The sequence below is a fragment of the Bowmanella denitrificans genome, from assembly GCF_002887595.1.
Lineage (GTDB): Bacteria > Pseudomonadota > Gammaproteobacteria > Enterobacterales > Alteromonadaceae > Bowmanella > Bowmanella denitrificans.
Genome location: NZ_PEBU01000008.1, coordinates 115,343 through 230,685 on the forward strand (window position 1 = coordinate 115,343; position 115,343 = coordinate 230,685).

The window sequence follows — 115,343 nt, forward strand, 5'->3', positions numbered from 1 at the left end:
TTCTTCTGTTTACTCAGGGCTGCGCTCACCAGGCTCTTATCCACCGCCCCCTGTTTAATCAGCATATTGCCCAATGCCTCGGCTTGCCGGTTTTCCTGCAAGGCCCGACGCTGCTCAGCCAGTGCCATTTCAAGCTCACGTTTGGTCAGTGCCCCACTGTTGACCAGCGTTTCACCTAAGCGAGCATCATCCTCGGCACAGGCCTGCACCTTGTTCACCAAGGCCTTGGGGGCGCTGATCGTGACTTTGCTGCTATCCTGAATAAATTCAAACACTTCCTCTATTTGCTGCTTATCGGCACTACTAATCAGTGCCATTTGTAGGCGCAAATAACAGCACTCGGGATCAAACTCGCCATCTGAAAAATCCGCCGTGACCCTGACGTCATCTACCTGCCCGAGCGTTTGCAGAAATTTTAATTGCGAGCAGGGATCCATGCCGTCGCGAAAAACCTCCCGTCCGTAGTCTATGTGTATAGACCAATGCCCGCTGTCATCAGGAATTGGGGCCTGGCTAGTGTCTGTCAGTGGTTCATCTGACTTGGGTGGGTGCAAGTACACATCCAAAGCAGCCAGTAGTTTAGTGCCCTGGTTTTTGTCTGAGGCCAACTCAGGGTCAGCAATGGACTGGATCATCTGCACCATATGACGATGACAATCCAGCAGCAGCTCGGCCAGGGCTGGGGTAAACTCCAGCTTGTCTGCGCGAACTTGCTCTAAAACACTTTCAACGCTGTGCGTAAAGGCCACGATGGCATCAAAGCCAAACAGTCCTGCTGATCCTTTAATGGTGTGAGCGGCACGAAATATGGCATCGATATGTGCGTCTATTGTGGCATCACCGGCCTCAACCTCGAGCAGACAGGATTCCATCACGTCCAGCAGTTCTTCTGCTTCATTGATGAACAGCAGTTGAGCTTCATGCATGTCCATTGACTGGCTCCTGAGGGTTGTCCGCCAGCGGCTGAAAGTCAGCATCCAGTTGATAAAGGGCAAAAACCTTTTGCACCACATCATTGTCGGCCATGCTCAGAACAAACTCAGTATGCTCTGGCATACGGCTTTTCAGCCACCAACACAACTGCATTCCGGCCGAGTCAAATTCCAGCAGGCTGGAGAGATCCAGAATCAGCTTTTCGGGAGGCTGTTCGGCCAGCTCGCTTAGTTGCAAAAAGGCCTCACGCACATTGAAAATACTCAGCTCACCGTCGCACTCAACAACAGTGAAGTCCGCCTTGTTAAACAGATTAATCGCCATAACAACGCTCAGGGCAGAATAAGTTTATTCACTGCATCCAGCATTTGCTCAGCCTTAAAAGGTTTCACTACCCAGGCCTTGGCACCGGCGGCTTTACCCGCGGCTTTTTTGTCATCGGCACCTTCGGTTGTCAGCATAATGACAGGGGTAAAGCGGTAAGCTGGCAGTTTCTTTAGCTCGCTGACAAAGGTAATACCGTCCATGTTTGGCATATTCACATCTGAAATGACTAAGTTAATTTTCTGCCCGCTCAGCTTAGCCAGTGCATCCTGTCCATCCACTGCTTCAATGACGTCAAAGCCAGCACTTTTTAACGCAATACCCACTACCTGGCGAATGCTGACAGAGTCATCGACTATCAATATCGTTTTGCCCACAACGGCTCCTTAAAAAAAAGTGACGTCTGAATTTTCCTGCGGTTTGCCTTTGCTCTTCCCCCCGCGATGAACAGCCGCCTGTTCCATCGTGGTATAAGTGCTGCTCAGTGCATTCAACCAAGCCTGAATATCTATGGGTGGGGCCAGCTCACCGGTTTGTAGCAACTGCTGATGCTGATCAAGTGTATGCTGTAACTTGTGCATATCGTCTTTGATATGCCCGAGGATTTGGCTGATTCTGTCCTGAAACTGCAACCCCACCAGTACGTCACCGACATCTTTTTGAATCTGATGACTTTCATCTTCCAGCACTTTGGCCGACTCAATTATTCCCTGGCCTGATTCCTTAAAGCTGGACAAAACGTTACCTATACTGGCCTGTGCATCAGCCATTTGTTGTTCGTCTTGCTCTGCGAACTTAGTGGTGCGGGAAAGGGTTTTCTGCAGCGTTTCATTGGCCTGGTCAATTCGCTGTGTGATCCGGGCCCCCGTCTCACCAGAGCGGGTTGACAAGGTTCTCACCTCATCCGCCACCACAGCAAAACCTCGCCCCTGCTCCCCTGCTCTGGCAGCCTCTATAGCGGCATTCAGGGCCAGCAAATTCGTTTGTGAAGCAATACCGGCGACCTCTGCCCCCATCGCTTTAAGCTCATCGGTAATGGCAGCAAGTTCGGTAATTTCCTTTAGCAGTTCACGACGATTGGCCATGGCTTGCTGCAGTATGTGCACTATTTGGCCAAGTTCAGTGTCCGCCTCCTCTATCACCTGACTCAGGCCTTGCTGGCCCTGCATACCGGATGCGGTCTTTCTGGAGGTCTGTACCGAGACTTGCAACTGTTCATGAATATGGCTGAAGCGTTGCACCAAATCATTGATATTGCTTTCCACCTGCTGATTCACCAGGTCCTGCAGACTGGTCCACAGGGGCAACAATTCCAGCAGGGTCTGCTGGTAGTTAGCCAACAGTTGGCGCTCTGACTCTGCCGGATTTTGCATCGGCAGCTCCTCAACAGATGGATCTTTTGCAACTGTCACAGCAGATAAATACCAAAAAGCCAGCAAGCCTGCCATGCCCAGCAAAGTACCACTGAGCATCAGGGCCCAAGATGCACCGCTTAACCAAAGACAAATGACCGGGGGGAGAAAAGCCAGCACGACAGTGCCGACCAGCAACAGCCTGTTGTTGCCTGAATGAATATCAAGCATGGTATCTCCCGTTATTTGATTGTCTGGTGAGAACATGCGCATCAGGCATACAGACTCCTTCCAACTGGTACCAATAAGATCAGCCACGCCAGCACCGCAAACTGCCTTAAAACTGCTCCACTTAGGTGTTGAATCCTAAGGAGTTTTAAGCGTAGACCTGGATATGGAAACTGCAAAGTTCAATTTATGCGGTTGCTTATCAAAGCGTCCAGACTATATGTTGGTAAGGTTAAGAATATCTTTGTAACGCGTAAGTCGCGGATCCTGAGCCTTGTTTTGGCTTTCTTCCTTAGCCGCGCGCTCCGCCGCTTCGCGGATTAATTCTTCCAGTTTGTCTTTCAGCGCCTTTAGCTCTTCCTCCATCATGTTCAGGGATTCCTGCTGTTTGGGGCTGAGACTGCCTTTACTTTTCATCGACTCGATTGCACTTTCCAATTGCTCAATCTTTTCCTTCAGTTCTTCAATTTTTTCTCTGTCCAAACCAAGTCGATTGGCCAGCATAGCGTCCATCAGGTCATCCATAAAACGCTGTTGTTTGGATTTATCACTGAGGGAAACCTGATCTTGCTGCGGATCCAGTGCGGCGGTGTCTGTTTGCCGCCCGCTGGCAGTTGTCTGCCCCTGGGCCCCAGCAGAAGAGGATATAGGAAGGGGTTGATTACTGGTATTAATGTGCATCTTGCGTCCTGCCTGGCTGATTAGCTGAGAATCAGACTATGCACAGCAAGATGAATGCCAGGCGAAACTGGCAATATTTAATCCACCAACAGGGCGTACTGGCGTTTAAGTTGTTGAATTAGCCCTTCGGCTTTGAGCAATTCCACCCGCTTGTTCAGTCTTTCCACCAGCTCATCACTGGCGTCGGGATTCAAAGCAAGATGATTACCGGTCGATCGCCTTGGTAAGGCCATAGCAGGCTCCAGTTGCTCAGCATCATAGCCCGCATCCCTGGCCATGTAGGGCATGGTTAAATCCGACCCCGGTATCAATTCAACCCGCCCCATAAACACCATACTGTAAGTGTCACTGATGCGGGCAACAGGGTAGAGTAACTCTCCTTCCTGCATACCTAACGCCAGCAAACGCTGATGCCATTCACCATTTCGCACCACCGCAATTCTTAGCTTGATGGCATCATTGAGGGTTCGAACATCAATGTCCTGTCGTTGTCTGAGACGGTAAAAATAGGGCTGGGATGAAACCAAAGGCCCCACCCATTTAAACTGATTCTCTCGGTGAATATTGCGCGGCAGAGTTAACAGCGCCGTATTCGGCGTTTTATTCACCAGTACAACCGCTCTGGCCCAATTGATTTTTTCCATCCGGTACTGGATGCCTTCATCATCAAGAGCCTGGCTGATTAACTGATAATTAATCCCTCCAGGGCGGCCATCCTGAATAAAATGATAAGGTTCAAGATCCTGTGTGTAGATAACAAGCGTGGGGGTGGCCCAAAGCTGGCCGCTGAGAAGGAAGAGAAAAGTCCATGCACACTTCATACGTCCACTGTAAAGGATGGCGGAGGCTCACAAAACAGTAGCACAGATTCTCTTCACTGTACTACCGTCGTGACTTTAATGCTGTTCCGCTAACTTTGCGCGATCCTGTTGATCGCTCAACCGCCAGCCCTGCAAATTTTGTCTGATGACATTGGTCAGGGCCTGAATATGTTCTGCACTGGCATTCAATGCAGGGATGTATTCGTAACGCTCACCGCCCGCCTCAAGAAAATAGTCGCGGTTTTCAACCCCAATTTCTTCTATGGTTTCCAGGCAATCGGCAGAAAAGCCAGGACATACAACTTGCACTGACTTGACCCCTTCGCCCGCTAAGGCTTTGAGTGTTTCATCGGTATAGGGTTTAAGCCACTCTTCCCGGCCAAACCGGGACTGAAAAGCACTCAGGTAATGGATCTTGTCCAATCCTAGTTTTTCAGCAACCAATCTTGACGTTTTCAGACACTGACAATGGTAAGGGTCACCGTTATCCAGATAGCGTTGAGGAATGCCGTGATAGGAAAACAACAATCGTTCTGCCCGCCCATGCGCTTGCCAATGTGTTTGAATGGAATCAGCTAACGCCTGAATATAAGTCTCTTGATCATGATACTGACCGATAAAACGCACTTCAGGCATCCATCGGCGTTTTTGCAGACAAGCACTGACAGCATCAAATGTCGACGCCGTCGTGGAGGCACAGTATTGCGGATATAAGGGAAGAACCAGTAGCTTTCTAACCCCCTGGTCCAGCATCCGGTTAATGGTGGAATCGATGGATGGATTGCCATAACGCATGGCAAATTCCACAACCAACGACTCCCCCCATTCAGCCGCTAAAGACTGTCGTAATGCATTAACCTGGTCTTGGGTGTGAAACATCAGCGGCGAACCCCGTTCTGTCCACACCGTTTGGTAGGCATGAGCACTGCGCGCCGGACGAATGTTGAGGATCACCAGATTCAGAATCAGCCACCATAGCCAGCGCGGGGCTTCCACCACTCTGGGATCTGACAAAAACTCCTTCAGATAACGTTTCAGCGCTTGCTTGGTTGGCGCGTCAGGGGTACCGAGATTGGTCACCAATACCCCTATTTTGTCAGGCTGGCTATGATTAAAGCTTTCGCTGTTGCGATACTGCATGCTGATTCCTCAAATGCTACATTCAGGGTGCGTAATAGGTTGGCGCCCCCGGTCCTACCGGCATACCCAGCAAAAACACCCATAGGTAAAATAATACTGTCCAGCCGACAAAAAAGATCATGGAATAAGGCAACATGGTAGCAACTAAGGTACCTATTCCCAGATTTCTCTGGTAACGACTGGCCACCGCCAGAATAAGCCCAAAATAACTCATCATAGGGGTGATCAGATTAGTTACTGAATCACCAATGCGATAAGCGGCTTGAATCACCTCCGGGGCAAATCCTACCAACATCAGCATGGGCACAAAGATCGGGGCGGTCACCGCCCATTGCGCGGACGAGCTGCCAAGCGACAAGTTCACTATCGCACACATCAAAATAAAGAACACAAAGACCTCTGGCCCATCCAACCCCATAGCAGTCAACAGCGCTGCGCCTTTCACCGCCAGCACGGTGCCAAGATTGGTCCAGTTGAAAAAGGCTACGAACTGAGAGGCAAAAAACACCAGGACAATATACATCCCTAAGGTACTCATACCTTTGGACATGGCATTTATCACGTCTTTGTCATTTTTCATGCTATCCACCGTTCTTCCATAGACAAACCCTGGAATAGCAAAACCAACAAATATAAACACCACTATGCCATGCAAAAATGGCGACTTTAGAATACCACCGGTTTCAGGGTTGAGCAGAATGCCACCTAACTGGGGGACCAGCGTCATGCCAATCACCAAGGATACCGCCAATACCGCCAATCCGGCATTGCGCAATCCACGTTTTTCCTGTGCGGTCAGGGCTTGCAGCTTAGGGGTCTCAAGGTTCGCTTCTGCATTAGCCTGATTAAATTTGCCCAACCGAGGCTCGACAATTTTTTCGGTAATGACGGCGCCCAGAATGGCAATCATAAACACGCTGACAAACATAAAGAAGTAATTGGCCTCCGGACCGACGACATAGTCTGGGTCGATCATGCTCGCCGCTTCGGTTGTCAGACCTGCCAGCAAGGGATCGATGGTGCCCAGAAACAAATTGGCACTGTAGCCGCCGGATACACCAGCAAACGCCGCTGCCAATCCCGCCAGAGGGTGACGACCTAAAGAATGGAAAATCATCGCCGCCATGGGGATCAATACCACATAGCCCAGTTCAGATGCGGTATTGGATAAGATACCGGCAAACACCACGGTAAAAGTTACCAGTCGGGCGGGCGCTTTTAACACCAGTCCACGCATTGCCGCCGATAACAAGCCCGAATGCTCGGCCACAGCCACACCCAGCAAAGCCACTAATACCGTGCCCAGCGGCGCAAAACCGGTAAAGTTGGTCACAAGCCCGGTCACAATGCGCTGTAGACCATCAGCGCTTAACAACGAAATGACTTCAATCATACCGTCCGGCTCGCGGCCTGCAGCCCCCAGCGGTCTAGGATCAGCAACACTGACATCCAGATAACCAAGTAGACCACTTAACAAAATGATAAACAGTGAAAAACAGGCAAATAACGTGATGGGATGGGGCAACAGGTTACCAAACCACTCAACGGTGGAAAGAAAGCGGTTAAACCAGCCGCTTTGCATCTGCTCTTTATTGGTGGAGCTTTGAGTATTTTCTGCTAGCAAAGGATGACCTCGCGGTTTCTGTCTAGAAGGTGAATAAGACCTAGTCTAACAAAAAACCGGCTAAAAATAGAATTCAGTGTAAAAGCCTTATTTTTCCACCACTAGCAGTTAAAAATCAGTTATGTTACCCAAGCTTAAAACATTCACCCAGAACAACTATCTATTTAAAACAAGCCCCACAGAGGTGATACGGCAGAAATAACCAGACTTGCAGTCAGAAAATCACCAAACCTTTATTTCTATACATTTCATTTATTCTGGCAGTAGCTGAATGCCTCAACGCATGCCATCATCAGATGATACATTGAAGTGGCGGGGGCAGACTGAGCCAATGGCTGATTGTGTTCGTCGAGACGCTCGATATACAGTCCCGGCACAGGGCAGTTGAGGTGATGCTCAAACAACGCATTGATGGCCTTTGCCGCTGCCAGCTCAGCCCCTGGCCGGCCAATTCTGGCCTCAGCCAAATGCGCCTTAATCAGCTCAGTTACCGTCCACAGGCGTTTTGAGGCCTTCGTTACCTGTCCAAGATGATTCACTTCGTCAAATAACAGACCATTGCGATCCTGACCAAACTGTATTCCCCGCTGGTATAAAGTGTCGCAGTATGCGCTCACCGGTGCATCACTAAACATCTGATAACGGCGCAGTAACCATACCCATTCCATATGGTGCCCTGGTTCAACAGCCTGCCCTTGCGCAAAGCTGAGAGGGCTTAAATCCTGGTGAAAATATTCATAAAGCACACCGTGTTGGTGCGAAAAGAACTTAAGCTCAAATAAGCTGAAAATCTCTGCTGCTCTGGCCAGCCATTTTGCCTCACCGCTGGCTTCGTACCAGGCCAACAGCGCTTCAAACAGATGCATATGCGGGTTCTGCCGACGCGTCCCCCCCAGGCTGCCTTCCAACCATCCGCCGGTTGTGGTCTTGAATGTGCTGTCCAGCATTGCCAGCAAACGCTCGGCACGCAGTTTGGCACAAGTATCGCCAAAGGCTCGAAACTGATAGGACCAGGCCAGTAGAAAAAACGCACAGTCATAGGTGTCCAGACTGTTGTCCACCACCTGATGGGCCGCATCCAGTTTAAATACATAGGCACCGGGGTATTGCGGATGGGTGGCATGGTTATCCAGATAATGCTGTATTGCCGTCACTATCCCCTGCCCCTGGGCACACCAGCCCAGTTCATAAGCCGCCGCATAGGTAAACATTTGTCTTGCCTGCACCCGGGTGCGCCGATCCTGTGCAAACTCGGCCTTGCCTAGTGCATTCATGCATTCGGTACTGGCCCCAGAGCTTGATTCAATGCCTTGTTGTTGCCACAACGGCAATGCATACGTTTGCATCCAGTGGGCAAACTTTTCCGTTGCTTGTATAAGTGGTGCTGATACTGTCATGGCTTAATACATCCGGCATTGGCAATGGGCAGATAATATTGCACAACTGCCAGGTTGCAACCGCTTTTGGAAGCGAACATTGAACACCAGAGCACAACAACAGGGGTTATGGGGCTTAAGCAAGCCGCTCTTACTGGAGCAGGCATTGCAGTTTTGCGTGCCCCTTATGGACACTTTATTCCTGGCTATTATCAGCGATGCCGCCGCGTCTGCAGCAGGGGCGCTGGCGCCGGTGCTGTTCTTATGTGGCAATATTATCTGGGTGACGGTATTTGCCGGCGCCAGTATTGCCAATCAGCGCCTGGGCGCAGGCAAGCTGGATAAAGCTAAAGCGACAATCTGGATTTATGCCTTCTGGTCAGTGCAGTTGGGTATTTTGATTGCCCTGTTACTGTATTTCACTGCCCCTTGGATTACCTCGATAATGGGGCTAAGTGGCGATATCGGCCTGAATGCCAGAGAATATTTACAGGTGGCCTTTGCCCTGATTGTCGTCTGGGCAGTTAAAGGTGTCTGTCATTCCATTCTCAATATGCATGGCCTGCCAGGCTGGAATCTGCTCGCCAATCTGGTGTACTTTGTGGCCAACCTGGCCGGTAACGCCATTGTGGTCTTCCAGCTATTTGGTATAGCCGATTACGGAATAAGTGGCGTGGCCTGGGCCAGTGTCATTGCATCCAGCCTGGGCGTGTTAGTCAGTGTAGCGGCCATTACTGTTAATGTGCCTCTAAGGGTCAGCATCCTGCAGCTCAAACAGAATGTCGCCAATGTCAGTCAGAACCTGGTGCGTATTGCCGCTCCCAGTGCCATTGAGCCCTTATCTTTTGATATCAATATGGTGGTACTTAACAGTATGGCAGCCAAACTGGGGGCGCTGGCACTGGCTGCCAAGGTTTATACGTTCAATACCTTTATGCTTGGCCTGATAATCTCGGTGGCCCTGACCACCGCCACACAAATTCTGGTTACGCAGAAAGTCGGTGCAGGTGAACTGGACCAAGCCGATCAACAATTACGCCGCAGCCTGCGGATTGCCTTATGGGGAACCGGGTTAACCGCCGCTTTACTGGTGACTTTGCACCATCCCATTATGCGTCTTTACACCCAGGATGAGCTGCTGCTGGCCGGAGCATTCTGGTGGTTTCTGCTGGCAGCGTTATCTGAGCCCGGGCGTACGGTCAATATTATGACCGGACTAAACTTGCGGGCGACCGGCGACGGTTGGTATATCTCGGCGGTGGGATTGTTGTTTACCTGGTTGGTGGCACTGCCGCTGGCCTATCTGCTGGCTTTTGTGATGGATTTGGGCCTGATTGGCCTGTTGATCTCTGCCGTGGTGGACGAATCGGGTCGCGCAGTTCTGTTTTACCGCCGCTGGCGCCAGCAACACTGGCATCATTCCCATGTACACGCCAGAGAAACCCGAATACAAGGTAAGCAGGATTAAAAGCCAACGCAATTGAGCCCATGCTTGGTGTTCAACTTAGGACTAATCAGCAAACGACAAACCCAGTTGATACAACTCGTTTTTCTTAAGCTGATAGTGACTGGCGGTCAAAGCTGCGGCTTTTTTTAATGGCAGCTCGGCCATCAGTAATTTCAGCAATGCGATGGCCTCTGCCGGTATTTCACTGTTGTTGTCAGGGGCAGGAGCGATCATCAGCACAAATTCACCTTTCTGATGTACGGGATCTTCACGGAGCCAGCTCAGCACATCTTCACTGCACCCGCCATAAAAGGTTTCGAAGGTTTTGGTCAATTCCTTGGCCAGTACTACCTGACGCTCCGCACCGAGTTCATCCACCAACATGGCCAGGGTTTCTTCTATTCTGCGTGGCGCTTCATAAAAAACCGTGGTCGCCCTGGCATCTACCAGATTGGCCAGACTCGCCCTGCGCGCAACCTGCTTAACCGGCAAAAAACCCTCAAAGCTAAAGCGGTCGGTGGGCAAACCTGCTGCACACAAGGCCGCAATGGCTGCGCAAGGTCCTGGCAGAGGCACCACTTTAAAGCCGGCACTGCGGCACAAACTAACCAATGCATAACCAGGATCGCTGATCAGCGGTGTGCCTGCATCACTGATTAATGCTAGGCTCTGTCCCTGTTGCAGACGTTCTAAAAGTTGCTCAGCACGCTGTTTTTCATTGTGATCATGCAGCGACAACAATCGGGTTTGAATCTGATAGTGGCTCAGCAAAGTACGACTATGGCGGGTATCTTCTGCAGCAATCAGGTCCACTTCGGCCAGTACCCTTAAAGCGCGCTGACTAATATCCTCCAAATTACCAATGGGGGTCGCGACAATATAAAGACAGCCGCTGTGCATGGATGATTGTTGCATAGTTCGCTCATTAAAGTTTGAATCGCGCTATTCTACCTTGCATACATGTGAATTGCCGCAAAGCTGAGGTAGAATTGCCGGGAAACGCCAACCCCAAGCGCAGGAATGCTGATGTCCAGGATGAGAACCCTTACATATGCTATTGCTGTCATCGCCTTGAGCGCCTGCAGTTCAGCGCCCAAAGTGAGCCGCACTGACTCCACCAGCATCCGTCCGCAGCCGCAACAGGCGCCAATAATCTTAAATGCGCAGCAATATCTGCAACAAGCAAGACTCTCTGTCGGCGATAAACAGAAAAGCCTGCTGCTGAATGCCGCCCTGGCGTTCAGACAGGAACAAGACTGCACCAGCGCGCTTAAAGTGCTCAAGCCTTTGCTGCCTGCCCTGCAGGAGCAGGGCCTGCTGGATCAAGGCCACTTTTTACAAGCCCGTTGCTTAACCGACTTAGGGCATTGGTCACTGGCCAGGTCCAGTCTTCAGCAGGTTAGCCAAAATCTGCATATACTCCCCAAACGACTTGAGCTGGCGGCAGAGCTGGCTGAGCATTTTGGTGAGCATTATGCAGCCGCCGGGCACCTGGCTGATTTGGCTAGTCTGCAACCGGATCGACAACAGGCATTGAACAAAACTATCTGGAAATTCATTCAGCAAACACCGGATGATGTGCTTCGAACCAGCACTTCCAGGCAAACTGCCTTGCATCCCTGGGTGCAACTGGCAGATATCAGCAGAATGCAAAGCGGGGAAAGCCTGGCCACACAATTAATGGACTGGCAAAACCGTTATGGCCTGGAACTGCCGGAAGAGTTGCAACCATTGTTAGCACTCTCAACGGGTTTGCCAAAGCGCATCGGTATCATTCTGCCCTTGTCTGGCCGCCTGGCCAATCAAGGCGAGGCACTAAAGGATGGCATATTGGCAGCCTATTTTACCGGGGCACAAAGTGCCCGGCCGGAATTGCACTTTATTGATTCGCTGACATTGGACAATCAGAGCCTTGCCACACTGGATTTGCAGTATGATTTTATAGTTGGCCCTCTGCTCAAAGAAAATCTGGATGCGTTCCTGCCGCAATTGCCAGCACAACTGCCGATATTGGCTTTAAATCGTCTGGATCAACCGTCAAGCCAGCAAAATCGCTATTTTTATTCCCTGGCGCCAGAAGACGAAGCAGAGCAACTAGCCAGTATCCTTGCCCAGAAAGGCTATAAAACCCCGTTAGTGGTAAACGCAGACCGCCCTGTATTCGAGCGCATGACCAGCAGCTTTACGACCAAGTGGCAGGCCCTGAATCAACCCGAACCCAGACAAGTCAGTTTTACCGACAATAAATCCATGCGCGCTGCAATGGAGAGCTTGCTGGATGTCAATCACAGTAAACAACGTATCGGCACAGTAGAAAAATTAGTCAAACAGGAAGTGCACGCCTTCGCCCGCAACCGTAGGGACGTCGACGTCATTGTGGTGTTTGCCAGCGCAGCACAGACTGAATTACTGAATCCTATTATTGAATCCAGTATCAGCCCTTTTGCGCAGATGGTACCGGTATATGCTTCCTCGCGCAGCTTTAGCCAGGAGCTGGGTAGTAACAGCTTGCGTGACCTGCGGCATCTGACATTTGTCGATATGCCCTGGATGTTAAGCGATGAAAACAATCAACTGAGAGAACTCAGCCGACAACTTTGGCCTCAGCGTAATGATGGCCAGAGCCGACTGTTCGCAATGGGATATGACGCTTATAACTTGTTACCGAATCTGGCGCAGATGGCCAGCGTGCCACATATGACCAGGGCAGGGCTGACGGGAAGCCTTAGCATGGACGAATTTAACCAACTTCGTCGCAGCCTGCCGTTGGGACGAGTGGAGCAGGAGAAGGTTATCCGCCTTGCAATGGATTAAGCAAAGACTTTCCGGGCTGCGTGGTCAGGCCGCCGAACAAAAGGCCTGCCGCTATCTGACGGCGCAAGGTCTGGCGTTAGTGCAAACCAACTATCGCTGCAAATCGGGTGAGATTGATCTGATCATGCGTGACCAGCAGGAATGGGTGTTTATTGAAGTGAAATTTCGTTCAAAATCGTCGCACGGCAATGCCAGTGAATATTTTGACCAACGCAAAAGACGCAAATTCGAATCCGCCCTGCAACATTATATGCAAGCTAACAGACTCAACCCCGCCATCGTGCCGCACCGCATCGATCTGGTCGCCATTGACGGGCAGCAAATCCAATGGATTAAGTACCTATGATTGAAAGTATTAAAGCCAACTTCACTGAAAGCATTCAAACTAAAATTGCCGCCATCGAAATGCTTCCTGACGTGATTGAACGGGCCACCTACATGATGGTACAGGCATTAATTGCCGGCAATAAGATCCTATGCTGCGGCAATGGTGGCTCGGCCGGTGACGCCCAGCATTTTGCTTCACAACTGCTAAATCGTTACGACAGAGACAGACCCAGCCTGCCGGCGCTTGCCCTGACCTGTGACAGCGCCACCATCACTTCGGTGGCCAACGACTATAGCTACGATGAAATCTTTTCCAAACAAGTGCGGGCACTGGGGCAAAGTGGTGATATTTTACTGGCTATCTCCACCAGTGGTAATTCGCGCAATGTCATTATGGCAATGGAAGCGGCACTGAATCGTGATATGACCATTATCGCTCTCACTGGTAAAGACGGTGGCGAGATGGCTGGCTTGCTGGGCCCCAATGATGTAGAAATCCGGGTACCATCGAATAAAACACCGCGCATTCAGGAAGTGCATTTATTGGTGATTCATTCCCTGTGTTGCGCCATTGACGACTGTTTGTTTCCAGATCATAGCGGAGAATAAACCATGACTAAGCGCTTCTCGTCCTCCATGTTGTTACTGGGTTTTGTGTTAGGTGCCAGTCAGTTATCGGGCTGTGCGGCCGTTATTGTCGGCGCAGGCGTAGGCGCTGCTTCGGTGGCCCATGACAGGCGCACTGTCGGCACTCAGTTGGACGATGCCACCCTGGAGTCACGTATCAGCAGCAAGCTCAGCGGCCACCAACAGATAAAAGAGCTGGCGCATATCAATGTGCAAGTCTTTAATGGTGTGACCCTGCTGGTCGGTCAGGTGCCAGACGAGCAATTAAAGCGTGAAGCACAGCAATTGGCTGAAAGCCTGCCACATGTAAACCGCCTGCACAACCAACTCCGCTTAGGTCAACCCACCCCGGCCTCCGTGCGCACTCACGACGTTTGGCTGGCGACCAAAGTGAAATCCAATCTACTGGCTGACAAACGGGTCGACGGCTTACACATTAATGTGGTGGTAGAGGATTCAGAAGTCTTCCTGATGGGGCTGGTAAGCAATCAAGAAGCTAACATCGCCGTGGATATCGTCAGAAACATTGATGGAGTCGTGAAAGTTATAAAAGCGTTTGAATACTTATAAAGAAGTTTACCTGCCAACGTAAATAAATATTTCCGCCTCGTGGCACTTACCCACAAGTGCCACACTTTTCAAAAGCATTTTTTGCAACATTTCATATACATACCACCACTTTGTGACAACTTTGGGCATTCATCGCAACATCTGACACAAATTGTTGCAATTACTATCTTCCCGTAATAAAACTTTAACTATGCGTCCTGCTTGTCTCACTAATAAGTCATGGCGCTGACAACACTCTAAATATAAAAGTCTGAACCGGATTTTACGGATTCTGAGATTCAGATAAAAAAGGGAAACAACATGCTTAAAAAAAATAGAATCGCCAGGGCGATTCAATATTCACTCCTATTAGGTTCGGTTAGCATTGCTCAGGCTGCACTTGCTCAGGAAGCACAGCAACAAGACGATTCGCTGCTTGAAGAGGAAGTCATTGAGAAAGTAGCAGTGACCGGTTCACGTATACGCAAAGCTGAATTCTCCAGCGCCTCACCGGTACAGGTCATCAGTGGCGAAGTCTCCAGAGAGATGGGGCTGTTTAATGCCGAAGACATGTTGCAAAGCACCAACCAGGCTTCGGGTCTGCAAATTGATAATAGCTTTGGCGGTTATGTATTAGACAATGGTCCAGGTGCGTCCACTATCGGCTTTCGCGGCTTAGGTGCTGAGCGAACCTTAGTTGTTATGAATGGCCGCCGTATCGCGCCAGCCGGCGTCGGTGGTGCACCTGTTGCACCGGATTTGAACTTAATTCCTGGTGTCATGATTGAGCGGGTTGAAAACCTGTTTGATGGCGCGTCCACCGTTTATGGTTCTGACGCTATTGCCGGTGTCGCCAACATCATTTTGCGTAAAGATGTTGAAGGTTTTGAGATTGAAGGCTCTTATTCAAACCCTCAGGCTGGGGGTGGTGAAGAAGAAATTCTATCGGCCATGTGGGGAAAAACGACCGACAATGGCTTTATTACCGTAGGTTTAGAATATAACAATCAGCGTAAGCAGTCTCTTGGACAAAACGCCTTTACCGGTAATTGTACCGAGATGTATTATGAGGACGAAAACGGCAATAAACTTACCGAATATCGCAGCGTCGCCCCGTCAAGCAACCCGGTTGATTCATGCTATCTGTTCCCTCTGACCAATAGGATCCAGGCTGAAAACTTCTGGGGTAGCCTGTACCACACACCGGGCACTAGTAACGTTGGCATTCCGAATTTCTCTGAGTCTGGCGTCCCCTTCGTTTATGCCGGATTGTTTCCGGATTGGGTAGCGGTAGATGGAAATGGTGACGGAATTCCTGACAGTGCCATCGTCGATGGTGATGGAGACGGTCTCCAGGATTTCTCCTTCCAGGACCCCTACTATGCTTATGAAAGAACAGATCGTGCGAATTCCGCAGATTTTATCAACCCGCTGAAACGCTATTCTGCCATGGTAAACGGCGAGTACAATTTTGGTGATGATAACGATACAACGGTATTTTTCGAAGGTTTATATGCCCGTCGTAAAGGGGAGTTTTTCACCCCTGGTGCGCAACTGTTCCCTTGGGTACCCAAGACGAACCCCTTTAACCCTTGCGGCACATTTGCACCTAACTGCGAAGCATCATTGGAAATTGATCGCGGTGGTGTAAGGACTCGTCCGATCCTGAATGGCATCCGGGGAGACAGAGATTTGTACAAAATCGATGTTGAACAGTACAGATTGGTTACAGGCCTAACCGGTAACATCGGTGCGTTTGACAATTTGGGCGAAGGTAACTGGGTATATGAGATTTATGCCGGTTACAGCGCATCTAAGGGTACTGATAGCCGTAACGGTATTCACATTACGCGACTGGAACATTCACTGAACACTACCGTTTTGAACGACGACGGCACCTATTCGTGTGGTAATGGCAGCGATGGCTGTGTGCCAGTGAACCTGTTTGCGGACAACATGTTTGCTGAAGGTGGCGGTCATTTTACCGAAGCGGAAGAAAACTATCTGTTCGCTGAACGTTATATGGAAACTAAGGTTAAACAGAGCATCATCAGCGGATACGTGGCCGGTGACCTGTTTACACTCCCATGGAACAACGAAATTGTTCCTATGGTATTAGGTGCTGAATTCCGCAAAGACGAAATTGAATCTAATCCTAATGACGTCGCAACCGAAGGCCTGTTACTGCATTACTTCACAGACAAAGGGGCGGACGGCTCACGCAATATGCGCGAGGTCTTCACTGAGTTCGAATTTCCACTGCTGCGTGGTAAAGAATGGGCTGAAGAGCTGACCCTGACCGCTTCTGGCCGCTGGACTGACGAAAGCTATTATGACCCGGCATCAACCTACAGCCTGAAGATGGTGTATCGTCCGGTTGAGTGGTTTACCCTTCGTGGTACTAAGGGCTCGTCTTACCGTGCACCTAACCTGCGTGAGCGTTTCCTGAATGGTACCACTGGTTTCAACAGCGTATTTGACCCTTGTGTGGTGCCCGAAGCGGCGCGGGTGGAATCACTGGATCCTAACCTGCCCTCTACCTATGATGCAGCGGAAGAAACCCGCTTGGCACGTGTAATGACAGCTTGCCAAAACAATGGAGTGGATCCAACTGCCCTTGGCCTTGGCCTTACAGGCACCAGCTTCACTGGTAACATCAATTCCGAGATTGTCACCGGTGGCTCTGAAGCACTGAAGGAAGAGAACTCTGTTGCCAAAACATACGGTTTTGTATTCGAGCAACCCTTCCTGGAAGATGTTGAATTAACATTCTCAATGTCTTGGTACGACATCGAGATTACCGATGCCATTGTTGAACCTGGTCGTCAGTACATTATTGACCAATGTTTTGACAATGAACAGGTACCTGATGGTTCAAGTGGATTCTGTAGCCGCATCTCGCGCAGCTCAGATGGCAGAATCAACATGATTGATGCGAGCTTTATCAATGCCGGCCTGTATACCTCCAAAGGTCTCGACTACAACATTTACTATAATCAGGAATTTGTCCTGGATGGTAAAACTCTGGACGTAGTGCTTGATTTGCAAGCCACCCAGATGAAAGAGCAGGTCGAGGACATTTTAGGTACTGTAGACGATAACGTTGGCGAGCCAGCAATGCCTGAATGGCGTGCCAGTGCCAGGCTGTCGTTGGGCTATGATGATTTCCGTCTGAGCTGGATTACCCGCTTTATCGGTGCAGGTGAGCTGGATGAGCCAGATGACTTCGCCAATGACAGCACCACCCCACCTTGTGATGGCCTGGACATTCAGTGTCGCCCGGTATGGTATACAGAAGACTATTATCGTCATGATGTATCCCTGAACTGGACGCATGACAATTACAGTGTCACCTTCGGGATCCGCAACCTGTTTGACGAAGCGCCACCTAAAGCCGACGATGCTGGAGTTTTCTCTAGTCGCAACGTGCCTTTGGGTATAGGTTATGATCTGTTTGGCAGAACAGCCTACCTGAACTTTGGCGTCGACTTCTAAAACGTCTTTAAATCCTTAAAAACCAGGCACCTTAGTAGCAATACTCAGGTGCCTTTTATTTCAGATTGTGATGGAAGAGGATTGTTAATGAAACATCTGCTACCCGCTCTGTTGATGGCCTTGTCAACAATGGTCAATGTGCAGGCCCAAACCACGTATGAAGTGGACGCCTTCGCGGCATTGCCAGCCATTCAACAGGCCAGCGTCTCACCCGACGGCAAGCGCCTGGCTGTGCTCAGAGCCACCAGTAAAAATGGTGACTATATTATTGAAGTCAGAAATGTCAGTAGCCTCAATACTGACCCGGTCCGACTCGGGGCCGATAAAATGGAAATGACCAGCTTCAACTGGTTAAACGACAAAAAACTGGGCGTCAGGTTCAGACAGAATATTCAGGACGGCAACCGCAACTACTGGGTGGTAAAATATGCCGTGGTTAACGCCGACGGAAAAGGCGACTGGTTAGTCCCTTTTCGCGAAGACAACCGCTCCGAGTTTAACCTGCTGAGTATCCTGCCAGATAACGATGATGAAATTCTGCTCGAATACGACATCAATGATAACCGCATTCCCGATGTCGTCAGGCTCAACATTAATACCGGCCGCTCCGTCACCGTTATGCGCGGGAACGAGAAGCAAAGTGGCAACTTTATCCCCGATACTCAGGGCGAAATTCGTGCCGCGTCAGGCTATAACTCGGCCAACAACACCATTGAACTCTATGCCCGTGCCAGCACCGATGCCGACTGGAAACTAGTCAAAAGCATCTCGCCCCTGAAAAGGGAAACCTTTGATTTCCTGAGTTTCTCCAAACAAAACCCACAGGAAATCTATGTCAGAGCCACCAACGGCGAAGATAAAGCGGGTATTTACCTGTACAACATTAAAAGCGGCCAGTATTCAGAGCGTCTGTTTGGCCTGGAGTCAGTGGATGTCGATGGCCTGATCCGCAGCAACAAACCCGGTCAACGCGGTGAACTCCTTGGCTTCAGCTATACCGCCAAACAACCTGAACGTTATTTTGTCGCGGATAGCGAGCAAGCCCTGTTTGACGGTATCCAGGCATTGTTTGCCGACAAATTTGTTAACCTGGCCAGCCGCTCTGACGATGATGCCGCCATTGTGGTCTTCACCCAGAGTGACAAAGACCCTGGCAGCTACTATTTATTGAAGGACAAGAAAGACTTAACCCTGATTGGTCAAACCTCAACCTTAAAGCCTGAGCAACTGTCTGATGTGAAATACATCAGCTATAAAGCCCGAGATGGGCGTAAAATCCCTGCGTATGTCACCCTGCCAAAAGGCGACAAACCCTTCCCCACCGTGGTGATGCCCCATGGCGGCCCCTGGGCGCGTGATGTGGTGATTTACGATGAATGGTCACAGCTACTGGCCCATCACGGATATCTGGTTATCCAGCCACAATTCAGAGGCTCCGAGGGTTTTGGTCTGGATCATTGGGTGGCCGGTGACCAACAATGGGGCCTGAAAATGCAGGATGATATGGATGACGGCGCACAATTCCTGGTCGCCAAAGGTCTGGCCGACCCCAACAAACTAGCCATGTTCGGCTGGAGTTTCGGCGGCTATTCTGCCTTCGTCGGCTCCATGCGTGACAACAACCTGTACAAATGCAGTATCGCCGGCGCGGGCGTCAGTGATCTGGGGCGCATCAATGCCACCCTGAACGAGAACCGCTTCTCCCGTGAGTTACAGCGCCCTACAATCAAGGGTGTCAATCCCCTTGACCTAGTAGAGAAGGTTAATGTGCCACTGCTGGTTATCCATGGTGACATCGACCAACGGGTACCGGTTGAACACAGCAGGCTTTTTGTGGAAAAGCTTAAGAAACTCGGTAAAGACCACAAATACGTGGAGCTGGAAGGGGCTGACCACTTCTCCAATACCCTTTACTACCATCATAAAACCTTGTTCTACAGCGAGCTGCTTAACTGGCTTGAGCATAAATGTGGGTAAGGAAATCGTTGCCCGTTAAAAAGCAAAAAAGGCCATGAGTTTCATGGCCTTTTTTATTACTTAACCACCTTCAGCTGTGGTCGCCCTTTTGGTGGTTCAGGAGGCGGGGTAGGCTCAGGAGGAGAGGTTTCAGGTTCTTCCTCGAAAATCGTACCAGCACCGTTCTCTCTGGCATAAATTGCCAGCACAGCTTGTATAGGCACTTCCAGACGCCTGGCAACACCGCCAAAGCGTGCATCAAAAGTCACATCCAGATTACCCATCTGCAACTTGCCACAGGCGCTGGGAGCGATATTCAGTACAATCTGCCCATCCCTGACATGCTCCAGCGGTACTTGTGTGCCCGGCACTCTGGCATCCACCACCAAATGGGGAGTCAGATCGTTATCTACTATCCACTCATAAAAAGCCCTAAGCAAATAGGGCTTGTTGGAAGTCATCTTGATAATACTGTCCATCATCAGAGCGGGTTGTGGATTTCACGTTCCTGATCGGTCAGTGATGCTTTAAAGGAGCTGCGATCAAAGATCCGGTTCATATAGGCTTTGACTTCCTTAGCCCCTGCACCTGAAATTTCAATTCCCAGGGCGGGTAAGCGCCACAACAGTGGAGCCAGGTAGCAATCAACCAGACTGAACTCTTCGCTCATAAAGAATGGATTGTCGGCAAACAGTGGCGCCAGAGCCAGAATGTTCTCACGCAGTTCCTGACGGGCTGCGGCAACGTCACCAGCACCTTTCAGAATCTTTTCTGCCAGGCTATACCAATCCTGTTCGATGCGATGCATCATCAGACGGCTCTGCCCACGGGAAACCGGATATACAGGCATCAAGGGTGGGTGCGGGAAGCGCTCATCCAGATATTCCATGATGATATGCGAACGATACAATACCAACTCGCGATCAACCAGGGTGGGCAGTGTGCCATATGGATTCAAATCAATCAGATCCTCTGGCTGGTTAGCCGGATCCACGTAGCAGATTTCAACACCCACACCTTTCTCAGCCAGCACAATACGTACTTGATGGCTGTATATGTCCAGCGTGTCCGAGAATAATGTCATGATCGAACGTTTGTTCGCGGCTAAGGCCATTCACACTCCTCCAAAAACCAAATATCCAACGCCAATTTTATTAGTCAAATCACAACCGTATGATTTAGCTAATAAAATTGGCATCATCTAAAACGTTAAAAAAGGGCAGTGTGAATCACCACACTGCCCTTTCGCGATTATACAGGAATTTGTGCCTAATTAGTGCACATCACGCCAATATTCTTTCTTCAGCAGGTAAACAAATACAAACAGAACCAGAACAAAGACTATGACCCAACGACCAATGCTTTCGGCTTCCAATCTGGATGGCTCTCCCAGATAAACCAGGTAGTTCACCAAATCCAAAACTGCAGCATCATATTCGTCAGGGCTTAGCATGCCGGAACCATCAGATTTAATGCCCACATACACAGACTGCATTTCACCATCGATCATACGCTCTTCATGCTGATCATAAGGCACCCCTTGCAGCTCCTGCAGAACATGTGGCATACCCACTTCAGGGAAAACCTTATTGTTCACACCAAACGGACGGCTTTCGTCGACATAAAAACTTCTGAAGTAAGTGTACAGCCAGTCTGCGCCGCGCACCCTTGCAACTAGCGTCAGATCCGGAGGCGGGGCTCCGAACCATTTGGCAGCAGACTCTTTTGGAATCGCGCTCTTCATATAGTCACCGACTTTCTCACCTGTTACCTGCAGATTTTCCTGCCCCAGGTCCAGCGGAACGCCCAGATCTTCAAAGGTGCGCTGATAGCGCTGATATTGTGTCTGGTGGCAGCCCATGCAGTAGTTCATAAAGATCTGTGCACCACGCTGCAGTGACGGTTGGTCAGTACGGTCAATATGAGCTTTATCCAGATGCACACTATGACCACCGGCTGCCATGGCCAGAGACGGCAATAACAGGCCAATTAGAACAACGAGCTTCTTCATTAACCTATCCTCTCTGGCAGTGGCTTGGTTTTCTCATTCTTACTGTACAACCACAGCAAACCAAAGAAGGCGAAGTACATGATTGTCGCAATCTGAGACGCCGTGACTTTCCATGGCTCTTGTGGCGTACCGCCAAGATAGCCCAGGAACACAAATACAATGGCAAACACGATCAGGTTGTACTTGTGAATACCGCTGCGATAGCGCCAGGATTTCACTTTGCCACGGTCAATCCAGGGCAACAAGGCCAGCATAATAATCGCAGCAAACATCGCAATAACACCGAACAACTTATCCGGCACCGCCTTTAAAATGGCGTAGAAAGGCGTGAAATACCAAACTGGGAAGATGTGCGCAGGGGTTTTTAGCGGGTTGGCAATTTCAAAGTTAGGTGCTTCAAGGAAATAGCCACCCATTTCAGGCTTAAAGAACATGATGTAACAGAAGGCCAGCAGGAAAACACTGAATGCCACCAAATCTTTCAGCACAATATGTGGGAAGAAAGGCACCACGTCATCAATAATGTCGTACTTGTTGGTGTAGTACTCGTGCATTTTGAATTTGGTTTTCTCTTCTTCCTTTAATGAACCTTTTTTACGCTTAACTTCTACACCGTCTGGGTTGTTAGAACCCACCTCGTGCAGCGCAACAATATGCAGGAACACCAGTATCACGATAACCAGGGGCAGTGCAATGACATGCAAGGCAAAGAAGCGGTTCAGTGTGGCACCAGAGATAACATAATCGCCCTGAATCCAAACGGTTAAGTCTTCGCCGATGACTGGTATAGCGCCGAACAGCGACACGATAACCTGAGCCCCCCAGTAAGACATCTGTCCCCAAGGCAATACATAGCCCATAAAGGCTTCAGCCATCAGCGCCAGATAAATAAACATGCCGAACAGCCACAGCAACTCACGCGGCTTTTGATAAGAACCGTAGATCATGCCGCGGAACATATGCAGATACACAACGATAAAGAACGCAGAGGCGCCGGTGCTGTGCATGTAGCGGATAATATAACCGTAATCCACTTCACGCATAATATATTCGACTGAGGCAAAAGCGCGCTCAGCGGACGGCTCAAAGCTCATGGTCAGCCAGATGCCGGTGACAATTTGGTTAACCAGTACGATAGTGGCCAAAAAGCCAAATACGTACCAGAAATTCATATTTTTAGGTGCGGGGTACTCCATGGCGTGCATCTTGGCCACACGCATCATGGGAATACGATATTCAATCCAGTCGAGCAGATTCTGCCACATGTTATGCCGCCCCCTCTTGTGAACCGATAAGTATGGTGTTGTCGTCGATATACATGTAAGGCGGTACAACCAGGTTCAGTGGCGCAGGTACCCCCTGGAATACACGACCAGCCATATCGAACTTGGAGCCATGGCACGGACAGAAGAAACCGTCTGGCACACCTTCAACCTGCTCCTCAAAGGCACCGCCTTTCAGATGCTGTGGAGAGCAACCAAGGTGAGTACAAATGCCCACCAACACCAGATATTCTTCTTTCAAAGAACGGTATCTGTTGTGAGCAAACTCGGGCTGCTGTGGCTCGTCAGAGTTGGGGTCTTTGAGCTTATCTTCATGGTTCGCCAGTTCTGCCAGCAACTCTGGAGTACGACGTACAATCCAAACCGGTTTGCTTCGCCATTCAATGCGTAACAACTGACCTGGTTCGACTTTGCTGATATCTACTTCCACATCAGCACCGGCAGCTTTGGCTTTGGCACTGGGGTTCCAGGAAGCAATAAATGGCACAGCCACGCCCGCCACTCCGACGCCGCCCACCACAGAGGTGGCTATCGTCAGGAATCGGCGCCTGCTGTTATCTACTGGCGCATTGCTCATCCACTTTTCTCCAAAGGTTGGATTTAGTGTATTTCCTGACCATTCGTCTTCTGGGATTTGCAAATGTTACAGGAAATCTTGGGGGTTATATTTTAGCGGGAAATGATAAAAGAAAACCCCTGCAAAACACAAGGAAATGATGGGTAAAACAAGGTATTAGTTGACTTAATACTGGCAGGCAAGGGCAACAAAAAGAAAAACCCGGCCATGGCCGGGTTTTTGCAACATGCTGCGTAATCTTAACGCTTGGAGAACTGAGGACGTCTGCGGGCTTTGTGCAAACCGACCTTTTTACGTTCAACTTCACGAGCATCACGAGTCACGAAACCTGCTTTACGCAGAGCCGGACGCAGTGCTTCGTCATATTCCATCAGAGCACGAGTGATACCGTGACGGATAGCGCCAGCCTGACCGCTGATACCACCACCAGTTACAGTGATGTACAGGTCAAACTTGTCAGTCATTTCCAACAGTTCCAAAGGCTGACGTACTACCATGCGAGCGGTTTCACGACCGAAGAACTCTTCGATAGTGCGCTTGTTGATAGTGATTTTACCACTGCCTGGGCGAATGAATACGCGAGCAGTGGAGCTTTTACGACGGCCAGTACCGTAATATTGATTATCTGCCATAACTCAATGCTCCTTAAATATCCAGAACCTGTGGCTGCTGAGCGGCATGGGCATGCTCAGAACCAGCGTAGACCTTCATTTTGCGGAACATCGCACGGCCCAGAGGACCTTTAGGCAACATACCTTTAACCGCTCTTTCGATGATCAGCTCAGGCTTGTGGGCTTGCAGCTTCTCGAAAGTGGTTTCCTTCAGACCACCAACGTAGCCAGTATAGGAATAGTACATCTTGTCCTTGGTCTTATTACCAGTTACACGTACTTTTTCAGCGTTGATAACCACAATGTAGTCACCTGTGTCCACGTGAGGCGTGTACTCAGGCTTGTGTTTACCGCGCAGACGACGGGCGATTTCGGTCGCCAGGCGTCCAAGAGTCTTGTCTGTGGCGTCAACCACGAACCAGTCACGTTTTACCGTCTCTGGCTTAGCAACAAAAGTTTTCATTTTGACTTACCCAAAAGATTCAAATAGTTACTTGCGCCAACTTGCAGCCATGCTGCCAGTCAGCTGCTAAACCGGTGTATTTGCCCCTTCGAGCAAGCCGGTTGTCCCGCCTTCCCAAGGCGGCAGTTGTAACTGGGCAGGGCGCGCATTATACAGAATTTAGAATAAAAGGCGAGGGTAAATTTTAGGCAAAAGGTGATTCTTTGCATTTATTAAAAACCCGGCATAAGCCGGGTTTAACCTTTGGATTTGCTATAGCTTACCCAAAATTTCGTCGCTTAATTTCAGATCATCGTTCTTATTCACAGCGACACCCGCCCCGATGACATCACGGGCGATATCCTGGGCTTCCAGCAAGGAGTGCATGGCATAGGTACCACATTGGTATTCGTTTAGCTCAGGAATCTCAGACTGATTGGCCACCTTGATAACATCCTGCATAGCCGCCAGCCAGGCATCTGCCACTCGCTGCTCGGAAGGTTCACCAATCAGGCTCATGTAAAAACCAGTACGGCATCCCATAGGGGAAATATCGATAATCTCCACACCATTACCGTTTAAATGATCACGCATAAAACCAGCAAATAAATGCTCCAGTGTGTGAATTCCCTTTTCGCTCAGAATGTTCTGATTAGGAACACAAAAACGCAGGTCAAACACAGTTATGGTATCCCCTTTTGGGGTACTCATGGTTTTAGCCACGCGCACTGCTGGCGCATGCATACGGGTATGGTCAACGGTAAAGCTATCTAGCAATGGCATCGGCTTCTCCAGATTGGGTTATGATAAAAAGGGCGCATAGAATAACACTATTGCCAACCGGCCTAAACTGCCCAATAGTTTTTAGCGCACTACAAGCTGGGCAAAGATTTAATCAGGGGTAACAGGGGCTTAAAGGCGGGATGCAGGGCACTGGCCAGCCACTCAAACAACAACATCTCCACATTACAAAGTCTACAGCCTTCCTGAGTGAGTCTTTGCAGCGCCAGTTGCTTATGTGCTTCCTGCTTTGACGCCACAGCATCGGCAATAATATACACAGCGTGTTTTTGCGCTAGCAAGCCTAAAGCCGTCTGCAACACACATATATGGGCTTCAATCCCACAAAGTATTAAATATGGTCGATTAAGTGCGGCCACCTGGCGGGCAAAATCTGGCTCTGAACAAGCGTCAAAATGCTGTTTGGCAATAGGACGCCGCGCACTAAGCAGAGCGCTTATCTCAGGAACAGTCGGCCCTAGACCAGCAGGATTCTGTTCCAGCCAAAGGATAGGGATATCCAATTGCACTGCGCCTTGTAATAAGACGCAGATGCGGTGAATTAAACTTTCTGCGTCCGGCATCATACGCGCCAGTTTGCCCTGGACGTCCACTAATACCAGGGCACTATTCTGCGCGCTGAGGCGGGTAGGCATAAACTATTTAATTAAACGTACAGCAAAAGGTACGCGAAAGTCCTTACCACTGGACACGGCAACGGCCCCTAAAATACAAAAAATCAGGTGTACCAAACCAATAATTGGAATGAGCAACGCACCTATCAGAATCACGGTTAAGATCATGGCTGCGATGTAGGCAAATATGGCAGTGATAGACCAGTTCAAGGCTTCTTTGGATTGGTCCAATACATACGCATCATCCTTTTTCACCAGATAAAACACCAATCCGGGAATAAAGCCGAAGAAAATGGTCCCTATCCACAGAAGCAGCGCCAGGTTTTTAGAATCCTGACTGATGACGCCTGATTCGGTTGGAAGTGAGTCTGACATACAATTATCCTTATTTTCTGTTGTAGGAAACTGGTTTAAAAATCGACTCTACAAGAGAAAAGCACATCGCACTACTACGACCAGATGCTTAAACTACATCGCGGCTCGTATTGTCACCTTATCGCCAGACTTAATATGGTTAGCAGCAAACCAGCCCTGATTCATTTCCCAGGCATAGCTTGCGGGCGATTCTGAGTCCACTGGGGTCAGATCATGGGGCTGCATAGGTTTAATCACCAGTATTTCACCCTCGGCATTCAAAAATGCCACGTCCAGCGGTATCAGGGTATTTTTCATCCACATACTGATCACTCTGGGCTGTTGGTACTCAAACAGCATGCCGCAATCGCTGCAAAGTGATTCACGGTGCATCAACCCCATGGCTCGCGCCTCATAACTTTGTGCAAGTTCAAGCTGCAGTTGTTTTTCGCCCACTGACACCTCCACTTTGCCAAACAGGCTAGCTGCAGCCAAGCCTGAAACCGCCAAACCCAATAAAACCAATAGTAAGCGCATTGTTTTTCTACCTTGAGGATCCTGAGCGTTAAGGTATCGCTACAGCGAAGCCGACGCAACATGCAGCATAGTTATAAGCCACTGATAAAGGGCTCTATTTCACTCGCCTTGTCAGACAACAACAGAGGAATCTGCAACTTCCCCAGTGCTTGGGCCTGAATTAGATCACGAAACAATGGACCAACATCGCAGGCAATGCCAATACAGCCGTTTTCCTCTGCCTGTCGGTACGTTTCAATAAGCTCTGGTAAAGCCTCGCTGGTCAGCGCCGCTTCGTTGCCGGCATGCTCATACAATATCCATCCGGATAACTTAGCAGCAGCCAACAACAGCGCTTGTCGATAGCGCAGCAGCCCGGGGCGATTAAAACTCCCCCGGGGAAAACTGTGTAAAACACGCCCATGCAGTTTCAGTTCAAAAGTGCCGTGTTCCAGCATTGGGATAACCAGATGATCATTATGACAGCAAGTATAGATGAGCCTAAAACGCTGAATGGTCAAATCTCCAACACTCAGCGTTTCAGACACTGGAATTGAACGGTCAGGGACGATTACGCCCTAAACGATCATGGCTGCTTACCCAATGCCCGGCAATAACTGCACAAGCCAGGGAAATATCACCAGCCAGCACAGTGGCAGCGACTATCTCGGCAAATTTGTTCGCTTTGCCCTTTCCATAGCAGCCCAGTAAATTCAGGCATTCCTTTTGTGTAGGCAACCCAGTGCCGCCGCCATAGGTGGCAACAATCAAAGAAGGTAAAGTGACAGACAAATAGAGGTCATCATTTTCCAGCAATTCATGGGACAAATGGCCAGCGTGAGATTCCACCACGTTCGCTTCATCCTGACCTGTGGCTATAAAAAGGGAAGCAATACCATTGGCCGAATGCGGACCGTTATAGGCAGCGCCGGCGATACGTGCACCAACATTGGACAGCACGGCCGCCTTGGCCATCATACGGCTGTCCACATGCATGATTTTTCGCAGCACTTCTTTTTTCAACACAATCTCGGCAATCACCCGTCTGCCACGGGAATGAATCATATTCAGTTGCGAATGCTTTTTATCGGTATCCATATTGCCTGACAACAAATAGTCACAGGGAATGGGCGAATTCTGCTTGATCCATTCACTGGCCGCTAAAGTGGCTTTACTGACCATGTTTTGTCCGGCTGCATCGCCTGTGGTGTAGTTAAAACGCAGATAACGCATTTTAGCCACAGACCATTGTTCAATATGTTGTAGTTTGGCAATGCTGCTGGTGCTCTCTGCCACCTCAGCAATTTGCGCAAAATGCGCGCTTACCCATTGGCCAAAATCCCGCGCCTGGCGGGCATTTTCAAACAAAAAGGCTGGAGCGCGCTGCATAAACTGTTCAACCACCGTAGTGGTCACGCCGCCACATTCATTGATAACCCGCATGCCGCGGCTGTAACTTGCCACCAGCGTCCCTTCGGTGGTGGCCAAAGGCACGTAAAACTGGCCTTGGGCATACTCACCATCAATTTGCACCGGCCCGGCAATACCAACCGGCATTTGCACTATGCCAATAAAGTTTTCAATATTGCCCGGCAGTACTGCAGGGTCAATGCTGAACTGGCCAGTGTATTCCATTTGTTCACCGGTTTTATCAGCCAAAAATTCACGACGTTTATCGGCCATTTCCCGACTGTAATCATTGCGTCTGTCCCTGGGTATGCGGTCATCTAGATTCATGCGGTGTCCTTGTTGATTTGGGTACAAAAGATAAATAACGGCCTGACTAAGGCGATTTTCTTACTACTTCAGTATAGTTTTTAGCATTATCCAGGCCAGTTTCCATTTAAACGCCAGCAGATGGCAAAAACATGACAAGATCCAGTCCCTTGGACTGGCTGACCGCTATCTGATAGTCAGCACTTGCATCAGGAAGATGCATCAATTTGGTGCAGATTACGCACGACTCCATGGACATCGGCGCTCTTTGGCATCCATGCCACCACGCCATACGACCGCCAAGGATGGCGGAAGTGCAGAAAATGCAGGAGCAGTTTTTCTGCCCGTCCATCCATGGACATCGGCGCTCTTTGGCATCCATGCCACCGCGCCATACGACCGCCAGGGATGGCGGAAGTGCAGAAAACGCAGGAGCGGTTTTTCTGCCCGTCCATCCATGAACATCGCCGGTGAAAGCTCCTTGCAACACCGGCATACCGCTCATCCTGAGCATAAAAAAGCCGGGACAAGTCCCGGCTCTGCTTAAACATATTCGCTTATCAGGCTACATTCAGTGTAGGAATGATGTCCGCCTTAGCTTTTTGCTCGGCCTTTTTGAACTCATCCATGCGGTCGAAGTTCAGGTAGCGATAGATATCACCGGCCATAGAATCGATCTTACTGGCGTATTGCAGATACTCTTCGGTGGTCGGAATACGGCCCAGAATAGCACCGACAGCGGCCAGTTCTGCTGATGTCAGGTATACGTTGGCACCATCCCCCAGGCGGTTGGGGAAGTTACGGGTAGACGTAGACAACACAGTGCTGCCAGCGGCTACACGTGCCTGGTTACCCATACACAGTGAACATCCTGGCATTTCGGTGCGCACACCGGCACGGCCATAAATGTTGTAGTAACCTTCTTCCATCAGTTGCGCCTGGTCCATCTTAGTCGGTGGCGACATCCACAGACGTGTAGTCAGGGCTTCTTTGTTCTGCTCCAGTAGCTTACCGGCGGCACGGAAGTGGCCGATGTTAGTCATACAAGAACCGATAAAGACTTCATCTACCTTGTCACCGGCAACTTCAGACAGGGTCTTAGCATCATCCGGATCATTCGGGCAACATACGATAGGCTCTTTGATATCAGCCAGATCGATTTCGATGATTTCAGCATATTCCGCATCCGCATCGGCTTGCATCAGTTCAGGCTTAGCCAGCCACTCTTCCATCTTACGAGCACGACGCTCCAGAGTGCGAGGGTCACCGTAACCATGACTGATCATCCAGCGCAGCATAGTGATATTGGAGTTCAGGTACTCGGCAATAGACTCCTGAGACAGCTTGATGGTACAACCGGCCGCAGAGCGCTCGGCAGACGCATCAGACAGCTCAAAGGCCTGCTCAACGGTCAGGTCTTCCAGACCTTCGATTTCCAGAATACGGCCAGAGAACGCATTCACTTTACCTTTCTTGGCAACGGTCAGCAGACCTTGCTTGATACCGTAAAGCGGAATGGCATGTACCAGATCACGCAGGGTAATACCCGGCTGCATCTTACCTTTAAAACGCACCAGCACAGACTCAGGCATATCCAGCGGCATCACACCTGTGGCGGCCGCGAAAGCCACCAGGCCGGAACCGGCCGGGAAGGAAATGCCGATTGGGAAACGGGTATGCGAGTCACCGCCAGTCCCTACGGTATCGGGCAACAACATGCGGTTCAGCCAGCTGTGGATAATCCCGTCACCAGGGCGCAAAGACACGCCGCCACGATTCATAATAAAGTCCGGCAGGGTATGCTGAGTGTCAATATCTACCGGCTTAGGATAGGCCGCAGTGTGACAGAATGACTGCATGGTCAAATCGGCAGAGAAACCCAGACAAGCCAGGTCTTTCAGCTCATCACGGGTCATGGGACCTGTGGTATCCTGAGAGCCTACCGTGGTCATCTTAGGTTCGCAGTAAGTACCTGGGCGGATACCTTCCACACCACAGGCACGGCCAACCATCTTCTGCGCCAGGGTGAAGCCTTTACCGGTATCAGCTGGTTGCTCCGGCACACGGAAGAAATCAGCCGGCGGCAGACCCAGTGACTCACGCGCCTTCTCGGTCAAACCACGACCGATGATCATATTGATACGGCCACCAACACGCACTTCATCCAGGATAACTTTAGAGTTGTAGCTGTACTCAGCCAGTAACTCGCCAGTTTCGGCGTTTTTGATTTTGCCTTCAAATGGATAAATGTCGATCACATCGCCCATTTCCATTTTGTCTACATCGGCTTCGAATACCAGCGCACCGGCATCTTCCATGGTGTTGAAGAAGATAGGTGCCACTTTGGAACCAAAACAGATTCCACCGCTACGCTTATTTGGCACGCCAGGCATATCTTCACCGAAATACCACAATACCGAGTTGGTAGCAGACTTACGTGAAGAGCCAGTTCCTACCACGTCACCGATAAAGGCAACCGGATGGCCTTTGGCTTTAATTTCTTCGATTTGTTTCAGCGGGCCTACTTCACCATGCTGTTCTGGGGTTAAACCGTCACGAGTCATTTTGTACATGGCACGGGCATGCAGCGGAATATCCGGACGTGACCAGGCATCAGGCGCAGGCGAAAGGTCATCGGTGTTGGTTTCGCCGGTAACTTTAAATACCGTCACAGTGATCTTTTCTGCCAGCTCAGGGCGGCTGGTAAACCACTCGGCTTCAGCCCATGACTGCATAACGTCTTTAGCATAGGCATTACCGGCTTTGGCTTTCTCTTCTACATCATGGAAAGCATCAAACATCAGCAGGGTATGTTTCAGTTCTTCTGCGGCCTGTTCTGCCAGCTCGTTGTCATCCAACAGTTCGACCAGGGTGGCAATGTTGTAACCACCATGCATATTGCCCAGCAACTGCACTGCTGCATCTTTGCTAACCAAAGGAGATACCGCTTCACCTTTAACAATGGCGGTTAAAAAGCCAGCTTTAACATAAGCAGCTTCATCCACACCAGGCGGGACACGCTCAGAAATAAGTTCCACCAGGAAGGATTCTTCACCGGCGGGGGGATTCTTCAACAATTCAACCAGTTCGGCGACCTGTTCGGCGCTCAGAGGTTTTGGTGGGACACCTTCAGCGGCACGTTCTGCAACGTGTTGACGATATGCTTCTAACACAGTTTGGTCCTCTTCGATGAGTTGGCCGCCTTGTCACTGGTCGCCCAGTTGGCAGCAGGAACGATAAACCCGACAAGTATAAGGGTTTAGTATGAAGATTTGAATTTGCCCAGCCTTTAGTTCACTTATAGCCAGAATAAATTTCAGTGATGTTGATTAAAAATTAATAAATCTCGTGAATAAGATGGGAATAGTTCTCATCTGGATACTTCCTCACCACTGTGGGCACTGGCACGCAAAGTACTCAGTTTCGCTTCATAAAGTTGCCTTTGCCTGGTTTGATAACTTAACGCAATGGCTTTCTCCAGTGCTTCTGATGCTTTCACCAGCTTTCCCATCGCGTGATATGACTTGGCCAGTCCCAAATAGCTTTCTTCCAGATAAGGGGCCAGTTGTTGTGCTTTTAGGTAATTTTCCAGGGCGTAGTGTACTTTACCTTCAGCAAAAAAGCCCTCGGCAAGACTCAACCAATTATAGGGGTTAGCATCATCCACATTGCCCAGTTGCACGGCTATTTCAGCGGCCTCTGCACGCTTGCCCTGCCGGAGCAATAACTTACGATAATTGTCCAGCAATTCCAGCGAAGTGGCACCGCGCTCGCGCGCATAGGCATAGGTCTGCGCGGATTCATCAATTAAGCCTGCTCGCGAATATGCTACTGCCAGGCTATTTAGACTGCCGGGATTAAGCTGTCCATGTTGCAGGGCTCGCCGACTCAGTTGGTAAGCCAGCGTTAATTGATTATTCACCAGCGCCTCCGCGGCCTGATTCTGGTAAAACATCGCGATTACGTCTTGCTCGGTGCGTTTAGCGCCATAACGATCGCCTCGCGCTGGCAGATAGTCGATTACGACACCGGGGCGGCTAAGATAAAGGATGTCTTTTTCAGGTTTGAAACTGGGATCGTATACCTTGGTACGAACGTGACTGGATAACATCAACAGGTTGTTTTGCATACGATAAACCGGTGCAGAATCCACTTGCTGATAATCAAGTTCGAGGCCGACCAGTTTCGCCAGGGCACCTGTTACCAATGCCAGCGATAAACAATTCCCAGCGTTTTTTTCTAATGCCTGCTGAGCGGTGTAGGTATCGCCTTTATAGTCAAAACCGGCTAATCGGCCTTCAAGGTAATCATACAGCCGCCAGTTGGGTGCTCGTGACTGGTTGACTGGCGCATTAAAGTAATGCACAAAGTCCTGCTGTTGCTGTTGGCTGAGTTGGAAAAGCTGTGCTGCGGGTATCGGTTCAGATGGTTGTGTTGCATCTGGCCAGTTTGTTGGCAGCTGCAACTGGTATGCTAGGCCAGGGGTTGGTTTGGAAGTACTCTGACAAGCCGTCATACCCAACCATGTAACAACGACAACAATAATATTAACAACCCGCGCTTTTTTCACCCATCTGTCCCTGTTTTAGGAATACAATTCAGAACAATTCAGGATTCATAATAGCCAGGAGCTTATGTGCATCCATTCGGGTAAACTTAATGACATCCTGAATATCTTCGGCTTCCAGTTTAAGTTTTTTCAGTGCGGCCGGTGATACCAGACTGTCCAGTTTGTAACGGCTGTCGACCATATGCAGTGCCAATCGCACGGCTAAATGACCGATGGCCACATCTTTACCGTCTTTGGCCTTGATTTCACTGTGCACATGATTAATCACGTAGCAAAACTGCTCCGGCAAATGCCATGATTCTAAAATCAGGCCCGAGCACTGGGCATAGGTAAATCCCAAGAGCGCTTGCTGATGTTGCCAGGGTAGTTTGTCTTTCTGATATTTTTCGCATTCATGCGCCAAGGCGGCATCTTTGCTGGCCACCACCAGCTCAGCATATTGATGCAATAAGCCCATCACAAAATACTGCTCACTGGCGCGGATTTTAGCTGTTTTGGCCAGATGCTTGGCTAGCAGTCCGCAATAAACACTTTGTTGCCAGAAACGTCGCAGATCAATGACTTCAGATGAGAAATGCCTAAAGGCGGTGGTCGCGGTTTCAGCCAGTGCCAGGTTATACAGCGCTTCACCACCAATAACACCAACCGCTTTGGGAATAGAATTTATCTGCGCAGGAAACCGAAACAACGCACTGTTGGCCAGTTTCAGCAGCTTAGAGCTGAGGGATGGATCCACAGCAATCACCTCAGCGATATCCGCTGAATCCGCACTAACATCATCCAGCAGGGCACGAATCCGGCTGCAGGTATCCGGCAGTGCAAATGACTGGCTGGCATATTTGGCTAATTCAGTGGCTTGCATTATGACTGGTCCTCATCAAATCCCAATTGCTGTTGTTCCAACATGTCGCCTCCCCTGGCTGGTTGTTTTGCTGCATTAGCCCGCCTTTTTCGCATTTGGCAGGCCCGGATTATCTTGCGTTTTACCCCGTCGTCGATTTGATGCCAATAAAGACGCTCCTCCCTGGTTCGAAAGCATCCCAGACAATAGCCCTTGTCCCCGCTTTGGCATACACCGATGCAGGGACTGGGAATAGCAAAAAACTCAAGTTGTTGCACTTGTCCGGACCAAATCGCTTTGTCTGCGTTCCAGCATATAAAAAATTACCGGAATCACAAACAGAGAAACCAGAGGGGCCAGTATCATACCACCTAGCATAGGTGCGGCAATACGCTGCATTACCTCATGCCCGGTGCCCTGCGTCAGCATAATCGGCAACAGACTGGCCAATATGGTAATAACCGTCATGGCTTTGGGTCTGATACGTTGTACAGCACCTGCCACCACAGCTTGGTATAAACCACGTTGGCAGCGCTGTGCAGAATCCTGCCAAGCCTGATTCAGATACAGATACATTACCACACCAAATTCAGCCGCCACCCCTGCCAATGCGATCATTCCCACAACCACGGCGATGGACAGATTAAAACCCAGCCACCAGATAAGCCATAAACTACCGCACAAGGCAATAGGCAGGGTTAACATCACCACCAGGCTCTGTTGCCAACTGGACAGGGTAAGATAAAGTAAAACCAAGGATAGCAGCAGGGTAAGTGGCACCAACTGTACCAGCTTGCCTTCCACCCGCTTAATGGATTCGTATTGCCCCGACCACTGCACAGAGTATCTGGCTGGCAGTACCAACTGATTGTCGAGCAGCGCCTTAGCCTGAGTCAGGTATTCGCCGACCGAAAGATCCTGAATATCCACAAAGGTCCAGCCAACTTGCCGGGCGTTTTCGCTTTTTATCATGGCCGGACCATCCTGAATCTGTAAGCTGGCCAGCGCCGACAGTGGCACGAAAATCCCTTGGGCTGTGCTGATGGGCAAGCTGGCCAGCGCATCCAGATCCTGACGATACTGGGCTTCAACCCTGACATTCACCGGATATCGCTCATTACCTTTAACCATTTCAGACACTTTCGCTCCCCCCACGGCAGTACGAATCAATGCCTGCAACTCGGCCAGGCTGATGCCATGTTCACCCAGAGCTTGCAGGTTAGGTTGAATATCCAGATAGCGCCCGGCTGCCACGCGCTCTGAGTACACCGAGCGGGTGGCAGGGAGTTGCCGGAGCAATTGCTCAACCTGCACACCAATCTGCTCAATCTGGGCCAAGTCAGGTCCGGCGATTTTCAGCCCCAACGGCGTTTTAATGCCCGTTGACAACATATCAATACGGGTTTTGATCGGCTGCACCCAGGCATTGGTGAGACCTGGAAACTTGACGGTTGCCTGCAATTGGGCAATCACCTTATCCAAGGTCATACCTGGCCGCCACTGTGCCTGTGGTTTCAGTTGAATAGTGGTTTCCAGCATGGTCAGGGGGGCGGGATCGGTGGCCGTTTCGGCACGCCCAATCTTACCAAATACGCTTTTAACCTCCGGTATCTGGGCAATCAATCTGTCGGTCTGTTGCAGCAGCTGTGCCGCCTTACCCGCGCTGATACCCGGTAAGGTGGTCGGCATATACAGTAAATCTCCTTCATCGATTTGCGGCATAAACTCCTTGCCCAGCTGTTGCCAGGGATAGTAACCACTTGCCAGCAACAATACGGCCAGTAACAGGCAGGTTTTCGGCCAGGCCAGGGCTTTGTTCAGCAGCGGCCGGTACAGGGCAATCAGACCGCGCGACAGCAGATTCTTATGTTCCGGCACAATCTTGCCCCGCACCCAATACCCCATCAACACCGGCACCAGGGTAACCGCCAGCAGGGCCGCTGCCGCCATGGCAAAAGATTTGGTCAGGGCTAACGGAGTAAATAAACGACCTTCCTGCCCTTCCAGCACAAAGACCGGAAAAAAGCTCAGGGTGATAATGAGCAACGACATAAATAAGGCCGGACCAACCTGTCGACAGGCCAGACTGACTTGCTGCCAATGTTCAGCGCGATTAGGACGGCGGCCATGTTTGGCGTCAAACTGCTCCAGGTGCTTGTGCAGGTTTTCGATCATAACGATAGCGGCATCCACCAAGGCGCCAATGGCAATGGCAATGCCTCCCAGACTCATAATATTGGCGCTGATGCCCAATACCCGCATCAGAATAAAAGCAGACAGTAGCGCCAAAGGTAACACCAGCACCGCCACCATAATGGAACCCAGATGCCAGAGGAACAGCATCAACACCATCGACACCAACAGGATTTCCATCAGCAATTTGTCCGACAGGTTGTCCACCGCACGCTGAATAAAGTCAGATCTGTCATAGGTGGGGACAATATCCACCCCATCGGGCAGGCTGACTTTCAATTCATTCAATCTGGCTTTGACTCTGTCAATCACCTGCCGGGCATTCTCACCACTGCGCATCACAATAATGCCGCCAACCACCTCGCCCTGCCCATTCAGCTCGGCAATACCACGGCGTAATTGTGGCCCCAGCCTGACCTCAGCCACGTCTTTGATCTGCAGTGGGATATTGGCGGCGTTTCGTTTGCCCAACGGAATGGCCTGAATGTCCGCAACGGATTTAAGGTACCCCCGTACCCGAATCATATATTCGGCTTCAGCCATTTCCACCGACGCACCGCCGGTTTCACCATTATGACTTTGTAAAGCCTCAATAACCTGCTGCACCGACATTTGATAGTTGGCCAGCTTCAGGGGATCCAACACAATCTGATAGGTACGGGTCATGCCCCCCACGGTGGCGACTTCTGCCACTCCAGACACGGATTGCAGCTCTTGTTTCAGAAACCAGTCCTGCAGGCTCTTCAAATCAGCAAGATCCCAGTTGCCGCTGTTGTCCACCAAGGCATATTGATAAACCCAGCCAACGCCAGAGGCATCCGGCCCCAGTTGCGGCTGCACACCCTCAGGTAACTGGCTGGCGGCCTGGTTTAAGTATTCCAGTACCCGTGAGCGGGCCCAGTAAATGTCGGTACCATCTTCAAACAGAACATAAAGATAAGAATCGCCATAAAATGAAAAACCCCGCACCGACGTGGCACCGGGTACTGCCATCATAATATTGGCAAGCGGATAGGTTACCTGCTGTTCCACCAGTTCCGGGCTTTGCCCGGCATATGGGGTTTTGATAATCACCTGTACGTCGGATAAGTCAGGAATGGCATCAACATTCAGGCCACGCATGGCCTGCCAGCCGGCCATAGCCAGTAAAGCGCTGATTAATAACACCAGCAGACGCTGACGAATGGCCAGCTCAATTAATTTGCTCAGCATGTCAGGCTCCTAGTGGTTATGGCCAGCGCCTTCCAGGCGCTGCATACCTGCGGCCAGGCTTGCTTCTGAATCAAGCAAAAACTGACCTGACACTACCACTTCTTCACCTTCTGCCAGACCAGACAAAATCTCAACCTGCCCTCTGGCCTGCATACCGGTTTGTACTTTTCGCACCGTGAAACTGTCGTCGCTACTTTTAACCACCACACGCTGCCCTTCGCCGGTTTGAATCACTGCCTGCTTATCAATCACTAACACATCGCGTAAAGGGCCACCAAAAATGGCAACATCTGCTGTCATGCCGGGTTTAATGCGCTCAAGAGGATTATTGACACTGAGCCGCACTTTGAGGCTGCGCGTGACCGGGTCCAGTTGGGGGTAGATATAATCAATATTGGCTTCCAGGGCATGTACACCCAATGCCGCCAAACTGATCTCGGCAGGTTTGCCGAGCTTAAGCCAGTCAAACTGACTTTCAAATACGTCGGCTATCACCCAAAGCTTTTGCAAATCGGAAATGGCCAGCATCTCCACATCCGGGGTCACATACATACCGTGTCGAACGTTCAACGCGGTAATAACACCGGATTGCTGGGCATAAAAAGGCACAGTGTAAAGTGCACGACCCGACTTCTCGATTCCGCTTATGACCTTTTCATCAATGCCCAGCAAACTGAGCCGCAATCTGGCCTGCTTCAGCAAACTGGCCCGGGATGCACCAGAGGCGTTGTGTAAGACCTGCAGATAATCATCCTGAGCTACCACCAGTTCCGGCGAATACAGGGTAAACAGCAGTTCCCCCTGCTCGACCCGCTCACCTACGGCATGGGCGGTCAGTTGCTCCAGCCACCCTGATGCCCGCGGGTGCACATGATGAATAGACGATTGATCAAAACTAACTGTGCCCAGTGTCTTGATGTATTTCCACAAATCGTCGCGTTCAACCAATGCTGTTTTCACCGACATGGCCTGTTGAATTTGTCCGCTGACCCGGATCGAGGGTCCATCATCCTCGGCACTGCTGCTCAAGGTTACTGGCTCCAATGCCATACCACAGATGGGGCAGTTGCCCGGATGATCCTTAACGATATGGCTGTGCATAGGACAAACATAACGTACCTGCCCAAAGACCGCATCGACCTGCGATGTGGGACTGTCATGCTGACTTGCATGGTTGTGATGCTGCGCTGCCACAGTGGGACGAATGACCAGTAAGCTGCCAAGCAAACCAGCGAAAATAATTGATTTCATAAATACTCCTGAATAAGCAAAAAAATAGTGACGAGCTTATTCAGTGTTTTTGGGAGGACGAAAAAGCGGGTCCGATTGAATCCAATGGATGGTTTGAAGAAGATGGCTCCTTTCCCCCTGCATAGCGGGAAATAAACCACAGAGATGGCCAAGGGGTAAGGCCGGGCTGACGCAGTGGCTTGCGCAACTGGCCTGATCGCAACCTTCGCAGCATTCAGCATCCGCCGCTTCTGCATCGGCACTTCCATCGCAGCAGTCATGGGACATAGCCATATCTGCACCTTGCGATATCGGCATTGGTGTGACATCGGCCGCCACAGGCCAGGCCGTGGCAAGCATCACTATCAGCATAAAACGGGTAAAAAGTTTCACATGCCCTTCTTGTATTGCCACTTACGCCAATGGGGTTTAAACAGGCTATGGTAAAGCATAACAAAGCCACTCAAGGTAAAAAGCCAGGCGCCTATGGCCAAATTGATTAACAAAGGGTTATTAAAATCCTGTCGGTCTTTAAAGTCCAGAATATGTAACATCCAGAAAAATCAAACAACCGCCAAAATTACATACCAAGCCCTGTTTGAACATTGCATGCAACATAGCAATAACCAGGGACTTTGTGAATCTATCGCAAGGTATCAGCCCACCAGCCTAAAGCTTGCCACTATGTCAGGCTCAAGTACTTTGCGAAAAAAAATCATATATGCATAGCAGGCCAGCAAAATTCACTCTGGTTAACAATTGCACAAAGCAGGGTTTTCATTGAATATAGAAACAGGACTGTTGTGCATATGGTCGGCAACAGGGATAACGATCGACCAACAACGAGGATAATCATGAAGAAGAAACACAATAGAGAGTCTGAAGATGCCAATATTGATATGACGCCGATGCTGGATATCGTCTTTATCATGTTGATCTTCTTTATCGTAACCACGTCATTCGTTAAAGAAAAAGGGCTAATCGTGAATCGTCCTGATGATGCCCAGAAAAGCAATAAACCCAGCAAGAACGTTTCTATCAAAATTGACGCTAATGGCTTTGTTTATATGAATGGTCGGCAGATCGATATTGAACGGGTCGAAGCCAATATTCAGAGTTTTCTGGCGGAAAATATTACCGAAAATGCGGTGATTCAGGCGGACAAAGAAACCAAACATGGTGTGGTAGTCAGGGTACTAGACCAGGCATCCAGGGCTGGCTTGCCAAGACTGTCGGTGATGGTGGATAAGGAATAACACTAAAAGCTCAACTGATAGCCCAGAATAAGTTGCCTGCGTTCCCCCGGCATTGCCAGGTTGCTTAGTCTGGGCTCATAGACCTGATATTGTTTATCAAACAAGTTGGTCAAAGATAGCGTCAACACCTGTTTTTCTTGCCATTGCCAGCGCCCCTGAAAATTGATCAGGCTATAGGCCGACTGATGAAATCCCTGTTCACCCACCGCCGACCGCCACAGGGCATCCAGGTTCAAACTCAGGGATTCCTGCTGATAGCCGAGGCGAAGCTGACCATAGCGTTTGAAGCTGGCATTAAACGGGTTATCGAATAAAAGCGTGTAGTTAAGCTGCCCTTCCCAATGCTCGTTCAGTTTCCAGTTCAGGCTGGTTTCCACACCCCGTATTTCATGCTCATCGGTATTGGCAAAGGTAAAGCGACTGCCTCCTTCCACGGCCACTTTATTAACAAAGTCCTGCATTTTGTTGCGAAACAGCACGGTTTCCCATTGCGTATTGCTGCCCTGCCAGCGCCAGATGGCTTCCAGTGTGGCAATCTTCTCTTGTTGTAACAGAGGATTGCCTTGGGTGACATTGTCACTGGAAAAAAGCTCATTGGTGGTAGGGGTGCGAAAGGCTTCGCCATATTGCAGGCGTAAACTGTGCGTATCGTTAAGCTGATGAATCAGGGCAAAACGTGGTGACCAGTTGGCTGCCAGCCTCTGTACTTTGTCGTAACGACTGCCCAGATACAGCAACCAGTCATCCGCAGCCTGCCACTGTAGTTGCAAATAAGCGCTGCGACTGTTCTGACTGGCCAGCAGACTGTCAAATGCATCCACCTGCCTGAATGCACGAATACCGCCAAGATAAGCACTGTCAGAAAGAACAAACTCTCCGCCCTGCAGATGGGTGGTCAGTGCGCCTGCCTGATGCTGTTCGGCATTTAACAGAATCACCCCGGCATTTAACTCCCAGCCTGGCATCAATGGCTTTAACCAATCTGTACTAAGTTGCAGGTTACGGGTCACCCAATTGGGTCCGTTAAAGAAATCCGCTGCCAGTACTCCAGGTTGCGCTTCCACCAGCAGCCCTGCACTGGCAATGCGGTGTTCGCTAATATCCAGGCTGGAACTCAAAGCGCCGCTGTCATCCTGCCACCAATGTAAGCCTGCTTCCAGGCCCAGATTTTCCGACTCATACCTGTTGTTGTCGCTGGCACCGCCCAGATTGATATAACCATTCATACTGGTTTTATTGTAACGACTACGCAGGTGCCAGCGCTGCCCCTGCACACCAAGTTGTACAAACAGGCTCTGGCGTGGGTCGTCGATAGTCAGATCGTTAAAGTTGTGTGCGGCCCCCCCATGGCGCTGCATATCCAACAATAGTTGCCAATTCAGGCCAGCCCATTGTGGATGTAATGTCAGGGTGGCGCCGCGGCTGGTATTGCTGCCAAGGCGGGCTGAAAGCAGATTTTCGTCCTGGCGGGTGATCAGATTCACTACCCCCATAAAAGCATTACTGCCATACAACGCGGAACCCGGCCCACGAATCACTTCCACCCGCTCAGCCAGGCTTAGAGGAATATAGGGGCTATACACAGACGCCTTACCAAAGGAAATTTCGTTGATACGCTGGCCATCCACCATAAACAGCACATAGCCGTTGTCGAGGTAGACCCCGCGGGCGTGTTCTTTTGGCACCGCGCCCACCCAGTCGCCTCTGGTGACCTGAAAGCCCGGCACATAGTTAAGAAGGTCGTACAGATTGTCGACTGCCAGCCGGTCCAGCATTTGCCGGGTAAACAGAGTCACAGTGGAGGGTGAAGCTTGCAGTGCAACGGATTCTTTGGCGGAGATACTGATCTGTTGCTCCAACAGTTCATCGAAGGTGAGATTAAACAGCGCGTCCACATCCTGAGCTCTGGCGTCCTTACCTATCAGGCTGCTCAGCGAGAACATGGCCAAATACAGGAAAAAACCAACAAAACGCATTGAACAGCTAAACCTTTCAAACCCGCCTTTTGTGAGTCTGTGTCAGAATTAACTAAATTACAACAAACAAAAAGGCGGGCCATTTGGTCCGCCATCAGGAACTGCTTACAGTTTAACGGCAGGATTGTGCAAATCCGGCCGCCCGCGTTTACAGTGACTTAATACCCATATTGTACAAAGCAAAGGAGTACATATCGGCGTAGAGCTCAATTTGCTTGGCGGTAGGGGTACCCGCGCCATGCCCGGCATTGGTTTCAATGCGGATCAGGGTCGGGTTGGTACCGGCCTGCTTGGCCTGCAATTCGGCCGCAAACTTAAAGGAGTGCGCTGGCACCACTCGATCGTCATGATCTCCGGTGGTGACTAACGTGGCAGGATACTGCACACCCGCCTTCACATTGTGCACCGGTGAGTAGCCCTTAAGGTAGCTAAACATCTCTTTGCTGTCTTCTGCCGTGCCATAGTCATAAGCCCAGCCCGCCCCGGCGGTAAAGGTGTGATAACGCAACATATCCAGCACGCCCACCTGTGGAATGGCAACCTTAAACAGCTCAGGACGCTGAGTCATTACCGCCCCCACCAGCAAACCACCGTTCGAACCTCCTCTTACCATCAGGTGGCTGGAGTCGGTGTACTTGTTGTCAATCAGGTATTCAGCGGCGGCAATAAAATCATCAAACACATTTTGCTTTTGCATTTGTGTGCCGGCTTTATGCCATGCTTTGCCATATTCGCCGCCACCACGCAGGTTAGCCACGGCCAGCACGCCGCCCAGATCCAGCCACCCCGCCCAGGCTGGCGAGAAACCAGGGGTAATACTGGCATTAAAACCACCGTAACCATAAAGTTGGGTAGGATTGGTGCCATCCAGCTTAGTGCCTTTTTTGTAGGTGATGATCATAGGTACCTTGGTACCATCCTTGGAATGGTAGAATACCTGTTTGGATTCATAAGCCTCACTGTCAAAGGCAACCTTAGGCCGATAGTACACATCAGATACGCCAGTCTGGGGATCAAAGGCAAAGATGGTGTTTGGCATGGTGTAGTTGCCGAAATAGTAGTACACCAGTTTATCTTCTTTCTTGGCCCCAAAGCCGCCGACACTGCCGACACCCGGCAGTTCTACGGTACGCACCTGTTTGCCCTGAAAGTCATACTGAATAACCTTGGAAATGGCATCCACCATGTACTCAGCGTACAGATACCCCGCGCCGGTATTGATGGTCAGAACATTTTCGGTTTCAGGAATAAAGTCCTGCCAGTTTTCCACCCCAGGGCTGGCAGCGCTGACCTTAACAATTTTTTTGTTCGGCGCATTGAGGTTGGTCACCAGCAGCAGCTCCTCACCCAGACTTTCTACCACCGAGGTATCTGAGTCGGTGTGATCAAGCACGGTGACCAGCTCACTGTCTGGTTTTTGCAAATCACGGATATAGAGTTTGTTGCCCGAGGTGGATACCGCGGCTTCCACCACCAGATATCTGTCATCTTCGGTTACGTAAGCGCCAACATAGCGATGCTTTTCAGCCTCTGTACCACCATACACCAATTCATCATTAGTCTGCGGCTGCCCGAGTTTATGATAGTAGAGTTTATGTTGATCTGTTTTGGCCGACAGCTCACTGCCTTCAGGCTTGTCATAACTTGAGTAGTAGAAGCCTTCATTGCCATACCAGGCGATACCGCTGAACTTGATATCCACCAGTGGCGCTTCCAGCTGTGCTTTGTTTTGAGTATCGATAACAATGACTTTACGCCAGTCACTACCACCTTCAGAGATGGAATAGGCCAGCTTACTACCGTCCTTGGAAAAACTCAGCCCCGCCAGCGAGGTCGTGCCATCCTCGCTGAACTGATTCGGGTCCAGAAACACTTCTGTATTGCCGTCTTTATCGGTTCGATACAACACCGACTGATTTTGCAGACCATCATTTTTAAAGAAATAGGTATAATCGCCTTCTTTAAAAGGGGCACCAACCCGCTCATAGTTCCAAAGCTTGGTAATGCGCTGTTTGGCCTCATCCCTGTATGGTATGTTGTCCAGATAAGCAAAAGTCACCTGATTTTGTGCCTTTACCCATTCGGCTGTTTCGTCACTGCGGTCATCCTCAAGCCAGCGGTAAGGGTCGGCTACCTGCTCACCAAAGTATTCATCTACCTGAGTTGACTGACGGGTTTGGACATAGTTGATTGTCGGCTGCGTGGCCTGCATAGGTTTCTCTGCTGTTTCGCTGGGTGGCTGTGAACAACCAGCCAGCATAGAGGTGGCCAGTAAGGCCGGAAGAAGCTGTTTCATTAAGATTCCCTGTTGTTGTAGTTTTGTGGGCCTTAATTTACCTTGATTGAAAGGTTTTAAAAGCCATAAAAAGCAAAAAGGCACCAAAAAGGTGCCTTCACAAGGTAAAGCAATGCTGACGCTTACTTTTTCTTGGCCTTAGGATTAGGCAAATCGGTAATGCTGCCTTCAAAGATTTCAGACGCCAGACCGATTGATTCATTCAGGGTCGGGTGGGCGTGAATAGTCAGGGCCACATCTTCGGCATCCGCGCCCATTTCGATGGCCAGGCCAATTTCGCCCAGCATTTCACCGGCGTTGATACCGACAATAGCCCCACCTACTACGCGACCACTGTCTTTTTCGAAGATCATCTTGGTCATGCCTTCGGTACGGCCAGAAGCGATAGCACGGCCAGACGCTGCCCATGGGAAGGTGGCAGTTTCAACACTGATACCTTTCTCTTTGGCTTCTTTCTCGGTCAGGCCGACCCAGGCAATTTCCGGATCAGTATAAGCCACAGAAGGAATACAGCGCGGGTCAAAGTAGTGCTTCTTACCGGCAATCACTTCTGCTGCCACATGGCCTTCATGCACGGCTTTATGCGCCAGCATCGGCTGCCCAACCAAATCACCGATGGCATAAATGTGATTAACGTTGGTCTTCATCTGCTTATCAACGCTGATAAAGCCGCGCTCATCCACTTTCACCCCAGCTTTGTCGGCATCCAGCAGGCCACCATTCGGACGACGCCCAACGGCTACCAGAACTTTGTCGTAACGTACTGCTTCGGCTGGGGCTTGTTTACCCTCAAAGCTGACATACAGGCCATCGTCTTTCGCTTCAACGCCGGTCACTTTGGTTTCCAGCATCACGTTAAACTTGTCTTTAACGTACTTCTGATACACTTTGATGATGTCTTTATCAGCCGCAGGTACCAACTGGTCGAGGAACTCAACCACGTCAATCTGTGAGCCCAGCGCTCTATAGACTGTGCCCATTTCCAGACCGATAATACCGCCGCCCAGTACCAGCATCTTCTCTGGAATATCTTTCATTTCCAGGGCGCCGGTGGAATCAATCACGCGCGCATCGTCCTTCGGAATAAATGGCAGCGATACAGGCTCAGAGCCAGCCGCAATAATGGCATTATCGAACTGGATGGTGGTTTTACCCTCTTTACCTTCAACCACCAGCGTATTGCTGCCGGTGAATTTACCATAACCCTGAACGTGCTTAACTTTACGCATTTTGGACATGCCGGACAGACCTTTGGTCAACTGCCCTACCACGCTGTCTTTCCAGGCGCGAACCTTGTCCAGATCAATCTGAGGCTCACCGAAGCTGACGCCATGGGCGGCCATATCGCGGGCGTCATCGATCACTTTGGCCACGTGCAGCAGGGCTTTGGAAGGAATACAGCCCACGTTCAAACACACACCACCCAGGGTATCACGGGCGTCGACGATAACAGTTTCAATGCCTAAGTCAGCCGCACGGAACGCGGCGGAGTAACCACCTGGTCCTGCTCCCAGCACAACCAGTTGCGTTTTAATCTCGCTCATTAGTGACCTCAATCGTTCAGGGGTAAAAGATAAATATTGTTCTATCCGTTTCAGACTGGCGGATTTTAACCAGCCAGCCCGCTATAAGCAAAAACAGACCTTAAAAATCTGACATTCACCGCAGAGACACGATGGGCACAGAATTACGAACGAAAAAGTTCAGTGCTTTGTGTGCCTCTGCGGATTAGCTTTTTTACAGCAGCATCTGGCGAATATCGCCCATCACACTGCTCAGATGCACCGCAAAGCGCGCTGCCAAAACACCGTCAATAACCCGGTGATCATAAGACAGCGACAACGGCAGCATCAGCCGAGGTTCAAATTCCTTACCATTCCATTTTGGCTTGATGTCGCTCTTCGACACACCCAGAATGGCCACGTCCGGCGCATTAACGATAGGCGTAAAGGCCGTTCCGCCAACACCACCGAGACTGGAGATGGTAAAGCAGCTACCCTGCATATCGGCAGCCTTAAGCTTGCCTTCACGCGCCTTGGCGCTGATCTCCATCAGCTCTTCAGACAGCTCCATAATGCCTTTTTTGTTGACATCACGTACCACAGGCACCACCAGACCATTGGGCGTATCCACGGCAATGCCGATATGGATGTATTTCTTCATAATCAGGCTCTCGCCTGACTCTGACAGCGAGCTGTTGAAAACCGGGTAGGCCTTCAGTGCATCCGCCACCGCTTTCATAATAAACACCAGCGGGGTGATTTTGACACCAAGCTTCTTCTTCTCAGCCAGTTGATTCTGTTCCTTACGGAACGCTTCCAGCTCAGTAATATCGGCTTCTTCAAACTGCGTCACATGCGGAATAGTGACCCAGTTGCGATGCAGATTAGGTCCAGACAACTTCTGGATTCGGGTCAGCGCCACTTCTTCCACTTCACCAAACTTGCTGAAGTCAACTTTGGGTGGGGCGATAACCTGCAAGCCACCAGCACCAGAGGATACCGCAGAGCCGGCACTGGCTTTGGGTCTGGACAGCTCGTATTTCACATAAGACTGCACATCTTCTTTAAGAATACGGCTTTTCGGACCACTGCCACTAACCTGCGACAAATCCACCCCAAACTCACGAGCCAGGCGACGCACCGCTGGCGAAGCATGAACTTTACCACTTGGCTTGATTTCACCGGCACTGGGATGATGCGGCACGGGTGGCGGACGTGACGCACTGGCAGGAGCAGCACTGGCTGCAGGCGCTTCTGCCGTTTGTGGCTTAGGCGCTGCCGAGGGCGCAGACGTTGAACCTGTGGTTTCAATCAGCGCAATCAAACTACCCTGACTGACCTTGTCACCGGTTTTAATCTTCAACTCTTTGATGGTACCGGCAAAAGGTGCTGGCACATCCATGGTCGCCTTGTCGGTTTCCAGGGTAATCAGACCGGCTTCGGCTTCCACCTTATCCCCTACCGCGACCAGGACCTCGATAACATCCACATCAGATGCATCGCCGATATCCGGTACCACGACTTCTTTCACTTCAGGCTCACCAGCATGCGTTGCCGCTTGCTCGGCTTTTGCAGCAGGCGCAGCGGAATCAGCAGATGTTGCCTCACCCCCTGTGCTCGCACCCACTTCCAATAACAGAATCAAAGATCCTTCAGAAACTTTGTCTCCGGTTTTGACTTTCAGCTCTTTGATTGTACCTGCCTGTGGCGCTGGTACATCCATGGTGGCCTTATCGGTTTCCAGGGTGATCAGACCGGTTTCCGCTTCCACCTTGTCACCCACAGCCACTAAGACGTCGATAACATCCACATCAGCGGCATCGCCGATATCCGGCACCTTCACTTCAATAACCTGGCTGCTGCCATTAGCTGGTGCGGCAGGAGCCGCTTCTTTTGGCGCGGGTTCGACAGGGGCTTCCTGCTTAGCCGGAGCCTTATCCGCAGAGGCCGCGGCTTCGCCTGCTTCTACCTTCAGAATCAGCTTATCCTGACCAACCTTGTCGCCGACTTTCACCAGAATGTCTTTAACCGTGCCGGCAAATGGTGCCGGAATGTCCATGCTGGCCTTGTCGCTTTCCACCGTAATCAGCGCCTGTTCGGCCTCGATCTGGTCGCCAACGGCAACACAGATCTCAATGACTTCCACTTCATCCCCGCCAACATCGGGAACCAGTACATCTTTCAAATTAGACATGCTCTTCCTCCCTATCAGGCGTATAGCGGGTTAATCTTCTCGGCATCGATACCGAACTTGGCAATGGCATCGCTGACCGCCTTGCGCTCAATCTTACCGGCCTTAGCCAGTTCGTGCAGGCTGGCCACTACAATATAGGCAGCATCCACTTCGAAATGACGACGCAGATTGGCACGGCTGTCTGAACGCCCGAAACCGTCAGTACCCAGCACTTTAAACTGCCCTGGCACAAAGGCACGTACCTGATCGGCGTATGACTTCATATAGTCCGTTGCAGCAATGGTCGGGCCATCCACACCGGCATTCAGCACCTGGGTAATATAAGGCACTTTCTCATCAGCCTGCGGATGCAGCATATTGAAACGTTCACAGTCCAGACCATCGCGGGCCAGTTCGTTAAAGGACGGTACACTGTAAACCTCGGCACTGATACCGTAGTCGGCACTCAGAATGCGCGCGGCTTCCCGTACCTGCAGTAAAATTGTGCCTGAGCCCAGTAGTTTGACGCTGTGCTTGGCCTTGTCAGCCTGCTGGCTTTCCAGCTTATAAATACCTTTGATAATGCCTTCTTCCACACCTTCAGGCATGGCAGGCTGGGCGTAGTTTTCGTTCATTACCGTCAGGTAATAGAAAACATTTTCCTGCTGTTCAAACATACGGCGCATGCCGTCCTGCACAATCACCGCCACTTCATAGCCATAGGTCGGGTCATAGGTGATACAGTTAGGAATACAACCTGCCTGAATATGGCTGTGGCCGTCCTGATGCTGCAAGCCTTCACCATTTAGCGTGGTACGGCCAGCTGTTCCGCCGACCAGGAAGCCACGACATTGGCTGTCACCAGCAGCCCAGGCCAGATCGCCAACCCGCTGGAAACCAAACATGGAGTAGTAGATGTAGACCGGAATCATCGGCAGGTCGTTGGTGGAATACGAGGTACCCGCCGCCAGCCAGGATGCCATGGCACCCAGCTCGTTAATGCCTTCCTGCAGCACCTGGCCTTTCTTATCCTCACGGTAGTAGGCTACCTGATCGGCATCCTGTGGTTCGTATTTCTGCCCCTGGCTGGAATAAATGCCCACCTGACGGAACAAGCCTTCCATACCAAAGGTACGGGCTTCGTCCGGAATAATAGGCACAACCCGCTGACCAACCTGCTTGTCTTTCAGCATCGCGGTCAGTACCCGGACAAAGGCCATGGTGGTGGAGATTTCACGGTCACCGGAGCCTTTGGTAATAGCGTCAAAGGCGCTTAATGCTGGCGCAGGCAGATTTTCGGCACTTTGCGGTTTACGCACCGGCATAAAACCATGCAAGGCCTCACGACGCTCGCGTAGATATTTCATTTCCGGACTGTCGTCGGCAAAACGGAAGTATGGCAGGTCCGCCAGCTTGTCATCCGCAACCGGAATATTGAAGCGGTCACGGAAATGCTTGATGGCATCCATATCCATTTTCTTAACCTGGTGGGCAATGTTCTTGCCTTCACCGGCCGCGCCCATACCATAGCCTTTGACGGTTTTGGCCAGAATCACCTGTGGGCGACCTTTAGTTTCGGTTGCACGTTTATAAGCGGCATACACCTTGACTGGATCGTGACCACCACGGTTCAAACGCCAGATGTCCTCATCAGACATATTAGCCACCATTTCTTTCAGCTCAGGATATTTGCCGAAGAACTTCTCACGGGTGTAAGCGCCACCCTTGGCCTTGTAGTTCTGATATTCGCCGTCCACGGTTTCGTTCATCAGGTCAATCAGCTTGCCGGTGGTATCACGGGCAAACAGCGGATCCCAGTAACGGCCCCACAGTACCTTGAAGACTTCCCAGCCTGCGCCACGGAAGGTGCCTTCCAGTTCCTGCACAATCTTACCATTGCCACGCACCGGGCCATCCAGACGTTGCAGGTTGCAGTTGATCACAAAGGTCAGGTTGTCCAGCCCTTCACGGGCAGCCAGGCCGATAGCACCAAGACTTTCCGGCTCGTCACATTCACCATCGCCGAGGAAGCACCAGACGCGCTGATCTGAACAATCCTTCAGGCCGCGATCGGTCAGATACTTAAGGAAGCGTGCAGTGTATATCGCCTGCATGGGCCCCAGGCCCATAGAAACGGTGGGGAACTGCCAGAAATCAGGCATCAACTTAGGATGCGGATAAGAAGACAGTCCCTGGCCATCGGCTTCCTGGCGGAATAAATCCAGCTTATCTTCGCTCAGGCGACCCTCAATAAAGGCGCGGGAATAGATGCCGGGTGAAACGTGCCCTTGAATAAACAGGAAATCGCCGCCGTCTTTGGCATTGGGCGCGCGGAAGAAGTGGTTAAAGCCCACATCATAAAGCATGGCAGAGGATGCAAAACTGGAGATATGGCCGCCCAATTCCAAATCTTTCTTGGAAGCCCGCACCACCATCATCAGCGCATTCCAGCGGATCGCGCTGCGAATTCTTGCTTCCATGGTCTGATCGCCAGGCATGGTAGGTTCCTGACCAGCCGGAATGGTATTGACATAGGCGGTGGTCGCCGTATAGGGAAGATAGGCGCCACTACGACGGGCCTTCTCGATCAGTGATTCAAGCAGGAAATGGGCTCGTTCGGTACCTTCGTTTTCCAATACCGCCTCGAGTGCTTCAAGCCATTCTTGTGTTTCCTGGGGATCCACGTCTGGCTTAATCAGTTCTGCCATAGCGCTTTCCTTTAATTGGTGAATGAGGGCCAGTGGATAAAGATAGTGTAAAACGCCGCTTTATCCGCCGACATTCTGTTGTTTTATTCTGGCATTTCAATGCGACGCAGAGTGCGCTGCATATTGGTATTCTGCCGGTTTATATTGAGCAGGGTCTCTTCGATAAACGCCAAATGCTCATTGCTGGCCAGCCTGGCCTGGTCAGGGTCACTGGCCACAATCGCATCCAGTATTCTTACCCTTTGTCTGTCTATCTGTTCGCTTACATCCGGGTAAGCCGACAGCACTTCAAGGTTTCGCCTGATGTTATCCTTCAGCAGGGGTTGTAATCCCCTGAAAATATGCAGCATGACCATATTGTGTGAGGCCTGGATCATTTCCAGATAAAAACTGGCCAGCGCAGATGCCTCGGCCTCAATATCCCTCACACTTTGCTCCTGCACCTGCTTAACGGCCGCATAAGCCTGGCGGATAGCCGCAATCTGCCGCTCATCGCCGCGCAGTGCCGCGTAATATGCCGCCATACCTTCCAGTGCTAAGCGGAACTCCAGTAAATCAAACTGGGATTCCGGCCGGGACGCAATCAGCTCCAGCAGCGGGGCATTTTCAAGCAACGCCAGTTTGGTCTGCACAAAAGTGCCACCACCCTGTTTACGCACCACCAGCCCTTTCACTTCGAGCTTTTGAATCGCTTCACGTAACGAAGGACGTGACACGGCAAAACGCTCGGCTAATTCGCGCTCAGAAGGCAAACGCTCGCCAGCGGCAAGCTTGCCGTCGAGGATCATGGACTCAAGCTGTTCCATAATCACTTCAGATAATTTTCTGGCGCGAATTCGTTGCATCAATCTCACAAACAAATGGTAATACCAATTAACCTATTAGCATAGTGCAAAAGCCCAAACAGGTAAAACAAAAGATCCACAGCCTGGCAGCTGTCATCATTTAATCAATAGAGTTACGTTAAATGGGCGAAAAGACTGGCCCAGAAGCAATGGTAAGACCAATTTAATCAAGGAAAATATGCGACGCACCTGAACAACGCACAACTGATCGGATCAGTGTGAAATACGACCTTGGGATAATGGACACAGCCCTCGGCTGTGTCCTGAATTGTCTACCCTACAATACCAGCCAGCGTCAGCACAGCCACTATTACTAACAATAGCATCATATTGCGCTTCACCAACCTGACCATAGTGCATGGCTCATCGGCACAGGTGAGTGTATCCGGTTCAATATACTCCGCCGCTTTTGCAACCTCAGTAGTCAGAGTACGGGCCTGACTGCTGGGGTTAAACAGATGTCCAAGCCACACTGGTAAAGCACGGGAAAAATGCCCCACCACCAGCAGTCCCAGTGTGCCCAATCTGGCCGGTAACCAGTCCAGTCCTTCCATCAGTTTCTGCCAGCCAGCCAATTGCGACCACTGCTGTTGCTTCAGATAGCCCAGCACAGCGCGGCTAAGCACATAAAACATGGCACCGGCGCCACCAAAAACAATAAACCAGATACTGACAGCCATATAATGCCGATAGTTGATCCAGACCAGACACTGACCAAAACTATTACCACTGTCACAGGGGTAACCCAACTGCTCCGCGTACAAGTGGCTGGCTTCGATATCACCACGGCTGGCGGCCTGTAAATACCCCCGGTAACTCTGGCGAAATTCCACACAGCCAATACAAACCATCAGCAATGCACAATCCAGGATCAGTTCAAGCAAAAACGCGTCCAATTGCTGCAGAAGCACAAAAACCAGTAAGGAAGGTAGCAATACCGTGGCCAACAATTGGATAAAAGACGCGTCTTCCTTCAGTAATCCTCTGGCCTGTAAAAAGTGCTGATAACGGGCAACATAAAACTCCCATTGCCAGTACTGACTTTTTTGTGTGGCCCGCTCCAGGGCCAGCACCAACAACAAGCTAATTAATGTCATAACAATTCCCTTAACGCACCACGAAACTTCGGCCAATCAAAGGCAGGCCCCGGATCGGTCTTGCGCCCCGGCGCAATATCACAATGCCCGACAATGCGGCTAAGATTAATAGCCGGACAAATCTGCAATATCGCCTGGCTCAGCCCGACTAGGCTTTGATATTGCTGTTGTTCATATGGCTGATTATCCGTGCCTTCCAGCTCTATACCCAGGCTGAAGTCATTGCAATTGCTCTGCCCCTGAAACACAGATTGTCCTGCATGCCAGGCACGCTCATAAACAGGTACATGCTGCACTATGTGGCCATCACGGTAAATGACAAAATGACTGGATACCTGCAACCCACGCAAGCTGTCAAAACTTGGGTGACACGTACAATCCAATGTACCGCTGAATAACGCTTCAATATAGGGTTGACCAAATACCCCTGCCGGCAACGAGATGTTGTGGATGACCAGCAAGCTAATCGGCAAATGAGCGGGGCGCTGATTAAAATGCGGCGACGGGCAGCGACGGGCTTGCTGATACCAGCCTTGTGCGTCAAACATAGGTGAAATTCCACAAGGGTTTTAGGTACTATAGCGCCACTGAGCACGCCTTGGAACAGGAGACAGTGTGGCGCGTTGGATGTGGATACTGGCCTGGGTCAGTGGTCTGGGGTTGTTAACCTTGCTGTTCGACAAGCAGCTGGCTCGCCAGTTTAACCCCAATGACAACCCTGACAGCCTGGTGCAGGGCAATAGGGTGACGGTGGAGCTGAAACGCAATCGCCAGGGCCATTATGTAACCAGTGGCCTGATTAACGGCCAACCGGTGATATTCTTGCTGGATACCGGTGCCACACAAGTATCGGTGCCACAGCACCTGGCCGCTTATTTAGATTTACAGCCCGGCAGGCGCCATCTGGTGAATACCGCCAACGGCAGAATTGAGGTGGCATCAACCCTTCTGGATAGCCTGCGAATTGGTGATATTGAGCTTAGAAATATCAGCGCCAACCTCAACCCCGGTATGCAATCAGACGATATTCTGCTGGGTATGAGCGCCCTTAAACAACTTGAATTCACACAGTCGGGGGACACATTGACCCTGACCTTTGTCAACTGACGAGACGATGACATGCTAAACCTGCAACAAGAAATTGTACGTGCCGTTACAGCGGCTCTTAACGAAGATCTGGCTTATCAGGATGCGGATAATGGAGATATCACCGCCGGGCTGATCCCGGCCTCGCAGCAAGCCAGCGGCCGGGTTATTTGCCGTGAGCCCTGTGTCGTGGCGGGTAAACTCTGGGTAGACGAGGTTTTCCATCAGTTAGGCGGGGAAGTGACGATACATTGGCATGTTAAGGACGGCGATCAGGTTGACGCTGATACTTGTCTGTTCGAGCTGCAAGGCCCGGCCCGCGCCATTCTGACCGGTGAACGCAGTGCCCTGAACTTCCTGCAAACCCTATCGGCGACAGCGACGCAAACCGCCCGCTATGCCGATGCCCTGAAGCATACCCAGACCCGTATTCTGGATACACGCAAGACGCTGCCGGGTTTGCGGGCGGCACAGAAATATGCGGTTGAATGCGGTGGCGGTAAAAATCATCGTATCGGTTTATTCGATGCTTTTCTGATTAAAGAGAACCATATTCTGGCCTGTGGCTCTATTCAGCAGGCGGTGGCTACCGCGCGGCACCAGCATCCAGACAAGCCCGTAGAGGTGGAAGTGGAAAACCTGCAGGAACTGCAACAAGCGCTGGATGCAAGCGCCGATATTATTATGCTGGATAACTTCGATCTTGAATCTATACGTAAAGCGGTGGCGTTGAATCAGGGCAAAGCAAAATTAGAAGTGTCGGGGAATGTCACGCTGGACAGACTGGCTGAACTGGCTGAAACCGGCGTGGACTATATCTCCAGCGGGGCATTAACCAAAAACGTACAGGCCATTGACCTGTCTTTAAGGTTATTCGCTAACCAGGGGTAGGCAGGCCTCTGTCATGGAATTGTCATCCAGGTTCAAGACTTGAGTATTAATGGCGATACTTGTCCACTTATCAATCAGGCCTATACTGAAACTCGGAAACACAAGCCAGATTGCAGATTTCTGTGAATGGCGAACTTGTTTAGTCAGCAACGTTAAGCATTCCGGGAATGCATTGGAGACAAACCATGAAAGTACAGCAAACTAACCAAAAGGGTTTCACCCTGATTGAATTGATGATCGTAGTGGCCATTATCGGTATTTTGGCTGCTATCGCTCTGCCTGCCTATCAAACTTATACAGCTAAATCTGGCTACGCCGAAGTTGTTTCTGCTGCAACGCCTGCAAAAACAGCTATCGAAGTTTGCGCACAAACAGGAGTACCTGCAGATTGTTCACAAATTCCAGTCCAAGCTGGATGGACAGCTGGTCCTTTAGTAGACACCGTAGTATTAGGTGGTAATGCGGGTGGCCCATACACTATAACCGTTACTCCTAACGCAGGTGTTCGCTCAGGTGTCACTGCAACAGAAACTTATGTACTTACAGGTACAGTAGCAAATGGCGCTGTAACTTGGGTTGTAAGTGGTGGTTGTACTGCAGCATCCTTGTGCTAACTTTCTCAGCCTAATAAAAAGCCCAGTAACAACTGGGCTTTTTTGTCATAGAATTCAGGTAACTTCTTATGGCTAAAGAAAAAACACTAGATACATTTGTCTGGCAGGGAAAAAACAGAAAGGGCCAACAAATAAAAGGGGAAATTACCGCCGCGTCAATGACCGAGGCAAGGAATCTGCTGAGAAGGCAAGGTGTATCAGCTACAAAAGTTAAAAAATTTAGTAAACCTTTCTTCGGCAAAGGTTCTGAAAAAATAAATGCTGCAGATATCTGTGTCGTTTCACGCCAAATTGCGACCATGCTTAGTGCAGGGGTCACCCTAATTCAAACAATAGATATGATTGCCCAAGGTCATGCCAAGGCCAGTATGCGCAAAATGCTAACCGAAATTGGCAATGAGGTTAAAGCAGGTAATCCCCTTTCCAAGGCGCTGCGTAAACACCCTGATTATTTCGAAGATCTTTATTGTGACCTGGTGGAAACCGGTGAACAATCCGGAGCATTGGAAACTATTTACGACCGCATAGCCACATATAAAGAAAAAGCCGAGGCTCTTAAATCTAAAATCAAGAAAGCAATGTTTTACCCCATTGCAGTAGTAGTTGTTGCATTTGTAGTTACCACAATACTCTTGATATTTGTCGTGCCCCAATTTGAAGAGATTTTTTCCAGTTTTGGCGCTGAGCTACCTGCATTTACGCAGTTTGTACTTGCCATTTCCAAATTTGTACAGGATTACGGACTATTTATTGCCGGAGCTATTTTTATTGGTGCAATGCTTTTTCAGCGTACCTACAAAAAGTCAGCCGATCTTCGGGACTCTCTAGATAAGAAGATACTTAAAATTCCAGTGATTGGTGAAATACTGAAGAAAGCTTCCATCGCTCGTTTTACCCGCACATTGGCCACAACATTTGCCGCTGGGGTGCCTTTGATTGGTGCATTGGAATCCGCAGCAGGAGCGGCAGGCAATGCCGTGTTTCGTGATGCCATTCTCTATATCCGCAAGGAAGTGGCTGGTGGTATGCCAATGCATGTTGCAATGCGAGCTACCAATGTATTTCCGGATATGGTGACTCAAATGATTGCCATAGGTGAAGAGTCCGGTGCTGTGGATGAAATGCTCAGTAAAATTGCCACCATCTACGAGCGTGAGGTAGACGATATGGTAGACGGTCTGACCAGCCTGTTGGAACCTATGATTATGGCGGTATTGGGCGTGGTCATTGGCGGCCTGATTGTGGCCATGTATCTGCCAATCTTCCAGATGGGTAATGTTGTTGGATGAGGTGTGAGGCAGAAGTCTGTTGACTTAACTTATATAAATCAACAGACTTTTGCTGGTGGTGGATAAGCCGCTGATATAAGCACAAAGTAGAAAACCAACTGACAACTGACAACTGACAACTGACAACTGACAACTGACAACTGACAACTAATCATGCCTGATATTTTTCTGTTACTGCAAAGCTCCCCAACCGCATTAATTATCTTTGTGCTGATTATCGGGTTGATGGTGGGCAGTTTTCTGAATGTGGTGATCCATCGCCTGCCGATTATGCTGGAACGTAGTTGGCAATATGAATACCAAAGCTATTTCCATCCGGAGCAGGCCCAGGCCACAGCGCCCTATAATCTGGTCAAGCCCGACTCACAATGCCCTAAATGCGGGCATAAAATTCGCGCCTGGGAAAATATTCCCTTACTAAGCTGGCTGCTATTACGGGGCAAGTGCAGTCAGTGTGCCACGCCCATCTCTGCCCGCTACCCCATGGTTGAACTGCTCACCGGTCTGTTGTCGGCCTGGATGGCCTGGCACTGGGGGTTTGGCTGGCCATTGTTGGCGGCTTTACTATTTACCTGGCTGTTGGTTGCAATGACCTTTATCGACCTGGATAAAATGCTGTTGCCAGATCAGCTTACCCTGCCGTTATTATGGCTGGGACTGTTAGCCAGTACGCAGTCACTATTTGTGGGCCCGGTGGATGCTATTATCGGTGCGGTGGCCGGTTACCTCAGTTTGTGGTCAGTGTATTGGGGCTTTAAGCTGCTGACCGGCAAGGAAGGCATGGGGCACGGGGATTTTAAGCTGCTGGCTGCCCTGGGGGCCTGGTTGGGCTGGCAGTATCTACCAATGGTAATTCTGGCGTCGTCTTTTGTTGGGGCCATTATCGGCATCCTGGTGCTAAGTATCCAGGGTAAGGACAAGGGTCAGGCTATTCCATTTGGTCCGTACCTGGCCATTGCCGGCTTGTTAACCTTTTTATATGGTGAACCGATTGCCGACATCTATTGGCAATGGATTTTGTCATGACCAGACAGCGCCCCATGATAATTGGGCTGACTGGCGGTATAGGCAGCGGCAAAAGCAAAGTCTCGGATCTGTTCGCCGCTAAAGGTATTGAGATCATAGACGCGGATATCCTGGCCAGGGAAGTGGTTGAACCCGGCGCACCGGCGCTGGCTAAAATTGCACAGCACTTTGGCAAAGATATGCTTCAAGCCGACGGTCAGCTAGACAGACGGGCGTTGCGGCAGCGTATTTTTTCCCATCCTCAAGATAAAACCTGGCTCAACGAATTACTGCATCCCCTGATCAGACAATTAATGCAAGAGCGCACGGCGGCGGCACGTTCCCCATACTGTATTCTGGCCATACCACTACTGGTGGAGAACCAACTGCAAAGTCTGGTTGATAGAATTCTGGTGGTGGATGTGGAGGAATCGGCGCAACGTACCAGGGTTATCAGCAGAGACAATGTCAGTGCTGATCAAGTAGATGCGATACTGGCTTCGCAGGCAAGCCGCAGCCAACGTCTGGCTGCTGCCGATGACATCATCGATAACAACGGCACGATAAATAATCTAATAGAGCAGGTAGACAAGCTCCACGCCGATTACCTCAGCCAGATTGCCAAGCTAAAAGCTTGAAATAAATCGGCATTTACGTTGTAGTGCTAGTATTATGCTCAGGTCTGTGATTTTGTCATAGGCAATTGAGGTGAGACAGGCAGGTCAATACGACGAGGTAAGGCAATGAACCAGGCAGTGTATGAATTTCCGCTCAATGAAAAGGTGCGCACCTATTTGCGCCTGGAGCAGTTATTCAAACAGCTTGGCCAGAGCATCAGTGCCACGGAAGACTGGCAGTATGTACGTTTTATCGAGTCTTTGTTTACCCTGCTGGACCTGTCAGAACGGGTGGATGTGCGTACCGATCTGTTAAAAGACGTGGAGCTGCATGAAAAAAATCTGCAGTTTTGGGCCCAGCACCCCAACATTGATCTGGATGCCCTGCGTCAGGCGCAGCAAAAAGTTTTGGCATTGCGTGATGAACTGAAAAATGCCAGAAAATTTGGCTCAGCGCTGCGTGAAGAAAAATTTCTGATGTCCATCCGCCAGCGCTTCAGTATCCCCGGCGGCACCTGCAGCTTTGATTTGCCGAACCTGCATTATTGGTTACGCCAGGACAACGACATTAAACTTCAGGCCCTCAAAGGCTGGTTCAGTGAATTTGCGCTGATGCAAAATGCCATAGATATGACCCTGACCTTTTTACGTGAACGCGGCCGCTTTGAAGCCATTAACGCGGAGAAAGGCTTCTATCAGGGTGTGGCCGACGACAAAAATGAAGTGATCCGGGTATACTGCCGTACCGATCAGGGTTATTTCCCGACCCTGAGTGGCAACAAATACCGCTATGCCATCCGCTTTATGATGTTTAACCCCGAAGAGGCAGGCCAGGTCGCCATGGAAAGCATGGTGCAGTTTAAGCTGGCCTGCTGTTAGGTAGGTCGGGATTTATCCCGACAAACAATCAGATTGCTTGAGTCCCCTTCTCAGAAATAGCTATGTTAATTGTCGGGATAAATCCCGACCCACAAGACAAAAAGGCCACGTTTGCTATGAAAGTTACCTGCCCTACCTGCCAGACCGAACTGGAATGGGGCCCCCAAAGCCCTTACCGCCCCTTCTGCTCCAAACGCTGTCAGTTAATTGATTTAGGCGAATGGGCCGAGGAACAAAAGACCATCCCCTGCGGCCCCAGTAACGATGCCGAAACTCAGTTACCGGATATTGAAGATATTGAGGCCATGCTGGCCCAACAGGGCGATGAATTTTTTAAGCAATAATAGAGCGTGTTAAAGCGCTCTTTTCCCCTACCTACTGACGACTTATTTCAGCCAACTTATTAAGAATAGGCATATTAGCCTCAGGAAACTGGTAAGTGTCCAATTCCGACACATCCACCCAACGACCTTGCTGCCCCTCAAGGCCATGGGGTTCGCCGCGAAAGTCGCTGACCAGGTGAATATCCAGTTTCACCTGTTTGTCGCCATAGTCATGCTCTATCAGCATAAAGGGTTGTGAGCTGCTCACTTCAATGCCCACCTCTTCCTGCAACTCGCGGATAAGCGCCTGGGTCACAGTCTCACCGGCTTCGACTTTACCCCCTGGAAATTCCCATTTGCCTCCCTGGTGCAGGCTTGGGTCGCGCAGGGTAATAAACACCTGTTGTTGGCGCAGGATCACACCCACCGCCACATGGACCACTTTCATATTCAATTCTCCAAAGACAAAGGCCGGGATATCCCGGCCTTATTTATGCGTTAGCGCTTGGCAAACCAGTAAGCTTAAGACAGCTTGCCATGGCATTGTTTATACTTTTTACCCGATCCGCATGGACATGGGTCGTTACGCCCAACTTTAGGGCCTTCACGCACCTCGGCAGCCTGCGGTTGACTGGCAGATTCGTGTTGTTCCTTCATGCGCAGACGCATGGCTTCTTCTTCACGACGGCGCTGCTCTTCCACGGCTTGTACATCGGACTCGGCACGTACCTGCACTTTACTCAGTACGTTAACCACTTCAGTTTTGAGGTTTTCCAGCATCTGGCCAAACAGTTCAAAAGACTCGCGCTTATATTCCTGCTTAGGGTTTTTCTGTGCGTAACCGCGCAAATGAATGCCCTGGCGCAGGTGATCCATGGCTGCCAGATGCTCTTTCCAATGACTGTCGAGCGTTTGCAGCATAATGGCTTTTTCAAACTGACGCAGTACCGGTGCCCCCACCATTTCTTCTTTGGCCAGGTAAGCAGCGTCGATCTGCTCATGAATACGTTCACGCAGCGTTTCTTCAAACAGTTTGTCGTCTTCGTCCAGCCATTTCTGAATTGGCAGATCCAGCAAATAGTCAGATTTGATACGTTCCTGCAAGCCCGGAACATCCCACATTTCCGCCAGAGACTGCGGAGGAATAAACTGGCTGATGGTGTCATCCACCACATCGGTACGTATGGCCTTGATGGTTTCGCTGATGTCACCTTCGTCCAGCAGGCTGTTGCGCTGCTCGTAGATGACCTTACGCTGGTCATTGGCCACATCATCAAACTCCAGTAACTGCTTACGAATATCGAAGTTACGTTGTTCAACCTTACGCTGGGCGTTTTCAATGGCTTTAGTTACCCAAGGGTGTTCGATGGCTTCGCCACGCTCCATACCCAAGCGTTTCATCATATTGGCCATACGCTCAGATGCAAAGATACGCATTAACGAATCTTCCAACGACAGATAGAAGCGTGAGGAGCCTGGGTCACCCTGACGGCCAGCACGACCACGCAACTGGTTGTCGATACGACGTGATTCATGACGCTCGGTACCGATAATATGCAGGCCTCCGGCAGCAATCACCTTGTCATGATTCTCCTGCCATTCAGCTTTGATTTTGTCCACGGTACCTGGCTTGGGATCGTTAATCTTATCGATTTCAGCCTGCCAGTTGCCCCCTAACACGATATCGGTACCACGACCGGCCATATTGGTGGCAATCGTCACGGCCCCCGGACGACCGGCCTGGGCGATAATATCCGCTTCCTGGGCATGGAACTTGGCGTTCAGCACCTTGTGTGGGATTTTGCCTTTTTTCAGTACATTGGACAGCAATTCGGAGTTTTCGATAGACACTGTACCCACCAATACCGGTCGGCCTTTTTCCACGCACTCCTTGATATCAGCGATAATGGCTTCGTATTTCTCTTCCGCAGTCAGGTAAATCAGGTCAGCCCGATCATCACGAATCATGGGTTTGTTGGTGGGAATAACCACGGTATCCAGGCCGTAAATTTGCTGGAACTCGGCGGCTTCGGTGTCTGCCGTGCCGGTCATACCGGCCAGTTTTTCGTACAAACGGAAATAATTCTGGAAGGTAATAGACGCCAGGGTCTGGTTTTCGTGCTGAATGCGCACCCCTTCTTTTGCTTCCACCGCCTGATGCAAGCCTTCAGACCAACGACGGCCCTCCATAGTACGGCCAGTATGCTCGTCAACGATAACGATCTCGTCATCTTTAACTATGTAATCCACATCGCGGCTAAACAGCTTGTGCGCGCGCAATGCCGCATTGACATGGTGCATCAGCGAGATATTGCCGGCGGCATACAAGGACTCGCCCTCAGGCAACAGACCGTATTTATGCATAATCTCTTCAATACGTACCTGACCGCGTTCGGTCAGGTGAATCTGTTTGGCTTTTTCATCTATGGTGAAATCGCCATCACCTTCCTGGCCTTCCTCATCTTCCTTTTCCTGCAATTTCAGCTCAGGAATAATGGCATTGATGCGCTTATACAGCTCTGAACTGTCTTCTGCCTGACCAGAGATTATCAGCGGGGTACGGGCTTCATCGATAAGGATAGAGTCAACTTCATCCACTACCGCGTAATGCAGCGGGCGTTGCACTCTGTCTTCGGGGCGAAACGCCATGTTGTCACGCAGGTAGTCGAAGCCGAATTCGTTGTTGGTACCGTAAGTAATGTCGGCAGCGTAGGCTTGTTTTTTCTGCTCATGGTTCATACCGGGCACATTGCAGCCTACGGTAAGACCAAGAAATTCAAACAATGGGCGGCTCCACTCAGCGTCACGGCGGGCCAGGTAATCATTCACGGTAATAACATGTACACCTTTGCCGGTAACTGCGTTCAGATAGGAACTCAATGTACCGGTCAGGGTTTTACCTTCACCTGTGCGCATTTCAGCAATCTGGCCTTCCTGCAGCACCATACCGCCAATCATCTGCACATCAAAATGGCGCATACCAAATACACGCTTGCTGGCTTCGCGTACCAGCGCAAAAGCTTCGGGCAGAATATCGTTAGTGGTTTCGCCTTTTTCCAGTCGCTCTTTGAACTCGCTGGTTTTCTGCTTTAACTGCTCATCACTGAAACCTTCATATTCGGGTTCCAACTGGTTAATTTGCTCAACGACCTTACCCAGTTTCTTTAGTGTGCGTTCGTTTCGGCTACCAAAAATCTTTGTGAGAATACTAGAAAACATGCGTAAACGGCTTCCAATTCTTTTTAATCTAATTCCAAACAAAACAATCGGCTTTAAGCCGATTGCGCATTAAGGATCAGGAAAATCCCATTTGCAGCGGGTTGCAACCCGCATTACCCGTGGGTCACCCCTGGGATTTACGATAGACGAATGGCAAAGGGTCTATCTGTCGGCCATGTTGCATCACTTCATAATGCACATGCGCGCCGGTGGAACGTCCGGTACTGCCCATCACAGCAATAGCCTGACCTTTGGTCACCACATCCCCTACCTTGACTTCCAATTCCTTATTATGGCCGTAACGTGTTACCAGACCGTTTCCATGCTCAATTTCGACCAAATTGCCGTAACCATACCGCTCTCCAGCCCAGGTTACCAGTCCGGCACCGGTGGCCACCACCGCGTCGCCTTCCTGACCAGCAAAATCCAGCCCTTTATGCATGGCCGGCATACCAGTAAAAGGATCTTTGCGAACACCATAGTACGAAGATAGCCAGCCACTATTTATCGGCCTGCCAGCCAAATAGCTCTGCGCTTCAATATGGTGATTCAACAGAATGGATTCAAGGGCCTGAAGTTGCTTAGTTTTGCTATCCAGTTGTGCCAGCATTTTTTCTATTTGTAACATAACATCACTGGCAGCCTGCACTTCCGTATCCAGCATGTCGTGGGATGGCCCCCCCATAGCAGGCAACTCGGAAAAGTTAAATTCTTCGCTGTTAAGCCCAGATTCACTGGCTAAACGCTCTCCCAGGGCATTCAAACGGTGCAGTTGCCCCTGCATTTCACCCAGTTTCATTAACATGCCGGTTAATTGCTGCTGAGTGGTTTCCTTTAACAGTTCCACTTCTTCTTTTTGCTTGATCAGACCTGTTTGAGCAAAACTTACCCTGGCCTGTGCATCGGCAGGATCCTGTGTGGAACGGCCAGCAATCAGAGTTAGCCCCAACGTCACAACAACAGCGGCAATAAGCTGCCGTTTTGACAGGTTATATCGAAGGCGTATCTTTTTACTTCTGATTACCAGGGTCAGACTCATCGGATGTTATTCTCGTTACGGCTCGGGTCGATTCTAAACCGACTCTACGCCAAAAAAAAGCCAGGAGACGCATTCAGGATAATAACCAGGGATAATATGCAAAACGTCAATTTTTCCACTTGCTACTCTTGGCCATGCATTGAACTTGCCAACAAAGCATAACCAATTGTTTACAAAAGAATTTATTTCAGTCAAAAGAAAAAATGCCGCGATGGCGGCATTTTTTAATTTCTGAGGTTTAATTTGCCAGTAATGGCGCACCAAATCGGATAGGCATTTTCTCGTCTGACTCGTAGCTGACAAATTCCCAGCAATCCTGCATGGCCAGCAACTTGTTCAACAACTTATTGTTCAGACCATGGCCGGTTTTGTATGCGCAAAGCTCGCCGATAATGCTGTGACCACCGAGATACAAATCACCGATGGCATCCAGAATCTTATGCTTAAGGAATTCATCCTCATAACGCAAGCCTTCGTGGTTGAGTACCCGGTATTCGTCCAATGCTACGGCGTTTTCCATACTGCCACCCAACGCCAAGTTGTGGGCATGCATATATTCCAGGTCTTTCATAAAGCCAAAGGTTCTGGCCCGGCTGACTTCGTCGATGTAAGACGCAGTATCAAAGTCCATCACCAAATGCTGGCGGGTTTGGCTAATCACCGGGTGCTCGAAATCAATGCGAAAATCAACGCGAAAACCATCATAAGGGCGCAGTTCTGCCCACTTATCACCGTCTTCCACGCGCACGGTTTTGGTTACCCGGATAAACTTCTTGGCCGCTTTTTGTTCCTCTATTCCTGCCGACTGCAGCAGAAATATAAAAGGACTGGCACTGCCATCCATAATGGGTAGTTCATTGGCATCGACTTCAACAATAATATTATCAATGCCCATACCGGCCAGAGCTGACGCCAGATGTTCCACCGTGGAAATGCTGGCACCTTCCTGGTTACTAAGGCATGTACATAACATGGTATCCCCTACCGCATCGGCGCGGGCAGGAATGTCCACATAAGGCTCAAGGTCAACGCGACGGAACAGGATCCCTGTGTTCACGGGCGCGGGCCGGAGAGTCATGGTGACCTTGTCACCTTTGTGCAGACCAATTCCTGTCACTTGCACTGGCTGTTTCAGGGTACGTTGTTTGATCATCTCGCCTTAGCTCAATAATTAACCAAAACACAAAAGGGCAGGCATTTTAGTGGTTAGACCACGCAATGTCAAAACATCATATTGAGGCAAGTTCAAGAAATGCAACGAGTTCTTGCCACTTATGACAGTTTTGCTACAGCCATCCCAATATTTTTGCCTGTTAGTCCGCCTGCTTACGCAGAAACGCAGGAATATCCAGATATTCCAAATCGTTGTTAGACTCGGCCTTTTCTTCCACATTGTGGTTGCTGCGTACAGCAGGCTCACGCATGCTGCTGACCCGCTCACCAGTCCCTTCCTGACTCAGCTTAAACTCGCTCGGTTCAGGCATGTAGCGACCACCTGTGCTGGTTTGGCGGTTGCTGACCAAAGAGATTTCCGGTTTGCGTTCTGCGCCGATACCGGTGGCTACCACAGTCACGCGCAGTTCATCAGACATCTCCATATCGATAACAGTTCCCACCACCACAGTAGCATTTTCAGAGGCAAAGGCTTTCACTGCATTACCGACTGTTTCAAACTCGTCAATAGCAAAGTCCGGACCCGCGGTGATATTGACCAGAATGCCGCGGGCACCCGACAAATCGATATCTTCCAACAGCGGACTGGCAATGGCCGCTTCTGCTGCTTCTTCGGCACGGTCTTCACCTGTTGCGGTGCCGCTGCCCATCATGGCTTTGCCCATTTCAGACATTACGGTACGCACGTCAGCAAAGTCGACGTTAATCAGACCAGGACGGGTAATCAGTTCGGCAATCCCCTGTACTGCACCGCGAAGTACGTCATTTGCAGCACTGAAGGCTTTCAACAGCGGCGTGCCACGCCCCATCACTTTCAGCAGCTTTTCGTTAGGAATAGTGATCAGTGAGTCCACATATTTGGACAACTCCTGAATGCCCTGCTCCGCATATTCGATACGCTTACGTCCTTCGAATGGGAAAGGCTTAGTGACCACTGCCACTGTCAGTACCCCCATTTCCTTGGCAATACGGGCGACTTCTGGCGCGGCGCCGGTTCCTGTACCACCGCCCATGCCGGCGGTGATAAATACCATGTCGGCCCCTTCCAGGCTCTGACGGATGGTCTCGCCATCTTCTTCGGCCGCCTGACGCCCAACCATAGGGTTGGCACCGGCCCCCAGGCCTTTGGTTACACCAGAACCGATTTGTAGGGTGACATTGGCCTTGGAACTGCGCAGCACCTGGGCATCGGTATTGACGGCGATAAACTCCACGCCTTCAATGTTGTGCGAAACCATGTGGTCTACAGCGTTACCGCCACCGCCACCTACACCTATGACTTTGATTACGGCTTCATCACCGTGGCTATCCATTAATTCAAACATGTTTTCTCTCCGGTTTTTGCTTCACAACGTGCGGTCCTTGGCGTTAACCGCACCCCGCTAGACATCTTTTTCAATTCAGGGCTTAAAATTCGCCCTTAAACCAACTCTGTATCCTGTGCCATAGGCCATCTGATGACTTCTGCCGGGCCAATTGCTTGGCACGCATATGATCTTTGGCATATTGCAACAGCCCCACCACTGTGGCGAAGGTTGAATCCTCTACATATTCCGACAGGCCCTTGGCATTCAGTGGTCGCCCCACTCTTACCGGCATCTGGAACAGCTCTTCGGCAAATTCCACTGCGCCTTCCATCTTGGCCGTTCCGCCGGTCAGTACAATACCGGCAGCAATCTGCTCTTCCAGACCGCTGGAACGGATCTGGTCGTGCACTAATTCAAACAACTCCTGGTACCTAGGCTCAATCACTTCAGCCAGGGTATGCCTGGACATAGCTCGTGACGGCCGGCCGCCGACACTGGGTACTTCAATGCTTTCTTCCATGCTGACCATGTTTTTCAAGGCACAGGCATAGTTAATTTTAATTTCTTCAGCGTGGCTGATGGGGGTACGGAAAATCTTGGCGATATCGCTGGTTATCTGATTTCCCGCCACCGGAATCACCGCGGTATGGCGAATGGCGCCGTCGGTGTAAATCACGATATCAATGGTACCGCCACCAATATCCACCACGCACACGCCCAATTCTTTCTCGTCGTCGGTCAGTACCGCATAGCTTGACGCCAGGGCAGAAAAAATCAGTTGGTCCGAGTGCAATCCACAGCGTTCCACACACTTGACCAGATTCTTCGCCATATCATCTGCGCAAGTAATAATGTGCGCCTCAGCTTCCATACGCACACCGGACATCCCCACTGGATTTTTAATCCCTTCCTGCACATCAATAGTAAATTCCTGTGGCAACACATGCAGCAGGCGTCGCTCAGCGGCGATGGGCACACTGCGTGCGGCATGAATAACATTGTCTACATCTTCCTGAGTCACTTCTTTGTTATTAATGGGCACCATGCCGCTTTCATTCTGACACTGTACGTGGCGGCCGGAAATTGCCATAAATACTGACGACACCCGGCAGTCAGCCATTAACTCCATTTCATTAATGGCGCTTTGCACGGATTGCACCACCAGGTTCAGATCATTCACGCCGCCCTTATCCATGCCGCGGGCCATATGCGTCCCTACGCCGACAATACTGATGCCGCCGTCATCCAGCACTTCGCCCACCACCGCTTTCACGGTACTGGTACCTATATCCAGACCTACGATCAAATTCCGATCTGTTACCTTTGCCACCGGCATGTTCATTCTCACTACGCTGTCTGCTGTATTGTCTGTTTACGGTTAATCTTATCCGCCAGTCAGCCTTTGCTGATCTCGGCCGTTGTTTTCTGCCATCCCACGGCCAGGCCCGTGTCATAGCGAAGGTCTACGTATTCGGCCCGGCGCTCATCCTTTTTCAGCAGTGGATAGATATCCACAAAGCGCTGAAGGCGGTCGATAAACTCATCCCTGCCCAGGTTTAAACCCAGCCCATTGTCTAAACGCAGATTCCAGGCAAATCGCTCTGTCAGCACCAATTCACTTACCGACACCCCAGAGCGAGCCAATAAAGCCTGCATCGCCCGAAAGCCCTGTAATGCTGTCTGCTCGCTACCTTGCGGTCCATACAACCTAGGTAATGCCAGCCCTTCTGGTTGCCTGGCAATAAAGGTGCCGCCCTGAACGTTCAGCAACATATCATCATTCCAGTTGGCCACTACCTGCTGTTCCACCACGTGAACATGCAGATTGTTTGGCCAGTCCTTACGAATTGACGCCCGGTACACCCAAGGCAGGGCCTCGATATCCTGCAGGGCGCGCTCAATATCCAGCTCAAAGAAGCTGCCTGGCTGATTCTTCCTAATCGCGTTTTCAACGTCTTGCTTCACCAGGTATTTAAGTTCACCTGATACTTTTATATCCCGCACCGGTAATTGCTGCTCATCATCCAGCCACACATTCAGGCGGTATGCCGCATACCCCATCCCCACCAGTACCACTACCAAAAACACCATGCCCCACCACAACTGCGGCCCACGGGCCGGTTCAGGCAGGACCTGTAACTCATTCACCGGCTAACCTCCGAGGTTGCCAGAATTTCCAGGGTCAGCTCCGCAAAGCTCATCCCAGCTTGTTTGGCGGCCATAGGCACCAGACTTTTCTCAGTCATACCAGGAACCGTATTGGCTTCCAGCAAATAAAACTGCCCGGCCTGGTCCTGCATAAAATCGATTCGTCCCCAACCACTGCCATTTACTGCAGTGAAGGCCCGACGGGCCAACTCAGCCAGACGGCTTTCGGTTTCTACATCCAAACCGCTGGGACAAAAATACTCCGTACTGGAAGCCTGATATTTGGCTTCATAATCATAAAACGTCCTGGGAGTTTGCATGCGGATAGACGGTAGCGCCCTTTCGCCCAGCAGGCTGACGGTAAATTCCTGACCAACAATAAATCTTTCCACCAACACCTGGTGGTCATATAAAAAGGCTTGCTCTATGGCTGCGGATAATTGTCCTGCATCACTGACCTTGGTCATGCCGATACTGGAGCCTTCATTCGCTGGCTTGACCATTACAATGCCGCCTAAACGGACCATTATATCTGCGCAGTGTTCAGCATTAAAGCTGGATTTATCAATAACTTGGTATTCGGCAGTAGGTAAATTCAAGGCCTGCCATATCCACTTACTGCGTACTTTGTCCATGGACAAAGCAGAGCCAAGTACGCCGGAACCGGTATAAGGGATAGCCAACTGTTGCAGTGCCCCCTGCAGGGTTCCGTCTTCACCACCCCGGCCGTGCAGCATGATCAACACCCGGTCAAAGTGCTTGTTCACCAGCTCGGTGAGAGGCTGGCTGGCCGGGTCAAATGCATAAGCGTCCACGCCCTGGCTTTTAAGCGCGTTCAGCACTGCCTGACCGGATTTTAGCGACACTTCACGCTCCGCCGAGGTGCCACCAAACAGCACCGCGACTTTGCCGAACTCAGCAACCTTCATGCAAGGTTCTCCTTAGCCATCTGCGTTACATTCAGTTGCATTTTTTGCAGGTCCTTCGCCAGCTTACCTATGTTGCCAGCACCCTGCGTCATCAGCAGGTCGTTATCCTGTAGCAATGGCGCCAGAATGGCCGGTAATTCCTGTGGACTGCTGACATATACGGGTTCTATTTGGCCACGCTGGCGAATAGAGCGGCACAAGGCTTTACTGTCCACTCCTTCGATGGGCGCTTCGCCAGCCGAATACACCTCCAGCAGGAGCAACAAATCCACCTGCGACAGGACCCGGACAAAATCTTCGTATAAATCGCGGGTACGGGAATATCGATGTGGCTGGTAGGCCATCACCAGACGTTTGTCAGGCCAGTTGCTTCTGGCGGTAGCGATGGTGGCTTCCACCTCTGTAGGATGGTGACCATAATCGTCCACCAACACCACCTGACCGTTACCGCTGTCAAATTCGCCCAGATATTCAAAGCGCCGCCCGATGCCCTGGAAAGAAGCCAATGCTTCCACCACTTTGTTTTGTTCAAGCCCTTCTTCCAGTGCCACGGCAATGGCTGCCAGTGCATTCAGCACATTATGTCGCCCAGGCAAACCGAGTTTCACATCAAAGCGTTCACCAGACTTTTTCTCCACCGTAAAACAACTGTGATTAAAGCCCTGGGTTAGATTCACTGCCCGGTAATCCACACCATCCTCAAAACCGTAAGTGAGGTACTGACGACCAATTCTTGGCAGCAGGTTGCGAATAACCGGATCGTCACCACAAACGACCGCCAGGCCGTAAAAAGGCAGGTTGTGCAGGAAATCTACGTAGGTGTCTTCCATCTTCTGAAAGTCACCCTGATAGGTATCCATATGATCTGCCTCGATATTGGTCACCACGGAGACCATCGGCTGCAGATGCAAGAAGGACGCATCGCTTTCATCCGCTTCGGCAATCAGATAACGGCTGCTGCCCAGCCTGGCATTGGTGCCGGCACTGTTGAGTAAGCCGCCGATCACGAAAGTGGGATCCTGCCCGCCATGGGCGAAGATGGTAGCAATAAGACTGGTGGTAGTGGTTTTACCATGGGTGCCAGCAACGGCGATACCATGACGAAAACGCATCAGTTCTGCCAGCATTTCGGCACGGCGAATCACCGGGATGCGATTCTCTCTGGCCAGTTGAATCTCCGGATTCTGTTTGTCGATGGCACTGGACACCACGACCACGTCCACATCACGCACGTTGTCTGCCTGGTGGCCGATAAAAATTCTGGCCCCCAATCCTTCCAGTCTGGCGGTCATACTATTCGTACCCAGATCAGACCCGGATACCTGATAACCTTCGTTCAGTAACACTTCGGCAATGCCACCCATTCCGGCACCACCAATGCCGATAAAATGAATGCGTTTAATTCGGCGCATCTCCGGAACGGTGTAATTGGCGGTACTACTCATGCCTGTTGCTCCGCTAGTTGTTTGCAATACTGCGCCACCTTTTCAGTGGCATCCGGCTTAGCCTGACTCAGAGCTCGCTGGCCCATCTCCACCAGTCTTGCCGGATCATGCAGTAACTGCATCAAGGTCTGTTTAAACTGTTCCCCGGTCAGACTTGGCTGAGGGGCTAAAATAGCTGCGTTGGCACGCACCAACACCTGTGCATTACAGGTCTGATGGTCATCCACAGCATGGGGTAAAGGAACGAAAATTGCCGCCAGACCACTGCTGGCGATCTCCGATACGGTAAGTGCACCAGAACGGCAGATCACCAAATCTGCCCAGGCATAGGCCTGCCCCATATCCTGAATAAATTCTTCAACCTGCCAGTTATTCTGTTGGCCCATATGCTGACGGTAAGCATCAGTGGCTTCTGCCAGTCGCCCACCACCGCATTGATGACGAATCTCAATATTCTGCAGGCCGGCAAAATGTGCGGGTAACAGTTCATTCAACGCTTTAGCCCCCAAACTGCCCCCCACCACCAGCACATGCACTTTGCCTTCGATTTGGCGATATGGCTTTGGCAAAATATTGCGACGTACGGGATTACCCACCCATGCCACTTTCGCGCCGGGCTTAAAGGTCTGATCAAAACCGCTCAGCACTTTTCTCGCCAGGCGGCTGAGTAATTTGTTGGTCATACCAGGCACGGCATTTTGTTCATGAACAAGCAAAGGTATTCCGCACAACCAGGCAGCCATGCCTCCGGGGCCGCTGGCAAAACCGCCCATGCCCAATACCACATCCGGTTTAAAGGCCTTGATTGCGCGTCTTGCCTGCCAAATGGCGTGGATAATACTAAATGGCGCTTTGAGCAGTCTCAGCAATCCATTACCCCGCACTCCACTGATGCTCAGAAAACTAATAGGGTAACCTGCGGCGGGAACAACCTTGGCCTCCATCTTCTGTGCAGTGCCCAGCCAGTGGATTTGCCAGCCTTGCGCCGCTAACCAATCAGCCACCGCCAGCCCCGGGAAAACATGCCCACCAGTGCCACCGGCCATAATCATAATCCTGCCACTCATGACACTTTACCCCGTTTACGGTCACTCAGGGCCTGGACACCGTCCATACGCAATTCAAAATCAATTCTGAGTAACAGGGCGACCGCCATGGCCATCAGAATCAGGCTGTTACCACCATAGCTGACCAATGGCAAAGTCAGCCCTTTGGTGGGCAGAATGCCTGCACTGGCCCCGACATTAACGGCTGTCTGGAAACTGAACCAGATACCAATGGCATGGGCCAGATAGCCTTCAAATGGCCGCCCCTGCTGTAACGCCAGGTTACCCAGCCGCAAGGCTTTCAATACCAACATCAGCAACAATGCCAGTACAGCGCAGATACCGACAAAGCCCAGTTCTTCTGCCAAAATGGCGGCAATAAAATCGGTATGGGCTTCAGGCAGATATTCCAGTTTCTGCAGACTGTTACCCAGACCCTGACCAAATATATCCCCCCGCCCATAGGCCATCAGTGACTGAGTCAATTGGTAGCCACTGCCAAAGGGGTCCGCCCAGGGATCCAGAAAAGCGGTAATACGTTTAAGGCGGTACTCTTCAAATACAATCAGTGCGACCACGGCACACAGCCCACTGAGCAGCAAACCAAAAAACTGCCAAAGCTTGGCCCCGGCCAGAAACAGCAGACCTATAGTGGTGGCGAACATCACCACTACGGTACCCAGATCCGGCTGCATCAAAAGCAGCAAGGCCAGAATAAACAACACCCCCAACGGCTTGATAAAGCCTTTGAGGTTTTCTGTCACTTCTTCATAACGGCGCACCAAATAGCCAGCGAGATAGCAGAAGAAAAATAGTTTGGCCGGTTCAGCAGCCTGGATGGTAATTGGCCCCAGTGCCAGCCAACGAGTACTGCCATTAACATTCCGCCCCACCAGCAATACCGCCAACAGCAACAGAATAGCCAATAACAGCAACCAACCGTTGAAGGTACGCCACCAGCGCATGGGCAGTTGCATGGTGACCAGTGCCGCCACCATGGCTATGCCCATATAAATACCGTGTCGGATAGCAAAGTGAAAAGGATTGTCATAAATACGCGCCGCTGCGGGCATGGATGCCGATGTAACGACGATCATACCCACCGACATCAGCGCCAGGGCGATCAGCAACAAACCCAAATCATAAGGGCGCATGCCACGCACATCGTGACGTAACTGAAACAAACGCTGCAGATTTTGCCCCATCAGGCTTTGCGGCATATTCATGGCAATGCCTCCACAGCCTGGGCAAACACCTGACCACGGTGATGGTAGTTATCAAACATATCCAGACTGGCACAAGCCGGGGACAGCAGCACCATATCACCGCTGTCAGCCAGGCTATCGGCCAGGGCAACGGCCTTGGCCATACTGTCAACCAGCTCAGCACCGGATTTTAATGCGGCTATTGCCGGACCGTCTTTACCCAGACAGATAAGTTTGTCCACCTTGGCCAGACTGGGAAGCAATTCGTTAAAGTCCGCCCCTTTACCATCCCCACCAGCAATCAACAGCAGCTTGCCCGACACTTGCCCGCGCAAGCCGTTAATAGCGGCCTCGGTAGCACCAATATTAGTGCCTTTGGAATCGTCCACCCAACGCACACCACGGTGCTCACGCACCAGCTCACAGCGATGTGGCAGACTTTTAAAGCTACCACAGGCGATACGAATACCTTCGGTTGTGGCGCCACCCGCCAGCGCCAATGCAGCGGCGGCCTGTATATTCAGCAGATTATGTTCGCCTACCAGGCTGCACTGATGCACATTCAGCAGTGCTTCCCCCTGATTTAAGACCCAGCCGCTGTCAGATTGATAACCCAGCCCATCAGCTGGTGAATCAAGACCAAAGCTGATGATATTTGCGCTGTGCTCGGGACGAGTTAGGGCATCCAGACGACTGTAAACACAAAGTGCGGCCTGAGCATAAATACGCAGTTTTGCTTGCCGGTAGGCGGCAAGGTCAGCATAGCGGTCAAGATGATCAGGGCTGATATTCAGGATGGTGGCTGCCTTGGGTGCCAGACTGTAAGTGGTCTCAAGTTGGAAACTGGACAGCTCCAGCACCGCCACATCATAATCCTGAGCGAGTAAATCCAGCGCCGGTGTGCCGATATTACCGCCCATGGCGGTTTTAATACCGCTGGCCTGCAACATGTCACGCACCAGCGTGGTCACCGTACTTTTGCCGTTGGAACCGGTGATCGCCAGCACAGGTTTGCGGTTAAAGCGGGCAAACAGCTCTATATCACCGATCACCTCGACACCTGCGGCTTTGGCAGCCTGTATGGCAGGGGCAGCCAATGGCAGCCCGGGACTAAGCAAAATCAGTTGCGCCTGGCTAAGCCTGCTGGCATCAAAGGGCCCAAGATGCACTTTCACATCCTCGGGTAGCTGAACATCCAGGTGCGGACGACTGTCATAAGCCGTGACTTTAGCGCCTTGTGCCAACAAAAAGCGCACGCAAGACTGCCCGGTCAGGCCCAGCCCTACTACTGCTACTTGTTTGTCGACCAGCTTATAGTTCACTATTCGTCCTGCTACCTGAGTTTAAGGGTGGCCAGACCCACCAACACCAGAATTAAAGAAATAATCCAAAAACGTACAATCACCCTCGGCTCCGGCCAGCCTTTCAGCTCGTAGTGGTGGTGAATAGGTGCCATACGAAATATCCGCTGCCCACGAAGCTTGTACGAGCCCACCTGCAGAATCACCGATAGGGCTTCCATCACAAACACCCCCCCCATAATCACTAACACCAGTTCCTGGCGAACCAACACCGCCAGAATTCCCAATGCGCCCCCCAATGCCAGCGAACCGACATCGCCCATAAATACCATGGCCGGATAGGTGTTGAACCACAAAAAGCCCAGCCCGGCGCCGACAATGGCTGTACAAACAATCACCAGCTCACTGGTCAGAGGAATATGTGGAATATTCAGATAGGCAGAGAAATTCACATTGCCCGTTACATAGGCAAAGATGGCGAAAGCCCCCGCCACCAGAATAGTCGGCACAATAGCCAAACCATCCAGGCCGTCGGTGAGGTTCACCGCGTTGCTGGTGCCAACCAGCACAAAGTAGGTCAGCACCAGATACATCAACCCAAGTTGCGGCATGACTTCTTTAAAGAAAGGCACCAACAAGGCAGTTTCTGCGGCCTGCTGGCTGCTGCTGTACAAGTAAAACGCCACCAGGATAGCCACCACAGACAGCCAGAAATACTTCCAGCGGGCAATTAACCCTTTGGCATCCTTGCGAATCACTTTGCGGTAATCGTCGACAAAGCCAATCACCCCATAGCTGGCCACCACAAACAGGGTGACCAGTACATACCTGTTGGTCAGGTCGGCCCAAAGTAACGTGCTGCTGATGATCGCAGCCAGAATCAGCACCCCGCCCATGGTTGGGGTACCGGATTTGGACAAATGCGACTGAGGACCGTCGGTTCTGACCGTCTGCCCGATTTGCATATGCTGTAACCAGCGTATCATGCGCGGTCCCAGTACAACGGAAATCACCAGGGCGGTCAGGGTGCTTAAAATCGCCCGCATCGTCAGGTAAGAAAATACGTTAAAGCCTGTATCGAACTGCCGTAACCACTCGGCCAGCCAAATCAGCATGCGATACGCTCCCTGGCCCGTTCAAACTTTCCCACGGGAGACTCCTCGATGGCTTTAACCACCCTTTCCATACGTGCGCTACGCGAGCCCTTAATCAAAATGCTGATATCACGTTGTTCGCTTTGCAGTTCGCCTTGCAGGTAGGCAATCAGGGCGTCCACCTCGCTGAAATGTCGCCCCGCTGCACCAAACTGGTCACTGGCCTGTTGACTCAATACGCCCAAACTGAAAAGGTTATCCACCCCTCTGGATAGCGCATACTGGCCCATTTCTTCATGGTAAAAACGGGCTTTTTCACCCAGTTCGGCCATGTCACCCAAGACTAAAACCCGACGACCTGGAAAACTGGCCAGTAAGTCGATGGCTGCCTGTGTAGAGGAGACGTTGGCGTTATAGCTATCGTCAATCAGCCTGACCTGATTGGTCAGCGCCTTAATATTCAGGCGACCACGTACTTGGCCCATCTCCTGCAGCCCCATCTTGATGTCTTCCAGGCTGGCGCCCACTTCCATGGCAAGAGCAGCAGCACACAAGGCATTGGAAACATTATGCATACCCGGAACGGCCAAGGTCAGATCCAAATTACCTTTGGGTGTGTGCATCTGGAACTGTGCACAACCATCCATACCCAATGCCACATCAGAAGCATGGAAATCACCGGCCGCTTCACCGAATTCCTGAATGCGCAGGTGATTCAGTTTGCCTTTCCAGAAGGCCAGAAACTGGCTATCGGCATTGAGCACCGCCAGGCCCTTGTCAGGTAAGCCTTTGAATATCTCGCTTTTAGCCCTGGCGACACCGAACAGGCTACCAAAGCCCTCCAAATGAGCGGCGGCAGCATTGACAATGGTGGCCACATCAGGCCTGGTCAATGCCGTGGTGTAGGCAATTTCACCCAGATGGTTTGCCCCCAGCTCTATCACCGCATACTGATGATCGGCTTCCAGTCGCAACAGCGTCAGGGGCACACCAATGTCGTTATTGAAATTGCCCTGAGTGGCCAGCACTTTGCCCTTGCGAGACAAAATAGCCGCCACCATTTCTTTTACTGTGGTTTTGCCGCTGCTACCGGTAATGGCAACGGTTTTAACCGGCACCAGTTGCCTGACCGCACCGGCCAGTTTACCCAGCGCCAGTTTGGTATCCGGCACCAGAATAAAGGGCAAGCTGCTTTTCACCGGCTGACTGACAATCAAAGCGGCAGCGCCTTTTTGTTCTGCCATTTCGACAAAACCATGCCCATCAAAATTTGGACCGGACAGAGCGACAAACAGGTCACCCGTTTGCAAAGTGCGGGTATCGGTACTGACCCCGCTGATATCCTTGTTTTCACCTTGCAGCTCGGACTGCAGTTGCTCAGCAATCCATTCAAGTGTTACAGAGATCACGCGCTTGTCCCCTTTATTAATGCCGATGCGAAGGCCCGCTCGTCATAGTTGATCTTGTTATTGCCAATAATCTGATAGTTTTCATGGCCCTTACCGGCCAGCAGAATCACATCTCCGGCCTGGCATTCACTCATCGCCAGGCGGATGGCAGCCTGACGATCCAGTTCAATCAGAGCCGATTCCTGGTGCTGCATACCGGCCTGAATATCCCTGGCAATAGCCAATGGCTGTTCAGAACGGCTGTTGTCATTGGTGATAATGGCCAGATCAGCCAGTTGCTCGGCTATTTTTCCCATCAGTGGTCGTTTGCCTTTATCCCTGTCACCACCACAACCAAACACGCATAACAGACGCCCTTGGGTATGCAGCCGCAAGGCCTTCAGCGCCTGCTCCAGTGCATCCGGCGTATGGGCGTAATCCACCACCAATGTGGGCAGGTTTGGCTGATGAAAAACCTCAAGCCGACCAGGTACGGTACTGATGTGCTGAACGGCATTCGCGACCTTTTGCAACGAATGACCAAAGCTGAGTTGGACAGCCATGGCAGCCAGCAGGTTCAATACATTAAATTGCCCTAACAAAGGGGACCGTATTTGTACCTCACCCCAGCTGCTGATAATGCTGATTTGGCAACCATCAGGCTGATAATTTACAGCGCTTGCCAGCAGATAAGGCTGCTCAGGATAAATGGCTTGCTGCATGCCGTAGAACACAATATCCATGCGTCCGCGAGCCTGCGCCAGCCAGTTTTCACTTTCGCCTTCATGCTGGTTCAGCACCGCAGTTTTCAGGCCTTTTTGCTCAAGTAACAGGCGCTTGGCCGCCGCATAGCGACTCATATCACCGTGATAGTCCAGATGGTCACGAGTTAGGTTGGTAAAGACCGCCACATCGGTTTTGACACTGGCGATACGATGCTGAACCAGGGCATGAGACGATGCCTCCAGCGCCACCAATCCGGCGCCTTTCTCCTGCATCTGGCGCAACAACCTATGCATGCTGATGGCATCCGGTGTGGTATTGGTACCTTCTTGCACTTGTCCAAGCAGTCCCGCTCCCAACGTGCCTATGGTGCCAGCGGTCTGGCCCATGGCCTGACTCAATTGGGCAATAAGCTGCACTGTGCTGGTTTTGCCGTTTGTTCCTGTCACGGCTGCCACTTGCAGTTGCTCGGCCGGATAAGCATAAAATTGGGCGGCCAAGGCAGACAGCTTCTCTGCCAGCCCGTAAAACTGCACAATCAGCGATTGCTCGCGCATTTCCATGACACCGTGCGCGCTGGCCTCGGTAGTTTCAGCCAGGATGGCTTTAGCGCCCAAACTGATTGCCTGGGGAATAAAATCCCGACCATCCAGTTTGTGGCCAATCAGCGCCACAAAGAGTTTATGAATGGCGACATCACGGCTGTCCAGCACCATATCTGTCAGTTCAATGGCGGGTGCATCAATACCAAATGGCAGCAACAACTGGCGCAGGGTCATATCATGAATCATGTCGTCCCCCTTTGGCTGCTGACGCCAGGGAATTCACCGTCTTGTCGTCTGGTGGCACGTTCAGAAGCTGCAGGGCACCGGCCATTATGCGGGCAAAAGTTGGCGCGGCAGTATCTCCACCATGGTAAAGATCGCCGCCTGGCTCATTTATCATCACTACGACCACAAGCTGGGGATCAGAGACCGGCGCAATACCGGCAAAGTTATTCACGTATTCTTCCCCATAACCACCCGCAACCGCCTTGCGGCTGGTACCGGTTTTGCCTGCGACCCGATAGCCCGGCACTCTGGCCTTAGTTGCCGTTCCACCGTCCAGTACTACCGTTTCCAGCATTTGCACCATAGCCTGCGCATTGCCTTTGCTGAGCACTCGCTCTGATGACACAGTCTGATTGGACTTGATAATGGACAATGGGCGCTTAATCCCGCCTGAACCTATCACGGAATACATGCGCGCCAGTTGCATTGACGTCACAGCGATGTTGTAACCGAAGGACAAGGCTGCCAGTTCATGCTGAGACCAACGGGATCTGTCGTGAAAAATCCCGCCGCTTTCACCGACCAGATGCGTGCCGGTATCGCCAATCAGTCCCATCTGGTAATAGAGTTCGATAAAGTGTTCTTTAGGTACAGACAACGCCAGTTTAGACGTGCCCATGTTACTGGACTTACGGATAATACCGGTCAAATCCATCTCGCCGTAATTGCGTGCATCCTGTACCAGGCTGCCCCCCAGGCGCATCCACCCTGGCGATGTATCAATAACTTCATCCAGTTTGACACTGCCAAATTCCAATGCCGCCAATACCGCTAATGGCTTGGCCGTTGAACCTGGTTCAAAGGTGTCGGTAATGGCGCGATTGCGGATCCGATGCGGCGACACGCCAACCCGGTTATTGGGGTTGAACGATGGGCTATTCACCATCGCCAGAATTTCACCACTGTGAATATCCACTACCACCACGGAACCAGAAGCCGCTTTGTAAGTACCCACTGCCTGTTTCAGCTCTTTATATGCAAGCGCCTGAATGCGCTGATCTATGGTTAGCTGTAAATCCTTGCCGGGTTCACTTTGTGTTTCATCAAGAATTTCAACCTGACGCCCCTTGGCATCGCGGCGAATTTTACGTTCACCCGGTGTGCCGGTTAACCAGTCGTTGTAAAGCCGCTCAATGCCTTCAATGCCCCGGTCATCCACATCGGTAAAACCGATTAACTGCGCGGATACTTCCCCCACAGGGTAATAACGGCGTGATTCGTTGCGTAGGTAGATTCCGGGTAAATCCAGTTGATCAACATAATCGGCCATGGCGGGAGAGACCTGGCGCTGGATATAAACAAAACGCTTTTTAGGGTCGCCAAGCTTGGCACGAATGTCTTTTAGATCCTGTCCCAACACTTCTGCCAGGGCCTGCCAACGGCGCAGGTCGGCAAATCCGCCGTTATCATGAACCAGCTTGGGGTCTGCATAGATAGCCCGTACCGGCACACTAACCGCCAGCTCTTCACCGTTACGATCGGTAATATTGCCTCGGTGAGCCTGGGTATAGCGGGTACGTTTGGTTCGATTATCACCCTGCTGAATCAGTGAATCCGGTTCGATAACCTGAATATAGGCCGCCCTGGCGACCAACGTCGCAAACACGCAGACCACCACGAAGGCCACCAGCATAAAACGCCATTCCACCAGGCGTGGCTTTTGGTTTTTCTTGGCTTGACCGGCGGTGCTCATTTTATTCTCACCACCACTTCGTCTTCAGGTTGCGGCCGACGCATATTCAGTTGCTTACGCACCAGCGTTTCCACCCGGTTGTGTTCGGTCAGTGCGCTTTGCTCAAGCAACAGATGGCGCCATTCCACATCCAGTTGATCACGCTGTTGCATGAGCTGTTCATGGACAATAGTCAGTTGACGGTTGTGGTGAGAACTGAGAATCACCGCAGCTGCACTTCCCAGTACCATTAAATACAACAAAACCCGCCCGGGGTGGCGAGTCAGGTCAGTCCATATCAGCCCAACCAGGCTGAATTGGGTTTGGCCATCTTTCATAGCTTTTCCGCCACCCTGAGCACCGAACTTCGAGCCCGGTTGTTAACCGACAGCTCAGCTTCGGACGGCATAATAGCCTTGCCCACCAACTTCATGGCTTTGCTGGCGTTCAATTCTGCCTCGGTGAGTGGTAGCCCGTGCGGCACCTGACGGCCCCGGCTTTGCTCACGCATAAAGCGCTTCACCAGCCGATCTTCCAGGGAGTGGAAGCTGATGACGGCCAGGCGGCCACCGGAATTTAATGCGGTCAGAGCATGTTTTAACGTGTCGGTGACTTCATCCAGCTCGCGGTTAATAAAAATGCGGATAGCCTGAAAACTGCGGGTAGCCGGGTGCTTATGTTTGTCTTTAAATGGCACCGCCTGATCGATAAGCTCCGCAAGTTGTCTGGTGCGGGTCAGGGGCTGCTCGTCACGGGTGGTCACAATGGCATGTGCAATACGCCTTGCGAAGCGTTCTTCTCCGTATTCTTTGAGTACCGGTACGATTTCTTCCAGATCCGCCTGTGCCAGCCATTGTGCGGCACTGATCCCCCGGGTGGTGTCCATGCGCATATCCAGCGGACCGTCACGCATAAAACTAAAGCCACGTGCGGGGTCATCCAGTTGTGGTGAGGAGACCCCCAGATCCATCAAGATACCGTCAACTTTGCCCACCAAGCCCAGATCTTCAACCACATTCAATAGATTGGAAAAAGCGCAATGGAAAATCTGAAAACGCTTGTCATCAGCAAGTGCCTGAGCGGCCTGTATAGCCTGAGGGTCGCGGTCCAGCCCGATAAGACGGCCAGTTTCGCCCAGGTTAGCCAAAATGGCACGCGAATGCCCGCCGCGGCCAAAAGTCGCGTCGAGGTAGATGCCGTCTGGTTTTACTGCTAACGCCTCAACGGATTCCTGCAGTAACACCGACTGATGAACAAAATCGGTGGACATTAGAATGAAAAGTCCTGAAGTCTCTCGGTTAATTCGAAACCGCCCTGCTGTTCGGTTTCAATATCAGCATGAATTTGCTGTTGCCAGATTTCTGCGTCCCAAATCTCAAATTTATTGAGCTGGCCAACCAACATGACCTGTTTATCCAGCCTGGCATGCTGGCGCAGCGGCCCTGACAACAAAAAACGCCCGCTGTTATCCATATTGCCTTCCAGCGCATAACCCAAAAGCAGGCGTTGCAACCGGCGTTCATGGGGGTTCATACTGGACAGGCGAGCCAGCTTTTGCTCAATTTCTTCCCATTCGGTAAGTGGGTAAAGCAGCAGACAGGGTTGCTGACTATCTATGGTACACACCAGCTGTCCCTGACAATCATCCAGCAAAGACTGCCGGTAACGAGTTGGAATCGTTACACGTCCTTTGTTATCCAGACTGATTGCGTTAGCGCCGCGGAACATTCCCCATGCCTTTTAAAGTTATTTTTTCCACTTTCTGCCACTTTTACCCACAAATGACAGTTTAGGTATCCCCAGTACAGAGTGTCAAGGAATAAAAATCTGCGCTTTTCCGGGCTGCAAGCCAGATATATCAAGGGTTTTGTGGAAGTAATTGATAAGGTGGAGAAAAGTGGTAGCTTGTGAGTATCGATGTACTGATTTAAGAATTTTTACTATAGACAGGAGAGGACAAGTGGGGCGGACTAGCGATACCGCCCCATTTTTACTAGTTAGCTTTTTCTGCTTCAGCAGGCTGAGCTTCGGCCTGTTCTTTAGGCAGAATCTGAATAGAGGCAATAGGCTGTTCAGATTTTTGCGAAAACTGCACCAGGCGGTTCAGTTGGCCCATAGAACCCAGCATGGCATAGATAGCGCCAAGGAAACCGTTGCGGTGCAATTTCAGTACCTGCTCGTCGTCCAACTTCAGCAGTTTCTCTTCGCTGACGTTGTATAAACCCACCAATTGGCGTTGCTCGCCATTGGCATAACGAATGCCCAGGCGCACTTCATCAACCAGATCCAGATCCACCAGTTGCTTAACAAACTCCTGGGTTACGTTTTCGCTGTTAACCAGATCAGACAACATACGCTGGCGGCTTTCCAGGTACTCGGATACTGAACCATCTTCTTTAAACAGCTCAAAACCATCATCTTCGCCCACCAGCTCACTGTCTTTGTCAATAAAGATAGACAGCTGTTCACCATTGGGACGCACATCAAAAGGATAACGCTGCAGATTTAATGGGGCGAAATGGCTCTGCCAGCCTTCTTCAGAGAAATACAGGTTCACACCTTCGTTCAAACCATACAGACCGGCCACATGATAACGATTGGCAGATTCATCTTTGATCAACACCAGTGGAACGGCGCTGGACGCGCGCGCGAATTCACGAATAGACACACCAACCAGGTGCGAGGCTTTACCATGAGCCAGAGTGGGATCCTGCTTAACCTTCAGCTTCTTGTGAGCTTCCTTATCCAAAATAACGTAGTTGCGAGCCATGTTTCAGTTCTCTTTTTATATGAATGTGAATGACTAAGTGGCGCCAAGTGTCCGCTATTTCAAGGCAAATGTCATCCGCCAGGCGCAACTGCTTGCATTTTATTCAATATGTGCTACTGCACCGAAAACTTAACATCTTAATTTACCAGCAGAAAAACGCGGCTACTCAAATATACAAAATTAGCTGGGAGGATTGAGTGACTCGCAACACTTTGTAGCTCTAGTAACAGAACCATGAGTTTATATAGTGCGTTACAAGCTCTTCTTCAGGCTGTTTTGGCTTTGTGTTGCGATGCTGGCACTAACCAGTTTTACCGAGCAACAGAATCCGACCACAACACGTCCGGCTCCGCGTGTAGTGCCGATGCAATAACCCAATTTGATTACGCTGTTGTCGAATTTAATACTACCTTTTGATATAAGTTATACCCATTCTTAACATCGGCACACTCATCTTTGCTAAAGGTTAGTGCCACTCCAAATACAAAGGCAATACTTCATATGTGCAGAGAATGGGCTCACAAGGCCATTGAAAGTATTCAGGCGGATTTCCAACGTTCTTCAGACACCCATTTGATCAAACTCGAAGTACCGGGTTTTGAACAAATTGATTTCTACTTAAAAGATGAAAGCACACACCCTACCGGCAGTTTGAAACATCGATTGGCACGTTCGTTATACCTGTATGCCCTGACCAATGGCTGGATTAATCAACAAACCACCATCATCGAGTCATCCTCTGGCAGCACGGCGGTATCTGAAGCTTACTTTGCCCGACTACTTGGCTTACCTTTTATTGCAGTCATGCCCAGGCATACGGCGCAGCGAAAGATTCAGCAAATTGAGTTTTATGGCGGACAATGCCATTTCGTTGAAAAAAGTGACCAGATCTACGCGGAGTCCATGCGCCTGGCCAAAGAACTCAAGGGTCACTATATGGATCAGTTTACTTATGCAGAACGAGCGACTGACTGGCGGGGCAACAACAACATCGCCTGCAGTATTTTTGAGCAGATGCATTACGAACGCCACCCCATCCCGGCTTGGATTGTTATGAGCGCAGGCACCGGTGGCACCAGTGCCACTATTGGCCGTTATATCAGATATAAATGCTATGACACCCGCTTATTGGTGGTAGATCCAGACCATTCGGTGTTCTACCCCTACTTTCTCTCCGGCAATGCCAATCTGACTTCCTGTGGCAGTAAAATAGAAGGTATTGGTCGACCAAGGGTTGAACCCTCGTTTGTCCCCAGCGTGGTGGACGATATGCTGCAGGTGGCGGACGGAGCCAGTATTGCCACCATGCTATGGCTGGAAAACCTGTTGGGCCGCAAGGTCGGGCCGTCAACCGGCACCAATATGTGGGGGGCACTGATCAAAGCAGATGAAATGCGCCGACAGGGTAAGGGTGGCTCCATTGTCACCCTGTTGTGCGACAGCGGTGAACGTTATCTTGAAACCTACTATAACAAGGATTGGGTGGCGCAAAATATTGGCGACTGCAGCCCGAATCAGCAAGCTTTGCAACAAATGTTACAGAGCTGAGCATGGCACTGCTGAAACAAAATAACCGTTTTGCCTGTCATCTCTGGTATCCCTGTTAACGGAACCAGAAACATTATGCTGATTAAGCGCCCCACATCCTGGACACTTAAAGACAATCAGGTAACAGACGAAAAAATCTACCAGCAAAGGCGGCATCTGTTAAAGCAAATGGGCTTTATCGGTGCCGGGGCGCTGCTGGCCTCGCATCAGGCCAGCGGCATCAGCTTATTTGGCGATGATGAACCCAGATTTAAAACTCATGTGCTGGACTATGCTGAGGCGCAACAGCAAAGCCAGATTCTGACACCTGAAACCAAGGTTACCAGCCATAACAATTTTTATGAATTTGGCACCGATAAAAGCGATCCCAAGGCCAATGCCCAGGCATTTCAGGTCGATCCCTGGCAGCTCAGAGTGGATGGCCTGGTGGAAACCCCTTTTACCCTGTCGTTTGATGAACTATTCAAATTAGCGCCACTGCAAGAACGCATTTACCGCCTTCGCTGTGTCGAAGCCTGGTCTATGGTGATCCCCTGGATTGGCTTCTCGCTGAATGCCTTGTTGAACAAAGCCCGGCCTCTTAGCAGTGGTAAATATGTTGCCTTTGAAACGCTGTACGACCCTAAGCAGATGCCAGGTCAAAACAACCCTTTTCGCGGCGGCGGTATTGATTACCCCTATGTAGAAGGCCTGCGTATAGACGAAGCTGCACATCCGCTGAGTTTTCTGGCGGTAGGGCTTTATGGTAAAAGCCTGCCGGCACAGAATGGCGCCCCTATCCGCCTGGTGGTGCCCTGGAAATATGGCTTTAAAAGCATTAAATCCATTGTACGAATCAGCGTGGTTGATAAGCAGCCACCCACTACGTGGAATCTGTTGGCGGCACAGGAATATGGCTTTTACGCCAATGTTAATCCCAAAGTGGATCACCCACGCTGGAGTCAGGCCAGAGAGAGACGTATCACCACGGGTGGCCTGTTTTCCAGTAACCGAATCGACACACAGCTGTTCAACGGCTATGACGAAGTGGCCAGCCTCTATTCTGGTATGGATTTAAGGCAACATTACTGATGGTTAGAGGACTGAGTCGCAGGAACATCTTCTGGCTCAAGGCTCTGATTCACTTACTCAGTCTGGGCTGGGCCTTGCTTACCTATTACCGGGCCGGTACGGATCAGTTAGGCGGCGATCCTGTAGAGGGCATTTTGCACTTTACCGGCATCGGGGCATTTAACCTGCTGTTGTTATGTCTGATTATTTCGCCACTGGTCAGGTGGTCTCGTATCAGCCAGTTTATGCAGGTGCGCCGGTTACTGGGGTTGTATGCTTTCTTCTATGCACTGCTGCACCTGGCCAGTTACATTCTGTTCGAGTTGCAATTGGAATGGCAGTTGCTGCTCAGTGAAATTGTCAAACGGCCTTATATCACTGTAGGTTTCAGTGCCTGGATAATTCTGCTGGCCCTGACACTGACCTCAAACAAAGCCGCCCAGCGCCGTCTTGGCCGCAACTGGCAAAAATTACATAACTGGGTTTATCTGGCCGCCGGACTCATTGCCCTGCACTATATCTGGTCGGTAAAGTCCGATATCACACAACCGCTTGTGTATATCGGGGTGTTGTTACTGCTGTTAAGTTTCAGAAAAGATAAGTTACTGAAGCTGTGGCGTTGAGATGGCAGATGGCAGATTGAACTGACCCCAATAAAGTAGACAAGGGTTGCAAACTATTGTTTTCAAATGCCATAAGCCAGGCTCCGCCCGCCAGGGATGGCGGTAGTGCAGAAAACGCAGGAGCAGTTTTTCTGCCCGTCCATCCCTGGACATCGCCGGTGAATGCTCCTGCTACACCGGCATACGCCCGCCAAGGATGGCGGAAGTGCAGAAAACGCAGGAGCAGTTTTTCTGCCCGTCCATCCCTGGACATCGCCGGTGATTGCTCCTGCTACACCGGCATACCGTCCATCCCTGGACATAAAAAACCCCGCTGTGTTGCGGGGTTTTGCATAAGTTGGGCTAAAGCACTCTCTCAAATTAAGAGGCGTCAAGACCTTCAAGAGAGTGCTGCCCAATCCTGTGGAAGCTGGACGATGCCAGCCGCCTTAGTCCGTTTAATCAGCTAATTTATGTTCGAAAGTCTGAATCTGAGACGCCGGATAAAATTCTATCAGTTGATCCTGGCCAACAATTCCTGACCTATGGGACTGGCGATATGGCCATTACTTTCTGCCCACTGTTGCAGCAGTTGCCCATCGGCTTCGGCCTGAGTCAGGTCAGATTTGCTCATTTTTTTGATCATAAAGGTGCCGACTTCGTTGGCGCCATTTTCCATCGCATAGCGAATCAGGCTATTGCCACCACAGCTGATCCCTGTGTAGTAGTCACCCAAACGCAGGTTGTAGTCATCCTGCACTTTTTTGACTTTCTTACGCAGTTCAGATTTATCATCGTTTTTTACGATGGTGCAGATATTCTGCAAATCTTCGTTGATATCGGCTTGGCTCACAGGAGTAAAAACGAAACCTACCAGGCTGGCGATAACTGCAATAGCTGACTTTTTCATGGGTGTTGCCTCTAAACAAATTTATACATTCGGGTCTTGACGGAGATAAGCTTATAAAAGGATTGGCAAAGGTGACAGACTAGCGCCAGTACCTATGTATAAGTTCTTATACCCTAGCCTGGGCAACCGCAGGAATGCGATGCTTACCCCGCAGTACAATGCAGATGAAATAAGCAATAGTCTTAGCAAAAGACAGGCTTCAACAGAGGTGTTGCCTGTCTTGGTTAACTTGATTTAAGGCAGGTGCTGTAAAGCGAGATAATCGTGAGACTGCATTTCTTTCAGGCGACTCAGGCAGCGCTTAAACTCAAAGTTCAGACGCCCCTCGGTATAAAGCGCCTCTAACGGCACCGCCGCCGACATAATCAATTTGACATTGCGCTCATAAAACTCGTCCACCATGGCAATAAAACGCCGGGCAATATCGTCCACTTGCTGCCCCATTTGTTCCACATTGGCCACCAGCACAGTGTGGTAGCAACGACTCAGCTCCATGTAGTCAGCCTGACTGCGGGGACCATCACAGATAGCGCGAAAGTCAATCATTAGCACCCCATCAGCCTCACGCAAACTCTGAATTTTACGTCCTTCCACTTCTATTGGTTGGTGTTGAGTACCTTCTTCCGGTGCCAACTGGATAAAGTATCTGTGCAAATTTTCCGTGGCATCTGTGTCCAGTGGATGATGATAAATTTCTGCTTGTTCGAGAGCCCGAAGCCGGTAATCAGTACCGCTGTCGACATTCACCACAGCGCAGTGCTGCTTAATCAAATGAATGGCAGGCAGGAACCTGGCCCGCTGCAAACCATTTCGGTACAACTCATCCGGCACAATATTGGAGGTGGCAACCAGCACGATACCATGACTGAACAGTTCCTCCATCAAGGTACCTAAAATCATCGCATCGGTGATGTCCGACACAAAAAACTCGTCAAAACAGATCACTCTGGCTTCTTTAGCAAAGCGTCTCGCTACGGTTTTCAGGGGGTCAGACTGGCCAGCCAGGGCCTTAAGTTCATGATGCACCTTATGCATAAAACGATGAAAGTGAATGCGCATCTTGTGCTCGAACGGTAAGCATTCAAAGAAGGTATCCACCAGATAGGTTTTACCCCGTCCTACCCCGCCCCAAAAATACAGACCTTGAACCGGGGCAGGTTGACCTCTGCTGAATAGCCCTTTCAAGCGCCCCGTCACGCCTTTCTTGGGCTTTTCCACCAACAACTTTTCATACAGTTCCTGCAGATGCCGAACCGCATTCTCCTGCGCAGAATCGGCAAAAAAGTCCGGCGATTGCAGATCCTGCTGGTATTTTTGCCACGGGGTCATAGATAACATGTGTCGCGATCCACTGATGATGCCAATCGACTCAAATATGTCCCAACGGACGGCCGAATGCTTGAATAAAAATAAACTGGCCGCATAGTTTGCGTAGCGGGTATTATTAAGTAAAGGGTGTCGGCGGTAAAATCTGCACTTTGATCGCTTGATAGCGGCAAATGCCGTTTTCCACTGCCACCATGTTTGCACGCCGCGTGCTTTTTGTTGTTTATTTGGGGGAGAGGTTATGGACTGGATAGTAGGACTCTTGCTGCTGGTGTGCGGGGCTGTCATCGGCTTTTTTGCGGCCAGATACAGCCTGAACAAATCGGGTGACAAACAATCCGGTATGGCGATAGAGCAGGACATCAAACGCTTGATGTCAGAGCAGGCCGCTATCCATATCAGTGAATGTCGTCAGATGCTGGCTACAATCGACCAACAAAGCGAGATGCTTAAGAGCCAGATGGAGAACTACGAGTCTCTGCTGACTCAGGTGGACACTGAGCAGGACAAGCCTCAGCTCAATTATTTTGGCGAGCAGGCGTCAGCCTATTTGCGCAATCAAAGTAAAAAACAACAACCGGTCAGCCAGACCACAGACTATCAACCCAGGGATTATGCCAATGCCGGGACGGGTTTGTTTAAAGGTACCGGTAAAAGCACGTCATCGTCTGCGGACTAAATTTGCATTGAACTTTCTACCCGCCCACTGTGTCTGTTGAATACTTTTGTCCTTGAATCAGCCTGGAGAAATAGCAGCAATGAAAACAGCCTTTGGACGAAACATCACCAAGGTATTTGCCATCAGTGCACTGGCCATAGCCAGTGCGTCATTCACTACCAGCGCCGCCATTCCGTTTTTCGGCGACGACGATAAGGTGCCTTCATTGGCCCCGATGCTGGAAGAAGTGAAACCCGCAGTCGTAAGCATCTCGGTGGCTGGCACGCAGGTGTCCAGACAAAGAGTGCCGGAAATGTTCCGCTTCTTTTTTGGCCCCAACGCACCAGACGAGCAAGTGCAGGAACGTCCGTTCCGCGGCCTGGGTTCCGGCGTCATTATTGACGCAGACAAAGGCTATATCATCACCAACAACCATGTGGTGGATCAGGCCGATAAAATCACCGTCACACTGGTTGACGGCCGGGAATTGGAAGCCAAAAAACTAGGCTCTGACGAACAAAGTGATATTGCCTTACTGCAGGTCAAGGCCGACAACCTGCATGCAGTTAAAGTGGCCGATTCAGACCAACTTCGGGTCGGCGACTTTGTGGTGGCCATAGGTAACCCCTTTGGCCTGACCCAAACAGTTACCTCCGGTATTGTCAGTGCGCTGGGCCGCAGTGGTCTTAATATCGAAGGTTATGAAGACTTTATTCAAACCGATGCTGCCATCAACCGTGGTAATTCAGGTGGCGCTCTGGTTAACCTGCGCGGCGAACTGGTGGGAATCAATACCGCCATTTACGGCCCCAACGGCGGCAACGTCGGGATTGGTTTTGCCATTCCTTCCAATATGATGAAGAACCTGTCTGATCAGTTAATTGAATTTGGTGAAATTCGCCGCGGTCTGCTGGGCATTCTTGGTGGCGACCTGGATTCCGAACTGGCCAAGGCCATGGACCTGGATGTACACCAAGGTGCATTTGTACGCGAAGTGAATGCCGGTTCAGCGGCGGAAAAAGGCGGTATTGAACCAGGTGATATTATTTTGTCCATTGATGGCAAGGATATCCGCAGCTTCACCGAACTGCGCGCTAAAATAGGCACATTAGGCGCTGGAAGCAAAGTGAAACTAGGGCTGCTGCGCGATGGTAAACGCAAGAATGTGGAAGTCACCCTGGGTGATTACACCTCTGCTAATGTCGCCGCCAGTGAAATTCACCCCTTCCTTGAAGGTGCGAATCTGTCAGATGGTAAAACGGAAGACGGTATCAATGGTGTGTTAGTCTCAGATATCGCCAGTCGTTCGCCTGCTGAAAGGCTGGGATTACAGAATGGCGATGTAATAGTAGGCATCAACCGCCAACGTATTCAGAATGTCAGTGAGTTGCGCAGTTACCTGCGTGACAATGAAGGCGTAGTAGCCCTGAATATCAAGCGAGGTAAGAGCTCGCTCTATCTGGTGATTCGTTAATTCGCACCAGATTGCCACCAAAAGGCTGCCTCCCGGCAGCCTTTTTTCTGTCATAACAGTATCTTGCTTATTACTCAGTGCTGCGCCTTGATACTGTCATCCACTGCATGACAATGCTATCCTCTGGGCAGTTTTGAATCATCATCAGCGCCCGTGAAAAATTCAAGTTGGCTCGTTTTCTTGATTAAGTCCATATTGCTGGGCATTTTTGTTGCAGGCATTCTGCTGCTGGCTATGCCAGAGTTACGCAACAATGCAGGCCTGAGCTTCAACCTGTTTCAAAGTGCAGGAAGTAAGCCCCCGCCGTTGAGTTTTGCCGAGGCCATAGGCAAAGCCGCGCCTGCCGTTGTAAACATTTACAGCACCAGCTACGACACCAGGCCACTGTATTATCGTCGCCAGCCTATTGAACGCACCAGTTTGGGCTCAGGTGTGATTATGACGTTTAACGGCCATATCCTGACCTGCTACCACGTAATTAAAGATGCTGAACGCATTAATGTGATGTTACAGGATGGCCGTATACTTGAAGCCTCCTTAGTGGGACAGGACCCTCACACGGATTTGGCAGTACTGAAAGTAACAGACGAAAATCTGCCGGTTATCCCCCAGAGCGAACAGTACAACACCCGGGTTGGTGACCTGGTATTAGCCATTGGTAATCCCTACAACCTTGGTCAAACCATTACCCAGGGCATTATCAGCGCCACTGGCCGTGGTGGACTGAGTAACTATGTCAGTAACGCCAACTACGCCGATTTTATCCAGATGGATGCGGTACTAAATGAAGGTAACTCCGGTGGCGCACTGGTGGACAGCAACGGCACATTAGTGGGCATCAATAATGCCAATTTCAAAACCCTGGATCGTAACCGCCGAATAAAGGATGTGGCCGGCATATTCTTTGCCGTGCCTTATGCACTGGCCAAACGGGTTATGGACGATATTATTGCCCATGGCCGGGTGATCAGAGGCTATCTGGGCATTAGCGGTGCGGAAATTATCAGTGACGCCGGCATTCTTGTCACCGGTGTGGACCCTTTAGGTCCGGCGGCGCGCTATGGGATTCGCACTGGCGACATTCTGGTAAAAATTGACGGCAAGCCCATCGAAAGTACCTTTAAAACCCTGGATCAGGTTGCAGAAACCGCCCCTGGCTCCGAGTTAACCTTTGAACTTCTGCGAGAGGACGAAGACAAAAAACGCACCACCGTCAGCGTTACCGTGAAAGTATCTGAATTAACCAGTAGTTAGACCCAAGCAAAAAAGGCCGCAATGCGGCCTTTCTAGTCAGGTTATGTGGGGTCACTTAACCCGTTCAATTTTAGCGCCCACACCACCCAGCTTAACTTCAATTTTCTCGTAACCACGATCCAAATGATAAATCCGGTCAACCAGAGTTTCGCCCTTGGCCACCAGGCCGGCAATCACCAGGCTGGCAGAAGCACGTAGATCGGTGGCCATCACCTGCGCCCCCTTGAGTTTTGAACCACCGCGACACACTGCGCTGTTGGCTTCCAAATCAATCTTAGCGCCCATGCGTTGCAGTTCAGGAACATGCATAAAGCGGTTTTCAAAAATAGTCTCAGTTACCACGCCAGTGCCACTGGCGACACAGTTAAGCGTCACAAACTGAGCCTGCATGTCGGTAGGAAACCCAGGATGCGGAGCGGTTTTTATATTAACGCTCTTAGGTGACTTGCCTTGCATATCCAGTTCAATCCAATCATCACCTACAGTGATAGTGGCGCCGGCTTCCTTTAATTTACTCAGTACGGCTTCCAGGGTATCTGGCGCAGCCTGTTCACAACGAATCTGTCCACCAGTTGCTGCCGCAGCAACCAAGAAGGTGCCTGTCTCGATGCGGTCCGGTAATACCCTATGATGGCAACCATTGAGTGACGCCACGCCCTGGATTTGGATTTTATCGGTTCCTGCACCCCTGACATTGGCCCCCATACTGTTCAGGCAGTTAGCCAGGTCAACAATTTCAGGTTCACGTGCGGCGTTTTCCAGAATAGTGGTGCCTTCGGCAAGCACGGCCGCCATCATCAGATTCTCTGTTGCGCCGACACTGACCATATCCATAAAAATGTTAGCGCCTTGCAGACGACCTTCCACCTCAGCGGTTATGTATCCGGCATCCACTTCAATTTTGGCGCCCATTTGCTCAAGGCCGCTAAGATGCAGATTCACCGGCCTGGCGCCAATGGCACATCCACCGGGTAAGGACACCTGTGCCCGTCCAAATTTTGCCAATAGCGGCCCCAGCACCAAAATTGAAGCGCGCATGGTTTTAACCAGTTCATAAGGCGCAATAAGATTGGTAATTTCACTGGCATCAATGCTGACAGTGTCTTCTGTATGGCTTACCCTGGCACCTAATTGTTCCAACAAGGCCAGCGTCGTTTTGATATCACGTAGCGCAGGCACATTGGTAAAAATACAGGGCTGGTCAGTTAACAAGCCAGCCATCAACAGGGGTAAAGCGGCATTTTTCGCACCTGAAATGCGCACCGAACCGCTTAGCGGCCCATTTCCTTTGATTAGTAATTTATCCACTAATTACTCCGGCATAATAAATTTGCGTTCACGCTGCCACTCTTCGGGCGTAAAAGCTTTAATGGAAAGGGCGTGAACTGTGCCATCGGCAATCAGGGCAGAAAGGGGGCCGTAGACCATCTGTTGTTTCTTGACCCGGCTGACGCCGTCAAACACAGTGGATACCGCAATTACCTGGAAATGGGAGCCTTCTCCCTTTACATACAATTCACTCAGTTCCAGGGCATCTCTGAGTAATTGTTCGATTTGATTGATTGGCATGACGAGAACTTCCAGCCTGTGACACAGGCTGGTTATTGTAACGGCAAAAGTGATTCCACGTCGCTGATTTTTGCTAACTTGCGTAAAGTAACTGGCAAGTTATGCAACTGCACCTCGACTTTCTGTTTATGTGCCTCTCCCACCAGTTGCACCAACCAGGCCAGGCCAGCCATGTCTGACTGCTGAATCCCGGCCAAATCCAGCACCAGACTGTTATGTTTCCATAGCTGCTGACACGCAGATGCCAGGCCCATCACATGGTCACGGGTGAGACTGCCGCTCAAATCAAACTGACCCGGCTGTGATTGGGCCCTGAGGCTCAGCCCGCTCATGCGTTATCCTTGGCCACTTTTTGCAGGTTAATCGGCTGAGCATTTTTCTCTTTCATCAGTTTAATCACCGCATCAATGCCATCCTGACGAATAATGCCTTCCAGTTCACTTTGCTTACTGGACAACATACTGATGCCTTCTGCCACCATGTCATAGGCTTTCCATTGCTCGGTGTTGTTACTCTTACGCACTTTAAAGGCCAGCTTGATGTCAGGTCTGCCAGGCTCTTTGATCAATGCCCGTACTGTTACCACCCGGTCTTCGTCCAGTTCACCACGGTTTGGCTCAAACTCCACCGTCTGGTTGTCATATTGTGCTAGTGCCAGTGCATAAGTTGTGACCAGATAATCACGAAACACTTGTACATACTCAGGAATGCGCTCACGAGGCACCGATTTAAAATGCTTACCTAAGACTTTAAGGGCAGCAAACTTATAATCGATATAAGGCAACAGCTCCTGCTCCATAATCTGGCGCAGCAGTTCAGGGTTAGCCTGAATGTCCCCTCTTTCCCCTTTTATACGATCAAACGTCTTAGTCGCCACAGTCGACAACAATTGATAGGGATCATCCGACTCCTGGGCCACGACCTGGCAGGATACTACCATTGCCGCAACGGCGAACCAGGACAGTAGTTTCTTAACTAACATATTTCTCTCCACGCAAACTAGAATTCTTGGCCTCAGTCATTATTGCGACTGAACAGGAACTGGCCGATCAAATCTTCAAGAACCAGAGCCGACTTAGTGTCTTCAATATACTGGCCCGGTTTCAGGACATCGTTCTCATCCAGCATAAAACCTGGCTGTAGCCCTACATACTGCTCTCCAAGCAGCCCAGAAGTAAGAATAGACACTGAACTGGTCTGCGGAAACTTGTCGAATTCCTTACCGATGATCAATGTCACAACAGGAGTAAAATCATCATCATCCAGGCTGATATTACCTACCCTGCCAATGACCACCCCACCGACTTTTACCGGTGAGCGCACTTTCAACCCACCGATATTGTCAAACTTGGCCTTGAGTATATAGGTTTCACCATTGCCACTCAGGCCTCGGTCCGCCACTTTCAGGGCCAGCATGATGAGCGCAGCAGCAGCCAATGCCACAAACAACCCAACAAGTACTTCAATCTTTCTCGAATTCATTGCCAATCCCCTGTCAATGCGTACCAAACATTAATGCTGTCAAAACAAAATCCAATCCCAGTACCGCCAGTGATGAATACACCACTGTCTGGGTGGTCGCCTGGCTAATGCCTTCGGACGTAGGCACAGAGTCATAACCTCTAAACACTGCTATCCAGGTCACCACAAAGGCAAACACCAGGCTCTTTATCACGCCATTCATAATATCTTCGTCAAATTCTACCGCCGCCTGCATCACTGACCAGTAACTACCGGAATCCACCCCTAACCAGTCAACACCCACGACCTGGCCCCCCAGTATCCCCACGGCACTGAAGATAATGGCCAACATGGGCATAGAAATCACACCCGCCCACAATCTGGGCGCGATAATGCGTCTGAGCGGATCTACCGCCATCATTTCCAGGCTGCTTAGTTGTTCGGTGGCTTTCATTAAGCCAATTTCAGCGGTCAGCGCGGAACCGGCCCGCCCAGCGAATAACAGCGCCGTTACCACGGGACCCAACTCGCGCAACAATGACAACGCCACCATCGGCCCCAGGCTTTCCTCTGCACCGTAGTCCACCAACACGGTATACGCCTGTAGTGCCAGTACCATACCGATAAAGGCGCCAGACACGATAATGATCAGCAGCGACTGCACACCAACTACATACATTTGCCTGATAGTCAGTGGGATATTTTTAAGCTGCGGCCTGGCAACCAGCGCGCCTACTAACAAATAAGCTGCCCGACCTAACCCTGCTAAGCCCTGCAAAGTAGACCTGCCAAGGCGTGCAAACCATTCCATCAATAATTCTCCAACAACTGCTGCGCAATGTTCTCGGCAGGATAATGAAAAGGCACGGGTCCATCAGCACGTCCAAGCAGGAACTGCTGAACCAGAGGTGACTGATGGGAACGGATTTGTTCTGGCGTACCTTCACCAATAATCTGTTTGTCCGCCAGAATGTAGACATAGTCAGCAATAGACATCACTTCCGTGACATCATGAGTAACCACCACGCTCGTCAGACTCAGGGCGTCATTCAGTTCTTTAATTAACTTCACCAACACGCCCATAGAAATAGGATCCTGACCAGCGAATGGCTCGTCATACATAATCAGTTCAGGGTCTAACGCAATAGCCCTGGCCAGTGCAGCACGCCTCGCCATGCCGCCGGAAAGCTCGCTGGGCATCATTGCGGCGGCCCCGCGTAACCCAACTGCCTGCAATTTCATCAGTACCAGTAAACGGATTAATTGTTCAGAAAGGTTTGTATGCTCACGAAGTGGGTAGGCAACATTGTCAAACACTGAGATATCAGTAAACAGGGCACCACTTTGAAACAACATGCTCATTTGTCGGCGTACCTCAAACAAGCGTTTACGTCCCATACCGGGAATCGATTCACCTTTAAAGCGAATATCACCGCTATCCGGACGCAGCTGACCACCAATTAGCTTAAGCAGTGTGGTTTTACCTATACCGCTGGGGCCCATAATGGCGGTGGTTTTACCCTTTCTCAGACGAAGGGAAATATCCTGGTAAATCAACCGATCACCGCGGGAGAACGTCAGGTTATCTACACTTACCAAGTCTTCCATTTCCACATCCATCTAACAAAATACCGCTCTTGGGCGCACCAGAGTGGGGGTATTGTAATGTTTTTCAAGAAACTGCAACAAAGTTAAAAAGTAATAAGTTGTGTTCTAAATGTTCGAATTTTGTCTGACCAGGCCTGGTTAACCCCTATCTGGCCTGGATCTGTCAAATTGTAAACGGTACAGTTTACTTTCGCAAATCCATGATGCGCACTGATAGGCAAAAGGCTTGGATTTTGCGACAATCGCCACAAGGTCAACGATATGGACATCTTTCAGCAGCTAGTGATTACAGAATCCCTGATTTTCCTGGCCGGTCTGGCAGTATTAAGTTGGAGTGCCGATGGATTCATCCGCGGTGCTTCTGCGCTGGCGGGAAATTTTGGACTGCCCCCCATGCTCATTGGTCTGACTATTGTAGCCATGGGGTCATCTGCGCCGGAGATCATGGTCAGTGCAAGTGCCTCACTAGCGGGCAACAGCAACACCGCAGTTGGTAACGCCATCGGCTCAAATATTGCCAATATCGGCCTGGTGTTAGGCATCACGGCCCTGTTCAGGCCGCTGCTGGTATCCTCTGGCACGTTGTGGCGGGAATTACCCATAGTACTGGCGGTGTCTTTACTGGCCACCTATTTATTATGGGACGGCCGTCTGGGCTACCGTGAAGGGTTGCTGTTGTTATTATTATTTTTCCTGGTGATTGGCCTGCTTGCCTGGCTATCACTACGCAGCGACAAACAGGATCCTCTTAATCAGGAAATAGCCGGAGAAATATCCAAAATGGCTTCAGCTAAAGCCGTGTTGTGGATATTGGCTGGTTTGCTTTTATTACCACTCAGCGCTCATGTGATGGTGGCTTCGGCAGCTGATATTGCCCGGCATTTTGGCATTAGTGACTTGGTGATTGGCCTGACCGTCATCGCAATCGGTACTAGTTTACCTGAGCTGGCCGCCAGCTTAGCAGGCGTCATGAAAGGTGAAGACGATCTGGCTTTGGGCAATATATTAGGCTCCAATATTTTTAATATTTTGGCAGTACTGTCCATGCCGGGGCTGTTGGCTCCGGGAGCCATAGATTCCCTGGCGATACAACGGGATTTGCCAACCATGCTGGCTTTGACCATGCTGTTGGTATTTTTTTGCATCGCTATCCGCGGACGGCGGCAGATACAGCGTTGGCAAGGCGGACTGTTATTGGCTTGCTACCTGGCTTACCAGGCCAGTTTGTTTCAACATTAACCGGAATTAGAGGCCACATGAGCCATACCCAGACCCCCTACGGCACGTTAGACACTTCTATCTTTAAGCGCTTTGCCAATATCCGCTTGTTAGCCTGTGACGTGGACGGTATTTTTTCCGACGGCCGAATCTATCTGGGAAATGATGGTGAAGAATTAAAAGCCTTTCACACCCGCGACGGTTACGGCGTCAAAGCGCTGATGAAAATTGGGGTAGAAGTGGCTGTCATCACTGGACGCAAATCTCAAATAGTGGAAGACAGGATGCGCGCACTGGGCCTGCGCTATATCATCCAGGGGCAGGAAGATAAACAACAGGCCTTGCAGGACATAGCTGGGCAGATGAAACTCAATACAGAGCAGATAGCTGCCATGGGTGACGATATGCCCGATCTGGGCATGTTCAGACAAGCAGGTATCAAGATTTCGGTACCCGACGGTCATCCAGTGGTGATACAACAGGCCGATTTTATTACCCGTTGCCAAGGTGGATTTGGTGCCGTCAGAGAGGTCTGCGATATGATATTGCAAGCCAATAATCAACTAACCCAAATACACGGCATTAGCCTATGAATCGCCTGACCTTAAGTATTCTGCTGCTGTTTGTGCTGATACTGGCTACCAACTACAACTGGTGGCTGGACAGTGAACAGCCACAAACCAGCAAGCAAGGTGAAGAAGTCTGGCAGCCAAATTACCTGGCCCGCAACATGCAAACCAGTTTGTATAATGACGATGGTGTTCTGACTCATAGTATCCACGCTAAGGTGATGGAGCATTACGACATGCTGGGTTTTACCCTGTTCCAGCAACCTCAATACAGTATCTTTGTTGACACGAACGAGCCCCCTTGGGAAATTACCGCCGACGAGGGCACATTATACGAAGACAACCGCATTCAGTTGGAAACCAATGTAGAGATACGCAGTCTTAGCAACGAAGGACTGCTGCAAACCATCAGCACCAGCTTTATCGAGATAGACCTGAACAGCAAAACCATGCATTCTGACCAGCCTGTTACCATCAGCGGTGTCAATTATGTCATCAGAGGCAATGGATTTAGCGCAGATTTGAACACCAAACAATTTGAACTACTGGATCACGTAGAGACCATCTATGGTAAATAAAATTAAACTGCATGTGCTGACGGCGGCCGTTCTTCTGAGTGCTTCCGCTGCAGCAATCAATAAGGATTTTAACGAACCTATTAAGGTGGCCTCCAAATACCAGTCCGGTGACGGTATCAATAAAGTGTCCATTTTTCGCGAAAATGTGAAAATCACCCAAGGCACCCTGAGTATTGATGCCGATGAAGTGGAAGTGAATGCCGAACAAGGTAAAGGACGGGAAATTTTTATTGCCAAAGGCGAACCAGCCGAGTACCAACAAACTATGGCCGACGGCAGTCGTATTCGGGCATTGGCCAATCATATCGAATATCAGGTGGATAAACGAACTCTGACCTTAAAGGGAAATGCTGAGCTACATCAAAACAGCAGCAGTGTTAGCGGTGATAACATTGAGTTCAATATGGAGAAGGAACAGTTAGTCGCACAAGGCTCGGACGACGGTGATGGCCGGGTAGAAACAATTTTCCAGCCAGAGCCCAAGAAGAAACCGGTCCAGGAGAAGTAAATTCATGCCAACACTTAAGGCCTCGCATCTGGCGAAAAGCTACAAAAATCGCCAGGTGGTGCGTGACGTGAGCCTGCAAGTCAGTACCGGACAGATTGTGGGTTTGCTCGGCCCCAATGGCGCAGGAAAAACCACTTCCTTCTATATGATTGTTGGCCTGATTCCCATGGACAAAGGCCAGATATTTATTGATGACCAGGAACTCAGCCACCAACCAATGCATGTGCGGGCCAGACTGGGCATTGGCTATCTGCCCCAGGAGTCATCCATCTTCCGGAAACTAAGCGTTTATCAAAATCTGATGGCGATTCTGGAAACCCGCAAGGATCTCAACCAGGAGCAACGGGAGCAGGAGGCGGATGCATTGTTGGATGAATTTAACATCAACCATATCCGTCATAGCACCGGCATGAGTCTGTCCGGAGGAGAAAGACGGCGGGTGGAAATCGCCCGGGCCTTGTCAGCCAACCCCAGATTTATATTGCTGGATGAGCCCTTTGCCGGTGTCGATCCCATTTCGGTCAGCGATATAAAAAAGATTATCCATCATCTGAAAGACAGAGGCATCGGCGTTCTGATTACCGACCACAATGTCCGTGAAACCCTGGATGTATGTGAAAAAGCATATATCGTCAGTCATGGTGAATTAATTGCGGAAGGCTCAGCCGAACAGGTACTTAACGACAAGCAGGTCAGAGATGTATACCTGGGTGAGCAATTCAAGCTATAGTTAAGCCAAACAGGCATTGAACTTGCCATGAACGACCATATCAATACCCTGAAGGCCATTGGAAGATAATAAGAAGTAGATGAAGCCCGCATTACAGCTAAAATTCAGCCAGCAGCTCACCATGACGCCGCAACTGCAACAGGCCATTCGTCTGTTGCAACTGTCGACCCTGGATCTGCAACAGGAAATCCAGGAAGCCCTGGAATCCAACCCTTTGTTGGAAGCGGATGACGGCCAGGATTTTTCCACCGGCGACGATCAGGACCTCAACAATGTCAGCAACGACAGTGCTTCTGCCAATAGCGAAGACAATGACCGCATGGAAACCGGTGAAGCGCTGGAAAAACAGGAATTACCAGACGACTTACCGGTAGATACTACCTGGGATGAGTATTACAGCGCTTCTTCAGGCCCCTCCTCCTCAGCCGCCAGCTCAGATGAGGACAATATTTACCAGGGTGAAACATCCGACAGCATTCAGGATCACTTGCTGTGGCAAATGCGTCTGACCCCTTTCAGTGAAACTGACACCGCTATTGCTATCGCTATTATCGACAGCATTGATGAGTCAGGTTATCTTACGGTCAGCACCGAAGACATTCTGCAGAGTCTGGATATCGAAGACGAAGAAGTGGAACTGGATGAGGTGGAATGCGTGTTAAAACGTATCCAGATGTTTGATCCTGTGGGGGTAGGCTCGCGCTCAGTGCAAGAATGCCTATTGGTGCAACTTCGTCAGTTTGGCGCTGAAACCCCCTGGCTGGAAGAAGCCAAGGCGTTGATTCTGGAGCATAGCGAACTGCTGGCCAGCAAAGACTACCGTACCCTGATGCGCAAGGCACGTTTGAAAGAAGACGAATTGCGTGAAGCACTGCGGTTACTGCAAACCCTGAATCCCAGGCCAGGCAGCGCCATCGTCACCAGTGAACCAGAGTACGTTATTCCAGACGTGTCAGTGACTAAGAAAAATGGCCGCTGGGTGGTAGAACTAAACCCTGATAGCCTGCCCAAGTTGAGTATCAATCAGCAGTATGCGGCCATGAGCCGCAATGCCAGAAATTCCAGCGACAGCCAGTTTATCCGCTCTCATATGCAGGAAGCCAAATGGTTTATCAAGAGTCTGGAAAGCCGGAATGAAACGCTGCTTAAAGTGGCTAATTGCATAGTACAGCAGCAACAGGGATTTTTTGAATATGGCCCTGAGGCCATGAAACCAATGGTGCTGAATGATGTCGCAGAAATGGTGGATATGCATGAATCCACTATTTCCCGGGTTACGACCCAGAAGTATATGCATACACCACGTGGCATTTTTGAGCTGAAATACTTCTTCTCCAGCCATGTGGCAACGGAAAGTGGTGGCGAGTGCTCGTCTACTGCTATCCGCGCTCTGATTAAAAAACTGGTGGCGGCAGAAAAACCCGCCAAACCGCTGAGTGACAGCAAGATTGCGCAGTTGTTGGCCGAGCAAGGCATTATGGTTGCCCGGCGGACAATCGCCAAATACCGGGAATCCTTATCGATTCCCCCATCCAACCAACGCAAGAGTCTGCTTTAAGACTTACCAACAAAAGGAAGAGGCATTATGCAAATCAACCTTACTGGTCATCACGTTGAAATCACCGATTCTCTTCGCGCCTATGTTGACAGCAAATTTACCAAGTTGGAGCGACATTTCGATCATATTAACAATGTCCATGTTATCCTGAATGTGGAGAAACTTAATCAGAAGGCGGAAGCCACTCTGCACCTCAATGGTGCCGAGGTTTTTGCCACCTCCGAGCATACCGATATGTATGCCGCCATTGACAGCCTTATAGATAAGCTTGATCGCCAGGTGCTCAAGCATAAGGAAAAAATAAAACGCCATTAGGCTCAAACAAAGCCATAAACAGGCCCCGCCTGTTTATGGCCACAACACAAAACTCAGCATGGAAATCAAAGACATCCTCTCCCTTGATTGCACTTCCTGTGCCATTCAGGGGACCAGTAAAAAACGCATTCTGGAATCTATCAGTGATATCGCGGCCAGGCATCTGCCAGAAATTGGTCAGGATGCGATCCTCACCAGTCTGCTGAACCGTGAAAAAATGGGTAGTACCGGCATTGGTTGTGGCATTGCCATTCCCCATGGCCGTTTGGCCGGACTGGAGAAAGTCACGGCAATATTGTTAACCAGCCAGCCAGCCGTCGCGTTTGAAGCCATTGATAATCAGCCTGTGGACATCTTCTTCGCTATTCTGGTACCAGAAGATCAGGCACAGGGACATCTGCAAACCCTGGCCACTATAGCAGCCAAACTGAATGACAAGGAAACGGTGAAAAAGCTACGTCATGCCCAATCAGATCAGGAACTATTTGAGGCCATAGTGTGAAACTCATTATTATCAGCGGGCGCTCCGGCTCGGGTAAGTCTATTGTCTTAAGGGCATTGGAAGATCTGGGTTATTACTGTGTGGACAATATTCCGGTTAATTTGCTACCGACTCTGACCCACACGGTTGTCGATGAGTATGATCAGGTTGCCGTCAGCATTGATGTGCGTAACCTACCCAAAGACCCTGAAGAGTTGGTAGAAATTCTTGACTACCTGCCCTCTAACTGGGAGCTGACCATACTTTATCTGGATGCCAGTGACGACGTGTTAATCAAACGATTCAGCGAAACCCGTCGTCTGCACCCGTTATCCAAACACAGTAAGTCGCTGACCGACGCTATTCAGTCAGAAGCCTTATTGCTTGCCCCGATTATCGAGCGGGCCGACTTATACATCGACACCGGTGAGTTATCGGTGCATCAGTTGGCCGAACTGGTGCGTGAACGCATCCTGGGAAAAAAGAGCTCGCGCCTGGTATTGGTTTTCGAATCATTTGGCTTTAAACATGGTATTCCCAAGGATGCCGACTACGTATTCGATGCGCGATTTTTGCCTAACCCGCACTGGGAGCCTGAGCTGAAGAGCCTGACCGGTCTGGATCCGCAAGTGGAAGCATTTTTAGGCTCCCAGGCCATTGTTACCAAGTTTATCTGGCAAATACAGAACCTGATATCAACCTGGTTACCTCATCTGGAGCGCAATAACCGCAGCTATGTGACCATAGCCATTGGTTGTACTGGTGGTCAGCATCGCTCCGTTTACGTGGCAGAAAGCCTGGCGCGCACATTCAAGGCGGTACATCCGGATGTACAAATAAGACACAGGGAGTTGTCACGAAAATGAGACTGGAAAAGGTCCTGTTAATCCAGAATAAATTGGGGTTACATGCCAGAGCAGCCACCCAATTAGCGAAACTGGCCAATCAATTCGATGCCCAGGTAACGCTGGTACAGGGCGACAAGTCAGCTTCAGCCACCAGTGTATTAGGTTTGATGATGCTGGAAAGCAGCATGGGCAAGGAAGTACTGGTGATCAGCGAAGGGCAGGATGCCAAAGCCGCACTGCTGGCAGTGGAACAATTAATTCAACAGAAATTTAATGAGGCAGAGTAAATTTCAGTAACCGCTGGTATTTAATACTGTACTAAGCAAATCACCTTCGCAGTTTGTCATTAGCCTATCTAGACGGTCTTACTGGAGTAGCGCACCGCCTGATTAATTTGCCCCATCTCTGCTTCAGTTAAATTTCGCCACTGGCCAGGCTTAAGATTGCCCAGTTGCACCTGCATAATACGCTCACGTTTGAGACGCACCACCTGATAACCAAGAAACTCACACATGCGGCGAATTTGTCTGTTCAGTCCTTGTGTCAGAATAATCCTAAATGAAAAGCGTCCGGTTGCTTTTACCTGACAAGGTTTGGTTATGGTGCCCAGAATAGGTACCCCCTGGCTCATCTGACGCACAAAACGTTCACTCACCGGCTGATTGACGGTCACCAGATATTCTTTTTCATGCTCATTACCGGCGCGCAGGATCTTGTTAACAATATCCCCGTCTGTGGTCAGAAAGATCAGCCCCTCTGAATCTTTATCCAGCCGCCCGATAGGAAAAATACGCTGGCGATGGCCGATGGCATCGACAATATTGCCCTGCACATCGCGCTCTGTGGTGCAGATAATGCCAACCGGCTTGTTATAGGCAATATAGACACGATCAGATTTGTCTTCGGCACTGGCACCAACCGGCTTGCCATCCACACTGACATGATCGCCGGGCATCACCTTAGTACCAAGCTCTGGCACTTTGCCGTTAATGCTAACCCGTTTTTGTTCAATCAGCTTGTCTGCTTCGCGACGGGAACAGTAGCCTGAATCGCTGATAAATTTATTAAGCCTGATGGCGCCGTTTTCGCTCATATATCCTCCAGCGCCTTTGCGCCGGGGAATTTTAATCCATGCAGCGGTGCAGATCACGGTAAAACTGGTTTATGCCGATGCCTTTGCGTATTTCTCAGCAAAGGCAGACTGGTTGCGCCTCAACGTTGGGACGGACGGATAGCTTTGAGTGACTGACTGAAGGTCTGCATATCTTCAGGGCTGTAACGGCTGTGTACGGCTTTGTTTGAGGCCGGTTGATGCAACAGGCTGACTCCGGGTCGGTATGCTTGCTTTGGCCGAATGGGGCGCGCAGTAAAGCCCCCGCCGCAATTAGGACAGACATTTTGCAGAATATGTTCCACACAGTGCTGACAGAAGGTGCACTCATAGCTGCATATCCAGGCCTGCTCTGAATCGGGCGGCAGCGGGCAGTTGCAGCACTCACAGGTGGGTCGCAGCTCCAGCATCAGATACTGCCCTGTTTTTCCACCACCAGAATGCGCGCTGGTCCCACAGGAAAGGCGCAATGGGCGGTGCCGACACCAGCATAGAAAATATCACCACAACCAAGCAGTGCCTTATGCTCCTTGCCTTTATCCCGATAACGCATCTCCACTTCGCCATCCAGCACCACAAAGACCTCATCGCCATCATTGACATGCCAGTGATAGGATTGATCCGTCCAGTGCAATCGGGTGCTGATCCCCTGCATACAGGCAATGTCTTTGGCCCCCCATGGGCGCTCGGCGGTAAACTCTCTAGCCCGAATCACTTGCATCTTCTACTCCTCGGTACAGGAAGGTGGTGTTAATTCCTGAGTCAGAGCCGTTACTTTAAAAGGCTGCTCAGGGTCTTCTGTGACTTTCACCGTCAACGCGTCGATAAGGTTGTAATCCCCGGCACCGTTTAATCGCCACAAATTCACAGTATCAGGGCCTCCAAAGTGTTTATCCAAACACATGGGCTCCGTATCACCATGTGCGAACAACACTGGTTTACCAAAGGCTTTTGCCACGTCGCGTAATTGACGGCGATATTGCAGGTAAGGATCACATTGATGGGTGCTGTCAGCGCGACAAACAGGCTTGCCTTCCCCCACAGTGATATCGGCATGGGTGGCAATCACCATGGCTTTGGCTTGCTTGAGCTTGGCAAAAGCCAGGGCCTGCTCAAGCCAGATTTGATTTGCCTGGTCACGCATTTCTACCTGCTGTAGCGCAAAGTCAGCATCATCCAGATATATCTGTGCGCGGCCATTGACCGTTCCCAATATATGCAGGGTAACAAAAACCGTCTCTTCCACCAGCCAGCGGGCATTCTCAGGGTATTCCTCCTGCCGGCTTAATTGCCATTCGGCCAGCCCTGACGGGGCGGGATGGTAAAAAATCTCGCGTAACTGGTTCAGCACCTGGTACTCGCTGACGGGATGGGGATTACTGGGCCTGTCGCAATCGGTCCAATCATTATCCCCTGGCGTCACAAAAACCCGGTCCGGCTTTAAGGCATATAAATCATCGCGAATCGCCGTCAATCCTGCCTGGCTACAAGGTGCCTTACTCCCCTGCATATCCCCGCCGTGAATAACAAAAGCAGCATCCGAGGCCATAATGGCCGGCCGGATCAGCTTCTTATACACATATTCCTGTGTGTCTGTGTAAGGTAGGTCCTGCAGCAGAATAAAACTGGGTCCTGCCAGTGTATGCGCGCTGAACAAAGCGATTGCCAGAATCAGATTACGCAAGGTGTGTCTCCATCTAAAAAAGGTCGAGTCTCCAACGCTTATGTGACGGAGGCAAGACAATGTGGCACTGCTAAGCTCAGATGCCTGGATAAAAGGTTAAACAGCCAACTCAAGCAAAGGCAACATTCGCCCTGCGATACTGGCCGAGGGTAACTCGCCGATCCGTTTAGCCCCCATCGCCAGATAGAACATTTCGGCGTGCGGATCACTCTGAATAATTAAGCTGGTTATATTGTGTTCCGCCATGTGTTGTTTCACCCAGTCCATCAGCGCCCGCCCTACCCCCTGCCCTATTGCTTGCGGCTCGACAAATAAGGCGTCCAATTGCCATTGCCCGGCATGGGTTTTATCAATCAGCGCATAGCCCAGTACAATATCTTTGCCTTCAGCAACCTGGCAGGCCCACTGCTCACTCAGTAATTGCTGGCAGGATAGCGTTAATTCGTCGGCCACAGCGGCCATAAAATCTGCAGAATAGGCCCAATAGGCTTTAGAGCGCAGTGCTAAAACAGACAGCGACTGCGCCTCTTCGACTTTGGCGGCTCTGAGCACAAATGACATCAGGATACCACCTGCTGCAACAGCCAATACCAGGACGGCAGAGTGATAAAGCTAAGCACCAAACCCAACCCCACCAACGCGGCCACAAATCTGGGGGCTAATGCGGCGCCTATGGCCAGCGCGCCAGCCGATACCATAGGTGGCATTGCCGCCTGAAATACACCGACCTGCAACAACAGACCATCAGGCTGCAACGGCAAGAGCAGGATCAGGGCAATGGCGGGCATCAGCACTAATTTAACCATCAACGCAAATCCCAGCGGCAGGGCTTCTTTGCCATCCAGTTTGAGGCGAAACTGAAAGCCCACCGCCACCATGATCACAGGCACCAGAGTAGCAGCCAGACTATCCAGCAGGCGCTGCATAAATTCAGGATAAGGCCAGTCTTTGAGCAGCAACGCCAGCAATAAGGCAATAAAGGAGGGAAACAGTAGCACCCGTCTGGCCATCTGACCGGCAGAAGGCGCGCTGGCCTGCGGGTTGTACCAGGCACAGAGCAGGGTGGCATAAGTGGCCAGGGCCAGAAACGAACCAAGCTGATCGTAAATAATCGCATAGGGCATAGCCTGCTCGCCAAAAAAGGCCTCGACCATGGGAAAGCCCAGAAAGGACGTATTCCCCAGCGGCAATACCACCAATAGCGCAGCGATTAAATGCCGGTCCCATTTCATTATCTTACCCACCAACAACACCAGTGTGGCCACTATTAACAAAATGATCCAGGGCAGTACTGCCGGCATCCACAACTGGGCAGAAAACGTCATCAATGGGATTTTTTGCAACACCAGAGCAGGCAAGGCCACGTAAAGTACGTACTGGTTCAGCACCATACCTGTGTCGGCAGGAAACTGCGGCAGACGGCGAAGCTGACTGCCGATTAACAGGTAAATCAAGACCAGGGCAAAACTTTCCATGCAAAGCATATATATCAAGCCAACATGAGGCGACTCTAGCCCGCTTTTAGTGCTGAGGCCAACCGACTTTAGGCGAATAGCAAGAGTGACCGCCAAAATGCCCTGTTTCTCAAAATAGTTAAATATTTGAAAATTAAGTATTAATTTGTAATCACGGGTTGTGCTTGGAAAGAACTGGCGATAATTTGGCGGCAATCACTCCCCCTTAGCACCATTACAGGAAGTAAGCTTATGAAAACAGCCAAGCTGATTGCCGGACTTTGTCTGTTGCTGGCAGATTTAAGCCAGGCCGCACCGTTGCCAGCTTACCAGTTAACGGATTTAGGCACCCTGGGTGGTGCAGAGTCTCAAGCCATGGGCCTGAACGATCTGGGCCAGGTGGTGGGTTGGTCAACCCGCAACAACCGGCCGGAATGTCTTGCCAGTGAGCAGAACGCGCCATGTCGCTATGGTTTTGTCTGGCAGCAAGGTCAGATGCAAGACTTAGGGCATGCACATCCCGACGCTGAAAGGACCTATGTGGTAGAGATCAATGACGACGGCATTATGGTCGGCTATGAAACCGACTACTACCCACTAAGCGGTTCGATCACCCGCCCCATTAAAGGCGACAAACAAGGCCTGACTTTGCTGGCAGTAGCACATGAAAACGGTGGAGGTCAGGCGGAAGATATTAACCGCCAGGGCGAAATTGTGGGTTGGAGCTATGATGAGCAGGGCCAGCAGAATCTGACCGTCTGGCATGGCAAGGAAATGCAATTGCATGCAATGGACAAGGAATACTACCGCCGAGGTTTAGGCATAAACGACAGTGGCAATCTGGTGGGATATCAATACAGGCCCTACAGTTTTCGGCCAAATTCTGCGCTGCTCTATCAGCATCATGTCGTCAGCCAGTTATCGGACCAAAGTGAAGTATGGTCCGAAGCCAAAGATATTAACAACCTGGGTATGGTAGCGGGTGAGTTAGCCTCCGGGCCACATCGTCCGCCCCTGGCAGCTCTGTGGCTTCCTCTGCTGGGCGGTGAAATGCAGACCCTTGAGCTGGGTACCCTGAAAAATTACAGCGCCTCATCGCTACGCGGGATTAATGATCAAGGCGTGGCAGTCGGCCAGGCCTGGGATGAAGACGGCCATGCCAGGGCGATTATCGTATTACAGGGTAAGCTGATTGACCTCAATACGCTGGTTAGTAGCCAATGGCCATTGATCAGTGCTGAAGATATCAACAATTATGGCCAGATTGCCGCCACCGCACTGGTCAACAACCAAATGCGTGCGGTATTGCTGACGCAATCACCAAATCAGGGTGACCCATTATGCAGGTCCAGTCGCAAAGCCTGTCGACATCGCATACCACAGTAATCATTATTCAGCTTGCGGCATTGCATCTGGATGCCGCTAGTTCGCCCCCTCAGCAGCCACCTCAGGCGTGGACGCTTCAGTCTGTGCAGAATTGTACCTACGAATAAAGGTGACTTTCACACGTTTAGATACCAGGAAATAGCTAATCCAGATTAGGCTGGTGACCAGCATTGACAACCATTCAGTGACCTCTGCAGCCTCCACTGCGAAGTCAGGCCCGCCAAGTACAGAGGTCAGGTAGAGATCTATCCCGATAATCAGCAACATAGCGGCTTTATACATTACATAGACTTTGGGCAGAGTTTGCCTGCGTTTAAAAAACAACCATAAAACGGTTATTGTCCCGACCAGCAACATGACATTGGTAAACAACTCGACGCACAGCAGCGTCATCATCGGAAAATCGTAGTGCTGAGATATAACTGCCCACTGTTTCGCTGACGCCAGATACCAGAGATCCCGGCTTTGAAAAACCAAGGCAAGCGGGGTAATTAACAGACCCAACATCGGCAGAATCAGCCACCCACCAATGCCAGATGAACAAAATACCTCGGGGTGGTATGGCTTCACGGGGGGATCATAACGGATAACTTTGATACTCAGCCACACACAAACCAGCAAACTAACGAGTAGTAATAATATTACCGGCCAGTTAATGTCTTTCACTGCAAATTGGTAGGTACCAAAGTTCAAAGCCGGGTCGACTTTCTGAATCTGGTAAAAGCCCTCTTCATGAGCGGCCCCAATATTCTTCGCGTAGTCCGAGTAATACTCGGGCTCTATCACCGACTTTTTCGAACCATATGAATACGCCAGCTCCAAGGTTTCACCATCAAATCGCACCACCTTGCTGTAGTCAAAAGCCTTGTCTTTTACATTCACCTGCTCATCAGCAAAATTGGAGTCTGCCGGCATTTTGATTCGGGTAATATGTGTGAATTCAACCGGATGAGAGAAAGACATCGGATAGCGGCGGGCTTTTTTTTCAACTCTGAGCAAATGGTCATCCATCAGAAAAGGCTCAAAATTGACGCTTACAAAGTCAGAACCAGCCTCGGCCTGCCATATGGGGGACACAACATAGTTTTCAGTAACGGTAATACGATTTAAGCCATCGTCATCATATACTGTCAGATCAGCGGAAACCTTGGCATTTTCAAAGTACTTTTGCGTGTACTCAAGATAGTTCTGCTGCATGGTTTTAAGATTAGACCCGGCCAGTTGCTCTCTGAACTGATCGGCATAAAAGCCGTCATAACTGGTGGTCACTTCATACGTGGCCTCATCATGAGATGTGCGCAAGTCAACATATTCAACGACTTTCTTACGATGCACCTGCAGGATATCTGCCGACATGTTTTGTAAATTCGCAGTGTCTTTTGCAATAACCAAGGCATAGTCAAAGTCAGCCTGATACAAATGAGCCAGATTGCCACTTTGGTAAGTTCGAGTGGCATCTAACCAGTAGGTTTGGTTATGCAGCTTTGCTCTTACAATGGCATGATTGAATCTCAATGGCGTTGGCAGGCTGTCAGGTAGGGCCAGACCACTCTGGGTATTCACCAGGGCGACGTTTGCTTCAATACCTAAACCATTGAGAATACTCACCAGCAGTAAGGCTTTGTCCTTGCAATCTCCATATCGTTGCAACAGCACCTGTGCCGGGCTATGAGGTTGATGGGAGTGAATACCCATCTCGATTCCCAGATAGCGAATGCTCTCCTGGGAAAATCTCAGCGCAGACAACAACTGCTCTTCAACCGAGTGGTGTGTGCTGCGAATCTCATCAATCACCGTCGCCATTTCTTGTGGCCTGGATTGAAACAAAGGTATCGCCCACTCCACCACATCCTGCCAACTGGCATAGTCACTCACCTGGACAAACGGAAAAGGGTCATACCAGCCAGGGATGTTGTCTTCCCATTCTATTTCTTCCAGCATGGCTTGTTGCCAATGATAAACGCTGGTGCCGTTGTGCGTCTCAATGCTGGGTTCGATATCAGTGAGGTGATTCTGAATATATAAAGGCCTGTTTTCTTGCCACACCAATCTGTAATTGACTAACGCCGCAGGTACCCGCCAGCCCAGTGCAAGCTGATTGGAAAAATGTCCGGCATACACCGGGTTAACACCTACCACGCTGTAACTGTAGTGAACCACGTCGCCAACCCGAACATCATCCAGTACCAAGCTTAAAGTCTTGCGCCCATTGTAAATTTGATACTCTCGTTGCGTTTCTAATTGCAACAGGCTAATTCTGGCGCGAGGCAGACGAGGTTCAGATACGCCGCTGCGAATCACCTCGACATCATGCAAAATAACCTGCTCATAGCTGGGGTCAAAATCGATTTCGATATTGGAAATATATCCCAGTCCCTCGGCATTCAGGGCCTGCTCGGCGAAGTGTTCAAAACGACTCTGTTGTGTCTCTTGAATTTTCCATTGCCTGTCTACCAGCAAATGAGCTATACCATTGAAATTATTCATTATTTCAACAGACTCTAAGGCAGGAATGGAAGCTGGAACCGCCCAGTCAGGCTGCGCAGCAACCCGGTATTCATCGTTCGGTGATGCATAGGATGAGAACGCCCAACACACCAATAGCAAAATGAGCAGAGAGGTTCTAAAGCGAGTAGCGTTCACAAGCGCGTCCTTGCATTAAATGTTAATAGCAGATTTGATGATCATTTTATCTTACCAACAGTTTGTCCGGTAAGAACACTTAACTTCATCTTGCGATAAGATTCCTGCTGATCTGCTGTTCGTCTTCCACTAAACTAACAACAGAAAATCAATAAGTTGCACAAGGGCCCGAGCTAAGTTGGAACCGGCATTCGAATCACAATCCTCATACCAGCAGCTACAGGCTATTAATGACGCCCTGTCCAGCGGCATGTATGTGCACGTGCGCAAGATGCTCCATCATATGCCAGCGCCGGATGTGGCTTTTATGCTGGAGTCCACGCCAGCCAAGAGCCGAGCCGTGCTCTGGCAACTTATAGACCCTGAATTCCACGGTGATGTGCTGGAAGAGCTGTCCGAAGATGTGCGCAACGGCATCATCCGCCAGATGGTACCGGAAAAACTCGCGGACGCCCTGGAAGATATGGACACCGATGATTTGGCCGAGCTTTTGCGCGGTCTGCCGGATACCATTTTCCAGCAGGTACTGCACTCCATGGATGAACAGGACAGGGTCAGGGCCGAACAGGCACTGTCTTTCGGTGAGGGTACCGCCGGTTTTATTATGAATACCGACACCATCACCCTGCGCCCGGAAGTGACCGTCGATGTGATCCTGCGCTATCTGCGTTTAAAAGGAGAAGTGCCGGAAGACACCGATGCCTTCTATGTGGTGAATCGTCACGACAAACTTATTGGGATTGTGCCGGTGATCCGCCTGCTGACCGCCACCTCAGATATGACGGTGGAGGAATTGATGGATGAAGACGCCGAAACCATTCCAGTGGACATGCCCGAGGGTGAAGTAGCTAAACTGTTCGAGCGCTACAACTGGATTTCTGCTCCTGTGGTGGATGGCGAAGACAGGCTACTGGGCAGAATCACCATCGACGATGTGGTGGATATCATCCGTGAAGAAGCCGAACACAGCATGATGAGCATGGCCGGTTTGGATGACGAGGAAGATACCTTCGCGCCGGTAATGAAAAGTACCGGCCGACGCTCTATCTGGCTGGGGGTTAATCTGGTCACGGCATTACTGGCGGCGATGGTCAGCGATTTATTCGAAGCCACCCTGAGTCAACTGGCCGTGCTGGCTATTCTCAATACCATTGTGCCCAGTATGGGTGGCGTGGCCGGTAACCAGACATTAACGCTGGTTATTCGGGGCATGGCGCTGGGCCATGTCAGTCCCAGTAACAGCCGTTGGCTGGTGAGTAAGGAACTGGCCATTGGTGCACTGAACGGCATTATCTGGGCTGTACTGATTGCCGGTGTAGTGGCCATCTGGAAACAGGATCTGACCCTGGGCGGCATTATCGCCTTTGCCATGATGATCAATATGCTGGCGGCAGGACTTGCTGGCGCAACGCTGCCACTTTTGATGAAACGCCTGAAAATCGATCCGGCGCTGGCCGGTTCGGTTATTCTCACCACCATCACGGATGTGGTCGGTATTTTTGCCTTTTTAGGCACCGCCACGTTGTTGATGATGCCCTGATGCTGTAACGGAAGCATCTGAAAAGCCATAATTTTTTTGCGGTTAAAGGCTTTTTGTCGTTATCTTGGTCTATCCTAAGGAGGCTGAACTTCCTTACCAATAACAGTGAGATAGACGCATGGCAAAAGATCTGATGATAAAGACCAAGGCCAGTTATCTGGGGGCCGGCTTACTGGGTGCCGCCTTAGTAGTAATCTACCTGGTAATGCAATGGCTGGCGCTGCCCATTATTCAACAGGAAGTTGAACAAGAAGCCCTGGTCAGGGTGTCAGACAGCGCGGCGCAGTTGCGCAATGAACTGAATCAGGGTGCTATTCTCACCCAGAACCTGGCCGCTTTGGCGCAACATCTGCCGCTGGATGACGCTCAGTTCAACAGCCTGATGCCGGTTCTAATCAACCAATTCGGCAACGCCAATATTGCCGGCGGCGGTATCTGGCCAGAACCCAATGCCTTTAATGCCAGTCAGTCCCGATACTCCTTTTTCTGGGCCCGTGACAATAGTGGCCGTCTGGTCAAATCCGATGATTACAACGACCCCAGTGGCAACGGCTACCACAATGAAAGCTGGTATCAGGCTGGTAAGCAGTTAAAAGCTGGCCAGTGTGGCTGGTCTGAAGCTTATGAGGATGCGGCCAGCGGTGTGGCTATGGTAACCTGCACGGTTGCCATTAAACGCCAGGGCAAATTCTGGGGGGTAGCCACGGTCGATCTGGTGCTATCCGGTTTAGCTGACTTGTTCCGCACCCAAAACAAAGCATCCGGCGGCTATATATTCTTGCTGGGTGCCAATGATCAGATCATCAGTTTCCCGGATATTCGCGACCAGCGCCTGGATATGCAAAATCTTCAACAGGTTGCCGGTCAGGACAAAAGTTTGCGCCCATTGCTGGAGGCTATTAGTCAGGGGAAAAGCATCAGTTCTTTGCCTGAAGGCGTGGTTCAGGGCGACACCAGCCTGCTGGCCCTACAGTCATTGCCGCAGGAAGGCATGAAGATGGGCCTGGTATTACCCAGTCAGGTGGTACAGGAGCCGGTTAGTCACCTGAGTTTCAGCCTGTATGGCACCCTTTTGCCACTCATCGCCTTGTTTGTTGGTTTACTGATTTTCTATGCTAACAAGGTGCTGGGGTGGGTTAATGAAACCACCGAACAGATACAACGGCTGATACGGGGCGGTGCGTCGGCCACTCTGAGTATTGATAAGCTGGACGAAATAGGCCTGTTGAAACAGGCGGTGAATAATTATGGCGAGCACCTTAATGGTTTGCTGCGCCAAATCGCCGCTGAGGCGGCAGAATCCAAGCAACGAGCCGAAGAACTAAGCAGCATGGCTCACGATCTCAAAGACCGTGCAGAACATCAACTTAGTGAAAACAATATGCTGGCCGCCGCCATTAATCAGATGGCCAGTAGTGCAGCAGAAGTGGCCAATAATACCCGTACCACCTCCGACACGGTGGATGACTCACAAGGCTTGGTAAAACGGCGTTTGCAGGATGTGGTGGCCAACAACCAGGCCAATCAGGAACTGGCCGGTGTGTTACAGCAAACCGCTGACATCATTAACCGCCTGTCCGGTGATGCCCAGCAAATGGGCGCGGTGCTGGATGTAATCAAAGGCATATCAGAGCAAACCAACCTGTTGGCGTTAAATGCTGCCATTGAAGCGGCCAGAGCCGGGGAACAAGGGCGCGGCTTTGCTGTGGTAGCCGACGAGGTACGTACCCTGGCAGGACGCTCACAGTCCTCTGCCAATGAAATAGAGAATATGATTGCCCAGCTACAAAGTTCAGCCAAGCAAGGCGTGGATATTATCCTCAGCTCACAATCCCTGTCGGAACAAACTGTTGAGCGTTCCAATAAGGTGATCGCTGGCTTTAATGAGATTGTCGAAGCATTCGGGGGCATCAGCGACAGCACCTCGCAGATCGCTACCGCCGCCAGCGAACAGGCCAAAGTGGCGAATGAAATTCACCGCCTGGCCGAGGGCATTCGCGAGAGTAATGAGATGAACTCCCGCGATGCCACGGCGCTAAGCGAGTTGAGTCGCTCGTCGACCGCCTTGTCTACCCGCCTGTATGAGCTGAGCCATCCCTGATGGGGGCTGCAGGGCTCTGCTGCAGGGTACCCTGGCGGAAATAGAACAGAGTTATTAAGATGGCAGCGATGGGGATAAGCGACAAATAAAATGCCGTTTGTCCACTAAAGCTGCCAAACACCAGTCCGGTAATCATTGAACCTGTGGTGCCGCCCAGCGCCGAGAAAATCACTATCAACCCAGTCATCGCGGCATGTTGGATTTTGGGCAAAGATGACAACATAATAGAATTGATAGCCGGGTAGATGGGTGCCATAAACAAGCCAATCAATGGAAAAACAAAGGCCGCCAGCGGCGCATTACCCCAACTCATCTGTGCCTGCGGCATGGCCAGATTGGCCAGAGGCATGGAAACCAGCACCAATGCCGCCATCGCCAGCAGACAAATATTCAGCAACACATACCAGTTGATTCGGGTCATCAATACCCCGGCGCCCAGTCTGCCTATGGCCAGACAGGCGGCAAAAATACTGGTCGCCTGCACGCTCATATCGGCGGGTAAGTGCAGAACCTGGTTATTAAAGGTGGGAAGCCAGGTGCCCAGCCCTTGTTCAATCAATACATATAGAAAAGCAGATAGTACAAATACCAACACCAGCGGTTTAAGGGCTAATTTCAGCATGGCCAGAAAATCCTCCATGGGCCGGC

The 115,343-nt window shown here is 50.6% G+C and carries 112 protein-coding genes (2 of these 112 running past the window's edge); 35 read left to right on the forward strand and 77 right to left on the reverse strand.

The window, feature by feature from the left end:
• The 9 genes from CSR04_RS15335 to CSR04_RS15375 all read right to left on the reverse strand — a co-directional run.
• On the reverse strand, positions 1-932 hold the beginning of the coding sequence (locus CSR04_RS15335; protein ID WP_102797185.1) for a chemotaxis protein CheA. Its footprint begins 1,222 nt before the window's first position; 932 of the gene's 2,154 nt are visible here — the first part of the coding sequence; it begins with the start codon at positions 930-932; its stop codon lies beyond the left edge, outside the window.
• Positions 919-1,257, reverse strand: coding sequence for an STAS domain-containing protein (locus tag CSR04_RS15340; RefSeq protein WP_102797186.1), 339 nt, complete (start codon positions 1,255-1,257; stop codon positions 919-921). The genes CSR04_RS15335 and CSR04_RS15340 overlap by 14 nt, the downstream gene beginning before the upstream one ends.
• 8 nt (positions 1,258-1,265) lie before the next feature.
• Positions 1,266-1,634 (reverse strand): response regulator, encoded by a 369-nt coding sequence (locus tag CSR04_RS15345; protein ID WP_102797187.1) that lies wholly within the window; start codon positions 1,632-1,634, stop codon positions 1,266-1,268.
• 9 nt (positions 1,635-1,643) lie between these two features.
• Entirely contained in the window at positions 1,644-2,840 is a 1,197-nt protein-coding gene (locus CSR04_RS25475) for a methyl-accepting chemotaxis protein (RefSeq protein ID WP_146027183.1), read from the reverse strand.
• A 213-nt stretch (positions 2,841-3,053) separates the two neighbouring features.
• Positions 3,054-3,518 (reverse strand): flagellar biosynthesis anti-sigma factor FlgM, encoded by a 465-nt coding sequence (locus CSR04_RS15355; RefSeq protein WP_102797188.1) that lies wholly within the window; start codon positions 3,516-3,518, stop codon positions 3,054-3,056.
• A 77-nt stretch (positions 3,519-3,595) separates the two neighbouring features.
• Entirely contained in the window at positions 3,596-4,339 is a 744-nt protein-coding gene (locus CSR04_RS15360) for a substrate-binding periplasmic protein (RefSeq protein ID WP_102797189.1), read from the reverse strand.
• A gap of 75 nt (positions 4,340-4,414) precedes the next feature.
• Positions 4,415-5,479: a ferrochelatase gene (hemH, locus tag CSR04_RS15365; RefSeq protein WP_102797190.1), complete on the reverse strand. Its 1,065-nt coding sequence runs from the start codon at positions 5,477-5,479 to the stop codon at positions 4,415-4,417.
• 22 nt (positions 5,480-5,501) lie between these two features.
• The gene (locus tag CSR04_RS15370) at positions 5,502-7,061 is read right to left on the reverse strand and encodes an AbgT family transporter (RefSeq protein ID WP_102797191.1); all 1,560 of its coding nucleotides are present in this window, start codon (positions 7,059-7,061) and stop codon (positions 5,502-5,504) included.
• 290 nt (positions 7,062-7,351) lie between these two features.
• Positions 7,352-8,500 carry an AGE family epimerase/isomerase gene (locus tag CSR04_RS15375; RefSeq protein ID WP_102797192.1) on the reverse strand — a complete coding sequence of 383 codons (1,149 nt, stop codon included), beginning with the start codon at positions 8,498-8,500 and terminating at the stop codon, positions 7,352-7,354.
• A gap of 79 nt (positions 8,501-8,579) precedes the next feature.
• Between CSR04_RS15375 and CSR04_RS15380 the strand changes: the two genes are divergently transcribed.
• On the forward strand, positions 8,580-9,947 hold the full coding sequence (locus CSR04_RS15380) for an MATE family efflux transporter (RefSeq protein WP_102797193.1): 1,368 nt from the start codon (positions 8,580-8,582) through the stop codon (positions 9,945-9,947).
• Between the two features lie 42 nt (positions 9,948-9,989).
• Here the strand turns inward: CSR04_RS15380 and rsmI are convergent, their stop codons facing one another.
• The gene (gene rsmI, locus CSR04_RS15385; protein WP_245921662.1) at positions 9,990-10,841 is read right to left on the reverse strand and encodes a 16S rRNA (cytidine(1402)-2'-O)-methyltransferase; all 852 of its coding nucleotides are present in this window, start codon (positions 10,839-10,841) and stop codon (positions 9,990-9,992) included.
• Positions 10,842-10,952: 111 nt separating this feature from the next.
• Between rsmI and CSR04_RS15390 the strand changes: the two genes are divergently transcribed.
• The 6 genes from CSR04_RS15390 (at position 10,953) to CSR04_RS15415 (ending at position 19,715) form a co-directional block, all read left to right on the forward strand.
• Positions 10,953-12,740: a penicillin-binding protein activator gene (locus CSR04_RS15390; RefSeq protein ID WP_172449385.1), complete on the forward strand. Its 1,788-nt coding sequence runs from the start codon at positions 10,953-10,955 to the stop codon at positions 12,738-12,740.
• Positions 12,727-13,086, forward strand: coding sequence for a YraN family protein (locus tag CSR04_RS15395; protein WP_102797196.1), 360 nt, complete (start codon positions 12,727-12,729; stop codon positions 13,084-13,086). The genes CSR04_RS15390 and CSR04_RS15395 overlap by 14 nt, the downstream gene beginning before the upstream one ends.
• Positions 13,083-13,676, forward strand: a complete 594-nt coding sequence (locus CSR04_RS15400) for a phosphoheptose isomerase (RefSeq protein WP_102797197.1) — start codon at positions 13,083-13,085, stop codon at positions 13,674-13,676. Before CSR04_RS15395 ends, CSR04_RS15400 begins: the two co-directional genes overlap by 4 nt.
• Positions 13,677-13,679: 3 nt before the next feature.
• On the forward strand, positions 13,680-14,264 hold the full coding sequence (dolP, locus tag CSR04_RS15405) for a division/outer membrane stress-associated lipid-binding lipoprotein (protein ID WP_102797198.1): 585 nt from the start codon (positions 13,680-13,682) through the stop codon (positions 14,262-14,264).
• Positions 14,265-14,564: 300 nt separating this feature from the next.
• Positions 14,565-17,738 carry a TonB-dependent receptor domain-containing protein gene (locus CSR04_RS15410; protein WP_102797199.1) on the forward strand — a complete coding sequence of 1,058 codons (3,174 nt, stop codon included), beginning with the start codon at positions 14,565-14,567 and terminating at the stop codon, positions 17,736-17,738.
• An 87-nt stretch (positions 17,739-17,825) separates the two neighbouring features.
• Positions 17,826-19,715, forward strand: a complete 1,890-nt coding sequence (locus CSR04_RS15415; protein ID WP_102797200.1) for an alpha/beta hydrolase family protein — start codon at positions 17,826-17,828, stop codon at positions 19,713-19,715.
• Positions 19,716-19,771: 56 nt separating this feature from the next.
• On the opposite strand, the gene CSR04_RS15420 is transcribed toward CSR04_RS15415, so the two are convergent.
• From CSR04_RS15420 to CSR04_RS24975, 22 genes are all read right to left on the reverse strand, one after another.
• A complete protein-coding gene (locus CSR04_RS15420; protein ID WP_102797321.1) occupies positions 19,772-20,155 on the reverse strand; it encodes a ClpXP protease specificity-enhancing factor in 384 nt (127 codons plus the stop codon).
• 20 nt (positions 20,156-20,175) lie between these two features.
• Positions 20,176-20,808 carry a stringent starvation protein SspA gene (sspA, locus tag CSR04_RS15425; protein ID WP_102797201.1) on the reverse strand — a complete coding sequence of 211 codons (633 nt, stop codon included), beginning with the start codon at positions 20,806-20,808 and terminating at the stop codon, positions 20,176-20,178.
• A 159-nt stretch (positions 20,809-20,967) separates the two neighbouring features.
• Positions 20,968-21,705 carry a cytochrome c1 gene (locus tag CSR04_RS15430; RefSeq protein ID WP_102797202.1) on the reverse strand — a complete coding sequence of 246 codons (738 nt, stop codon included), beginning with the start codon at positions 21,703-21,705 and terminating at the stop codon, positions 20,968-20,970.
• Entirely contained in the window at positions 21,705-22,970 is a 1,266-nt protein-coding gene (locus tag CSR04_RS15435; protein ID WP_102797203.1) for a cytochrome b, read from the reverse strand. The genes CSR04_RS15430 and CSR04_RS15435 overlap by 1 nt, the downstream gene beginning before the upstream one ends.
• A 1-nt stretch (position 22,971) precedes the next feature.
• Positions 22,972-23,565, reverse strand: coding sequence for a ubiquinol-cytochrome c reductase iron-sulfur subunit (gene petA, locus CSR04_RS15440; RefSeq protein ID WP_102797204.1), 594 nt, complete (start codon positions 23,563-23,565; stop codon positions 22,972-22,974).
• 239 nt (positions 23,566-23,804) lie between these two features.
• Positions 23,805-24,197: a 30S ribosomal protein S9 gene (gene rpsI, locus CSR04_RS15445; protein WP_102797205.1), complete on the reverse strand. Its 393-nt coding sequence runs from the start codon at positions 24,195-24,197 to the stop codon at positions 23,805-23,807.
• A 13-nt stretch (positions 24,198-24,210) separates the two neighbouring features.
• Positions 24,211-24,639 (reverse strand): 50S ribosomal protein L13, encoded by a 429-nt coding sequence (rplM, locus tag CSR04_RS15450; RefSeq protein WP_102797206.1) that lies wholly within the window; start codon positions 24,637-24,639, stop codon positions 24,211-24,213.
• A 252-nt stretch (positions 24,640-24,891) separates the two neighbouring features.
• Positions 24,892-25,401 (reverse strand): S-ribosylhomocysteine lyase, encoded by a 510-nt coding sequence (gene luxS, locus CSR04_RS15455; protein ID WP_102797207.1) that lies wholly within the window; start codon positions 25,399-25,401, stop codon positions 24,892-24,894.
• Positions 25,402-25,490: 89 nt separating this feature from the next.
• A complete protein-coding gene (locus CSR04_RS15460) occupies positions 25,491-26,054 on the reverse strand; it encodes an isochorismatase family protein (protein ID WP_102797208.1) in 564 nt (187 codons plus the stop codon).
• 3 nt (positions 26,055-26,057) lie between these two features.
• Positions 26,058-26,408, reverse strand: a complete 351-nt coding sequence (locus CSR04_RS15465; RefSeq protein ID WP_102797209.1) for a DUF4870 domain-containing protein — start codon at positions 26,406-26,408, stop codon at positions 26,058-26,060.
• Positions 26,409-26,501: 93 nt separating this feature from the next.
• On the reverse strand, positions 26,502-26,924 hold the full coding sequence (locus CSR04_RS15470; protein ID WP_102797210.1) for a DUF192 domain-containing protein: 423 nt from the start codon (positions 26,922-26,924) through the stop codon (positions 26,502-26,504).
• Between the two features lie 71 nt (positions 26,925-26,995).
• Positions 26,996-27,361 (reverse strand): hypothetical protein, encoded by a 366-nt coding sequence (locus CSR04_RS15475; protein ID WP_102797211.1) that lies wholly within the window; start codon positions 27,359-27,361, stop codon positions 26,996-26,998.
• A 103-nt stretch (positions 27,362-27,464) separates the two neighbouring features.
• Entirely contained in the window at positions 27,465-28,640 is a 1,176-nt protein-coding gene (locus CSR04_RS15480) for a hydroxymethylglutaryl-CoA reductase (RefSeq protein WP_102797212.1), read from the reverse strand.
• 106 nt (positions 28,641-28,746) lie between these two features.
• Complete coding sequence (locus tag CSR04_RS15485; protein WP_102797213.1) at positions 28,747-29,115, reverse strand: hypothetical protein; 369 nt, start codon at positions 29,113-29,115, stop codon at positions 28,747-28,749.
• Between the two features lie 64 nt (positions 29,116-29,179).
• Entirely contained in the window at positions 29,180-31,792 is a 2,613-nt protein-coding gene (gene acnB, locus CSR04_RS15490) for a bifunctional aconitate hydratase 2/2-methylisocitrate dehydratase (RefSeq protein ID WP_102797214.1), read from the reverse strand.
• A 197-nt stretch (positions 31,793-31,989) separates the two neighbouring features.
• Positions 31,990-33,084, reverse strand: coding sequence for a tetratricopeptide repeat protein (locus CSR04_RS15495; protein WP_146027184.1), 1,095 nt, complete (start codon positions 33,082-33,084; stop codon positions 31,990-31,992).
• A 133-nt stretch (positions 33,085-33,217) separates the two neighbouring features.
• Positions 33,218-34,051 (reverse strand): HDOD domain-containing protein, encoded by an 834-nt coding sequence (locus CSR04_RS15500; RefSeq protein WP_102797216.1) that lies wholly within the window; start codon positions 34,049-34,051, stop codon positions 33,218-33,220.
• On the reverse strand, positions 34,051-34,308 hold the full coding sequence (locus tag CSR04_RS15505) for a DUF1289 domain-containing protein (protein WP_102797217.1): 258 nt from the start codon (positions 34,306-34,308) through the stop codon (positions 34,051-34,053). Before CSR04_RS15505 ends, CSR04_RS15500 begins: the two co-directional genes overlap by 1 nt.
• A complete protein-coding gene (locus CSR04_RS15510; protein WP_102797218.1) occupies positions 34,295-37,435 on the reverse strand; it encodes an efflux RND transporter permease subunit in 3,141 nt (1,046 codons plus the stop codon). The genes CSR04_RS15505 and CSR04_RS15510 overlap by 14 nt, the downstream gene beginning before the upstream one ends.
• Positions 37,436-37,444: 9 nt before the next feature.
• Positions 37,445-38,686 carry an efflux RND transporter periplasmic adaptor subunit gene (locus CSR04_RS15515; protein ID WP_102797219.1) on the reverse strand — a complete coding sequence of 414 codons (1,242 nt, stop codon included), beginning with the start codon at positions 38,684-38,686 and terminating at the stop codon, positions 37,445-37,447.
• A gap of 36 nt (positions 38,687-38,722) precedes the next feature.
• Positions 38,723-39,058: a hypothetical protein gene (locus CSR04_RS15520; RefSeq protein ID WP_146027185.1), complete on the reverse strand. Its 336-nt coding sequence runs from the start codon at positions 39,056-39,058 to the stop codon at positions 38,723-38,725.
• Positions 39,055-39,219, reverse strand: a complete 165-nt coding sequence (locus CSR04_RS24975; protein WP_172449386.1) for a hypothetical protein — start codon at positions 39,217-39,219, stop codon at positions 39,055-39,057. The genes CSR04_RS15520 and CSR04_RS24975 overlap by 4 nt, the downstream gene beginning before the upstream one ends.
• 297 nt (positions 39,220-39,516) lie before the next feature.
• Between CSR04_RS24975 and CSR04_RS15525 the strand changes: the two genes are divergently transcribed.
• Complete coding sequence (locus tag CSR04_RS15525; RefSeq protein WP_102797322.1) at positions 39,517-39,921, forward strand: ExbD/TolR family protein; 405 nt, start codon at positions 39,517-39,519, stop codon at positions 39,919-39,921.
• A 2-nt stretch (positions 39,922-39,923) separates the two neighbouring features.
• Here CSR04_RS15525 and CSR04_RS15530 read toward each other — a convergent pair whose 3' ends face one another.
• From CSR04_RS15530 to ampD, 8 genes are all read right to left on the reverse strand, one after another.
• The gene (locus CSR04_RS15530; RefSeq protein ID WP_102797221.1) at positions 39,924-41,897 is read right to left on the reverse strand and encodes a TonB-dependent receptor plug domain-containing protein; all 1,974 of its coding nucleotides are present in this window, start codon (positions 41,895-41,897) and stop codon (positions 39,924-39,926) included.
• A gap of 148 nt (positions 41,898-42,045) precedes the next feature.
• Positions 42,046-44,193: a prolyl oligopeptidase family serine peptidase gene (locus tag CSR04_RS15535; RefSeq protein ID WP_102797222.1), complete on the reverse strand. Its 2,148-nt coding sequence runs from the start codon at positions 44,191-44,193 to the stop codon at positions 42,046-42,048.
• A 122-nt stretch (positions 44,194-44,315) separates the two neighbouring features.
• On the reverse strand, positions 44,316-45,737 hold the full coding sequence (gene lpdA / locus CSR04_RS15540; RefSeq protein WP_102797223.1) for a dihydrolipoyl dehydrogenase: 1,422 nt from the start codon (positions 45,735-45,737) through the stop codon (positions 44,316-44,318).
• Positions 45,738-45,930: 193 nt separating this feature from the next.
• Positions 45,931-47,889, reverse strand: coding sequence for a dihydrolipoyllysine-residue acetyltransferase (aceF, locus tag CSR04_RS15545; protein ID WP_102797224.1), 1,959 nt, complete (start codon positions 47,887-47,889; stop codon positions 45,931-45,933).
• A 14-nt stretch (positions 47,890-47,903) separates the two neighbouring features.
• Positions 47,904-50,576: a pyruvate dehydrogenase (acetyl-transferring), homodimeric type gene (aceE, locus tag CSR04_RS15550; protein WP_102797225.1), complete on the reverse strand. Its 2,673-nt coding sequence runs from the start codon at positions 50,574-50,576 to the stop codon at positions 47,904-47,906.
• A gap of 83 nt (positions 50,577-50,659) precedes the next feature.
• Positions 50,660-51,421, reverse strand: coding sequence for a GntR family transcriptional regulator (locus CSR04_RS15555; protein ID WP_102797226.1), 762 nt, complete (start codon positions 51,419-51,421; stop codon positions 50,660-50,662).
• A 272-nt stretch (positions 51,422-51,693) separates the two neighbouring features.
• On the reverse strand, positions 51,694-52,518 hold the full coding sequence (gene ampE, locus CSR04_RS15560) for a beta-lactamase regulator AmpE (protein WP_102797227.1): 825 nt from the start codon (positions 52,516-52,518) through the stop codon (positions 51,694-51,696).
• On the reverse strand, positions 52,515-53,066 hold the full coding sequence (ampD, locus tag CSR04_RS15565) for a 1,6-anhydro-N-acetylmuramyl-L-alanine amidase AmpD (RefSeq protein WP_102797228.1): 552 nt from the start codon (positions 53,064-53,066) through the stop codon (positions 52,515-52,517). Before ampD ends, ampE begins: the two co-directional genes overlap by 4 nt.
• A 79-nt stretch (positions 53,067-53,145) precedes the next feature.
• Here ampD and CSR04_RS15570 point away from each other — a divergent pair, with 79 nt between their 5' ends.
• The 8 genes from CSR04_RS15570 to yacG all read left to right on the forward strand — a co-directional run bounded on the left by CSR04_RS15570 (position 53,146) and on the right by yacG (position 59,243).
• Positions 53,146-53,625: a retropepsin-like aspartic protease family protein gene (locus tag CSR04_RS15570; protein WP_102797229.1), complete on the forward strand. Its 480-nt coding sequence runs from the start codon at positions 53,146-53,148 to the stop codon at positions 53,623-53,625.
• 12 nt (positions 53,626-53,637) lie between these two features.
• Positions 53,638-54,495, forward strand: a complete 858-nt coding sequence (gene nadC / locus CSR04_RS15575; protein ID WP_102797230.1) for a carboxylating nicotinate-nucleotide diphosphorylase — start codon at positions 53,638-53,640, stop codon at positions 54,493-54,495.
• A gap of 185 nt (positions 54,496-54,680) precedes the next feature.
• Complete coding sequence (locus CSR04_RS15580; protein ID WP_172449387.1) at positions 54,681-55,109, forward strand: pilin; 429 nt, start codon at positions 54,681-54,683, stop codon at positions 55,107-55,109.
• A 68-nt stretch (positions 55,110-55,177) separates the two neighbouring features.
• Complete coding sequence (locus CSR04_RS15585) at positions 55,178-56,398, forward strand: type II secretion system F family protein (RefSeq protein ID WP_102797232.1); 1,221 nt, start codon at positions 55,178-55,180, stop codon at positions 56,396-56,398.
• A gap of 153 nt (positions 56,399-56,551) precedes the next feature.
• A complete protein-coding gene (locus tag CSR04_RS15590; protein WP_102797233.1) occupies positions 56,552-57,424 on the forward strand; it encodes a prepilin peptidase in 873 nt (290 codons plus the stop codon).
• Positions 57,421-58,041, forward strand: a complete 621-nt coding sequence (gene coaE, locus CSR04_RS15595) for a dephospho-CoA kinase (protein WP_245921665.1) — start codon at positions 57,421-57,423, stop codon at positions 58,039-58,041. The genes CSR04_RS15590 and coaE overlap by 4 nt, the downstream gene beginning before the upstream one ends.
• Positions 58,042-58,146: 105 nt before the next feature.
• Entirely contained in the window at positions 58,147-58,899 is a 753-nt protein-coding gene (gene zapD, locus CSR04_RS15600; protein WP_102797234.1) for a cell division protein ZapD, read from the forward strand.
• A gap of 116 nt (positions 58,900-59,015) precedes the next feature.
• A complete protein-coding gene (gene yacG, locus CSR04_RS15605) occupies positions 59,016-59,243 on the forward strand; it encodes a DNA gyrase inhibitor YacG (protein WP_102797324.1) in 228 nt (75 codons plus the stop codon).
• Positions 59,244-59,274: 31 nt separating this feature from the next.
• Here the strand turns inward: yacG and mutT are convergent, their stop codons facing one another.
• The 20 genes from mutT to CSR04_RS15705 form a co-directional block, all read right to left on the reverse strand.
• Entirely contained in the window at positions 59,275-59,670 is a 396-nt protein-coding gene (gene mutT, locus CSR04_RS15610) for an 8-oxo-dGTP diphosphatase MutT (protein ID WP_102797235.1), read from the reverse strand.
• 74 nt (positions 59,671-59,744) lie between these two features.
• Positions 59,745-62,441, reverse strand: a complete 2,697-nt coding sequence (gene secA, locus CSR04_RS15615) for a preprotein translocase subunit SecA (protein ID WP_102797236.1) — start codon at positions 62,439-62,441, stop codon at positions 59,745-59,747.
• 124 nt (positions 62,442-62,565) lie between these two features.
• Positions 62,566-63,480: a M23 family metallopeptidase gene (locus CSR04_RS15620; protein WP_102797237.1), complete on the reverse strand. Its 915-nt coding sequence runs from the start codon at positions 63,478-63,480 to the stop codon at positions 62,566-62,568.
• A gap of 238 nt (positions 63,481-63,718) precedes the next feature.
• Complete coding sequence (lpxC, locus tag CSR04_RS15625) at positions 63,719-64,633, reverse strand: UDP-3-O-acyl-N-acetylglucosamine deacetylase (protein ID WP_102797238.1); 915 nt, start codon at positions 64,631-64,633, stop codon at positions 63,719-63,721.
• A 160-nt stretch (positions 64,634-64,793) separates the two neighbouring features.
• Positions 64,794-65,978: a cell division protein FtsZ gene (gene ftsZ, locus CSR04_RS15630; protein ID WP_102797239.1), complete on the reverse strand. Its 1,185-nt coding sequence runs from the start codon at positions 65,976-65,978 to the stop codon at positions 64,794-64,796.
• An 82-nt stretch (positions 65,979-66,060) separates the two neighbouring features.
• Positions 66,061-67,302: a cell division protein FtsA gene (gene ftsA, locus CSR04_RS15635; RefSeq protein WP_425427698.1), complete on the reverse strand. Its 1,242-nt coding sequence runs from the start codon at positions 67,300-67,302 to the stop codon at positions 66,061-66,063.
• 53 nt (positions 67,303-67,355) lie between these two features.
• Positions 67,356-68,108 carry a cell division protein FtsQ/DivIB gene (locus CSR04_RS15640; RefSeq protein WP_425427697.1) on the reverse strand — a complete coding sequence of 251 codons (753 nt, stop codon included), beginning with the start codon at positions 68,106-68,108 and terminating at the stop codon, positions 67,356-67,358.
• Positions 68,105-69,037, reverse strand: a complete 933-nt coding sequence (locus CSR04_RS15645) for a D-alanine--D-alanine ligase (RefSeq protein WP_102797240.1) — start codon at positions 69,035-69,037, stop codon at positions 68,105-68,107. The genes CSR04_RS15640 and CSR04_RS15645 overlap by 4 nt, the downstream gene beginning before the upstream one ends.
• Complete coding sequence (murC, locus tag CSR04_RS15650; RefSeq protein WP_102797241.1) at positions 69,034-70,482, reverse strand: UDP-N-acetylmuramate--L-alanine ligase; 1,449 nt, start codon at positions 70,480-70,482, stop codon at positions 69,034-69,036. Before murC ends, CSR04_RS15645 begins: the two co-directional genes overlap by 4 nt.
• On the reverse strand, positions 70,479-71,549 hold the full coding sequence (murG, locus tag CSR04_RS15655; RefSeq protein ID WP_102797242.1) for an undecaprenyldiphospho-muramoylpentapeptide beta-N-acetylglucosaminyltransferase: 1,071 nt from the start codon (positions 71,547-71,549) through the stop codon (positions 70,479-70,481). Before murG ends, murC begins: the two co-directional genes overlap by 4 nt.
• Positions 71,546-72,748: a cell division protein FtsW gene (gene ftsW / locus CSR04_RS15660; RefSeq protein ID WP_102797327.1), complete on the reverse strand. Its 1,203-nt coding sequence runs from the start codon at positions 72,746-72,748 to the stop codon at positions 71,546-71,548. The genes murG and ftsW overlap by 4 nt, the downstream gene beginning before the upstream one ends.
• A 2-nt stretch (positions 72,749-72,750) precedes the next feature.
• The gene (gene murD, locus CSR04_RS15665) at positions 72,751-74,058 is read right to left on the reverse strand and encodes a UDP-N-acetylmuramoyl-L-alanine--D-glutamate ligase (RefSeq protein ID WP_102797243.1); all 1,308 of its coding nucleotides are present in this window, start codon (positions 74,056-74,058) and stop codon (positions 72,751-72,753) included.
• 8 nt (positions 74,059-74,066) lie between these two features.
• Entirely contained in the window at positions 74,067-75,149 is a 1,083-nt protein-coding gene (gene mraY / locus CSR04_RS15670; protein ID WP_102797244.1) for a phospho-N-acetylmuramoyl-pentapeptide-transferase, read from the reverse strand.
• The gene (locus CSR04_RS15675) at positions 75,143-76,537 is read right to left on the reverse strand and encodes a UDP-N-acetylmuramoyl-tripeptide--D-alanyl-D-alanine ligase (RefSeq protein WP_102797245.1); all 1,395 of its coding nucleotides are present in this window, start codon (positions 76,535-76,537) and stop codon (positions 75,143-75,145) included. The genes mraY and CSR04_RS15675 overlap by 7 nt, the downstream gene beginning before the upstream one ends.
• Positions 76,534-78,030 carry a UDP-N-acetylmuramoyl-L-alanyl-D-glutamate--2,6-diaminopimelate ligase gene (gene murE, locus CSR04_RS15680; protein WP_102797246.1) on the reverse strand — a complete coding sequence of 499 codons (1,497 nt, stop codon included), beginning with the start codon at positions 78,028-78,030 and terminating at the stop codon, positions 76,534-76,536. Before murE ends, CSR04_RS15675 begins: the two co-directional genes overlap by 4 nt.
• Positions 78,020-79,762 (reverse strand): peptidoglycan D,D-transpeptidase FtsI family protein, encoded by a 1,743-nt coding sequence (locus CSR04_RS15685; protein ID WP_102797247.1) that lies wholly within the window; start codon positions 79,760-79,762, stop codon positions 78,020-78,022. The genes murE and CSR04_RS15685 overlap by 11 nt, the downstream gene beginning before the upstream one ends.
• Entirely contained in the window at positions 79,759-80,079 is a 321-nt protein-coding gene (ftsL, locus tag CSR04_RS15690; protein ID WP_102797248.1) for a cell division protein FtsL, read from the reverse strand. Before ftsL ends, CSR04_RS15685 begins: the two co-directional genes overlap by 4 nt.
• Positions 80,076-81,011: a 16S rRNA (cytosine(1402)-N(4))-methyltransferase RsmH gene (gene rsmH, locus CSR04_RS15695; RefSeq protein WP_102797249.1), complete on the reverse strand. Its 936-nt coding sequence runs from the start codon at positions 81,009-81,011 to the stop codon at positions 80,076-80,078. The genes ftsL and rsmH overlap by 4 nt, the downstream gene beginning before the upstream one ends.
• Positions 81,011-81,469 carry a division/cell wall cluster transcriptional repressor MraZ gene (gene mraZ, locus CSR04_RS15700; protein ID WP_102797250.1) on the reverse strand — a complete coding sequence of 153 codons (459 nt, stop codon included), beginning with the start codon at positions 81,467-81,469 and terminating at the stop codon, positions 81,011-81,013. The genes rsmH and mraZ overlap by 1 nt, the downstream gene beginning before the upstream one ends.
• Before the next feature lie 265 nt (positions 81,470-81,734).
• Positions 81,735-82,511, reverse strand: a complete 777-nt coding sequence (locus CSR04_RS15705) for a SapC family protein (protein WP_102797251.1) — start codon at positions 82,509-82,511, stop codon at positions 81,735-81,737.
• A 501-nt stretch (positions 82,512-83,012) separates the two neighbouring features.
• Between CSR04_RS15705 and CSR04_RS15710 the strand changes: the two genes are divergently transcribed.
• The 3 genes from CSR04_RS15710 (at position 83,013) to msrQ (ending at position 85,732) form a co-directional block, all read left to right on the forward strand.
• Entirely contained in the window at positions 83,013-84,059 is a 1,047-nt protein-coding gene (locus CSR04_RS15710) for a PLP-dependent cysteine synthase family protein (RefSeq protein ID WP_102797252.1), read from the forward strand.
• A 75-nt stretch (positions 84,060-84,134) separates the two neighbouring features.
• Positions 84,135-85,130, forward strand: a complete 996-nt coding sequence (gene msrP / locus CSR04_RS15715) for a protein-methionine-sulfoxide reductase catalytic subunit MsrP (RefSeq protein ID WP_102797253.1) — start codon at positions 84,135-84,137, stop codon at positions 85,128-85,130.
• Positions 85,130-85,732 carry a protein-methionine-sulfoxide reductase heme-binding subunit MsrQ gene (gene msrQ / locus CSR04_RS15720; protein WP_102797254.1) on the forward strand — a complete coding sequence of 201 codons (603 nt, stop codon included), beginning with the start codon at positions 85,130-85,132 and terminating at the stop codon, positions 85,730-85,732. The genes msrP and msrQ overlap by 1 nt, the downstream gene beginning before the upstream one ends.
• 493 nt (positions 85,733-86,225) lie before the next feature.
• Here the strand turns inward: msrQ and CSR04_RS15725 are convergent, their stop codons facing one another.
• Together CSR04_RS15725 and zapE are read right to left on the reverse strand one after the other, a co-directional pair.
• Positions 86,226-86,621 (reverse strand): DUF3718 domain-containing protein, encoded by a 396-nt coding sequence (locus tag CSR04_RS15725; protein WP_102797255.1) that lies wholly within the window; start codon positions 86,619-86,621, stop codon positions 86,226-86,228.
• 234 nt (positions 86,622-86,855) lie between these two features.
• Positions 86,856-87,950: a cell division protein ZapE gene (gene zapE / locus CSR04_RS15730; protein ID WP_281259796.1), complete on the reverse strand. Its 1,095-nt coding sequence runs from the start codon at positions 87,948-87,950 to the stop codon at positions 86,856-86,858.
• Positions 87,951-88,188: 238 nt separating this feature from the next.
• On the opposite strand from zapE, the gene CSR04_RS15735 reads away from it, so the two are divergent.
• The 3 genes from CSR04_RS15735 to CSR04_RS15745 all read left to right on the forward strand — a co-directional run bounded on the left by CSR04_RS15735 (position 88,189) and on the right by CSR04_RS15745 (position 91,333).
• Complete coding sequence (locus CSR04_RS15735) at positions 88,189-88,626, forward strand: ZapG family protein (protein ID WP_102797257.1); 438 nt, start codon at positions 88,189-88,191, stop codon at positions 88,624-88,626.
• 79 nt (positions 88,627-88,705) lie between these two features.
• On the forward strand, positions 88,706-90,079 hold the full coding sequence (locus CSR04_RS15740) for a DegQ family serine endoprotease (RefSeq protein ID WP_102797258.1): 1,374 nt from the start codon (positions 88,706-88,708) through the stop codon (positions 90,077-90,079).
• 153 nt (positions 90,080-90,232) lie between these two features.
• The gene (locus CSR04_RS15745; RefSeq protein ID WP_102797259.1) at positions 90,233-91,333 is read left to right on the forward strand and encodes a trypsin-like peptidase domain-containing protein; all 1,101 of its coding nucleotides are present in this window, start codon (positions 90,233-90,235) and stop codon (positions 91,331-91,333) included.
• A gap of 51 nt (positions 91,334-91,384) precedes the next feature.
• Here the strand turns inward: CSR04_RS15745 and murA are convergent, their stop codons facing one another.
• The 7 genes from murA to CSR04_RS15780 are packed head-to-tail and all read right to left on the reverse strand — an operon-like array spanning position 91,385 to position 95,971.
• Positions 91,385-92,641, reverse strand: coding sequence for a UDP-N-acetylglucosamine 1-carboxyvinyltransferase (gene murA / locus CSR04_RS15750; RefSeq protein ID WP_102797260.1), 1,257 nt, complete (start codon positions 92,639-92,641; stop codon positions 91,385-91,387).
• Positions 92,642-92,644: 3 nt separating this feature from the next.
• Entirely contained in the window at positions 92,645-92,902 is a 258-nt protein-coding gene (locus tag CSR04_RS15755) for a BolA family protein (protein WP_102797261.1), read from the reverse strand.
• A 32-nt stretch (positions 92,903-92,934) separates the two neighbouring features.
• Positions 92,935-93,234 carry an STAS domain-containing protein gene (locus tag CSR04_RS15760; RefSeq protein WP_102797262.1) on the reverse strand — a complete coding sequence of 100 codons (300 nt, stop codon included), beginning with the start codon at positions 93,232-93,234 and terminating at the stop codon, positions 92,935-92,937.
• Complete coding sequence (locus CSR04_RS15765) at positions 93,231-93,884, reverse strand: MlaC/ttg2D family ABC transporter substrate-binding protein (protein WP_172449388.1); 654 nt, start codon at positions 93,882-93,884, stop codon at positions 93,231-93,233. Before CSR04_RS15765 ends, CSR04_RS15760 begins: the two co-directional genes overlap by 4 nt.
• 32 nt (positions 93,885-93,916) lie before the next feature.
• Positions 93,917-94,384: an outer membrane lipid asymmetry maintenance protein MlaD gene (mlaD, locus tag CSR04_RS15770; RefSeq protein WP_102797263.1), complete on the reverse strand. Its 468-nt coding sequence runs from the start codon at positions 94,382-94,384 to the stop codon at positions 93,917-93,919.
• A gap of 13 nt (positions 94,385-94,397) precedes the next feature.
• Positions 94,398-95,174, reverse strand: a complete 777-nt coding sequence (gene mlaE, locus CSR04_RS15775; RefSeq protein ID WP_102797264.1) for a lipid asymmetry maintenance ABC transporter permease subunit MlaE — start codon at positions 95,172-95,174, stop codon at positions 94,398-94,400.
• A complete protein-coding gene (locus tag CSR04_RS15780; RefSeq protein ID WP_102797329.1) occupies positions 95,174-95,971 on the reverse strand; it encodes an ATP-binding cassette domain-containing protein in 798 nt (265 codons plus the stop codon). Before CSR04_RS15780 ends, mlaE begins: the two co-directional genes overlap by 1 nt.
• A 282-nt stretch (positions 95,972-96,253) precedes the next feature.
• Here CSR04_RS15780 and CSR04_RS15785 point away from each other — a divergent pair, with 282 nt between their 5' ends.
• The 10 genes from CSR04_RS15785 (at position 96,254) to CSR04_RS15830 (ending at position 103,063) form a co-directional block, all read left to right on the forward strand.
• Positions 96,254-97,210 carry a calcium/sodium antiporter gene (locus CSR04_RS15785; RefSeq protein WP_102797330.1) on the forward strand — a complete coding sequence of 319 codons (957 nt, stop codon included), beginning with the start codon at positions 96,254-96,256 and terminating at the stop codon, positions 97,208-97,210.
• A gap of 17 nt (positions 97,211-97,227) precedes the next feature.
• Positions 97,228-97,782 carry a 3-deoxy-manno-octulosonate-8-phosphatase KdsC gene (gene kdsC / locus CSR04_RS15790; RefSeq protein ID WP_102797265.1) on the forward strand — a complete coding sequence of 185 codons (555 nt, stop codon included), beginning with the start codon at positions 97,228-97,230 and terminating at the stop codon, positions 97,780-97,782.
• A complete protein-coding gene (lptC, locus tag CSR04_RS15795; RefSeq protein ID WP_102797266.1) occupies positions 97,779-98,336 on the forward strand; it encodes an LPS export ABC transporter periplasmic protein LptC in 558 nt (185 codons plus the stop codon). The genes kdsC and lptC overlap by 4 nt, the downstream gene beginning before the upstream one ends.
• Positions 98,326-98,844, forward strand: coding sequence for a lipopolysaccharide transport periplasmic protein LptA (gene lptA, locus CSR04_RS15800; protein ID WP_102797267.1), 519 nt, complete (start codon positions 98,326-98,328; stop codon positions 98,842-98,844). Before lptC ends, lptA begins: the two co-directional genes overlap by 11 nt.
• A 4-nt stretch (positions 98,845-98,848) precedes the next feature.
• On the forward strand, positions 98,849-99,574 hold the full coding sequence (gene lptB / locus CSR04_RS15805; protein ID WP_102797268.1) for an LPS export ABC transporter ATP-binding protein: 726 nt from the start codon (positions 98,849-98,851) through the stop codon (positions 99,572-99,574).
• Positions 99,575-99,653: 79 nt separating this feature from the next.
• Complete coding sequence (locus tag CSR04_RS15810; protein WP_102797269.1) at positions 99,654-101,132, forward strand: RNA polymerase factor sigma-54; 1,479 nt, start codon at positions 99,654-99,656, stop codon at positions 101,130-101,132.
• Positions 101,133-101,159: 27 nt separating this feature from the next.
• Positions 101,160-101,447 carry a ribosome hibernation promoting factor gene (gene hpf, locus CSR04_RS15815; RefSeq protein ID WP_102797270.1) on the forward strand — a complete coding sequence of 96 codons (288 nt, stop codon included), beginning with the start codon at positions 101,160-101,162 and terminating at the stop codon, positions 101,445-101,447.
• A gap of 58 nt (positions 101,448-101,505) precedes the next feature.
• Entirely contained in the window at positions 101,506-101,949 is a 444-nt protein-coding gene (gene ptsN, locus CSR04_RS15820; protein ID WP_102797271.1) for a PTS IIA-like nitrogen regulatory protein PtsN, read from the forward strand.
• Positions 101,946-102,794, forward strand: coding sequence for an RNase adapter RapZ (gene rapZ / locus CSR04_RS15825; protein WP_102797272.1), 849 nt, complete (start codon positions 101,946-101,948; stop codon positions 102,792-102,794). Before ptsN ends, rapZ begins: the two co-directional genes overlap by 4 nt.
• Positions 102,791-103,063 carry an HPr family phosphocarrier protein gene (locus tag CSR04_RS15830; protein ID WP_102797273.1) on the forward strand — a complete coding sequence of 91 codons (273 nt, stop codon included), beginning with the start codon at positions 102,791-102,793 and terminating at the stop codon, positions 103,061-103,063. The genes rapZ and CSR04_RS15830 overlap by 4 nt, the downstream gene beginning before the upstream one ends.
• A gap of 68 nt (positions 103,064-103,131) precedes the next feature.
• Here CSR04_RS15830 and rluF read toward each other — a convergent pair whose 3' ends face one another.
• The 6 genes from rluF to CSR04_RS15860 form a co-directional block, all read right to left on the reverse strand.
• Positions 103,132-103,869 carry a 23S rRNA pseudouridine(2604) synthase RluF gene (rluF, locus tag CSR04_RS15835; RefSeq protein ID WP_102797274.1) on the reverse strand — a complete coding sequence of 246 codons (738 nt, stop codon included), beginning with the start codon at positions 103,867-103,869 and terminating at the stop codon, positions 103,132-103,134.
• Positions 103,870-103,988: 119 nt separating this feature from the next.
• Entirely contained in the window at positions 103,989-104,297 is a 309-nt protein-coding gene (locus CSR04_RS15840; RefSeq protein WP_102797275.1) for a DUF1272 domain-containing protein, read from the reverse strand.
• Positions 104,297-104,608, reverse strand: coding sequence for a cupin domain-containing protein (locus CSR04_RS15845; RefSeq protein ID WP_102797276.1), 312 nt, complete (start codon positions 104,606-104,608; stop codon positions 104,297-104,299). Before CSR04_RS15845 ends, CSR04_RS15840 begins: the two co-directional genes overlap by 1 nt.
• Positions 104,609-104,611: 3 nt before the next feature.
• Positions 104,612-105,571: a hypothetical protein gene (locus CSR04_RS15850; RefSeq protein WP_102797277.1), complete on the reverse strand. Its 960-nt coding sequence runs from the start codon at positions 105,569-105,571 to the stop codon at positions 104,612-104,614.
• 96 nt (positions 105,572-105,667) lie between these two features.
• Positions 105,668-106,132 (reverse strand): GNAT family N-acetyltransferase, encoded by a 465-nt coding sequence (locus CSR04_RS15855; protein ID WP_102797278.1) that lies wholly within the window; start codon positions 106,130-106,132, stop codon positions 105,668-105,670.
• A complete protein-coding gene (locus CSR04_RS15860) occupies positions 106,132-107,046 on the reverse strand; it encodes an AEC family transporter (RefSeq protein WP_102797331.1) in 915 nt (304 codons plus the stop codon). The genes CSR04_RS15855 and CSR04_RS15860 overlap by 1 nt, the downstream gene beginning before the upstream one ends.
• A gap of 231 nt (positions 107,047-107,277) precedes the next feature.
• Here CSR04_RS15860 and CSR04_RS15865 point away from each other — a divergent pair, with 231 nt between their 5' ends.
• Entirely contained in the window at positions 107,278-108,411 is a 1,134-nt protein-coding gene (locus CSR04_RS15865; protein WP_102797279.1) for a hypothetical protein, read from the forward strand.
• Positions 108,412-108,447: 36 nt separating this feature from the next.
• Here CSR04_RS15865 and CSR04_RS15870 read toward each other — a convergent pair whose 3' ends face one another.
• A complete protein-coding gene (locus CSR04_RS15870; protein WP_102797280.1) occupies positions 108,448-110,898 on the reverse strand; it encodes a DUF3857 domain-containing protein in 2,451 nt (816 codons plus the stop codon).
• Positions 110,899-111,232: 334 nt separating this feature from the next.
• On the opposite strand from CSR04_RS15870, the gene mgtE reads away from it, so the two are divergent.
• Complete coding sequence (mgtE, locus tag CSR04_RS15875; protein WP_245921670.1) at positions 111,233-112,594, forward strand: magnesium transporter; 1,362 nt, start codon at positions 111,233-111,235, stop codon at positions 112,592-112,594.
• Positions 112,595-112,712: 118 nt separating this feature from the next.
• Positions 112,713-114,695: a methyl-accepting chemotaxis protein gene (locus tag CSR04_RS15880; protein WP_102797281.1), complete on the forward strand. Its 1,983-nt coding sequence runs from the start codon at positions 112,713-112,715 to the stop codon at positions 114,693-114,695.
• On the opposite strand, the gene CSR04_RS15885 is transcribed toward CSR04_RS15880, so the two are convergent.
• Positions 114,664-115,343: the 3' portion of an MFS transporter gene (locus tag CSR04_RS15885; RefSeq protein WP_102797282.1), read on the reverse strand. The gene runs 592 nt beyond the window's last position; 680 of the gene's 1,272 nt are visible here — the last part of the coding sequence; its start codon lies off the right edge, out of view; it ends in the stop codon at positions 114,664-114,666. The genes CSR04_RS15880 and CSR04_RS15885 overlap by 32 nt on opposite strands.

Excerpts from the sequence above, each read along its gene's own strand:
- CSR04_RS15340 (WP_102797186.1), bottom strand. The coding sequence starts at position 1,257 with ATGGCGATTAATCTGTTTAACAAGGCGGACTTCACTGTTGTTGAGTGC.
- CSR04_RS25475 (WP_146027183.1), bottom strand. The coding sequence starts at position 2,840 with ATGCTTGATATTCATTCAGGCAACAACAGGCTGTTGCTGGTCGGCACT.
- CSR04_RS15355 (WP_102797188.1), bottom strand. The coding sequence starts at position 3,518 with ATGCACATTAATACCAGTAATCAACCCCTTCCTATATCCTCTTCTGCT.
- CSR04_RS15360 (WP_102797189.1), bottom strand. The coding sequence starts at position 4,339 with ATGAAGTGTGCATGGACTTTTCTCTTCCTTCTCAGCGGCCAGCTTTGG.
- hemH (WP_102797190.1), bottom strand. The coding sequence starts at position 5,479 with ATGCAGTATCGCAACAGCGAAAGCTTTAATCATAGCCAGCCTGACAAA.
- CSR04_RS15370 (WP_102797191.1), bottom strand. The coding sequence starts at position 7,061 with ATGCAAAGCGGCTGGTTTAACCGCTTTCTTTCCACCGTTGAGTGGTTT.
- CSR04_RS15375 (WP_102797192.1), bottom strand. The coding sequence starts at position 8,500 with ATGACAGTATCAGCACCACTTATACAAGCAACGGAAAAGTTTGCCCAC.
- rsmI (WP_245921662.1), bottom strand. The coding sequence starts at position 10,841 with ATGCAACAATCATCCATGCACAGCGGCTGTCTTTATATTGTCGCGACC.
- CSR04_RS15390 (WP_172449385.1), top strand. The coding sequence starts at position 10,953 with ATGTCCAGGATGAGAACCCTTACATATGCTATTGCTGTCATCGCCTTG.
- CSR04_RS15400 (WP_102797197.1), top strand. The coding sequence starts at position 13,083 with ATGATTGAAAGTATTAAAGCCAACTTCACTGAAAGCATTCAAACTAAA.
- dolP (WP_102797198.1), top strand. The coding sequence starts at position 13,680 with ATGACTAAGCGCTTCTCGTCCTCCATGTTGTTACTGGGTTTTGTGTTA.
- CSR04_RS15410 (WP_102797199.1), top strand. The coding sequence starts at position 14,565 with ATGCTTAAAAAAAATAGAATCGCCAGGGCGATTCAATATTCACTCCTA.
- CSR04_RS15415 (WP_102797200.1), top strand. The coding sequence starts at position 17,826 with ATGAAACATCTGCTACCCGCTCTGTTGATGGCCTTGTCAACAATGGTC.
- CSR04_RS15420 (WP_102797321.1), bottom strand. The coding sequence starts at position 20,155 with ATGACTTCCAACAAGCCCTATTTGCTTAGGGCTTTTTATGAGTGGATA.
- sspA (WP_102797201.1), bottom strand. The coding sequence starts at position 20,808 with ATGGCCTTAGCCGCGAACAAACGTTCGATCATGACATTATTCTCGGAC.
- CSR04_RS15430 (WP_102797202.1), bottom strand. The coding sequence starts at position 21,705 with ATGAAGAAGCTCGTTGTTCTAATTGGCCTGTTATTGCCGTCTCTGGCC.
- CSR04_RS15435 (WP_102797203.1), bottom strand. The coding sequence starts at position 22,970 with ATGTGGCAGAATCTGCTCGACTGGATTGAATATCGTATTCCCATGATG.
- petA (WP_102797204.1), bottom strand. The coding sequence starts at position 23,565 with ATGAGCAATGCGCCAGTAGATAACAGCAGGCGCCGATTCCTGACGATA.
- rpsI (WP_102797205.1), bottom strand. The coding sequence starts at position 24,197 with ATGGCAGATAATCAATATTACGGTACTGGCCGTCGTAAAAGCTCCACT.
- rplM (WP_102797206.1), bottom strand. The coding sequence starts at position 24,639 with ATGAAAACTTTTGTTGCTAAGCCAGAGACGGTAAAACGTGACTGGTTC.
- luxS (WP_102797207.1), bottom strand. The coding sequence starts at position 25,401 with ATGCCATTGCTAGATAGCTTTACCGTTGACCATACCCGTATGCATGCG.
- CSR04_RS15460 (WP_102797208.1), bottom strand. The coding sequence starts at position 26,054 with ATGCCTACCCGCCTCAGCGCGCAGAATAGTGCCCTGGTATTAGTGGAC.
- CSR04_RS15465 (WP_102797209.1), bottom strand. The coding sequence starts at position 26,408 with ATGTCAGACTCACTTCCAACCGAATCAGGCGTCATCAGTCAGGATTCT.
- CSR04_RS15470 (WP_102797210.1), bottom strand. The coding sequence starts at position 26,924 with ATGCGCTTACTATTGGTTTTATTGGGTTTGGCGGTTTCAGGCTTGGCT.
- CSR04_RS15475 (WP_102797211.1), bottom strand. The coding sequence starts at position 27,361 with ATGCTGGAACACGGCACTTTTGAACTGAAACTGCATGGGCGTGTTTTA.
- CSR04_RS15480 (WP_102797212.1), bottom strand. The coding sequence starts at position 28,640 with ATGAATCTAGATGACCGCATACCCAGGGACAGACGCAATGATTACAGT.
- CSR04_RS15485 (WP_102797213.1), bottom strand. The coding sequence starts at position 29,115 with ATGCCGGTGTTGCAAGGAGCTTTCACCGGCGATGTTCATGGATGGACG.
- CSR04_RS15500 (WP_102797216.1), bottom strand. The coding sequence starts at position 34,051 with ATGCAAGCCACTGAATTAGCCAAATATGCCAGCCAGTCATTTGCACTG.
- CSR04_RS15510 (WP_102797218.1), bottom strand. The coding sequence starts at position 37,435 with ATGCTGAGCAAATTAATTGAGCTGGCCATTCGTCAGCGTCTGCTGGTG.
- CSR04_RS15515 (WP_102797219.1), bottom strand. The coding sequence starts at position 38,686 with ATGAAATCAATTATTTTCGCTGGTTTGCTTGGCAGCTTACTGGTCATT.
- CSR04_RS24975 (WP_172449386.1), bottom strand. The coding sequence starts at position 39,219 with ATGTTACATATTCTGGACTTTAAAGACCGACAGGATTTTAATAACCCT.
- CSR04_RS15530 (WP_102797221.1), bottom strand. The coding sequence starts at position 41,897 with ATGCGTTTTGTTGGTTTTTTCCTGTATTTGGCCATGTTCTCGCTGAGC.
- CSR04_RS15535 (WP_102797222.1), bottom strand. The coding sequence starts at position 44,193 with ATGAAACAGCTTCTTCCGGCCTTACTGGCCACCTCTATGCTGGCTGGT.
- lpdA (WP_102797223.1), bottom strand. The coding sequence starts at position 45,737 with ATGAGCGAGATTAAAACGCAACTGGTTGTGCTGGGAGCAGGACCAGGT.
- aceF (WP_102797224.1), bottom strand. The coding sequence starts at position 47,889 with ATGTCTAATTTGAAAGATGTACTGGTTCCCGATGTTGGCGGGGATGAA.
- aceE (WP_102797225.1), bottom strand. The coding sequence starts at position 50,576 with ATGGCAGAACTGATTAAGCCAGACGTGGATCCCCAGGAAACACAAGAA.
- CSR04_RS15555 (WP_102797226.1), bottom strand. The coding sequence starts at position 51,421 with ATGCAACGAATTCGCGCCAGAAAATTATCTGAAGTGATTATGGAACAG.
- ampE (WP_102797227.1), bottom strand. The coding sequence starts at position 52,518 with ATGACATTAATTAGCTTGTTGTTGGTGCTGGCCCTGGAGCGGGCCACA.
- ampD (WP_102797228.1), bottom strand. The coding sequence starts at position 53,066 with ATGTTTGACGCACAAGGCTGGTATCAGCAAGCCCGTCGCTGCCCGTCG.
- CSR04_RS15570 (WP_102797229.1), top strand. The coding sequence starts at position 53,146 with ATGTGGATACTGGCCTGGGTCAGTGGTCTGGGGTTGTTAACCTTGCTG.
- nadC (WP_102797230.1), top strand. The coding sequence starts at position 53,638 with ATGCTAAACCTGCAACAAGAAATTGTACGTGCCGTTACAGCGGCTCTT.
- CSR04_RS15580 (WP_172449387.1), top strand. The coding sequence starts at position 54,681 with ATGAAAGTACAGCAAACTAACCAAAAGGGTTTCACCCTGATTGAATTG.
- CSR04_RS15585 (WP_102797232.1), top strand. The coding sequence starts at position 55,178 with ATGGCTAAAGAAAAAACACTAGATACATTTGTCTGGCAGGGAAAAAAC.
- CSR04_RS15590 (WP_102797233.1), top strand. The coding sequence starts at position 56,552 with ATGCCTGATATTTTTCTGTTACTGCAAAGCTCCCCAACCGCATTAATT.
- coaE (WP_245921665.1), top strand. The coding sequence starts at position 57,421 with ATGACCAGACAGCGCCCCATGATAATTGGGCTGACTGGCGGTATAGGC.
- zapD (WP_102797234.1), top strand. The coding sequence starts at position 58,147 with ATGAACCAGGCAGTGTATGAATTTCCGCTCAATGAAAAGGTGCGCACC.
- yacG (WP_102797324.1), top strand. The coding sequence starts at position 59,016 with ATGAAAGTTACCTGCCCTACCTGCCAGACCGAACTGGAATGGGGCCCC.
- mutT (WP_102797235.1), bottom strand. The coding sequence starts at position 59,670 with ATGAAAGTGGTCCATGTGGCGGTGGGTGTGATCCTGCGCCAACAACAG.
- secA (WP_102797236.1), bottom strand. The coding sequence starts at position 62,441 with ATGTTTTCTAGTATTCTCACAAAGATTTTTGGTAGCCGAAACGAACGC.
- CSR04_RS15620 (WP_102797237.1), bottom strand. The coding sequence starts at position 63,480 with ATGAGTCTGACCCTGGTAATCAGAAGTAAAAAGATACGCCTTCGATAT.
- lpxC (WP_102797238.1), bottom strand. The coding sequence starts at position 64,633 with ATGATCAAACAACGTACCCTGAAACAGCCAGTGCAAGTGACAGGAATT.
- ftsZ (WP_102797239.1), bottom strand. The coding sequence starts at position 65,978 with ATGTTTGAATTAATGGATAGCCACGGTGATGAAGCCGTAATCAAAGTC.
- ftsA (WP_425427698.1), bottom strand. The coding sequence starts at position 67,302 with ATGAACATGCCGGTGGCAAAGGTAACAGATCGGAATTTGATCGTAGGT.
- CSR04_RS15645 (WP_102797240.1), bottom strand. The coding sequence starts at position 69,037 with ATGAAGGTTGCTGAGTTCGGCAAAGTCGCGGTGCTGTTTGGTGGCACC.
- murC (WP_102797241.1), bottom strand. The coding sequence starts at position 70,482 with ATGAGTAGTACCGCCAATTACACCGTTCCGGAGATGCGCCGAATTAAA.
- murG (WP_102797242.1), bottom strand. The coding sequence starts at position 71,549 with ATGAGTGGCAGGATTATGATTATGGCCGGTGGCACTGGTGGGCATGTT.
- ftsW (WP_102797327.1), bottom strand. The coding sequence starts at position 72,748 with ATGCCGCAAAGCCTGATGGGGCAAAATCTGCAGCGTTTGTTTCAGTTA.
- mraY (WP_102797244.1), bottom strand. The coding sequence starts at position 75,149 with ATGCTGATTTGGCTGGCCGAGTGGTTACGGCAGTTCGATACAGGCTTT.
- murE (WP_102797246.1), bottom strand. The coding sequence starts at position 78,030 with ATGATTCATGATATGACCCTGCGCCAGTTGTTGCTGCCATTTGGTATT.
- CSR04_RS15685 (WP_102797247.1), bottom strand. The coding sequence starts at position 79,762 with ATGAGCACCGCCGGTCAAGCCAAGAAAAACCAAAAGCCACGCCTGGTG.
- ftsL (WP_102797248.1), bottom strand. The coding sequence starts at position 80,079 with ATGAAAGATGGCCAAACCCAATTCAGCCTGGTTGGGCTGATATGGACT.
- rsmH (WP_102797249.1), bottom strand. The coding sequence starts at position 81,011 with ATGTCCACCGATTTTGTTCATCAGTCGGTGTTACTGCAGGAATCCGTT.
- mraZ (WP_102797250.1), bottom strand. The coding sequence starts at position 81,469 with ATGTTCCGCGGCGCTAACGCAATCAGTCTGGATAACAAAGGACGTGTA.
- CSR04_RS15705 (WP_102797251.1), bottom strand. The coding sequence starts at position 82,511 with ATGGCTCGCAACTACGTTATTTTGGATAAGGAAGCTCACAAGAAGCTG.
- CSR04_RS15710 (WP_102797252.1), top strand. The coding sequence starts at position 83,013 with ATGTGCAGAGAATGGGCTCACAAGGCCATTGAAAGTATTCAGGCGGAT.
- msrP (WP_102797253.1), top strand. The coding sequence starts at position 84,135 with ATGCTGATTAAGCGCCCCACATCCTGGACACTTAAAGACAATCAGGTA.
- msrQ (WP_102797254.1), top strand. The coding sequence starts at position 85,130 with ATGGTTAGAGGACTGAGTCGCAGGAACATCTTCTGGCTCAAGGCTCTG.
- CSR04_RS15725 (WP_102797255.1), bottom strand. The coding sequence starts at position 86,621 with ATGAAAAAGTCAGCTATTGCAGTTATCGCCAGCCTGGTAGGTTTCGTT.
- zapE (WP_281259796.1), bottom strand. The coding sequence starts at position 87,950 with ATGACCCCGTGGCAAAAATACCAGCAGGATCTGCAATCGCCGGACTTT.
- CSR04_RS15735 (WP_102797257.1), top strand. The coding sequence starts at position 88,189 with ATGGACTGGATAGTAGGACTCTTGCTGCTGGTGTGCGGGGCTGTCATC.
- CSR04_RS15740 (WP_102797258.1), top strand. The coding sequence starts at position 88,706 with ATGAAAACAGCCTTTGGACGAAACATCACCAAGGTATTTGCCATCAGT.
- CSR04_RS15755 (WP_102797261.1), bottom strand. The coding sequence starts at position 92,902 with ATGCCAATCAATCAAATCGAACAATTACTCAGAGATGCCCTGGAACTG.
- CSR04_RS15760 (WP_102797262.1), bottom strand. The coding sequence starts at position 93,234 with ATGAGCGGGCTGAGCCTCAGGGCCCAATCACAGCCGGGTCAGTTTGAT.
- CSR04_RS15765 (WP_172449388.1), bottom strand. The coding sequence starts at position 93,884 with ATGTTAGTTAAGAAACTACTGTCCTGGTTCGCCGTTGCGGCAATGGTA.
- mlaD (WP_102797263.1), bottom strand. The coding sequence starts at position 94,384 with ATGAATTCGAGAAAGATTGAAGTACTTGTTGGGTTGTTTGTGGCATTG.
- mlaE (WP_102797264.1), bottom strand. The coding sequence starts at position 95,174 with ATGGAATGGTTTGCACGCCTTGGCAGGTCTACTTTGCAGGGCTTAGCA.
- CSR04_RS15780 (WP_102797329.1), bottom strand. The coding sequence starts at position 95,971 with ATGGAAGACTTGGTAAGTGTAGATAACCTGACGTTCTCCCGCGGTGAT.
- kdsC (WP_102797265.1), top strand. The coding sequence starts at position 97,228 with ATGAGCCATACCCAGACCCCCTACGGCACGTTAGACACTTCTATCTTT.
- lptC (WP_102797266.1), top strand. The coding sequence starts at position 97,779 with ATGAATCGCCTGACCTTAAGTATTCTGCTGCTGTTTGTGCTGATACTG.
- lptA (WP_102797267.1), top strand. The coding sequence starts at position 98,326 with ATGGTAAATAAAATTAAACTGCATGTGCTGACGGCGGCCGTTCTTCTG.
- lptB (WP_102797268.1), top strand. The coding sequence starts at position 98,849 with ATGCCAACACTTAAGGCCTCGCATCTGGCGAAAAGCTACAAAAATCGC.
- CSR04_RS15810 (WP_102797269.1), top strand. The coding sequence starts at position 99,654 with ATGAAGCCCGCATTACAGCTAAAATTCAGCCAGCAGCTCACCATGACG.
- hpf (WP_102797270.1), top strand. The coding sequence starts at position 101,160 with ATGCAAATCAACCTTACTGGTCATCACGTTGAAATCACCGATTCTCTT.
- ptsN (WP_102797271.1), top strand. The coding sequence starts at position 101,506 with ATGGAAATCAAAGACATCCTCTCCCTTGATTGCACTTCCTGTGCCATT.
- CSR04_RS15830 (WP_102797273.1), top strand. The coding sequence starts at position 102,791 with ATGAGACTGGAAAAGGTCCTGTTAATCCAGAATAAATTGGGGTTACAT.
- rluF (WP_102797274.1), bottom strand. The coding sequence starts at position 103,869 with ATGAGCGAAAACGGCGCCATCAGGCTTAATAAATTTATCAGCGATTCA.
- CSR04_RS15840 (WP_102797275.1), bottom strand. The coding sequence starts at position 104,297 with ATGCTGGAGCTGCGACCCACCTGTGAGTGCTGCAACTGCCCGCTGCCG.
- CSR04_RS15845 (WP_102797276.1), bottom strand. The coding sequence starts at position 104,608 with ATGCAAGTGATTCGGGCTAGAGAGTTTACCGCCGAGCGCCCATGGGGG.
- CSR04_RS15855 (WP_102797278.1), bottom strand. The coding sequence starts at position 106,132 with ATGTCATTTGTGCTCAGAGCCGCCAAAGTCGAAGAGGCGCAGTCGCTG.
- CSR04_RS15860 (WP_102797331.1), bottom strand. The coding sequence starts at position 107,046 with ATGGAAAGTTTTGCCCTGGTCTTGATTTACCTGTTAATCGGCAGTCAG.
- CSR04_RS15865 (WP_102797279.1), top strand. The coding sequence starts at position 107,278 with ATGAAAACAGCCAAGCTGATTGCCGGACTTTGTCTGTTGCTGGCAGAT.
- CSR04_RS15870 (WP_102797280.1), bottom strand. The coding sequence starts at position 110,898 with ATGAATAATTTCAATGGTATAGCTCATTTGCTGGTAGACAGGCAATGG.
- CSR04_RS15880 (WP_102797281.1), top strand. The coding sequence starts at position 112,713 with ATGGCAAAAGATCTGATGATAAAGACCAAGGCCAGTTATCTGGGGGCC.